Source organism: uncultured Clostridium sp., from assembly GCF_910588715.1.
Classification (GTDB): Bacteria; Bacillota; Clostridia; order Clostridiales; family Clostridiaceae; genus Clostridium.
The window spans coordinates 1-115343 of sequence record NZ_CAJURG010000004.1 but is presented as its reverse complement, the minus strand read 5'-3'; the positions used below and the strand labels follow the sequence as shown (position 1 = coordinate 115343).

The following is a 115343-nucleotide window of genomic DNA, read 5'->3' as shown; positions in this document are numbered from 1 at the left end:
AGAAGGATTATCAGAAATTAGTATTTTACATAATTCATCTCTAATACGTTCCATACTAATATTTTTAATTAATTTATAGTTTTTCTTTATAGCTAAGTATGTTAGTGGTTCAATTTTAAATCCTAATTGACAACTAAATCTAATTGCACGTAACATTCTTAAGGCATCTTCTTGAAATCTTTTATTTGGATCACCTACTGCTTTAATTATTTTATTTTTTATATCATTTACTCCATTAAAATAATCTATAAACCCTTCTTTTTTATTATAAGCTAGAGCATTGACTGTAAAATCTCGCCTTGATAAATCTTCCTTTATACTTGAAACAAATTCAACAGATTCAGGATGACGATTATCTAAATAATTTCCTTCTGTTCTGTAAGTAGTAACTTCTAAATTTTCATTATCCAATACAATAGTAACTGTTCCATGTTTTATTCCAGTTGGAATTGTTTTATCAAATAGTGATTCTGTTACATTTGGAAGGGCAGAGGTTGTTATGTCATAATCTTTAGGTATAATTCCAAGTAAAGAATCTCTTACACAGCCCCCAACCATAAAAGCTTCATAATTATTTTTATAAAACGTATCTATAATAAATTGAACATTATCAGGTATATAAATAAACATAAAAATCATCCTCTAAATTAAGTTTTTATTAATCTAATTTTATCATAAAGATTGGTTAAAAAAGATAAAAGTAAAAAATAAAGGCAATATATTATGTCTTTAATATATTGCCTTTATTTTTTAATTAATTATAACTTTTGTGCCAAATTCGATATTATCATAAATCCATTTAGCATCTTCTGTTTTTAATCTAATACATCCATGAGAAGCTGGAGTTCCTAAAGTATTATCTACAACTTCACTTTGATCTTTGTTGTAAGGAACTGAATGGAATAAATAATCTCCATAAAATTGAACCCAATACTTTCCGCCTTGTTCATATTTATCTGAAAAGAACCACTCCCCTCTCTCACGAACATCAAAGATTCCAGGTGGTGTTTTTTCATCATCTACTCCTGTAGAACAGGTAAAGGATTTAATATTATCCCATTTGTTCATAGTTCCTTTATAAACATAAGTCATTTGTTCAGAAAGATTTACGTATACTAAATATGGAGTTAAACTTTCTATATTTAAAGTGTTTATATTATTAGTAGTAATTGATTGAAGCAATTGACTAGATGTTAAGGTTGAATTTTGATTATCATTAGAATCTATAGAAGCTAAATAATTTTCCTTAGCTTCAGTTATAGTGTTAATTTTACTAGTGATTTCAGCATCAGATTTTGAAATTATAGAAGTATCAGCACTAGATAACAAATTTATAGCCTTAGTATAATAATCATCTTTAACTAATTCATCTGCTTGTTTAAATAAGTTTTCCTTATAATCATTTTTACATTTTTCTATGTATTTATTTGCTTCATTATAATACTTTGAAGAGTCAGGGATTTTTTTTAGTAAGTTAATGGAAGTAATAAAATCACCATTATTACAATTATCTAATCCTAAATCTAAAATTGCTTTATAATCAGAATCACTTTCTGGAATATAGTTTTTATCTAATGAAATTATTAATTTATTCAAGGATGAATCTAATATGTTATAGCTTTTAATTTCATTTAAAATTACCAAGGACTTTGATTTATTTTCCTCAGTATTTAAAGAAGAATCACATAAGCCTTTTACTCTTGAAGAAAAATATTCATTTAAATCTTTATTTAAAGTTTTCTTCTTTAATTTTAAATAAAAATCATTACTTGCAATTATTTCTTTTGCAGAATCAAAATCATTATTATTAAATTTTGCAACAAACTCATTTGTAATTAAAGAGTATTTGTAATTTATATAATAATTAGCAGCAAATCCTATTAGAAATACAGCAAAAATAATTGTGAGAATTTTAAAAACACCTTTTTTAGGTTTTTGAAATAAATTTCTCAAAAAAAATACCTCCTTATTTTTTTATTATTAATAATTGACCAATTTCTTTATTTTTAAACATATTTAAGGGAAATTCATAAAAAGTACATAAGAAAATTTAGTAAAATATGTTATAATCAAAGTGTAAAAATATTAATATAGTATTTTTTAAAATTAAAATAATTATGTTTTATGGAGGAATTAATGAACGAGAAAATAAAAATGAGAAATAAATTTATTTTTAGTATTAATCCTAAGAAATACGTTTATTTATATAAGGATAAGTTAAGTAAGGCTTTTTTATATGTTTTAGTTCTTTCGCTTATAATTGGAGTTATCCAAGGAGTTATGAGTACTGTAATTATTTCAGGCTTAGAAAAAGCAACAGAAATGATTTTAAAACAAGATGAAGTTCAATTTGAAATGAAAAATGGATTATTAAGTTTTAAATCATCTCCTATAAAGGAAGAAGAAGGTCAAGTATTATTATATATAGATACAAATAAAAATTTAGATGAACTAGAATCTTTAAGAAGTATTACTGTTCACAAAGAAATGGTTACTGTATTACTTAAAGATGGATTTATGATTAAAGGTGGTTCAGAAAATATTATAGGCAAGTATTCAGAGTTAGGATTAGATAAAATTGATTTTGATAATAACTTTGTAATTTCTCTTTTAGAGAAGTTTGATGTAATTAAATATATAATCATTCCAATTATTATAATTTTCAATTTTGTTCAATTAATAATACAGGCTTTATTAATTTCATTAGTAGGTTTATTAAGCTCTTTACTTGGAAATAAAAAAGTCTCATATAATGAACTGTTAAAGCTTTCATTATATGCAGTTACTTTACCTGCAATAATTAATTTAATTTATCCGATTGGAGGATATTTTATTTTAATTGGAGGAATCATATTAATGTTTGGTTTAACTTATATATCTGTATATAATGAAAAACAAAACATATAAAATAATTAATTTAAATGAAAATATTTTAATTGTTGATAAATTCTAATTTTTGTGTTAACATAAATTTGTTAACACTATGGAGCGTTAGTTAAACGGATATAACACGCCGCTACGGACGGCGCATTAAGGGTTCGATTCCTTTACGCTCTGCCAAAAAAGAACTGTTGATTTTCAACAGTTCTTTTTTATTTATAAAATTTTATATTATAGGAAAACTATTCTTAGAGTTAGAATAAAGAGGAGAAAAATTATGATTGATATATTAATAAATCAAGTAGATGAACATAATGAAAGTAATATCCTAGCAACTCAAGAATTTAATCCTAGCACAGTCTATTTTATAAAAGATAAAGATTCTGAAGAAAAAATGAAAACTCTTAAATTATATTATGAAAAAAATTTTCCCAAAATTAAGATTGAAGAATTTTCAGTTGAAGAAGGAGATAAAGAAGGATTAGAAAAAATAATAAAAAATATAAAAGATAAGAATGTTTTAATTAATTTAACTGGTGGAAATAAAATAAATTCTTTAATTTTATTAGAGCTTTGTATAAGAGAAAATCTTATAGCTTTATATATAGATATCAAGAAAAAAGTTATGTATGAATTTAAGGAAAGTATAATAATACATAAAAAGACTTTTGAAGATTTAGAAATTGATGATATTGTTAAGGCTTCTGGAGGAAAAATAGTTGAAGATTCTTCAGAATTATGTAATAAAAAAGATTTAATTTATTTTGCAGAAAAAATATCTAGCAATTTGGAATTATGGCATAAATATAAACAACAATTATATGATGCAAGTATATTTGAACATGATAGTATGGAACAACAAAGAATATATATTCATACTAAAGCTTTAGAAAATGAAGAAGTTAATTTATTAGATAAAATATTATTAAAATTAAAAGAAATGAAGGAAATTAATTATAAAAAGCAAGATGATAAAATAACTGTTAATTTTAATAATGACTATTTAAAGGCTTTTATATTCAAAAGTGGAACATGGTTAGAAATAGAGACAAATAAATTAATTAATAAAATTGAAGAGGTTGATGAAGCTAAAAATGGAGTTATGTTTTTATGGAATGATGCAAATCAATCTGTTAGAAATGAACTTGATGTAGTAGCAGTAAAAGATTCGGTTCCAATTTTTATTTCCTGTAAAGATAGTGATAAATATAATGAAATGGCTTTAAATGAATTAAATGTATATGCCTCTAAGTTTGGTGGAGAAAATTCATATAAAATTTTGGTTGCAACAAAAGAACCAATTAAATCTCCAGTAAAAATAAGGGCAAAAGAGATGGGAATTAATTTAATTATTTTTGATGGAAATGAAGAAAAATTTATTAAAGAAGTCAAGAAAATAATAAATAACTAAAGTGCAATGCACTTTAGTTAAATTTTTTCTCCTATTTTTTCACCCATAATAACTTTTGTTTCAAATCCAAAGGATGATTGGATAAGTATATCATCATCTATGGTTACTGTATTTTCTTTAAAGAAAAGAATAGTAGTAGAACCACCAAATTTAAAATAAGACTTTTCATCTCCCTTAGAAACTTTTTTATTAGGCTCATAAGTTTGAACTATAGAGCCAACACAAGTTGCCCCTACTTCCATAAGAATTACATCACCAAAATTTTCTGAGTGAAAAATTGACCATTCACGTTTGTTTTGACAATATAACTTAGGGATTCTTTCTAAGGCCGTAGGATTAACAGAATAGTAATTTCCATTAACTATATTTGATTTTTCAGGAATACCATCATCAATAAAGTGTAATCTATGATAATCAACTGGACATAATCTTAAAACTAAACATGTTCCACCAGCATATTCATTTGCAATAGGATTATCTTCTAATAATTCGGAAAGACTATAGGTTATTCCTTTTACCTGTATTAAAGAATTTATATCAATATTAGTATAAGCTAACAAACGCCCATCTCCAGGAGATATTAATATATTTTTATCTTTATTAATAGGTCTAGATTCCGGAGTTAGCTTTCTTATAAAAAAATCATTAAAGCTTTTAAAGTCAGAAGGGTCATTGGTAAATATATCGGTATCAATATTAAAATTTTTAATAAATGAATTAATTTTTTTAACACTTAATTTACTGTCACAAAAGTTACCGTATAATTTAGAAAAAAGTTTTCTTTTTATAAACAATTCTACAAAACTTTTTCCTATTGGAGATTCATAAGCCCACTTTATATATTTGTCTCCAGCAACATTTTCAGTATCATATTTATTTGTTTTTCTATTATAAACCTGTATCATAAATTTACCTCATAAATTTTTATAGTTAGAAAATACCATTATCTATTATAATCAAATATACAATAATATTCTTATAATATATTAACATATTTTTATTTATTAATTCATTAACATTATATAATATGAAATTTGTTAAAAATATAAATATAAAACTTTAAAGTAGTTTTTAAAAAAGTAATTTGATAAATTGGAGAGGAGAAAAGCATTTGGAAATAAAAATAATAAATGCAACTATAGATATTTTTAGAGAAAAGGGAGTTAAATTTACAATGGATGATATTGCAAATAAGTTATCTGTTAGCAAAAGAACCCTTTATGAAAATATAGATAGTAAAGAAAAATTATTAGATTTATTAGTTGATGAAGTATTTGATTCAATTAAAGAACAAGGGAAAATGATAATTGCAGATGATAGTATAGGTGATTTAGAAAAGCTAAAAAGACTTTTAACAATAATTCCAACTTCATATAATACTATTGATTATACTAAAATACATGAGATAAATAAGTTTTATCCAAATATTTATGAAAAAATAATTAATAGATTAGAAACAGGCTGGGAGCCAACAAAGATATTAATAAATAATTGTATTGAAAAAGGAATAATTAAAAAAGTAAATTTATCACTTATGAAGAGAATTTTAATTGGTAGCATTAGAACAATAATCGAAGATAATAATTTACATAAAGAAAATTTAGATTATGAAGAATCTATGAAAAAAATTGTAGATATAATGTTTGATGGATTAGTAATTAAATGAAAACTATGCACTTAATTATTAAGTGCATAGTTTTTACATAAAATAATATATTTTATTTTAAATTTAATATCAAGAAAGCTATCCAGAAACCGTATTGTATTAAATTTAAATAATTAATTTTAGAATTATTGGTATTTCCATCTCTTAAGTTAATATTTAAAAAGAAATTTTCAAAAATTATATAAAAATATTGAAATAATAATTTGCCTAAAAATACACCAAATGTATTTAAAATAATATCAGTTATATCAGTAGAACGTCCTAGAAATAATTGTAATAATTCTATAAATAATGAAACAGAAAAGGCAATTAATAAAATTTTATGGCTATTTTTATAAATATCTTTATAATATAGAGATAAGAAAAATCCAAAAGGTAAAAATATAATAATATTTCCAAATAGGTTTACTATTGAGTGTATATCACCTTTAAGAGAAAATATGTACTGAGTATATATTCCTTTGAAAGGAATTATATTTATATTGTTTAAGGATATATTACTAAAACTAAAGGAAGTATTATTACCTATTGTTATACCTAAAATAAATAATATACTTAACATAAAACAAATTGTTGATATTTTTTCTTTAAGGTTAAAACTTATATTTAATAAATTTCTTTTTTCTTTAATAATAAAAAGATTAATTAATATTAAGGGAATTGATGTGATAAAAAAAGGCAAAGCTGAATAAATTGCATTAGTAACTAAATTCAAAATTAGCACTCCTTTATTGATTTTTTTATATTTAAGTTACATACATAAGTTAAAGCTATAAAACAAAGTAATATTATAGGAATAAGTTCTATTTGAACATTTTTTATTACGAAATATAAAGGGGTATTTTGTAATAAAAATAATAGTATAAAACATAAAATTAAATATAATATAAGCACAGTTATTAAAGCTTTGAAAAATATTTTAGTTTTTAATATAAGACATTTTCTTTTATTTGAATCAAATTTTAAAAGAGATAAATATTTTTTTTCTAAACAATAAACTAATATAAATAAAATTATTGTTAATAAATAGGCAAATATTCGAAGTTTATTACTTGTTTCTATAGATATATTAATAGGTTTTTCTTTAAATGGGTTGTCTACTTTACCCCTATAACCCCAATCTATATTAATAACTTGAACTAAGTTTTTAATTTTATTTATTATATAATTATAGTCATCATTATTAGTATAGTGGATATAACCAGTATTTTTTAAAGAATAGAGTATATTAGAGAAATCTTTATTTTTTAATAGCAAAGTATCATTGATGTTAAGCACTGGTAAAATAATTTCATTATCTAATAAATATTCATATTCTAAAGAAAATTTACTATTTTCTTTCAAAAAACCAATTACTTTTAATTTTAACTTCATTGTTCCTAGGTAATAACACTCAAAAGAATCTCCTAGGTTATAAATGCCTAAATAGGAATTCCCTAAAACAACAGGAACTTCTTGAGTATCATTTAATAAATAATCATCTTTTGAAAAATACTCTCCATATAAAATATTATTAGATAAATGTAAATATTCACTTGCTTTTTCACCTATTTGTATAGAATTTAAAGGAGTTATACAGTTATTATCTATTTTTTGATTAATAAGTTCCTCACCTTGAGTAAATTTAATCTCTCCTTTATACTCACCTATATATTCTAATGGTTGAGTTAGTATTTCATAGTATTTAATATCTTTATCATTAGAAATTGTATTATATAAGTTCATCATTTTTTCTAATGAGCCACTTTTATTAAAAAATTCAAAGATTGATAAATTATTTTTATTTCCATCATAATTATCTTTTAATTGAATAAATCCATTATCAGAATCTAATGAATTTAATTCAGATTGTAAGGACACAGACTTATGAAGGGAATTGAATAATATTAAAAGTACAAATATTATTACTATAAGAAATAATTGATAGAATTTAATTTTTTTTACTGAAAAAAGCATTAGATAACCTCCCTTGGTAAAATTAATATATATTAATTTTATATGTTTTTGAAAAAAATTACAATAATATGTATATTATTGTATAATATTATAGTAAAAAATTACATATTAGGGGGGAATCATGAATAAGAATTTAAAAAAATTAACTTTGGGAGTATTAACAGCAACTTTCTTTTCTACTATAGGAATTACAGCAATGGCTATAGATAGAAGAGTAGAAGATTCGGGGCATAGAGTTATTAAAACATCTTCGGGTGTTTGTTATGCTTCAGGATTTGTAAAAGCAAAACAGTATCATTATACAAATGTAAGAGTATTTTCTGGTAGTCAAATGAGGGAATCAGGAAGAGTTTATGGAACTGGAACTGTTAGTGCACAAACACCATCAGTAGCTATTTATGATCCAGTAGGTTCAGCTGTATATTATGGTTTTTAAAATAATATACTAATTTTAAGGACAAGTAGCATAAGAAATAAGGATTAATTAAAATAATAAAAAATATCACTAGCAAATTTTATTTGCTAGTGATATTTTTTCTATTCACCGAATTTTTCTAAGAATTCATCATATGTCATAGTTCTATCAAATATAGATCCATCATCATTTATTCTTATAATTCTATTTGCAACTGTTTGAACAAATTGATGGTCATGAGAAGCAAATAATACATTACTGTTATAATCTTTTAATCCATTATTTACAGCTGTGATTGATTCAAGGTCTAAGTGGTTAGTAGGTCCATCTAAAATTAATACATTTGCACTAGAAAGCATCATTCTAGAAAGCATACATCTAACCTTTTCTCCTCCAGATAATACATTAGCTTCTTTTAAAGCTTCTTCTCCAGAGAATAACATTCTTCCTAAGAATCCTCTAATATAACTTTCAGATTTTTCTTCAGAGAATTGTCTTAACCAATCTACTAAGCTTAATGTACAATCATTAAAGAATTCAGAGTTATCTTTAGGGAAGTATGCTTTAGTTATAGTAATACCCCATTTGAATTCACCTGCATCTGGTTCCATTTCTCCATTGATTATCTTAAATAAAGTTGTAATTGCAATTTCATTTCCTACAAAAGCAATCTTTTCATCTTTATTTACTCTAAAACTTACATTGTCTAAAACTTTAACTCCATCAATAGTTTTAGATAGTCCTTCAACTACTAATATATCATTACCAACTTCTCTTTCAGGTTTAAATCCAACAAATGGATATCTTCTGCTTGACGGTTCTATATCGTCTAAAGTAATTTTTTCTAATAACTTTTTACGAGATGTTGCTTGTTTAGATTTAGAAGCATTAGCACTAAATCTTGCAATGAAGTCTTGTAATTCTTTAATTTTTTCTTCTTTTTTCTTATTTTGATCCTTAGCCATTTGAGTAGCTAATTGGCTTGATTCATACCAGAAATCATAGTTACCAACATAAAGTTTAATCTTACCGAAGTCAACGTCAGCCATGTGAGTACAAACTTCATTTAAGAAATGTCTATCATGTGATACAACTATAACTGTACCTTCAAAGTCACCTAAGAAAGATTGAAGCCATTTAATTGATTTAATATCTAAGTGGTTAGTAGGCTCGTCTAATATTAATATGCCAGGGTTACCAAATAAAGCTTGAGCAAGTAATACTTTAACTTTTTCAGCTCCTGTTAATTCAGACATTAATTTATAGTGTGCATCAGTTCCAATTCCTAAGCCTTGTAATAAAGATGATGCTTCAGACTCAGCTTCCCAACCATTTAATTCTGCAAATTCACCTTCTAATTCAGCCGCTTTAATTCCGTCTTCATCTGAAAAGTCAGGTTTAGCATATAAAGCATCCTTTTCTTTCATTATAGTATGTAATCTTTCATTACCCATTATAACTGTTTCTAAAACAGGAAATTCATCATATTTATAATGGTCTTGGCTTAAAACAGACATTCTTGTATTTGGAGCAATTATTACTTCACCAGTGTTTGGTTCAACTTCTCCAGATAATATTTTTAAGAATGTAGATTTTCCCGCTCCGTTAGCACCAATAACACCATAGCAGTTTCCAGGAGTAAACTTGATATTAACATCTTCAAATAATTTACGAGACCCAAATCTTAAACTTACATTTAAAACATTTATCACTCAACATACCTCATTTCATTTCTTGTTCTTTCGATATTATAACATAAAGTTTTTATATTTTCATGAAAATATACAATATTAAGATAGTGAATTAGTGAGAAATTTTCAAAAAAAATCATTGTAAAAATTTAATATGAAAAAAATGATTTAATATTAAAAAGTGTAATAAAAAGTAAAAATGACTGTATTTGAATTAATTTAAATACAGTCATTTTTAAAATAAAAAATTATACTAAATACTTACTTAAATCTTCAGTATTTTCTATATTAAAAATATCTAATGCAATTTTGATAATTTTATTATTATCTAAATTTTGAATTTTATTAAGATATTTATTAGATATTCTTCCTAATTTTTTATTTAATAATTTAATTAATAATAGATATTGCCCTTGTTCTATTCCAGCTTCAATACCTTCTTCATATAAATTAAGATTAATCATAATTAGGTTTCCTTTCAAATAAGTTTGATTATATTACATAAGTATATACACAAATGAAATGACTTAAACTACCAAGCAATATAAATATGTGAAATATTTCATGAAAGCCCCAATTACCAATAGTTAATTTTTTAGATTTACTAGCATAAATAACTCCACCAATTGTATAAAAAATTCCGCCAAGAACTAATAAAAACAAACTTATAGCAGGTAAAATAGAAGCTAATGGTTTAATCATAAATAAAGCTGCCCATCCTAGTCCAATATACATTGTGCTATCAACCCAACATGGGCAAGTAAACCAACAAAGTTTAAATATTATACCTAAAACAGCAAGTGTAATCATTATTATAAACATAGTAACACCAAATTTTCCACCAATAGTAAGTAAGCAAAATGGTGCATAAGATCCCGCAATTAAAACAAAAATCATAGAATGGTCTAATTTTTTAAAAATAGAAATTACTTTATCGCTAGAAATTATTCCGTGATAAGTTCCAGAAGTTATATATAAAAGAATTAAACTAATTCCAAAAATAGTAACAGATAATATGCCAACACTAGAAGCATTTGTTGATATAGCTTTAATTAACATTGCTATTAAAGCAATTAATGAAAATAAAGCTCCTGCAAGATGAGTAATAGAATTAATAGGTTCTCTTAATTTTTTATACATATAATATACACCTCTCATTCAATATGTAGTTTTTGAAACTACATGATATTATATTAATATTATTTATTATATGTGCAAAAGAGTCAAAGTTTATAATAGGGGATTTAAGGAAATTATCATTAATTAGATTAAATTTTCTTGCAAATATTAGAAAATGCTATTATTATTAAATATGATAATTACAAGATGTAGTTTTTAAAACTACTAGGAGGATTCTATGGAAATATTAGAAATATTAAATAATTTAAATTTAGAAAATAATATAAAGCTAGATGAAATACCAGAAATTGATTTATATATGGATCAAGTAATTCAATTATTTGAATCAAAATTAAGTGAACAAAAAAGAAATGAAGATGAAAAAATATTAACTAAAACAATGATTAATAATTATGCTAAAGGGAAATTATTATTACCAATAAAAAATAAAAAATATTCAAAAGAACATATAATATTAATGTCTTTAATTTATAATTTAAAAGGAGCTTTATCTATTAATGATATAAAAGCTTCTTTAGAAGAAATTATAGATAATCCAGAAGAAGAAAGACATTCATTAAGAGATTTATATACTTGTTTCTTAGAAAATTGCATTAATGATGAAAGTAATTTTAAAGAAGATGTTATTAACAAAATTAAAAAAATAGATGATAAGATTGAGAAAAATAAATTATTAAATGATGAATTTGAAAAAAGATTTTTATTGTTATGTTCTTTAGTAAACATGAGTAATATGTATAGAAGAATGAGCGAAAAATTAATTGATGAATTTTTTTCAAAACAGGAGTAAAATATGAAAAATTCAAATGATTTAAAAAGAGATTTAGACAAAATAAATGGCAAGGGATATAAGTCATATAAAGAATTAGAAGGTCAATACAAGTTTAATGATTATATATTAAGCATAGATCATGTTCAAGGTGATCCATTTGCATCACCATCAAGGGTAAGAATAATAATAGAAAGTGATATTAATAAATTTCCTAGGCAATTATTTAATGAGAAGTATAAAAAAATTGCTTTATGTGATTTTTTAACTAGATTATTCAGTAAAAATATACATAAATATAGTGAAAAAATATTTGGTTCAGGAAAAAGTGGAGTTTTAGAAATAAGTAGATGTTCTCAACAAATATTAGAAAGAACTTCAATAATAATAGATGATGATAAAATTGAAGCTAGATTTTATGTGGGATTTCCAGCAAGGGGAAGAAGTGTATTATCAGCAGAATTAGAAAAAATATTATTTAATGTTTTACCTAATATAGTGAAAAATACTTTAATATATACAAATATAAATACAAAATTCTTAATTGAAAGAATAAAGCTTGTTGAAGATCAAGAATTTATTAGAGGAGAAATTAAAAAGAAAGGATTAGTCGCTTTTGTAGCAAATTACTCTATTTTGCCACGTGAAAGTGGAGTTTCTCAAAGACCCTTAAGGAATGGAAAAAAATTTATCTCACCTAAAAACTTAGAGGTGGAATTTAATACACCTAACAGAGGAATTATAAAGGGAATGGGGATACGAGAAGGAATAACTCTTATAGTTGGTGGTGGATATCATGGAAAGTCTACACTTCTTAGAGCATTAGAGCTTGGTATATATAATCATATTGAAGGTGATGGTAGAGAATTTGTCATTACAGATGAAAGTGCTTTAAAGGTTAGAGCTGAAGATGGAAGAGCAATAACAAAAACTGATATTTCATTATTTATAAATAATCTCCCTAATGGAAAGGATACAATAAAATTTTATACGGAAAATGCAAGTGGAAGCACATCACAAGCGGCTAATATTATTGAAGGAATTGAAAGTAATACAAGAGTATTTTTAATTGACGAAGACACTTCAGCTACTAATTTCATGATTAGAGATACAATTATGCAAAAGCTTGTAGCAAAGGATAAGGAACCAATAACTCCATTTATTGATGTTGCAAGAAGCCTTTATAAACAAAAGGGGATATCTACAATATTAGTTGCAGGTAGTTCTGGAGATTTTTTTGATATTGCAGATTTAGTTATTCAAATGGATAATTACGAACCATATGAGGTTACAGAAAAAGCTAAGAATTTAAGCAAGGGGAATATAGAGCATAATAAAAATATAGATATTAATATAGATTTTAATAGAGTGCTACTTAAAGGAACAATAGAAAGTGGACCTAAAGGAGTTAAGATTAAAACTTTGGGGAAAGATGGAATTTCTATTAATAGAGAAAATATAGATTTAAGAGCTGTAGAACAAATTGTTGATAGTGAACAATTAAATACTATAGGTGCGATAATGAAATATGTTGAGAATAAATTAATGGGAAAAGATTTGACTTTAATTGAAATTGTAGATAAGGCTATTAGTGAGATAAATAAAAATCTTATTAATATTGATAATATAAAGGGTGGATACGGAAGTCTTGCCATTGTAAGAAAACAAGAATTGTTAAGTGCTTATAATAGATTTAGAAATTTAAAAATTAAATAATAATTAATTTTTAAAATGGAAAAAATATCTAGTATATTTTCCTTTAATATGGTAATATTAATATTATAAAGAAAAATTAATAATGGCTTGTTGGTCAAGAGGTAAAGACGTCACCCTCTCACGGTGAAATCAGGGGTTCGATCCCCCTACAGGTCACCATATCAAGGATTAAGGAGTTAAACATTAAGTTTGCTCCTATTTTTTATCTTATATAATAAAAATGACTGGAATTTGTCCAGTCATTTTTTTAATATATGAAATTTGCAATTATAACTATAACAGGTAAAGTTATTAAAGTTCTTTCTATAAATATTATTATTAATTCCTTTATATTTACTGGAATCTTTGAACCAAGCAAAACTCCACCAACTTCAGACATATATATAAGTTGAGTTACAGATACGGCAGCAACTATAAATTTTGTCATTTCACTAGTTATTGTTGTTGAAGCAACAACTGAAGGAAGAAGCATATCAGCAAATCCAACAACTAATGTTTGAGAAGCAGCAAGTGCTTCTGGAACTTGTAATAAGTGAAGTATTGGAACAAATGGTAAACCTAATATCTTAAATACTGGAGTATATGTTGCTATTATAAGAGCTATTGTTGCCATGCACATAACAACAGGAAGAACTCCAATCCACATATCTAAAACATTTTTACCACCATCAGCAAAAAATTCTTTTACACTAGAATTTTTTCTCGCTTTTATTATAGCTTGTTCATATCCCCATGATAAAGAGTTATATCCTTTAGGAATAGATTCATCTATTTTTTCAGTTTTACCATTATAATAAGTATCTTTCTTTTTTGTTAATGGATAAATTCTTGGAATTATTATGGCTGCAACTATTCCAGCAAAAGTAACAGTTAAATAAAATGGAATAAACATATTTCCAAGTCCAACTGTATTTATTACAACTAAACTAAAAGTAATTGAAACCGCAGAGAATGTTGTACTTATAGTAGCAGCTTCTCTTTCTGTATAAAATCCATCTTCATATTGCTTATTAGTTAACATTATTCCTAAAGTACCATCACCCAACCAAGAAGTAATACAGTCAATTGATGAACGACCAGGCAATTTAAATACAGGTCTCATTACTTTAGTTAATAAAGCACCAAAAAACTCTAATAACCCAAAGTTAAGTAGGAGTGGTAAGAATAATCCTGCAAATAAGAATATAGAAAATAACACAGTTAAAAGATCGTTTAATACAAATGAGCCAGTATCTGCACTTATTATCATTTCAGGACCTATTTGAAATGTTGCAAGAACTCCAAATATTCCACCAAGAACTCTAGCAGTTAACCACAATGGAGTAGTACTAAATATTGAGTTTAAAAACTTATTATTAGTAATAAACTTTGGTTTAAATAATGTAGTTATTAAACTAAGTGTTGCTGATATTGTTAAGATTCCAGCAATTATGTATATCAGATATTTACCAAGGAAATCTACAAACATTCCTGAGAAAATAGCAATTGGAATTGTTACATCACCTTCATGTTTTATTGGAATCATAAATAATAAGATACCAATTATAGAAGGAATTATAAATTTTAAGTTATCTTTTAAGGTAACTTTATTATTATCATTAAATGGTTTTAATTTTGAAATCTCCATTTTATCTCCTTTATATTTATACATAAGTATTTATAATTATTCATCTATGTTAATTTTAAATGCAAGAATGTTAAAAAGCAATAGTTTTTATGCATAAAAAATCTAAAAAAGCTTATAAAATTCAATTTTTATGCAGAAATAATGGAATTTATAAACTTTTTATTCAATTTTATTCTTAGAAATCATTTAAATAGGAATTTAGTTTGATATATTATGAAGGGAATTTTTATATTATAGATGAATAAAGATAATTATAATAATAGAAATAATAATTTAAGATTTAGGGGTTGAAAAAATGAATTATAGAAATCAGATAAGGGGATGCAAAAGGATTGTTGTTAAAGTTGGAACTTCCACTCTTATATATGATAATGGAAATATAAACTTAACAAGAATAGAAAAATTAACAAGAGTATTATCTGACTTAATGAATTCAGGAAGGGAAATTGTACTTGTCTCCTCTGGAGCAATTGGTGTTGGAGTTAATAAATTAAAATTAAAAGAAAAGCCAAAGAGCATAAAGGAAAAACAAGCAGTAGCAGCGGTAGGACAATGTGAACTTATGTATATATATAGTAAGCTTTTTGGAGAGTATAGTCATGTTGTTGGTCAAATTCTTTTAACAAGAGACGTTGTTGAAGATAATCATATAAGAGAAAATGTGGTTAATACATTTGAAACTTTAATAAAAAATGGAATAATACCAATAGTTAACGAAAATGATACTGTTTCTATAGATGAGATAGAAAACATAGTTAGATTTGGTGATAATGATAATTTATCTGCAATAGTTGCAGAATTAGTATCAGCAGATTTATTAATTATATTATCTGATATAGATGGATTTTATGATTCAGATCCAAGAAAGAACAAAAATTCAAAGCTTATAAAAACAGTAGAAGAAATTACGCCAACACTAGAAGGTTGTGCAGGTGGTGCAGGAAGTTCTCATGGAACTGGAGGGATGGCTACAAAATTAACAGCAGCAAAAAGAGCTATAAATTCAGGATGCAATATGATATTAGCTAATGGAGATAATCCATCAATATTATTAGATATTATTGGTGGAAAAGAAATTGGAACATTGTTTATAAAAAAATAAGTATAGAGAGGGGTCAATAAAATGAGTGAATTAATTGTTAAGGGAAAAAAATCTAAAGAGGTTTCTTTTATATTAGGAAATTTAAGTACAGGTGAAAAAAATAAGGGTTTAGAAAAAATGGCTGACTTTTTAGTTAATAATAAAGATAAAATTATTAAAGCTAATAAGATAGATTTACAAATAGCAATAGAAAAAGGTACATCTAAATCTATGCTTGATAGATTAACTTTAAATGAAGATAGAATAGAAGGCATGGCAAATGGATTAATACAAGTAGCTAATCTTCCAGATCCAGTTGGTGAGGTTTTAGGAATGTGGACTAGGCCAAATGGACTACAAATAGGACAAAAGAGAGTTCCTTTAGGGGTTATAGGAATAATATATGAGGCTAGACCAAATGTAACAAGTGATGCAGCAGGGCTTTGCTTTAAGGCTGGTAATGCAGTTATTTTAAGAGGGGGAAGTGAAGCTATTAATTCCAATAAGGCTATAGTTAAGATTTTAAGAGCAGGACTTAAATCTGTAAATTTACCAGAAGATTCAATTCAATTAATAGAAGATACAAGTAGAGAAGTTGCAACTGAAATGATGAAATTAAAAGATTATATAGATGTTTTAATTCCAAGGGGTGGTGCAGGACTTATTCAAGCAGTTGTTAAAAATGCAACTGTACCTGTAATTGAAACAGGAACAGGAAATTGTCATATATACGTTGATGAATATGCAGATTTAAAAATGGCTAAGGATATAGTTTTAAATGCTAAAACTTCAAGACCATCAGTTTGTAATGCAGCAGAAAAGTTATTAGTACATGAAAACATAGCTAAAGAGTTTATGCCTATAATTTTAAAAGCATTAAAAGAAAAGGATGTTGAGGTTAGAGGAGATGAATCTTCAATTTTGTATGATTCGTCAATAATAAAAGCAAAAGATGAAGAGTGGTATAATGAATACTTAGATTATATAATTGGAGTTAAGATAGTTAAAAGTATAGATGAAGCTATTAACATTATTAATCACTTTGGTTCAGGGCATTCTGAAGCTATAGTGACTAATGATTATGCAAATTCACAAAAGTTTATGCAAAAGGTAGATGCAGCAGCTGTTTATGTAAATGCTTCAACTAGATTTACAGATGGAGAAGAGTTTGGGTTTGGAGCAGAAATAGGAATAAGTACTCAAAAGCTTCATGCAAGAGGTCCAATGGGACTTAAAGAACTTACTACTATTAAATATATAATTTATGGAAATGGTCAAATAAGATAAGTGAAAGCCAAAATTTTAACTGATACCATAAATCTATGATTTATTTAGTGGAAGTTATCTAATTGGTAATTTGGTTGCTTTAATTTACAATTATAAATGAAGTAAATAGAATGTTTAAATTAAAAAATTATACTACAAGTGGGAGAAAATATTATGTACTTTGAAATAAAGATGTTTAATGAATTAACAATTGATGAAATGTATGAAATTGCAAAATCGAGATTTGAAGTTTTTGTTTGTGAACAAGAAATAACAGACGAACAAGATTTTGATGATAAAGACAAGGTATCTTATCATGTGATGTTAAAAGATGAAGGAAGGATTATTGCTTATAGTAGAATTGTTCCTAAGAAAGTTGCATATGAAAATATTTCAATAGGAAGAGTTTTAGTTCTTAAAGGATATAGAAGAAAAGGTATAGCACAAAAAATGATGAAATCAGCACTTGAATTTATAAAAAATAACTTAAATGAAAATGTAGTTGTTCTATCTGCTCAAGAATATGCAAAAGAAATGTATTTAAGTGTAGGATTTAAGGTGGTATCAGATATATATGATGAGGTTAATATACCACACGTTAAAATGAAAATAGAATTATAAAAATAATGTACAAATACAAAGGTCAATACATACCATATATTAATAGAAATAGTCGAGAAGTAATAGTATATGGCATATGTATTGATTTTTTGTTTAATGGTACTGTTAATTATTTTAGAGATTTTTGTTGTAATGGATAGACATGGACAGAAATATATTTTAGAAATGAAAGACCTTCCAGAGAATTGTGATACGGTAATTGTACTTGGTGCTGGGATAAGACCAGATGGGACTCCTTGTGATATATTAGCTGATAGATTAGATACTGGAGCGAAAGTATATGTTAGAAGAATAAGTAAAACAATTTTATTAACTGGAGATAAGAGTGGAGAAAGCCATGATGAACCTAAGGTTATGAAAAATTGGATTATGAATAATTATACAAGCGTAAATATTAGAGAAGAAGACTTACTTATTGATAATTATGGATTTTGTACATTTGATAGTATGTATAGAGCAAAAAATATATTTAATATAAAAACTGCAATAATATCAACTAATAGTTATCATTTACCTAGGGCTATATATATTGCAAGAAGGTTAGGTATTGAGGCATATGGTATTGCCTCTGATATGAGAGAATATGATAGAATGAAAAAGTATAAAAGAAGAGAATTATTAGCGCAAATTAAAGATTTCTTTTTATGCCTTATAAAGTTACATTAAAATGTAACTTTATAAGGTTATTTTAATGTCTTATATTTTTTAAATTTTATTTAATTTAGGGTTTTCTTAAAATAAAATATATAATTTTATTTTAAAAATATTTTATAATTAAATATAAAAAGAGAGGTAGGGAGCAATTTGAAAAATTTAAGATATACATTAATAACTGGTGCATCTATGGGAATAGGTTATGAATTAGCGAAATTATTTGCAAAAGATAAACGTAATTTAATTTTAATTTCAAGAAACATACTTAAGTTACAAGATGTAAAAAATGAATTATCAAAGTTCAATATAGATATAAAAATATTAGCATTAGATTTAAAAAATAGTGAAGATATTCAAGACTTATTTAATTATATAGAAGCAAATAAGTTAAACATAAATATTTTAATAAATAACGCTGGTATAGGAACGTTTGGAGACTTTAATAATATTGAATGGAAAAGTGAAGAAGCACTAATAGATATTAATATAAAAGCATTAACTAAATTAACAAAATATTTTTTACCTAAAGTAGTAAAGGAAAAAGAAGGTGGAATTTTAAATGTTGCTTCTACTGCAGCATTCTGTTCAGGCCCTAGAATGGCTACATATTATGCCTCAAAAGCTTATGTTCTTAATTTGACAGAGGCTATTTATGAAGAATATAAAGCAGCAGGAATAAAAATATCATGTCTTTGTCCCGGTCCAGTTAAAACAAGTTTTCAAGATAAAGCTGGAATTAAAAAAAGTAAATCAGCTAAGAAATATTTAATGGATGCAGAAGAAGTAGCTAAAATTTGTTATAAAGATTTTTATAAGGGAAAAGTTATAATAATTCCGGGATTTAAAAATAAATTGTTAGTTATGGGAAATAAATTAATACCTAGAAGTATTTCAAGAAAGATAGTATTAAAAAATAATTTAAGGTAATGAAAAAACAAGTTATATTTTTTAAATGTAGTTATTAAAAGGAATATTAATACATAAAGTGGGTAATATAACTATTTTAGTATTGACATTAATTAGCATGCAATATAGAATAATATACAAAGATAGTAAATTATTATATAGATAAGTTAATTAGTTAAAAAGTACACTTTAAATTGGTCCAGAGAGGCCAGAAAGGAGTATGTAGGTATGTTATACGTAAATAGCAATAGTTACATCGATTTATCAAAGAAATTTTCTAAAGTTAAATTAAAATATTATAAGGATAGTATGGAGAGATTACATAGTTAAATGTCTCCTTGCTATCCTTTTCTGTTAAATTTATTAAGAATTTAATAAATTTTATAGAGTATATTTAATTTAAGAGCTTTTAGAAAGTGTATTTTTAGCTGTTATATACATAAATTTTGGGAGGGCTAGGAATGAAAGCAAGGCTTATATTAGAAAATGGTATGACTTTTGAAGGTAAGGCATTTGGATATTTAAAAGATAGCGTAGGAGAAGTTGTATTTACAACTGGAATGACTGGTTATCAAGAGGTATTAACAGACCCATCATACTATGGACAAATTGTAACTATGACATATCCTTTAATAGGAAATTACGGAATAAATTTAGAAGATAATGAATCTGAAGAACCAAAAGTAAGAGGGTTTATAGTAAGGGAAAAATGTAGTTTCCCAAATAACTTTAGATGCGAAATTGGACTTGAAGATTATTTAAAACAAAATAAAATAATTGGATTAGAAGGAATAGACACAAGAGCTTTAACAAAGGTTTTAAGAAATAACGGAACTATGAAAGGAATTATTTCTTTAGAGAGTCAGAGCTTAGAAGAGGTAGAAGAAAAGCTAGAAGCTTTTTCAAATAAGGATGCAGTTAGCATAGTTTCAACTAAAGAAACTTATACAATTGAAGGAACAGGTAAGCATGTTGCAATAATAGATTTTGGAATAAAGACTAATATAATTAGAAATTTCCAAAGGAGAAATTGTAGGATAACAGTATTTCCAATGACAGCTAGTGCAGAAGAAGTATTGTCAGTTAATCCTGATTTAGTATTTTTATCAAATGGCCCTGGAGATCCAGAAGATTTAGGCAATGTAATAGAAAACATTAAAAGAATAGTTGGAGTTAAACCGATAGTTGGTATTTGTTTAGGTCATCAATTATTGGCATTAACTTTAGGTGGAAAAACTACTAAGCTAAAATTTGGACACCGAGGATGTAATCACCCAGTAAAAGATTTAGAAAAAAATAAAGTTCATATAACTTCTCAAAATCATGGATATGTAGTTCAAGAGTTACCAGAAGGAACTGTAGCAACACACTTAAATATAAATGATGGAACAATAGAAGGTATGAAACATATTACTTTACCTATATATTCAGTTCAATTCCACCCAGAGGCCGCAGCAGGTCCAAAGGATAGTGAATATATATTTGACAGATTTATGGAATACGCACTATAGGAGGGTTTAAAAAATGCCATTAAATAAAGATATTAAAAAAGTTTTAGTTATAGGATCAGGACCAATAGTTATTGGTCAAGCTGCAGAGTTTGATTATTCAGGAACTCAAGCATGTCAAGCATTGAAGGAAGAAGGAATAGAAGTTGTATTAGTTAATTCTAATCCTGCTACTATTATGACTGATAGAGAAGTTGCTGATAAAATTTATATAGAACCATTAACATTAGAATTTGTTGAAAAGGTAATAAAAAAGGAAAGACCTGATAGTTTACTTGCAGGTATGGGTGGGCAAACTGGTCTTAATTTAGCTGTAGATTTACATGATGCAGGAATATTAGAAAAGTATGGTGTTAAAGTTATAGGAACGTCGATAACTTCTATCAAGGAAGGTGAAGATAGAGAGTTATTTAGAGATATGATGCACAGAATCAATGAGCCAGTTATTACGTCTGAAATAGTAACAGATATGGAAACAGGAATGGCTTTTGCAAATAAAATTGGTTATCCAGTTATAGTAAGACCTGCTTATACATTAGGAGGAACAGGTGGAGGAATAGCTGAAAATGAAGAGGAGTTAAGAACTATTCTTGCATCTGGATTACAATTAAGCACTATAGGACAAGTTTTATTAGAAAAGTCAGTTAAGGGTTGGAAAGAAATAGAGTATGAAGTAATGAGAGACTCGTACGGAAATTGTATAACAGTATGTAATATGGAAAACATTGACCCAGTAGGAATTCATACTGGAGATAGTATAGTTGTAGCACCGTCTCAAACTTTATCAGATAAAGAATATCAAATGCTTAGAAGTGCATCAATAAATATTATTAATGCAGTAGGAATTGAAGGTGGATGTAATGTACAATTTGCTTTAAATCCAAACTCTTTTGAATATGCAGTTATAGAAATTAATCCTAGAGTTTCAAGGTCATCAGCTTTAGCATCAAAAGCTACAGGATATCCAATAGCAAAACTTGCAGCAAAAATAGCTTTAGGATATGGATTAGATGAAATTAAAAATGCAGTAACTCAAAAAACTTATGCATGTTTTGAACCAACATTAGATTATGTAGTAGTTAAAATTCCAAAATGGCCTTTTGATAAGTTCTTTACAGCAGATAGAGCTTTAGGTACAAAAATGATGGCAACTGGAGAAATAATGGCTATAGGTGCTAATTTAGAATCTGCTTTACTAAAGGGAATTAGAAGTTTAGAAATAGGAAAATATTCTTTAGACCATGCAAAGTTTAAAGAAATGAGTATAAAGGAATTAAAAGAAGCTGTAATGAAGCCAGATGATGAAAGATTATTTGCTCTTACAGAAATGATAAGAAGAGATTATAGAATAGAAAGTATAGCTAAAATCACTGGAATAGATATTTTCTTCTTAGAAAAATTTAAATGGATAGTACACGAAGAAACTAGATTAAAATTAAGTAAAATAGATGATTTAGATAAAGAGTGGTTGTTAAATCTTAAGAAAAAGGGCTTCTCAGATAAAGCAATAGCAGATATGTTAAAGGTTAATCCAGATGATATTTATAGATTAAGAAGTATTTGGAATATAAGACCAGCTTATAAAATGGTTGATACTTGTGGAGGCGAATTTGAAGCTTTATCTCCATATTATTATTCAACTTATGAGCAATATGATGAAGTTGAAGTATCAGATAAGAAAAAGGTAATAGTAATAGGTTCAGGACCTATAAGAATAGGACAAGGTATAGAGTTTGATTATGCTTCAGTTCATTGTGTAATGGCATTAAAAAAGATGGGAATTGAAACTATAATAGTTAATAACAATCCTGAAACTGTAAGTACTGATTTTAATATATCAGATAAGCTTTACTTTGAACCATTAACAGAAGAAGATGTATTAAACATAATTGAAAAAGAGAAACCATATGGGGTTATTCTTCAATTTGGTGGTCAAACAGCAATCAAACTTGCAAACTTCTTAAAGGAAAAGGGAATTAAAACTTTAGGAACTACAGCAGATCAAATTGATATGGCTGAAGATAGAGAGAGATTTGAAGAATTGCTTGAAAAATTTGATATAGCAAGACCAAAGGGAAAGGGAGTTTGGTCTTTAGAAGAGGGGATAGAAGAAGCAAGAAGACTAAAGTTCCCAGTACTTGTTAGACCTTCTTATGTTTTAGGTGGTCAAGGTATGGAAATAACTCATGATGAAGAAGAGTTAACATACTATTTAAAAAATGCCTTTATGAAAGACAAAAAGAATCCAATTCTTATAGATAAATATTTAATGGGTAGAGAAATAGAAGTAGATGCTATATCCGATGGAGAAAATATTTTAATACCTGGTATAATGGAGCATTTAGAAAGAGCAGGGGTTCACTCTGGAGATTCTGTAACAATGTATCCAAGTCAAAATATTAGTAATGAAATAAAAGCAAAAGTTTTAGATTATACTAAAAAATTAGCTTTAGCTATAGGTATTAAAGGTATGATAAATATTCAGTTTATAGAATTTGAAGGTAATCTTTATGTAATAGAAGTTAACCCAAGGGCTTCAAGAACAGTTCCTTATATTAGTAAGGTAAGTGGAGTTCCTATAGTAGATTTAGCTACAAAGGTTATGCTTGGAGAAAAATTAATTGATTTAGGATATGGAATAGATGTTTATCCAGAACCAGAACTAGTATCAGTTAAAGTTCCAGTATTTTCAACTCAAAAATTACCTAAGGTTGAAGTATCTTTAGGTCCTGAAATGAAATCTACAGGAGAAGTTTTAGGAGTAGGAAGAAATGTTAAGGAAGCTTTATATAAAGGATTTGTTGGTGGTGGAATGTATCCTTCAATGGAAAAAGGAAAAATATTAGCTACAATAAATAAGCATGATAAGGCAGAGTTTTTACCAATAGCAAAAGATTTAGCTAAGGCAGGTTATAAATTTATAGCAACAGAAGGTACTTGCAAACTACTAAGAGAAGCAGGGGTTGATGTTGAAGAAGTAAGAAGATTAAATGAAGAAACATCTAATATATTAGATGTTATTAAGAATAAAGAAGTTGATTTAGTTGTTAATACTCCAACTAAGGGAAATGATTCTAAGAGAGATGGATTCTTAATTAGAAGAGCTGCTATAGAAAGAAATATAGGAGTTATTACGGCTTTAGACACTTTAAGAGCGATTGCTGATGTTAAGGTAACTAAAGTTGATAAGAAAGATTTAGAAGTTTTTGATATAAGTGAAATTTAATTAATAAAAAAGAGGATGTTTTTTGCACCCTCTTTTTTATTTTAATATGTAATAATTGATAATTTTTTGTTGAAAGAAAAATAGACCATAATCTATATATTATAGTAAATCAAAGTAGATTTACATTTAATTAAGGTATAAAATAAAATTAATTAATATATAAATTGGAGTGAGATGACTTGGAAAAAAAGGATTTACCAATAGGTTTTTTAGATTCAGGCGTTGGGGGCTTAAGTGTAATGAGGGAAGCAATAAAGATAATGCCTAATGAAAATTATATATATTTTGGAGATTCAAAAAATGCTCCATATGGTGTAAAGGAAAGAAATGAAATTAGAGATTTAACATTTAATGTAGTTGAATTTTTGATGGAAAAGGGAATAAAGGGACTAGTTGTTGCATGTAATACCGCAACAAGTGCAGCAGTAAGTGAATTAAGAAGAGTATATCCTGATATGCCTCTTGTTGGAATAGAACCAGCCATAAAGCCAGCAGTAGAACTAAATAAAAATGGTAAAATATTAATAATGGCAACACCAATGACTATAAAGCAAGAAAAGTTTAATTTATTACTTAATAAATATAAAGAAAAGGCTGAGATAGTTCCAATACCATGTGCAGGTCTTATGGAGTTTATTGAAAATGGAGTTTTAAGTGGAAAAGAATTAGAAGATTACTTAGAAGAAAAATTATCTTTATATAATAAAGAAGAAATAAGTTCTATAGTCCTTGGTTGTACTCATTATCCTTTTGTTAAGGATGCTATATCAAAAATTATGGGAAATGATGTTGCAATAATAGATGGTGGAGAAGGAACAGCAAGGGAAATTAAAAGAAGATTAAAAGAAAAAGATTTATTAAGTGATAGAGAAGAAACAGGAAACATAACTATATATAATTCATTACATGATCAAAAGGTTATTGATTTAAGTTTAAAATTAATTCAGCAACTATAAGCAAAAAAAGCGCCAATGGGCGTTTTTTTATTTATATCTAAAATAGGAAAATTTTAAAAAAATATTGTTAAATAGTTGACAATATTTAAGCAAAAGTATATAGTATTATTATAGAAAGAATTTTCAGAAAATTCAAAAAGGAGCGTGGGGACAATATGAGTATAAATATAAAAATAAAAGAATTTTTAGGAGAAAGTTATTCAATAGAGGATGCTATTTTATTAAGAGAAATAGTAAAAAACAATTTAGATACAGGTGTAACTTTAGATTTTGACGGTTTAGAAAGAATTCCATCAACCTTTTTAATATGTTTATTTACAGATTTAATGAATAAATTTGGACGAGACTATATTTTTAAACAAATTGATGTTAAAAATTTGTCAAACTATAGTGACTATTCAAGAGTAGTTTTAGGAACTGCATTTCAACAATAAATGAAAGTTTTTATTGATTTATAATATATTTCAATAAATATTTATTTATATTCTATGATTTATTAGCTTCGTTTTTCGAGGCTTTTTTCTTTGTCTTTTATTAAATTAGTTTAAAAAAATAAAAAATTTACTCAAAAGATTGAATTACTATATAAAAATATGATAATAATAAATTATACCAAAAAATGAAAGTGAGGTAATTTTATGAAGAATCCTATAGTAACTATAGAAATGGAAAACGGAGATGTAATGAAAGCGGAGTTATATCCAGAAATAGCTCCAAATACTGTTAAGAATTTTGTTGATTTAATAAATAGAGGATTTTATGATGGTTTAATATTCCACAGAGTTATCCCAGGATTTATGATCCAAGGTGGATGTCCAGAAGGAATGGGAATTGGAGGTCCTGGATATAGTATAAAAGGTGAATTTTCAAGAAATGGATTTGCCAATAATTTAAAACATACAAAAGGTGTTTTATCTATGGCTAGAGCAATGCATCCAGATTCAGCAGGCAGCCAATTTTTTATAATGGTTGAAGATGCACCACATTTAGATGGTCAATATGCTTCATTTGGTAAATTAATAGAAGGATTAGATGTTGCTACAAAGATAGTTAATACTAAGAGAGATTATAGTGATAAGCCATATGAAGATCAAGTAATGAAAAAAGTAACTGTAGAAACTTTTGGTGAAAAGTTTGATGAACCTGAAATAATAGAAGACTAATATTTCAAGTAATGTTTAAGCTTTTAAGGGCTGTATTAAAATAAATGTGATTTCACAATTATTTTTAATACAGCCTTAAATTAAATTTATATGTGTATACTGGAGTGAGCAATAATGCTTGATAATAATAAGTGTATTTTAGTATATGGATTATCTAGTTTGGAGATTTTAAGGTTAAGAAATTTAGGATATAAGTTAATAGAAATAACTCCGGAAATGTGTGAAATGATATTAATAGATATTATAATTGGTTTGAAATTTGAGATATTTAACAATTGTCCGGTTGAAGAAAAGATAATACTATATAATAATTTATCACAAGAAGAAGTTAAAAAAGCAATGGTAGATACAAGAAAAAACATTAAAGATGGAATATTAGCTGTAGTAACACAACAATTTATTAATTGGAAAATAAGTTATCTTATTAAGTATTTAATAAATGAGAAAGAATGGAATTTAAAATTTGGAAAGGAAAAGAGCAATGAGTAGAGTTGGTGAAAAAATAAAGGAAGCAAGAGTAAAGTCTGGAATGACACAAAAAGCACTTGCAAAAAAATTAGGAGTTGCAGAAAAATTTATAAATGAAGTTGAAACAGGAAGAAGAATTGTACAAGAATCATTTATAGATAAAGCTGCTAAAATTTTAAAAACAGATTTAAATGATGTAAGTATGGTTGTAACAGATGAAGCGTTAATGGAAGAAAGAAAAAGTTATGCTACAATTAATAAAAAACCAGCAAATATAGAAACAGAGGAAGTTTGGGATAATGCATTTTCATCTGTTTTAAAGAATGTTCCAATTTATGATTATAGTTTAAAAAATGTTAAAGGGAAAATTGAATTACCTATACATTCAAATAAGGTAGAAGGTTTTCCACAAGACAAGGTTATGTATTTAGAAATTCAAGATAATGAAATGTCTGGATTTAGAATGATGCAAGGGGATTTAGCTTTTGCACATTTAGTAAAAGAAGTAAGTAATAATGGTATATTTTTAGTTGATTACAAGGGAAGTAGGAAAGTAAGACAAATAAAGAGTCTAGGAAATTCAAAGTTACTTCTTGTAAGTAACGGGGGAGCTCTTATGACTGAAACTGTAGAATCTAAAGAGATATCAGTAATTGCAAAATTGGAAAGAATAGAAATTAGATTATAGAAAAGTGCTATTAAGCACTTTTTTTTATACCATTAACTCAAAATTAATGTAAAAGCATATAATATAAAAAGTGATTTTATCAGGAGTTGATAATATAGAAACTAATAGCTCAAATCAAAATTATTTAGGATTATTAAAAAACTTACCATCTCAAGTTTTGGGAAAATTAAATGTGTCAAACAGTTTTTTAGCAAAAAATATGCAATCAGAAATAGAAGTTATTATAATTTCTGGGGATAGTGTGGATAAAGTAACTCAAATTGTGGATAACTTAGGAGGAAAGTATGAAGATTTAGGGTATAATTTTGGAATTGTTACAATTCCTGTGGATAAGTTAGTTGATTTAGCATTGAATCCTGCTATTCAATATATAGAACTACCAAAGAGTTTGTATACTACAGATCAATCAGCAAATAGGGCGTCTTGTATTCCACAAACTGTTAGTTCATACAATTTAGATGGAAGTGGAATATTAGTTGGATTTATAGATACAGGAATAGATTATACTCATCCTTCATTTATAAATGAAGATGGAACAACTAGAATAAAATATATTTATGATTTAGATCAAGGTGGAAAAATATTTGATAGTAATGCTATAAATGAAGCATTAAAATCACCAGATCCGTTTTCTATAGTTAATTCTATAGATTTAGCTGGTCATGGAACACATGTAGCTGGAATTGCTTGTGGTGGTGGAAAAATAGATAAGAGGTTTTATGGAGTAGCACCAAATAGCTCAATAGCTATGGTTAAAGTTGCGAGAACTAGATTTGCACTTAGTACTCAAATAATGAAAGGTTTAAAATTTTTAAGAGATAAATCAAAAGAATTAGAATTACCTTTAGTTATAAATATGAGTTTAAGTACTAATGATGGGGCTCATAATGGAAGCAGTTTACTTGAACAATATATAAATATAGCAACAATATTAGAAAAAGAAACTATAGTAATAGCGGCAGGTAATGAAGCAGAGGCATCACATCATATTTCAGGAGAATTAAAAAATGTAAATGAAATTTATTTTAATGTAGGGGATGCAGAAGCTATTATAGCATTAAACATATATAAATCAATTTTACCTAAGATTAGCATAGAGCTTGAATGTCCATGTGGTGTAAGTAGTGGAGAAATGTTTTTAGCAGAAGGCTTTAGAGAAGGAAGGCTTGGAAGAACTGTTTTTGAAATATATGATACGGGATCTAAGCCTTTTGATATTAGTGGAGAAGTTGGAATTATACTTAGGGGAGTTAATGAATTTGTATCACCGGGACAATGGAAGTTAATTATTAAAAAAGTGGATGAGTATAAGGGAGCTTTTAATATATGGTTACCAATATCTGAAGGGCTGAATATAACAACAAAGTTTTTAGATCCAACTATAGATAATACGTTAGGAATTCCTGCAACTGTAAACAATGTTATTTCTGTTGGAAGTTATAACCATTTGACAAATAATATTTCACCATTTAGTGGAAGAGGAAAGCCTTATGTTGGTCAATATATAAAGCCAGATATAGTAGCTCCAGGAGAAAATATTTATTCTTCAATTCCTGATAAGTCTTTTGATAGAAAAACAGGAACATCTATGGCAACACCAAATGTTTCAGGTATATGTGCATTAATGATGCAATGGGGAATAGTTAAAAAAAATGACCCTTATTTGTATGGTCAAAGATTAAAGTATTATTTAATTAGTGGAGCTAAAAAGGAAAAAAGAGGAGTTATTTATCCAGATCCGGCTTGGGGATATGGAGAAGTATGTGCATATAATAGCATTGGATTAACTTTAGAACAATTAGGGTCTAGGTTTGATAAATTAATTAGACAAGATGAACCAAACTCTAATACAAATAAAGACGAATCTATAAAATCAGGTCAAGGAAACGTAGTTAAGCAAATTAACTCTAATAATAGTAAAAGTGATCAAGATGAAGCTTCAATGGTATTATTAATAGAAGTTCCTAATAAAGAAAGACTTAACGAAATTTTAAAAATACAAGGTGTGGAAGGAACAATGATATCTGAAACTTTTGCAATTATAATAGCTCCAAGCGATAAAATTAGTGAAATAGATAAGTTGGCTAATAGCATAGTTGATTTTGATTTGCCACCAATATTTACATTAAGTGATATATCTCCAGTTGAAGATAGTGGTGCATCTACGTTTAATAATAATCCATATTTAAGGTTAAATGGTAGAGGTGTGCTTGTAGGAATAATTGATACAGGAATAGATTATTTAAGTGAGGAATTTCAAAGAGAAGATGGGACATCTAGAGTGCTTAGAATATGGGATCAAACATTAGATTCAACAGAAAATATATATGGTATTAAGTATGGTAAAGAATTTACAGAAGAACAAATAACTGAAGCTATATCAACAAAAGAAAAAGGACAAGATCCCTATTCAATAGTTCCATCTAAAGATGAAATTGGTCATGGAACAATGGTTTCTGGTATTGTTGGAGGTAGGGGTATAAATCCAGAATTAAAAGGAGCAGCACCAGATTGTGAATTTGTAGTGGTAAAGCTTAAAAGAGCAAGTGAGGTTGAACTAAATCAATCATATATAGATTCTAGAAAAGTTGCATATACTGCTTGGAATATACTTTTAGGACTTAGATATGCAGTATCGGTAGGGAATGAATTTAATAGGCCAATAGTTATATATATACCACTTGGAACTAATATGGCTGCACATTCTGGTGATGGTATTTTGGAGAGACCTATAGAAAATTATTCAAGGCAAGTTGGAACATTAATAGTAACTAATACAGGAAATCAAGGAAATACTGAAACACATGTTGAAGGAGCAATTAAAAATGCTGGTGATATTAATGATATAGAACTTAGAGTAGGAAAAAATCAGAAAGTATTACCAATTCAAATATATATTAATAAGCCTAATATTGTAAGTCTATCAATAGTATCACCATCTGGGGAGGTAATAGGTAATTTAACATCAAAGTTGTCTAGAAATCAAAAAATAAGATTTACTTATGAAGAAACGGAAATGATTATAAATTTTAGTAGTCCTGATTATATAACTGGTGATTCTGTAATTATTATAAAAGCTAGTAATTTAAGAGAAGGAGTATGGAAATTAAGATTAAAAGGTTTATATATAGTTGATGGAAGTTATTATGCTTGGATACCTCAGAGAGAATTATTAGAACCAGATACTAAGTTATTAAATTCTACTTCAAATACAACATTAACAGTTCCTAGTTCATCTACTGGTGCTATTAGTGTTTCATATTATAATCAAAATAATAATGCCATTGTAAGTGAATCGGGTAGAGGATATACAAGGGATAATAGAATAAAGCCTGATATAACAGCTGGTGGTGTAAGTGCAACAGTTCTTAAACCTGGTGGAGGAACAGGAGTAGCAACTGGTGGTTCAGTAGCTGGAGCTGTAGTAGCTGGAGGATGTGCTTTGATTTTACAATGGGCAATAGTTAATAAAAATCAACCAGCAATATATACACCACAAGTAAGATCATATATTATTGCAGGAAGCAGGACAAGAAGTGGAGATATTTATCCAAATATAGAATGGGGATATGGAATTTTTGATTTGCAGGGAGTATTTGATATTATAAAAGAAGTCTATGGTCAAAAAGACACATCTAGAGAAATGAATAGTTATGATGAATATAGTGTGGGAAATTTATTTGTAAGAAAACCTAAAGAAATATAGTTTAGTAACTAAAGATATATAATAAGCATATTAATATTAATGGATTAATATATATTGAGGAGTAATTATGGCTGAAAAGGGCAGATTAAAAATACAATGTTTTGTAGGTGATACTTATATACCAGTAGATGGAAGTAAGGCAGTTTTAATACCATCAGCAAATGAAACAGGAGATAGTAAAGAAGTAAATTTAGTTACTAACTCATCAGGTGAATCTCAAACAATAGAGTTAGATGCACCACCATTACAATATTCACAAGAGCCATCACAACCAACACCTTATAGTTTATATGATTTAAGAATAGAAAGAGAAGGGTTTCAAAGTCTTGTTATAAATGGAATTCAAATTTTCCCAGGGCAAACAGCTATACAACAATGTCAATTAATAGAAAATAAAAATAGAGGATTGCAAAGAGCGGACGTAATAAATATATCTCCTAATACTTTAAATGGTAATTATCCAGCCAAAATTCCGGAAGAAGTAGATAAACCATTGCCACCACCAACTAGTGGAGTTGTTCTTCCAAAGCCTGTTGTTCCTGAATTTATAACAGTTCATACAGGAACACCAAGTAATACATCAGCACCAAATTATAAAGTTTTATATAAAGATTACATTAAAAATGTAGCATCTTGTGAAATATATTCAACTTGGCCAGAAAGTACAATAAGGGCAAATATTTATGCAATAATATCATTTACCTTAAATAGAATTTATACAGAATGGTATAGAGGAAAGGGAAAAAATTATGATATTACAAATTCAACAGCATATGATCATGCTTTTACTTATGGAAGAAATATATATGACAGTATAAGCGTAGTCGTTGATGATATTTTTTCAAGATATATAAGAAGGGAAGGAAGGAAGCAACCTTTATTAACTCAATACTGTGATGGTAAAAATGTTAAATGTCCTGGATGGATGACGCAATGGGGAAGTAAATATCTTGGAGATGAAGGAAAAACTCCATATGAAATATTAACAAGTTTCTATGGAAATGATATTGAATTAGTTACAGCAGAAGTTGTAAAGGGAAGTCCTAGTTCTTATCCTGGATATGATTTAACTATAGGTTCTAGTGGAACTGAAGTTGAAACAATTCAAGAACAATTAAATAGAATATCTAAAAACTATCCTTTAATACCTAAATCAGCAGTTGATGGAATTTATGGTTCAAAGACAGCAGAAGCAGTTAAGGTATTTCAAGGAGTATTTAATTTACCACAAACAGGAGTTGTAGATTATGCAACTTGGTATAAAATATCAGATGTATATGTTGGAGTAACTAGAATTGCAGAATTAAGGTCATCTGTTAAACAAAGGACGTTTATTCCACCATTATCTTTTGATATATTAAATTCAAAAGAAGTACCAAAAATGAATTACTTTGATGATTAATTAAATAATTTTGCTTATTACGTGGAAATAAAAAACTTTAAAATTTATTTCCACGTAATGAGCAGTTTAGTTAAGTTCTGATTTATGTTTATAATAAAAATAAATACATTGTGTTATGAATATTAAACTTAGTAGACCAAAAAGGGGATATAGTGTTGAGATTAAATTTGAAAAGCCAATTTGAGATATTGGTAGTGCTACTGCTAAAACTATAAAAATTCCTTTCTTAAATTTAATATTAAAACTTTGTTCTAGTGTTTTGCTAATTGAATATACATCAGAAACCTCTGTAGAAAACATTTCAAGCCAAATTATTACTAATAATAAAGCCTGCATAATGTTACCGAATCTTTGTGCAACTAAAAGTAATGGTATTTCAAGTTCAAATATATAAGGTTGATTTGCTAAAAGTAATAAATTAATAACGGAAGACAATAAGGTTAATCCTAAAGCACCTAAGGCAATACCATAAACCATGACTTTAGAGTTTTTAGTTTCATTACTTAATGGAACCAAAACACCAGAACAACAAAGTATATTATATCCAGCATAAAGTATGGTAGAAACAATAACACCATTTTTAGGAGGTTCAAAGCTAGATATATGTTGTAGTGAAATTGAATCTTTAGAAAATAAAAAATAAAAAATTAAAATAAAAGTAATTGTACACAATAGAGCAGGAACAATAAAGGAGTTTACTTCAATAAGTCCTTCTGTATCTCTAAGTAAAAAGATGCAAGCAAGACAAAGCATTATTAACGTACCAATAATTTTAGGTATTCCAAAGAACTGATTAATTAAAGCACCACTTCCTGCAAGAATGATTGAGGCACTAGAAATTAAATAAAAAGTTGTTATGATTCCAGTTATTTTACCTAGTAAATTAGGACTTATTATTTTTAAAACATCACTATAAGAATTAAGATTATATTTCATACCTATTTTTGCTATTATTGAGCCCATCAATATATAAAATACTCCACAAAAGAGTATTCCCAAAAAGCTAGTTATACCAAAAGAAGTGAAAAATTGAGTAATTTCTTTACCAGAAGCAAGTCCAGCACCAACAATTGTTCCAATAAATACAGCAGCAATTTGAAAAATCTTAGTGAAATCTTTCTTCACGCATATCCCCCCAATATATTTCTAATATCTAATATATAAAGGTTACATTACAATTATTCTTTTTTTGTGAATAAGCTATATTTTATTAGGTAAAATAAATTTAAGAGATTTTTTATAGGTGAAATAAATATGCGAGGAGATTAATTAATATGTTTAGCATTAAAAGATTTTTAAGTGTTACATTACTTTTGACTGTAAGTATGTTAAGTGGATGTAGTAAATTAGAAAAAAAAAGTGAAGTAGCTATAGATTTATTTGATGTATTTAAAGGAAAGGATTTAGCAACAAATTACTTAATAAATGTTAGTAATGGTAATATTGAAAAAGCTAATGAAGCATGTTTAGATGAGTTAGTTTCAAGTAATATTAATTTATCTGAAGGAGTTTCAAATTTAGCTGGTTTTCAACTTGATAAAACAATAGCAGGTACTGAATTTGCATATTATATTTTTAATGTTGTTAGAGATTCAAATTTAGAGCCAAAAAGTGATTTAGAAAGTTATACTATAAAAGTAAATAGAAATGGAGATAATTACAGCATAAGTGAAGTTAAGGCAAAGCCACAAAGGGAATTATATATAAAAAATAATTCATTAAGAATAATAGGAGAAAAAGGGGGAAAAAGTAGTTTAGTAATAAGCTTAAATAATATTCCAAAGGATACATATTTAAAAGATAATAAAATTATGGTATATAAAGAAAAGGTGCCAAATAATAACTTTGGAAAAGTAGTTTTAGGATTTACAGGAGAAAAGATAGCTATTTCTACTGTAGATGATAATAATGCATTTATTTGTATTGCTTATATTGATAATACATTAATGCAAAATGGTACTGATGATGTAACAAGTGGTACGGCTTCTCAAGGTAATCAAATAAGTGAATTACAAGAAATATTAGAAAAACCTATTACAAGTAAGGTTGTACCTGTAGATTTATTAAACAATGTTCAAATAGAAAATTTTATTTTTTCTAAAGAAGATGATAATATAGCTGTTAATTATAAAGATAAATCAGGAATAGAAAGATTAAATATATATAAAGCAGATGATGGATCTAAAATAAGCTCTAAATTAGATGATACTTTTAATAAAGATATATATAGCGTTAAAGCAGAGAATTTTGATGGAGACAAATTAATTATAAGTGTTTATAAAACAGATGGTACTAATGATAATAGTACTGGTAAGTATAGTTTAAATATAAAGTCTGAAGAAATGATTAAATTGTAATTAATAGATAAGTAATTTATAATATAGTAAAAATAAAAGAGGTTAATGTTTAAATACATGACCTCTATTTTAATTATAAAAATTAATTTTAAGGTAAATGAAAGAGTTAATATAAGGAGAAAAATGATGAAGGAATGGAATGGAAAAAGGTATCACAGTTTAAATTATTTCCTAAGAAATAAATTTGGAGAAAAGATATTTAAAATATCATTAGATGGAGGATTTACTTGTCCTAATAGAGATGGAAAGGTTGCAAAAGGAGGATGTACTTTTTGTAGTGCCAGAGGTTCAGGAGATTTTGCAGGAAGTAGAATATTATCAATTACAGAGCAATTTGAGGATAGAAAAGAAATGATGGAGAAGAAGTGGAAGGATGGTAAGTATATTGCTTATTTTCAAGCATATACTAATACTTATGCTCCAGTTGAAGAATTAAGAAGAAAATATGAGGAAGCATTATCTCAAAAAAATGTTATTGCTTTATCTATAGCAACTCGACCAGACTGTTTAGATGATGATGTTTTAGACTATCTTGAAGAATTAAATAAAAAAACTTATCTTTGGGTTGAATTAGGGTTACAAACTATAAATGATGAAACAGCGCATAACTTTAATAGAGGATATGATTTTGAGGTTTTTGATAGTAGTTTAAAGAAATTACAAGAAAGAGGAATAGAAGTTGTTGTACATACTATATTTGGGCTTCCAGGAGAAACTAAAGAGGATATGTTAAAAACTATAGATTATGTTGCACACTCTAAAGCTCAAGGAATCAAGTTTCACTTATTGCATTTAATGGAAGGTACTAAAATGGTTGAACAATATGAAAGTGGAGAATTAAAGCTATTAAGCAAAGAGGATTATATTGATTTAATATGTAAGGGTGTAGCTATGATACCAGAGGATATGGTAGTACATAGATTAACGGGCGATGCTCCAAGACAAAGTTTAATTGGACCTATGTGGAGTTTAAAAAAATGGGAAGTTTTAAATGATATTGATAAGGCACTTGTAGATAATAATATTTGGCAAGGAAAAGATTTTAAATAGAATAAGTTAACAACTTTATAAATAGTTTTTTATTAATTTTAAAAGTTAGAGGCTACTAACGTTTTATTAGTAGCCAAGAAATCTAATAACAAGATAAGATATTATGTTTATTTTTAAAGATTAAACAACTTGGAAAATAAAGAATTTTAAGTAATATGATTCATCAGAATTCCAAAGAATTGGATGATCTGAACTTTGGGTTCTAACTTCAATTTGTCTTAAAGTTCTTCTAGCATCATGTGCTGCTTCAAGAACAGTTTTCTTTAGTTGTTCCTCACTCATGTAATGAGAACAGGAACATGTAGCAAAATAACCACCTGGTTTAACCATTTTTAAGCCTCTAAGATTAATTTCTTTATAACCTCTAATTGCTGATTTAACAGTATTCCTAGATTTAGTGAATGCTGGAGGATCTAAAATAACAACATCAAATTGTCTGCCTTCTCTTGACCAATCTCCAAGTACATCAAAGGCATTATGACATTCAAATTTTACAACATCTTGTAAGTTGTTTAATTCAGAATTTCTTGTAGCACAATCTACAGCATGTTGAGATACATCAATTCCAAGAACTGATTTTGCACCAGCAATACCGGCATTTAAAGCAAATGAACCAGTATGAGTAAAGCAATCTAAGACATCTTTATTTTTGCAAATTCTATGGATAGCAGCTCTATTTTCTTTTTGATCTAAGAAAAATCCTGTTTTTTGTCCGTTTTCTAAATCAACTATGTATTTAACTCCATTTTCAATAATTTCAATATCAGTATTAAATGGAGCAGTTAAGAATCCCTTAGTCTGTTCTAACCCTTCAATTTCTCTAGTCTTTATATCACTTCTTTCATAAACATCTTTAGCACCATATTCTTCAACTAATATTTTTACAATTAATTCTCTATATTTATCCATTCCTAAAGTTGATATTTGAATTACATAATAATCTTCAAATTTATCAACAGTTAAACCAGGTAAGAAATCAGCTTCACCAAATATAAATCTGCAAGATGAAGTATCAATAACAGTTTTTCTATAATCCCATGCAGCGGCAAATCTTTTCTTAAAAAATTCTTCATCTATTTCTTCGTTTATATCTCTAGTCATTATTCTTATAGTAATTTTACTTCTATCATTTATGTAGCCTTTACCTATAAAGTAGTTTTTATGATTATAAACTTCAACAATATCTCCATTTTCATAATCACCATCATATTCGTTTATTTCATCTATGTATATCCAAGGACGGCCTTGCTCGGCTCTTTTATTTTTTCCTTGATGTAAGAAAAATTTACATGCCATAATATTAATTACTCCTTTTCTATTAATTCTCATACGATTATAACATAAGTATTAAAGAATAATAAAAAATTTAATTTAGTAGTTATATAAATTTATTTAATAACAATTTGTTTAATATATTTATAGTATTAGATTAATTATTTTAATTAAATTTGAAAATTTCTTAAATAAAGCATAATTATTTTTTAATAACCAATAAATTACAAAATAGTGTATAAATTTAGTAAAATAAATATGTTAATAAAGTGTTAAAAGTAAATAAAATCGTTTACATAATTTATGGTAAATGATACAATTTTATGTATAAATTAGAAATAGAGTTGGAGGATATATGAAAAAAGTTCTACCTATATCATTAAAGAATAGATTGGAAACAGAATGCTGGAGTTTTTTTAGGTTTGCCATAATAGAAGCATATGATAATTTGAAAAATTGGAAATTTGAAAAATATAATAAGATTTATGCTGATGGTAATGGAAATGTTTTTTTTGGTGTTAAAGGTAAGATATATAATCAACTTAGTGTTTATAATGATATTTTGAATATAAAGGGTTTTTTACACAAAGAAATAAAATCTAATAAAATTATTAATTTCATTAAACAAAGTATTCAAGAAAATAATTATATTATTTTAGAATGCAATTATTCTATTTTAGGAGTAGAGAATACTACTGAAGAATTATATATACATGAATTGATTATATTCGGATATGATGATATTAAAAAAGTATTTTTATGTCCTATTCTTGGGAAAAAAGGTTGGGACATTGAAGAAATACCATATATAGATATAGAAAAAGCTTATTCTTATTTAGATAAAATAGATATAAATAAAATTGGACAAACTTTGTTATATAAAAGAGAATATCACTATCCAATCAATCTTATAAAGGTGAAAAATGGATATAGTTATGATGATAATATATTTTTGTTGTACTATGATATTCTAGAATTATGTAATGAAACAAAATATAAATATACAAATAATAATTTAAAGAATGATGTAGAGTTTTATGATGGGTATTTAGCTTGTATACAAGATTTAATAAATGCAGGTGAAAAAATTTTATTAAATAATTATTCTGACAAGGAGTATTTTTATTCTACTAACATTAGGAAAATTATAGATTATAGAGAAATATTATATGAAAGAATTAATTATTTATTTAAAATTAATAATATTACTTTAAATAATATTGTTTTATTAGATAAGTATATAACGAATAAATTATATATAGCCTTTAATTTAGCACTTAAATATGACTTAAATGGGAACGGAAAAAATATTGATGTAGTTGTAAAAAATTTAATTGATTTTCATGAAAATGAAAGAATTGTCTTATCAAAAGTAAAAGAGATTATGGAAAAATTTATATTAGAAAATTATTAAATAAAAGTAATAATTAAAAAAGTATTATTAGGGAGGGAATATGAAAAAATATATTTTAAAATATAAAATATTATTAAGTTTAACTGTAATTTTTAAAGTTACTACTTCGCTTATGTATGTTTTTATTGCATTATTATTACAACAAATTGTTGATACTGTAATGAATGGTGATGTTGATAAATTTGCAAGGTTAGCTATATTTATTATTTTATATTCGTTAACTCTTAGCTTTTTTGAGTATTTAACAGGTGCAACTTATGCTAAGTATTTACAAAAAACTGTAAGTAAACTAAGAGAAGATTTATTTAAGGGATTATTTAAAAAAGGATATAAAGATTTTTCTTCTCATAATACAGCAGAGTATATTTCACATTTAACTAATGATATTTCTTTAGTAGAAAATAATTATATAAATCCAATAATATTAATGATTGGTTATATAGTTATGTTTATTGGAACAGTTATAATTCTTTTATCTTTAAATGTATGGGTTACATTATCTTTATTTTTAACTGCCATGTTAATGTTAGTAGTGCCAATTATATTTAGTAAAATAATAGATAAAAATCAACTAGAATTATCTACTAAATTAGGTGTATTCACAAACATAATAAAAGATATGTTTTTAGGTTATGAGGTAATTAAATCTTATAACTTAAATAAAATCATAAATAAAGAGTTTAATAAAAAAAATATTACTCTTTCAAATTATAGGTTTAAAAGCGATAATATTAGAGCATTTACCGATTCAATTTCATCATTTTTAGCTATAGGTTGTCAAATAACTGGGTTAATTATTAGTGGATTTTTTATATTAAGGGGAAGTTTATCTATAGGAAGCTTAATAGCTGTAATACAATTAGGAAACGGAATTCATGGGCCTATAATGTGGATAATTCAAAGAGCTACTCAAATTAATGGTATGAAAAGCGTAAATAAAAAGCTTATAGATATAATAAATACTGAAAATAGTAGTAATAATCTTAAAGAAGTAGGTTCATTTAATCATGAAATTAAAATAAGAAATTTAGATTTTGGTTATGAAAGTGACAAAAACGTATTAAAGAATATAAATTGTACATTTAAAAAGAATAAAAAGTATGCCATTATTGGAGAAAGTGGTTGTGGTAAAAGCACTTTAATAAAGCTTATTTTAGGATATTATGATACCTATAATGGTAGTATAACAATAGATAATCAAGAAATTAAAAAGGTTAAATATGAAAGTTTAAGTAAGTTATTATCAATTATTCATCAAAATGTTTATATGTTTGATAATAGTATAAAAAATAATATTTTACTTTGGAAAGAATTTGATGATCAAAAGATAAAAAGTGCATTAGAAGCAAGTGGAGTAAATAAATTTTTATATAAATTAGAAGATGGATTAGATTATTCAGTAGGGGAAAATGGGAAAAATATATCTGGTGGTGAAAAGCAAAGGGTAGCTATAGCTAGGTCGATTATTCAAAATACACCTATATTAGTAATAGATGAGGGAACCTCATCTCTAGACAATAAAACAGCATATGATATTGAAGATAAGTTATTAAATCAAGAAGACCTTACAATAATAACTATAACTCATAAAATCAATAAAGAATTATTACAAAGGTATGATGAAATTATAGTTATGGATAAGGGAGAAATAGTAGAAATTGATAGTTATGATAATTTAAGTTTGAAGTGTGTAATTTAATAATTAACATAGATTATTATTTAATAAGTAATTAGGGAGAAGAACAATGAATACCTTAACTGAATTAAAGTTTTTAAAGAAAAATAAATATTTAATTAATCCAAAGTTACTACAAGTGGAAATAACGGATATTTGTCCATTACATTGTAAACAATGTTATAAAGATCTAAAAAGACAGGGTGAAATGAGTTATGAAAAGATTTTACAGATAATAAATGAAGCAAAAAGTATTGGTGTAAAGAAAATAGTTTTAAATGGGGGAGAGCCTTTACTTCATAGTAGAATAATAGATATTATTTGGAGGATTTCTGAAGCAGATATTATTCCTGTATGTTTTACAAGTGGGTATGGAATAAACACAATATTTTTGAAAAAGCTGGAGGGAACCAAGGTAGAATTCCTATTATCATTAAATGGATCTAATAAATATATACACAATAAATCTAGAGATGGATTTGATATAACAATGAAAGCTATTGATTTATTATTTAAATTAGATATAAAGTATTCTATAAATTGGGTAGCAAGACATGATAATGTTAAAGATTTAATTAATATGATTAATTTAGCTAAAAGATTTAAAGCATTTAAAATAAATATAGTTGCTAATAAATTAACAAGTTATGGAGAAATAAATTCAGAGTTAACTAAATCAGATTATGAATTAGTTAGAGAAGTTATTAAAAAAAATGACAATGATAAGTATATAACTATACAAAATTGCTATAATATTTTAGGGGCATTTTGTTTTGATGGTAATGTACCTAAAATGACTGGATGTAATGCAGGAAAAACATTTTGTGCAATAACTAAAAAAGGGGAGTTTTTACCATGCACTCATTTGTATCATAGAGAAGCATTTGAAAATATACAGGATTACTGGAAAAACTCAAAAGTATTATATAAGTTAAGAAATAATAGTAATGATAATTCTTCCTTATGTAATAAGTGTTTATATAAAAATAGATGTAGACCATGTAGAGCAATGAATAAAGAACTTCATGATAATTTATCATTACCAATAAAAAATTGTTTACTATTTCAAGGAAAATATGGGGGTGAAAAAAGTAATGAATTATAATAAATCAATTTTTAATATAAAATGTAGAGATATTAATAATAATTTATTAATTATTAATACATATTCAAATAAAATGTTAAGGATTTCAAAAGAAAATGAAGATGAAGTATTAAAAATATTGAATAATGATTTAAAAATTACCAATAAGAATTTAGTAAAAAAAATGTTAGATACGGGGATTATAGTTAAATCGGATATTAATGAAATGAAAATTGTGAAAGACGAAATTGAAAAATCGATTTATGGATATGATTTTATGAATTTAACAATAGTTCCAACTGATGCTTGTAATTTTAATTGTAAGTACTGTTATCAACAAGATCAAGTACATTATATGAGTGATACTGTGATAAAGTCATTAATGAAATTTGTTTCGGTAAATATATATAATTATAAGCATTTAAGTTTAAATTGGTTTGGTGGAGAACCATTAATATGTAAAGATAAAGTTATAAATATTTCTAGTGAAATTAAAAATATATGTAAAAAAAATAAGGTGAATTTTATAGGTTCAATTACTACTAATGGTTCAGAATTAGATATTTCTACATTTAATAAATTAATTAGAAATAATATTTTATTTTATCAAATTACTATTGATGGGATTAATAAAACACATAATAAATATAGACGATTTAAAAATGGACAAGAATCATTTGATACTATAATAAATAATTTGCGTGATATTAGGGATAATATCAAATTAAAGGTTTTTCAAATAGCTATAAGAGTAAATTTAACTAAAGAAATTGATAAATATAGAGAAGATTTTCTTAAATTTTATAAAAGTGAATTTGGAGATGATAGAAGATTTTATTTATATTTAGAAAGAGTAAAAGATTGGGGAGGAGTTAAAATAGAGAATATAAAAAATGAAATTATAAATAAAGAAAGTGATATTTTATTAAAATGGATGAATAGGGCAACTGAACTTAATATTCAATTACCTCGTTTTTATGAATATAATAAATATCAATCTATCTGTGATGGAAGTAAAAAAAATGGATTTATAGTTAACTATGATGGAAGTTTGAATAAATGTACACTTGCAATATATGATGAAGAATTTAAAGATTTAAATAATATAGGTAATATTAATAATTCATTAGATAAGGTAAATATTAAAAAATCAAATTTATGGACAGGCTTAAACAAAAGGGAGAAAGATTGTTTTAACTGTAGCGTATTACCTTTTTGTGGAATGGTAGGATGCTCTTATGAAAAACTGAAAAAATCAGAAATTGCTTGTAGAAAATATGAAATTATTGAACTTTTTAGATTGCAAGCTATAAATGCAAGTAATTTTAATAAGTGCATAGATATATGATAAGGGAGAATAAAATATGGACATTAAAAATAATATTATTCAGATTTTTAAAGATAATGCTATTGAGGTAAATGAAGAAAACTTAGAAGAAACTATTGATATGGATTCTTTAACATTTATTAGTATATTAATGGAAATAGAAGATTTTTTTTCAATAGAAATAGAAAATGAAAAATTATTAGTTGAAGAGTTTAATAGTATATTAGCTTTTGAAAATATAATTTCAAAATATTTATAAGAATAAAATTTTAAAAAGTTTGAATTAAACAGGATAATTAAAGATATTAACTTTAAAGTTATATATTTAATTATCTATAATTAGTATTTTTAGTTATCCTGTTTATTAAAAATAAAGACTTAATTAAAACAGGTTTATTATTTTAATAATAATTAAAATTTAATAGGAAAGGAGGAAAGGTGTATGAAAAAGCTTGTGAAAAAAAATAAAAAGCAAAACAAAATTTGCTTATATGCAGAAAATGGATGGTTTGCTTGTAGTTGCTAATTTTAATTAAATATTTTAAATTTAGGGGATATTATGGTTAAAATTGCAATAATAGATAGTGGAGTAGAAGAAGAACATGAAAAATTGAAAGAATATAAATTTAAAGGAATTAATATAGAATTTGATGATAAATATTTTGTAAATCAAGATATAAAAGATACAGTAGGGCATGGTACGGCAATTACATATCAGATTAAAAAACTAATTCCAAACTCAGAAATATATATAATAAAATTATTTGATTCTTACAAAGAAACTACAACAGAGGATTTAATATTTGCACTTAACTATATTTATGAAAATTTAGATATTGATATAATACATATTAGTAATGGAGTAACAGAAACTACTCAAAAAATTGAGTTAGAAGAAATATGTAATAGGTTAATAGAAAAAGGAATCATTATAGTTGCAGCATTTGATAATAATGGTGCAATTTCATATCCAGCAGCTTATAAGTCCGTAATAGGAGTTGATTGGAATATTGATTGCATTAATCCAACTGATTATTTCATGGTCAAAAATAGTAGTGTTAATTTTTTGGCAATAGGAAGAGAGCAAAGATTACCATGGATAAATAATTCTTATAAAAATGTATCTGGTTCCAGTTTTGCAGCACCATATATTACTGCGAAAATTTCAAATCTTATTAATAAGAAAATAAAATCTAAGTCTGAAATTATGGATATTTTAGAACATAGTGCTATTAGTGTATTAAAAGTTAAGGAGGAGGAGGCATTAAGTAAAATTGGAGAAATAAATAATGCTATAATTTTTCCTTTTAATAAAGAGATACATAGCATAATAAGATTTAAGGATATGCTAAAGTTTGATATTAGTGGAATATATGATTATAGATTAACTTGTAATATTGGTTCACAAATTATTGATAATAAAAAGTTTTTAGTTCAAGATTTAAGAAAAATAAATTGGAATGATAAATTTGATACATTTATATTAGGTCATACGAGAATATTATCAAATTTAGCTAAAGAAGATTTTATTATATATATATTAAAAAAATGTATAGAATATAAAAAGAATTTATATGCTTTCGATAGTTTGAACAAATATGAAGATTTATTAAAAATTTTAAAATCACAAGGTAATTGGGTTTATTATCCTTATGTTTGTGAAGAAAATATTTCTAATAAAAATTTGAATAAATTACATGAAATATCTATACCGGTATTGGGTATATTTGGAACAAGCTCTAAGCAAGGAAAATATACATTGCAGTTAAATTTAAGAAAAGCTTTGTTAGAAAAAGGATATAAAATTGGTCAATTAGGAACTGAGCCATCAGCATTATTATTTGGAATGGATTTTTGTTATCCAATAGGATATGATTCAACAGTCAATATAAGAGGAAAAGAATCTATAATATTTATTAATGAGAAACTTTCGAAAATTGATAATGGAGAAAATGATATTATATTAGTAGGATCTCAATCTCAAACAATACCATATACTAGTGGAAATATAGGGTTTTATCCTTTAGCACAACATGAGTTATTATTAGCTAGCAATCCCGATGCTATAATATTATGTGTAAATGTTACAGATGAAATTGAATATATAGAGAGAACAATTTCTTATATTGAAAGCTTAACTCAAGGTAAGATTATAGCACTTGTATTATTTCCTTTGTTAAAAAATAATAAATGGTCAATAACAGGAAATAATTATTATAAAGTAAGCAATATTGAGTTAAAGAAATGTAAAAAGATTTTAAATAATTATTTTAACAAAAATGTTTTTATACTTAATGAAAACGAAGAAATAAATTTATTAGTTGAAAGTATTATTGAATATTTTAAAGAATAATTAGAGATATTTTAACAATTTACAACAATATTATTTTAGATTTAACTACAACTATTGCATTTAAAAATATAATTTAATAATATATAAATAAAAAACCACTTACAATTGTAAGTGGTTTAAATCGTTAAACTTATAGGGGAGTTTTGGAGTTGTATTATTTTGAATAATCTTCGATTAAACTCTGAATCTTTGATTTGCATCTAAACCCATGACAGCTTCCAGTGCATGCACCAGTTATTTTAGAAACTTCCTCAACGGTATGGGCACCATTTTTAATAGTTTCTTTAATCTTAGCTCTAGAGATAGATTTACAAGTGCAGACTTTTGTAATTTTATCAAGGATATCAGCATTTAAGTTATTTTCCATAACGAATCCTCCAAAATACAAAGATATTAGGAAATACAAAAATTAATTATTAATTAAATTTTGCGTAATACGTTTCAACAACTATATTAAATCATAGTATATCAAAATAGTCAACATTAAATAAGAACAATTATTAATTGATTACAATTATTTATATAAAGGTAAAAAATAAATATGAAATTTTAGGTTCAATTGACAAATTACAATTGTTTAATATATAATAATTTCATTAAAGACTATGATTAGGATAAGTACTTTAGTTTATTCTTTTAAGAGAGTGATTGGTTGGTGTAAAATCATAAGATAACTTAAGGAAAATCACCTAGGAGTTTGAGGCTGAAAGTTTTTACAATTAAGCTATCACGTTATCCCGCGTTAAGGGATAGGATATGAAAGTATCTGAATTTAGAGCTTATAGAATATTATAAGTTTATTAACCTTAGGTGGTATAGCGAATTCACTTCGTCCTTTTGGGATGAAGTTTTTTTTATTTTAAAATAAATGATTAAAATATGTCTTTAAGAGAATAATTTTAATAATTAATAGTTGTAAAGAAAGGAGAATTCTTATGTACAAAAAAGTAGAACTACCAAATGGTTTTGTTGGTCTTGAAAAAGAAGTAGCAAATCTTTGGACTGCAAGAAATGTTATAAAAAAGAATTTTGATATGAATCAAGATGGTGAATATTTCACTTTCTATGATGGACCTCCAACAGCAAATGGTAAGCCACACGTTGGACACGTATTAACAAGAGTTATGAAGGATATTATCCCAAGATACAAGGTTATGAAGGGGTATAAAGTTATAAGAAAGGCAGGATGGGATACTCATGGTCTTCCTGTAGAACTTGAAATAGAAAAGAAGCTTGGAATTTCAGGTAAAGAACAAATCGAAGAATATGGCGTAGAAAAATTCGTTAAGGAATGTAAGGATAGCGTATTTACTTACGTAAGTATGTGGGAAAAGATGACTAATCAAATTGGTTATTGGGTTAATATGGAAAATCCATATGTAACTTATCATAATCCATATATTGAATCAGTTTGGTGGGCATTAAAACAAATGTGGGATAAAGGACTTTTATATGAAGGTCACAAGGTAATGCCATATTGCCCAAGATGTGGAACAGCATTATCATCTCACGAAGTTGCACAAGGATATAAAGATGTTAAAGATTTAACTTGTATTGCTAAATTTAAAGTTGAAGGGGAAGATAACAAGTACATATTAGCTTGGACAACAACTCCTTGGACATTACCTTCAAACTTAGCTTTATGTATAAACAAAGCTTATACTTATATAGAAGCAAAAGTTGGAGATGAAATATTAATATTAGCTAAAGATTTAGCAGATAAGGTTTTAGGAGAAGATTACGAAATAGTTAGAGAATTCTCTGGAGCTGAACTTTTAGGAACTAAATATGAACAATTAATGCCTTTTGGTAAAGTAGAGGGAAAAGCTTTTGAAGTAATTCATGGTGATTACGTTACTTTATCAGACGGTACAGGTATAGTTCATATAGCACCTGCATATGGTGAAGACGATAGTTTAGTAGCAAAAGCTAATGGAATTACTTTCATTAACTTAGTTGATAGAGAAGGTAGATTTGTAGAAGATGTTACTCCTTGGGCTGGAAAGTTCGTTAAAAAATGTGATGAAGGTATTTGTAAATGGTTAGAAGAAAACAATAAGTTGTTTAAATCTGAAAAGCATTTACACTCATATCCACATTGTTGGAGATGTGACACTCCACTTCTTTATTATCCAAAAGAAAGCTGGTTTGTTGCAATGACAACATTAAGAGATAAGCTTTTAGAAAATAATAATAAAATTAATTGGTATCCAGATAATATAAGAACAGGTAGATTTGGTAAGTTCTTAGAAAATGTTATTGATTGGGGTATTTCAAGAGATAGATATTGGGGAACTCCACTTCCAATTTGGGGATGTGAATGCGGACACAAAGAATGTATAGGAAGCATTGCAGAACTTAAAGAAAAGGGAATTAATGTTCCGGATGATATAGAATTACACAAACCATATATAGATAATGTACACTTAAAATGTGAAAAGTGTGGAAAAGAAATGACTAGAACTAATGAAGTAATTGACTGTTGGTTTGATTCAGGTTCAATGCCGTTTGCACAATTACATTATCCATTTGAAAATAAAGAATTATTTGATCAAAATTACCCAGCTCAATTTATATCAGAAGCTGTTGACCAAACAAGAGGATGGTTCTATACTTTACTTGCAATTTCAACTGCTATATTTGATAGAAATCCGTTTGAAAACTGTATAGTTTTAGGGCATGTTCTTGATAAAAAAGGTTTAAAGATGTCAAAATCTAAGGGTAATGTTGTAGATCCATTTAAAGTATTAGATGCACAAGGTGCAGATGCTACTAGATGGCATTTCTATACTGCCAGTGCTCCTTGGTTACCAACAAGATTCTCTATAGATGATGTTGGAGAAGCAGGAAGAAAATTCATGGGAACATTATGGAATGTTTATTCATTCTATGTTTTATATGCTGAATTAGATCAATTTAATCCATTAAAGTATGGTGAATTTGTATCAGAAAACGTAATGGATAAATGGATTATGTCAAAGCTTAATACACTAGTTAAAGATATTGATTCTATGCTTGATTCATACCAAATAACTCAAGCTGCATTAGCTATAGAAAGTTTTACTGATGAATTATCAAACTGGTATGTAAGAAGAAATAGAGGTAGATATTGGTCTGAGGAATTAACAGATGATAAAATAGGTGCTTATGTAACTTTATATAAAGTATTAACTACTTTAATTAAAGTAGCAGCTCCATTTGTTCCATTTATTACAGAAAATATTTATCAAAACTTAGTGGTTGGATTAGATGAAAATGCACCAGAAAGCATTCACTTATGTAGTTGGCCAGAAGTTGATGAAAGTGCTATAGATAAAAACTTAGAAAAGGAAATGGATTTAGCTTATACAATAGTTAAGCTTGGAAGAAGTGCAAGAAATGGTGCTAATATTAAAAATAGACAGCCACTTTCTAAAATGTTAGTTTCTACAGATTCACTTCCAGAATATTACGGAGAAATAATAACAGATGAGTTAAATATAAAAGCTGTTGAATTTGGTGCTGACCTTTCTACTCATGTTAACTTTGAAATTAAGCCAAATCTGCCAGTACTAGGAAAAGCATATGGTAAGCTAATACCTGGAATAAGAAAAGAAATAGCAACAAAAAATCAAATGGAATTAGCTCAAACTATTCAAAATGGTGGAGTTGTTGTTATTAATGTTAACGGAACAGAAATTGAATTAAATAAGGAAAACTTATTAGTTACTATGCAAGGGCTAGAGGGTTATGCATTTGCTGGTGAAGGTTCAATTGGTGTTGTTTTAGATACTCATATTTCAGAAGAACTTAAAGAAGAAGGTCATTTAAGAGAAATAATTTCTAAGATTCAAAATATGAGAAAAGATAAAGGGTTTGAGGTTGCAGATAAAATTAAATTATATGTATCAGATAACGAAATGTTATTAGATGTAATTAAAAAGTTTAATGAAGTTATTAAGAAGGAAACCTTAACTCAAGAAATAGTTTACAATCAAGAAGCTGATTATTCAGAAACAGTTATAAATGGTGAAAAGTTAAATATGACTGTAGAAGTGATTAGATAGTTTTAGCTTTGTTACAAAGGGTAGGGATTAAGTAATAATTCCTATCCTTTTTTCAAACAATAATATCATAATTAAATAATAGTATTAAATTACATAATTTTTTTATTACTAATAAATAGTTTCAACTATTTATTGAAAAAATGTAAAAAATAATCAAATTCGTTGTATTGATTTTAAAAAAAAGGTATAATTAATAATTAAAATGAAAATGGAGTGATGTTGATATGGCTACTTCTATAAAAGATGTTGCTAGAGAAGCAGGCGTTTCAATAGCTACGGTATCTAGAGTATTAAATGATATAGATGTTGTTAATGAGGATACTAAAAAGAAGGTATTAGATGCTATTAAAAAGCTTGGATATAGACCGAATATTGTTGCAAGAAGTTTAAAGACACAAAGAACAAAAACTGTTGGAATACTAGTTCCTGATATTTCAAGTGGATTTTATCCAGAAATAGTTAGAGGAGCAGAGGATGTTGCCAATATTTATGATTATAATGTAATATTATGTAATTCTGATTTTGACTATGACAAAGAAAAAGATTATTTAAGAGTTCTTAAAGAAAAAATGGTTGATGGTGTTATATATATGAGTTCTTGTTTAGAAGAAGAAACTTTAGATATAATAAATGAATTAGATTTAAAAACTGTTCTTGCAGAATCTAAAGATAAAGAAGGAAAATTACCAAGTGTAATTATAGATAATATACAAGCATCATATGAAGCCACAAAGAGTTTAATTGATAATGGATTAAAAAATATTGCCTTTGTTGGAGTAAGTAAGGATGCTGCTAATGCTTGGGGAGAAAGACATAAGGGATATGAAAAGGCATTAGAGGAAAATGGTCTTTCTATTGATGAAGATTTGGAGTTCCTTAAAGATTTGAAGGTCAATAGTGGATATAAGGCTGTTGAGAAATTCTTAGCTACTGGTAAAAAGTTTGATGGTGTAATATGTTCATCTGATGAAATTGCTATGGGTGTAATTAATGCATTAAGAGAAAATGGAATAAATGTTCCAGAAGATGTAAGTGTAGTGGGCTTTAATGATAATGCTGTTGCATCATATTTTTATCCTAAGATAACTACAGTTAAACAACCAAGTTATGATATGGGATCAGTTGCTATGAGAATGCTTATTAAAATATTAAACAATAAGCCTTTAGAACAAGATCAATATGTATTAGATTATAAATTAATAAAAAGAGAAAGTTCTAAATAACTTATTAACTATCTTTAATTTTAGTATAAAAATTAAAGATAGTTAATTTTTTATAAAATTTTGTTGAAGTAATAGGAAAAAAATGATATAATAGTATTAATTTGATAACGTTTACTAAAAGCAGTTATTTTTAAATAGGGTACACAGTCAATTAGGTATAGATAATTTTATAATGGGATTCGAGAATTATGGTGTAATAAAAGTTATCAAATTTATAGAGTAAAATAATTGCTATTTTGGTATTTAGAATAAAAGAGGGTAGTTTTAACTATCCTCTTTTTTCTATTTATTAAATTATTCCTTCAGTTTTTAATAAGTTTTCTAGTTTTTGTACTTTTTCTGTTAGAGTAATAAACTTTTCTTTTATTATAGTGTTTGTTTCATTTCCTTCACTAATGCAATTTTCCATTTCTTCTACAGCTTTTAATGCGTCATCAATATCCATTTGAGCTAATTTTAAATTTGATTCTTTCATGGGCGTATCTCCTTTGTTATGTAAATAAAAGGTTTAAAAATACTTTTTTATAAATAATAAAAATATATATTAATTTAATAAAAGATTATTAAATTAATACTTGCAATTTTTAAGTTAAACTTATGTTTATATCTTTATCCTATCACTAATAAATAGGTGTTGCAAGGCATATATTGTAAAGAAAAAATAAGTAGGAGGAAGTAAAAAATGATTAACTATATATGGTTTATAATGATTTTTTTGGGGTTATTAGTTGGGATATTTACAGGAAACGGTGAGGGAATTTCTAATTCAATAATAAGTTCTATTGATACTACAGTTACTTTTATTATAGGACTTGTTGGATTAATGTGTTTTTGGTGTGGAGTTATGAAGGTTGCACAAAATAGTGGATTTACTGAAAAATTAGCAAAACTTATGAAACCTATATTAAAGCTTATATTTAAAGATGCAGCTAAAGATGAAAAAGCATTAGGAGCTATAGTTATGAACATAACAGCAAATATGATGGGGCTTGGAAATGCTGCGACTCCTTTTGGAATTAAAGCTATGGAAGAAATGGATAGATTAAATTCGGAAAAAGGAACAGCAAGTAATGATATGGCATTATTTTTAGTTTTAAATGCTGCTTGTATTCAGTTAGTTCCATCAACTGTATTATCTATAAGAGCAGCAGCAGGTTCTTCAAATCCAGGGGTGATAATACTTCCTGCCATAATATCTACAGGTATAGCAGCAATTGTTGGTGTAATTTGTTGTAAAATTTTACAAAGATATTTTTAAGGTGGGAGGTGAATAAATGTTTAACTATATAACTAAGAGCATTATTCCAATAATAGTTTTAATTATTATAACTTATGGAATGATAAAGGGAAGAAAAGTATATGATTGGTTTATAGAAGGGGCAAAGGAAGGACTAAAGGTGTGTTTAAATATTTTTCCCTACCTTTTAGCAATGATAATAGCTGTACAGATATTTAGAGAAGCTAAGCTTTTAGATATATTAAATAATGCTATTTCGCCAATTTGTAATTTAATTGATTTGCCTAAAGAAGTTGTTCCTTTAGTTTTAATTAAGCCACTTTCAGGTAGTGGTGCAATGGGAATATTTACGGATATTTTAAAAAATTATGGTGCAGATACTCCAATAGGATTAATATCTTCTGTAATTATGGGAACTACAGAAACTATATTTTATACTGTAACTGTATATTTTGGGGCAGTTAAAATAAAAAAAACACGTCATACAGTATGGGCTGCAATAATGGCAGATATGACTGCAATTATTATGGCAATTCTTATGGTAAAACTTATGATATTATAGATATTTAGTTAATTAGAATAAAAAGTGAAATATTAATGTCATTATTTAATGAATAAAAATTTTTATTATTTTAAGTATTCATTATTTATGAATTAATATTTCATTTTTTATAATTAATTTAAGGTATTAATATGGTTATAGTGAGATAATATGTAAAATTTTTAATGCAATATAAAAAATTTAGAGATATAATATTACTAAAAATAAATGGGTGGAGAAATTATTATGAGGGAAGAAAAATTTTATATTGTAAACGAAAAATCATTACCGGATATATTTAAAAAAGTAATTGAAGTAAAAGAGAATATTGAACTTGGTAATGCCAAGGATATAAGTGAAGCTATAAAATTAGTTGGAATTAGCAGAAGTACATATTATAAATATAAGGATAATGTATTTTTAATGTCACAAGATATGAAATCTAAAAAAGTGACTTTAATATTATTAATGACTCATAAGCTAGGAGCTTTATCTAGAGTTTTAGATTGTATTGCACTTTATAAGGGAAATATACTAACTATAAATCAAGATATTCCAATAAATTTATCAGCTAATGTTACAGTTACAATTGATATTTCTAATATGGAAAAAAGTGTTAAGTACTTAGCGGCAAAACTAAATTCTTTACCCTATGTTAGAAATGTTAAATTATTAGCTGCAGAATAGGAAAAAGTAGTATTATAAAATATTTATATAAAGGAGATATTCTAATGATAAAAAATATTTATAAAATAAATAGAAATAATCTTTTAGATAAGATTAAAGATAATTCTATGGTGATTTTATTTGCGGGAAAAGCCATTCAAAAAACTGGGGATCAAAATTATCCCTTTACTCCAAATAGAAATTTTTATTATTTAACAGGAATAAAAGAAGAAGAACATATATTAGTTATGTCAAAAATTAATGGAGTAAAGTCATCTAAGCTTTATATAAAGGATATTAATTTAGAACTTGAAAAATGGAATGGAAAGACTATTAGAAAAGAAGAAGCAATTGAAGTTTCAGCAGTAGATGAAGTTAAATTTAAGAGTCAATTTGATGCTGATATTCATGGAATGATTACAATGAAGGAAGAAATAAATATTTATTTAGATTTAGAAAGAATTGGTTTAAATGGTAATGAAAAAATATCTCATAAATTTGCTAATGAAATAGTTATTAAATATCCTCAAGTTAGAGTAAATAATATTTATAGAAAAATTGGAGAATTAAGACTAAGAAAGTCAGATGAAGAAGTAGAGAAAATTAAAAAAGCCATAGAAATCACAAAGAGCGGTATTGAAAGGTTAATGACTGAAGCACGTATAGGAATGAAAGAATATGAATTAGAAGCATACTTTGATTTTAATTGTAAACTAAAGGGGGCTACAGATTTAGCTTTTACAACTATAGCAGCAGCAGGAAAAAATGCTACAACATTGCATTACATTGATAATAATGCAGAACTTAAAGATAATGATTTAATTCTTTTTGATTTAGGAGCAGAATATAATTGCTATAACGCAGATATATCAAGAACTTTTCCTGTTAATGGTAAGTTTACAGTGAGACAAAAAGAAGTTTATAATTCGGTTTTAAAAGTAAATGAGGAAATTATTAAATCAATTAAACCAGGAATGAGATATAAAGATATAAATGAAAAGGCAACTGATTTAATAGCTGATGAGTGTATAAAACTAGGACTTATAGAAGATAAAAAGGATGTTAAAAAATATTATTATCATAGTATTGGTCATAGTTTGGGAATGGATACTCATGATATTGAAACTCCTCATAGAGATATAACCTTTGAGCCTGGTGTTGTATTTACTGTTGAACCAGGAATATATATCAAAGAAGAAGGTATAGGAATTAGAATAGAAGATGATATATTAGTAACAGAAGATGGAGCTATAAATTTATCAAGTGATATAATAAAAACTGTAGATGAGATTGAAGCATTTATGAAAAAAGCTAAAAATTAAAAAAGTTATAAAATGGTATTGCAAATATTATTGGTTGATTATATAATCAAGTTATTAAATAACAAAAGTGAATAACTTAGGATAGAGGCGCGAAAGTTAAGAGTATTATTGATGAGGAAAGCACTGTGATTCAATAAGAAAGGAGCAATCGCCGAAGTATACAACTAATGCTTTAAGGTTGTATAACTGGGAGTACATAAAATATATGTACTACTGTCACAAAATTTTTTGTGGTGAGCTATCATTTGAGACTTGTATTTTATATTTTTTTGTATATGCAAGACCTTGAGTGTTAACTCAAGGTCTTTTTTGTTAGTTTGGGGTATCCTTATTATTCGCTTTTAAATTAATGAAGGGGGAAATAAAAGTGAAAAAAAGAAGTTTTAAAATTTTATTACTTACAATGTTAGTATTTATACTTTCAACTACAGTTGCATTTGCAGCAGAAACACAAGAAGCGGCTGTGAATGCAAACAGATTTGGAATATGGACATTAATTCCACCAATAGTAGCAATAGTATTAGCATTTATAACAAAAAACGTTGTTATTTCTTTGTTTATAGGAATTCTATCGGGAAGCTTTTTAGTTAGTCTTACAGGACATAATGTATTAGGTGCATTTATACAGGCGTTTTTGGATTTTGTAAATAGGGCATTAAATTCTCTTGCGGATCCATGGAATGCAGGAATAATTCTTCAAGTATTGGCTATTGGAGGAGTTATTAATTTAGTTGCCAAAATGGGCGGTGCAAAAGCAATAGCAGAAGCCTTATCTAAGAAAGCTAAAACTGTAAAAAGTACTCAATTAACAACATGGCTTTTAGGATTATGTGTATTTTTTGATGATTATGCAAATTCGTTAATAGTTGGGCCTATAATGAGACCTGTAGCAGATAAAATGAAAATATCAAGAGAAAGATTAGCATTTATAATAGATGCAACTGCAGCCCCAGTAGCAGGACTAGCTATTATATCAACTTGGATTGGTTTAGAAGTAAGTTTAATTGGAGAAGGCTTTAATTCAATTGGATTAGATGCAAGTGGCTTTGGAGTTTTTATTCAAACAATACCTTACAGATTTTATAATATATTAATATTAGCATTTATAGTAATAACAGCTTTAACTTTAAAAGAGTTTGGTCCAATGAGAAAAGCAGAAATTGCAGCAAGAAATAGAAATAAATCTTTTAAGGATGAAGTGGCAGTTGAAAAAACAGCTGAAATGGATGAATTAGAACCAAAGACGGGAGTTAAACTTAGTGTTTGGAATGCAATTATTCCAATTGGAGCTTTGATAATTTCGGCATTAATAGCATTTTATTATAGCGGCTATAGTACTATAATGAGTGGAGAATTATCAGAAATAAAAGAGATAATGATTAATTCACCATTTTCATTTAGAGGAATAATGGAAGCATTCGCAGCTTCAGATGCTTCTATAGCATTATTTCAATCAGCATTATTTGCTTCTATAGTTGCAATTTTAATGGGAGTTTGTAAAAAAATATTTACTTTAAGTGAAGCTATTGAAGTATGGGTTGATGGAATGAAGGGGCTAATAATAACTGGTGTTATATTAATATTAGCTTGGTCATTAGGTTCTGTAATTAAAGAACTTGGAACTGCATATTATTTAGTAGAAGTATTAAAAGGAGCAATACCAGCATTTTTATTACCAAGTTTAATATTTATTTTAGGAGCAGTAATTTCATTTTCTACAGGAACTGCATATGGAACAATGAGTATATTAATGCCACTTGCAATTCCGCTTGGATATTCAATAAATCCAGAAATGTCATTTGTAGTAGTTTGTACAAGTGCTGTATTAACAGGAGCTATATTTGGTGATCATTGTTCACCAATATCCGATACAACTATACTTTCTTCAATGGGAGCTGGATGCAATCATATTGAACATGTTAAAACACAAATGTGGTATTCATTATTTGTTGCTAGTGTAGCTATTTTATTTGGATACATTCCATGTGGATTTGGAGCTCCTATATATATAGTATTACCAATTTCATTCATTGCATTATATATTGGTGTTCTGATATTTGGTAAAAGGGTTGAAGAAGCTTAAGTAATAAAAAATAAAATAAAAAGGGCTATATTAAAAGGTTGTGCAAAAGCACAACCTTTTTTGATAATAGAAATTTTGTGAAAAAGTAAAATAAATTATTATAAAATTTAATAACACAATTAATTATTTATGAGGTGGTGGTGTTATTAATTTATTAACTAATATTGAAATTACTATTCCTAATAACGTTTCTATTATTCTGTTACTTGCATAAAATAATGGATCACTATAGGCATGAGCTGTAGTAACTCCAAGAAATGCGATACATGTAATATTAATAGCTCCTGGTCTTTTTAAAAGATTACATAAATAAATCATTAAAATAATACCTGATGCAATAATTAAGTATATTACTATTTTTGCTATATATTGATTTGACATATGAACTTCTAATGATCTAAATAAGAAAAGAAATACTAAACCAAAACTAGCGCCCAATATTGTTCCTGCCCCTCTATTTATTCCAGTATGAATGGAATTATAAACAGTATCTTGTAAACAAATTACAGCTGTAAGACAGGCAAAAAACGGTTCATTAGGCAAAAGTAATAAGCATAAAAAAACAGCTATACCTGATTTTATTGTTCTAAGTCCAATTTTAGGAAATTTAAAGTTATTCATATAAAGCCCTCCTATCCCTTAAGATATTATAGCCAATAATTTATTAAATTTCATTATTATAAGGAGTGTTTTTATTGCAATATAGCAAATTATTTTATAATTTATCTATTAATAAGTTTTAAATTTTACTTAAAGTGGAGATAATAAAAAAATATATAATTAACTTTAGAAGACATTTTAAATTATGTTTAATTTGTTGACAGTTTTTATGTTTTAGAATATTATAAAATAAATGCATAGAAGAGAATAGTAATTTAGGAATATATCTAAAGAGAGCTAGAGATGGTGAAAACTAGCGATATTGAACTTTATGAATATGGACTTGGAGCAGATTATCTGAGCTTTTATTGTTAGGATAATACGGTAGCAACCGTTATATTGCAGGGTGATGATAGTCACCTAGTGAGATATTTATTGTGAAGTAAATATAAAAATAGAGTGGTAACGCGTATATAACGCCTCTATATAGGTAAATAAGCCTATATAGAGGTTTTTTTATTATTAGTATTTAAGTTAAATTAATTTTAAGAATTTTATCTATAAATTTTTAGACTTAAGTTATAAAAGTAGGAGGCAGAGAAATGACAAAAAAACCATATTATATAACTACGCCAATTTATTACCCATCAACTAAATTGCATATAGGTAATACTTATACAACAGTTGCAGCAGATGCTTTAGCTAGATTTAAAAGATTAAATGGCTATGACGTAATGTTTTTAACAGGAACTGATGAGCATGGTCAAAAAATTCAAAGAATAGCTGAAGAAAAAGGAATAACTCCAAAAGAGCATGTTGATGAAATTGTTGCAGGAATTAAGGAACTATGGAATATGATGGACATAAGTTATGATAAATTTATAAGAACAACAGATGATTATCATAAGACAACTGTTCAAAAAATATTTAAGCAATTATATGATCAAGGAGATATATATAAATCTTCTTATGAGGGATTATATTGTACGCCATGTGAGTCTTTCTGGACTGAAACTCAATTAGTTAATGGAAATTGTCCAGATTGTGGAAGACCTGTGGAAAAATCAAAGGAAGAAGCTTATTTCTTTAAAATGAGTAAATATGCTGATAGATTAATGGAGTATATTGAAGCTCATCCAGAATTTATTCAACCAGAGTCAAGAAAAAATGAAATGGTTAATAATTTCTTAAAGCCAGGTCTGCAAGATCTTTGTGTATCAAGAACTAGTTTTAATTGGGGAGTACCAGTAACATTTGATGAAGGACATGTGGTTTACGTTTGGATAGATGCTTTATCAAACTATATATCGGCTTTAGGATATGGTACTGATAATGATGAATTATACAAAAAATATTGGCCAGCTGATGTTCATTTAATAGGTAAGGATATATTAAGATTCCACACTATTTATTGGCCTATTATGTTAATGGCATTAGGTCAAGAATTACCAAAACAAGTTTTTGGCCATGGATGGTTACTTGTTGATGGTGGAAAGATGTCAAAATCAAAAGGAAATGTTGTTGACCCAGTAGTTTTAGTTGAAAAGTTTGGTGTTGATGCAGTTAGATATTATTTATTAAGAGAAATTCCTTTTGGAGCAGATGGATTGTTTAATAATGAAATATTTATAAAGAAAATTAATTCTGATCTTTGTAATGACCTTGGTAATTTATTATCTAGAACAGTTGCCATGGTAGAAAAGTATTTTGGTGGAGTAATCCCAGCACCAACTGCTAAGGAAGATATTGATAATGAATTAATAGGTTTAGCTTTAGAAACTCCAGTTAAGGTAACAAAAGCAATTGATAACTTAAGAATTCCAGAAGCATTAGAATATATATTTGCACTTATAGGAAGAGCAAATAAATATATTGATGAAACAACTCCTTGGATACTTGCTAAAGATGAAGAAAAGAAAGAAAGATTAGGAACAGTTTTATATAACTTAGCAGAAAGTTTAAGATTTGCCTCAGTATTATTATCTGCATTTTTACCAAGTACAAGTGAAAAAATTAATGCTCAATTAAATATAACTACAACAACTTGGGATTCGTTATCAGGATTTGATGGAACAACTCCAGGAACTGAAGTTAAAAAAGGTGAAGCTTTATTTCCAAGAATAGATGTATCAAAAACTTTAGAAGAGTTAGAAGCTATGAGAATAGCTCAATTAGAAGCTAACAAACCAAAAGAAGAGTATAAGATGCAACCAATTAAAGAAGAAATAACTATTGAAGATTTTGAAAAAATAGATTTAAGAGTAGTTAAAGTATTAGAATGTGAACCAGTTAAAAAGGCTAAAAAATTATTAAAATTAAAGGTTGATTTAAATGGGGAAGAAAGACAGGTTATTTCAGGAATAGCAATGCATTATAAGCCAGAGGAGTTAGTTGGTAAATATGTAGTTTTAGTTGCTAATTTAAAACCTGTTACTTTAAGAGGTGAATTATCACAAGGAATGATTTTAGCAGCAGCGACAGATGATGACAGCATATTAAAGCTAGTAAACCCAAGTGAATTACCAACAGGAAGTATTGTAAGATAAAAAAATAAATAAAAAAACCTAGAGTTATCTCATTTGGGGGACGAATAACTCTAGGTAACCAATTTTTAAAATAACTTCTTAATCATAATAATTATATGATGGAAGTAGTGTTTAAAGATGGTTTTAGGGGTAAATAATAATGCTTTAACTACTTTACAAATATTATATTAAACTTTAATTGTGTCAATTAGGTGTCAAATTTTTAAAGGAAATATTAATAATTTATTTTTAACTTAAAATTTATTTTTTAATAAATTTTACTAAGAAGGAGAAATTAAAATGGAATTTAAATATGAAATTTTTGATACTCATTCACACTATGATGATGAGGAATTTGATGAAGATAGAGATGAGGTTTTAAATCAAATAAAGGATGCTGGAGTAATTGGAATTTTAAATTGTGCCTGTTCTAAAAATAGTTTAAAAACTACAAATGAATTAACTTTAAAGTATGATTTTATTTATGGAGCACTTGGAATTCATCCTAGTGATGCAAATGATTATGATGAAAATGTGAAGAATGAAATAATTAATTTATATAAGAGTAATAAAAAAATTATAGCTATAGGTGAAATTGGATTAGATTATTATTGGGATGAAAATCCAGATAAAGAAATTCAAAAAAGAGTATTTAGAGAGCAAATGAAATTAGCCGAAGAATTAAATTTACCTGTAGTAATTCATGATAGAGATGCTCATAAGGATACTTTAGAGATAATGAAAGAGTTTCCAAATGTAAGGGGAAGTGTGCATTGTTTTTCTGGTAGTGTTGAATTTGCAAAAGAGTGTGTAAAATTAGGATATTATATAGGAATTACTGGAGTAGTTACTTTTAAAAATGCAAAGAAGATTTGTGATGTTGTAAAAGGAATTCCTCTTAATAGATTATTAGTAGAAACTGATTGTCCTTATATGGCTCCATCACCAAATAGAGGAAAAAGGAATAAATCAGATTATATTGCATATATAATAGAGAAAATAGCTGAGATAAAGGAAATTAGCTCAAAAGAGGTAAATTTGGCTGTAAATGACAATTTCCATAGCTTGATTCATAATAGAAAATAAAGTAAAATAAATATTAACAATTGTAAAAAAATAGAAAAGTAAATCTATATCAACCAAACTTCAAACTGTAAAAACGCCATTATTTTTTTATTTCAATTAATGTTTATACGCATATGAATGCATTTTAGGCAGTTTCATTAAAACGAGAGTGGTTAATTTGACAAAAACAAGAATTATTTATATAATTCAATGGTCACTCTTGCCAGGGGAGGTTAAATGTAGATGATTGCAAATTGGAAAGAAAATTTTAAAAATAATTTTTCTAATAGTCCTAAGGCAAAAATAATGGTAGGTGTTATTGGAGTATTAATTATAGCATTAACAATAACATTTACATGTATAAGAAAAAATATAATAGTAATTATAGACGGAAAAGAAGAAGCATTTATAACATATAAGGGGACTGTTAAAGATGTACTTGATGAAAATGGGATAGAAATAGCTCATAAAGATAAGGTACAACCAGCTTTAAATGAAAAAATATCATCAAAAGATATTATTACAATTAAAAAAGCTGTGAAAGTAGAAATGGCAGTTGCAAACAAAACAATTGTTTTAAAAACTGCAGAAAATACTGTAGGGGACATGATAGAAGCTGAAAAGGAAGAATTATTGGTTGAAGGAATTGAATTTATTAATGGTGTTGATGAAATAACACCATCACTAGATACTGAAATATCAGATAATCTTGCAGTTAAAATAGTTAAAGTTGAAGTATTAAATGAAGTTGCTTCTGAAATTATTAATTATGAAACAATAGTTGAAGAAGATAAAACTTTAGATATTAATACAGAAAGTGTAAGACAAGCTGGTGAAACAGGAGAAAAAGAAATAACTTATAAAGTTGTTAAAAAAGATGGCGTTGAAGTATCTAGAGAAGTAATTCAATCAAAGGTTACCAAGGAACCTGTAAATGAAATTATAGCTCAAGGAACAAGAAAAGTATTTGCTAGTAGAGATGGTAAGATGGAATATAAGGATTTAATTTATTGTGAATCTACTGCTTATTCAGGAGACCCTATTACTGCAACTGGAACAGTACCAGTTTACAATCCAGGGGGGATAAGCACAATAGCTGTTGATCCAAGAGTAATACCATTAGGTTCTTTAGTTTATGTAGAGAATTATGGAAAAGCAATTGCAGCAGATACAGGTGGACTTATAAAGGGAAATATTATAGATGTATTTCTTAATTCAAGTGCGGCATGCAAATCTTGGGGAAGAAAATATAACGTACCAGTATATATTTTAGCCTACCCAGGAGAATGGTAAAGTAAAGAAGACAATATCAAAACTTTATTGTTTTGATATTGTCTTTTTTTTAAAAGTATTAACTAAAACTTTTATATTATAACTAATTAAAGGTTTGACATAATAGAAATATGGGGATAAATTAATAAGAGATAATAAAGGAAAGGAAAAGAGGGCTTGTGATTAAAGAAGTTATTGTTGTTGAAGGAAAAGATGATGTAGCTGCTGTTAAAAAAGCGGTTGATGCAGAGATGATAGCTGTTGGTGGTTTTGGTATAAATGCAAAAGTTATTTCTAGAATAAAAGAAGCACAAAAAAGAAAAGGTGTTATAGTTTTAACTGATCCAGATTTTGCTGGAGAAAAGATAAGAAAGATAATAGCTAAAAGAGTTCCTGGAATAAAGCATGCATACATTGCTCAAGAAGATGGAATTAAAGATGATGATATAGGAGTAGAAAATGCTACACCAGAAGTTATAATAGAAGCTTTAAATAGGGCAAAGGTTACTATTGAAGTTAAAGAAAATATATTTGATATGCAAGATATGTTTTTCTTTAAATTAAATGCAGACAAAAATGCAAAAGAAAGAAGAATAAAGCTTGGAAATAAATTGGGAATTGGTTATGGAAATGCAAATCAAATGTTATCAAGGTTAAATAATTATGGTATTACAAAAGAAGAGTTTATAGAAGCAATTAATTATGTTGATAAAGAATTGGAAGGAAAGAAATAGATGGATATAAAAGATGTAAAAACTGCTGAGTTGGTTAAGAAATATAATTTTAAGTTTTCAAAAAGCTTAGGACAAAATTTCCTAGTTGATGATTCTGTTCCTAGAGATATAGTTGCAGGTGCAGATGTTAATAAGGAAGATTTAGCGATCGAAATAGGCCCAGGGGTTGGAACATTAACAGCTCAGTTATTAAAAACTGCAAAAAGAGTAGTTGCAATAGAACTAGATAATGATTTAATTCCTATATTAAATGAAGAATTAGGAGATAATCCTAATTTTACTCTTATACATAATGATGCCTTAAAGGTAGATTTTAATGAAGTTATAGGTAATGAAAAGAGTGTAAAATTAGTTGCAAACTTACCTTATTATGTAACAACACCTATAATAGTTAAATTACTTAAAGAAGGATATAATTTTAAATCCTTAACAATAATGATACAAAAAGAAGTTGCTGAAAGAATGAATGCAGAACCTGGAAATAAAGATTATGGGGCATTATCTTTATTAGTACAATATTATTGTAACACTAGTATAGTAAGAAGGGTCCCACCTAATTGCTTTATTCCAAGACCTAAGGTAGACTCAATTGTTATTAGACTTGATAGGCTAGATGAACCTAAAGTTAAGGTTGATAATGAAAAACTATTTTTTGATATTATAAGAAATTCATTTAATATGAGAAGAAAAACTTTATGGAATGGAGTTAAAAGTATAGGACCTGCAAAGGAAAAGTTAGAAGAGGCATTTGAAAAGGCTGGAGTTGATCCAAAGAGAAGAGGAGAAACTTTATCTATACAAGAATTTGCAACATTATCAAATTGTATAAATGAAATTTTATAGATTATTCATATAAAAGGCCACTACTAAATTTAATAACATATTTCAATATATAAAACATATAATATATGGAATTAATATAAAGTGGGGGTTCTAGAAAGTGGCAAGCAATAATAGGTTGTATAGAAACTTCGTAATATTACAAGAGGATGAGCGTGGGTATTCAAATTCTAGCGATAAATCATTATCTGGGTATTCTAAGATAGAAGCAAAGGGAGATAAGTGTAAAATATCCTTTTATGCACAAAATCTTAAAAAAGATAGTGATAGTTATTATATGATGATTATTTGTTGTAAAAAGGATATGAAACAAATAATTAATTTAGCTCCAATAGAAGTAAGTGAGACAGGAAAAGCAGAGGCAACTAAGGAGTATAACATATCAAATATTGGTGGTTTAGATATACAATTTGATAAGATATCTGGTACAGCAATAGCTAAAATAAAAGATGGAATACCTATATTTGTAATGTGCGGTTTTTTAAATGGACAACAGCCATCAGAGAATTGGAAAAATTATACCTTAGTAAAAGCTAAGGAAGTTAGGGTAAGGGCAACAGAAAAGGTTGCTGAAAAAGAACATAAAAAAGATTCAAGAAAGCCAGAAATTAAGATAGAAAAATCTAAAGAAAAATCAAAGGAAAAGTCTGCTTTAGAAGCTAAAGTGATTGAAGAAACAATTTTAGAAAATACTGAAAGAATTGAGGAAGCTCCTAAAGAGGTAATTGAAGTAGAAGAAAATCAAGAAAGTGAAAACATTAAAGAAGATAAGGAGATTTACTTCCAAAAGGAAAATTTACGAGGGAAGTTTGAAGATTATGAAGATGAGATAGAATCTAATAAGGAATTTGACCCTATTAATGGTAAAATAAGAGGTAGTATAGGAGAATATTTTGAATCTATAGTTGAAGGATTTGAAAAAGATTATGATAGTATAGATGAGTTAAAGTATACTAAGTGGTATAAAGTAGCTGTACATGATTTACACGAAATGTGCAATATGTCAAACTACAATAAATATACATTAGCTTACTATCCAATGTTAAATTACTATCCTTATATAAAGAAATATGGATACTTTATGCTTGGCTACAAATGTGATTCTCAAGGAAATCTAAAACATATAATTTATGCAATTCCGGGTAAAAAGGATAAGGATGAACAACCTTATGATGGAAGAACTGGATTTGTTACATGGGTTAATTTAAACGGTAAAGAAGACGATGGATGTTGGTTAATGTTTTATGATTTTAAAAATTCTACGGTAGTTGTACCTATGAAATAATAAAATTTTAGATAAAAACATATGCTAAGCCAAAGAAATATAAGATAATAAATAAAGCAAATTGCTAAGATTGGAATAAAGTATTATAATTATCTTATTAGGAGAAGCATAAGCTTCTCCTATTATTTTAGTATAAAAGTAAAGGGAGAAGCGGATGTTAAGAAGTTTTAAAAAACATATTTTATTAGGAATTTTAATAATAATTGTATTAAGTTTTTCGGGATGTACTGTAATAGAAAGCATAGAAAAAAAATTAGGATTAAGAAATGATTACTTTGATTTTTTAAATTCTAATGAAATAGAACAAATAAGCATACAAAGTACTAGAGATACTGGTTTTAAATTTATAGTAACTGATGAGAGTGCTATTAAGGAAATGTCAAGTTTTTTATCAAAAGCTAAAGTAAGTGAAAATAAATCAAGCTTAGATCCTGACTATAAATTTGAATTTGATTTAGGAGATGAGGTTAAAGAGTTTTATTATGTTGTGGAAACTGAAGAAGGAAATTTTTATAATGATGAGCATACTTTCTCTGTTTCAAAAAGGCTTGATGAAGCGATTATAAAAAACCTTTCTTTTATAAGGAAGCCTAGAGATTTTGATTATGTATATTATCAATGTATTTTAGATGTACTGCAATCTGTTAGTAGAGATAATGATATTCGTGATTATAAAGTTGGTATTAATATAAAAGGGGATGTAGATTGCTTAAAGTATGTGTTTTCTAATGATTTAAATAAGTTTATGGGAAAGGTGCATCAAACTTTGCCAAATGTAGAATTAGTAGATAACAATGAAGGAGAGTTTGATATTGTATTTACTGTTAAAAATAGAGGATATGATAGTAAAAACTTTAAAACTTTAATTACTGTAACCAATAAAAAAGAAAATACAGAAAGTAAATATTATGTTGTGGCTGTTAACGAATTTAAAGAATGGGTAATACAAGTTTTAGATAGTAAACCTGACAATTGGTAAAAATAAAAAATTTTTCTCCACTTACATAACATATTAAATTTTTGGAAACAATAGTATTGAAATTTGTTAAAGGGGTTGAAATTATGAATGCAGCTGTAGATAAGGATACTTGTATTGGATGTGGATTATGTCCATCAATTTGTCCAGCAGTTTTTGAAATGGATGATGATGGTAAAGCAGTAGCACAAGTTAATCCAGTACCATCTGAAAACGAAGATGATGCAAGAGATGCAGAATCAAGTTGTCCAGTAAATGCAATAAGTCTAGATTAAAAATATACCATATAGCAGAAAGCTATATGGTATATTTTTTATAAATAATTTTTAAATTACTATTTTATAAAATTACTTAGTTATTTTATTTTAAGTTTATGTTAATGACACACTTGATTTTAATGCTTTAATTAACTGTTCTATAGGTAAAAATGCTAATAATGCTAAACAAATTAGAAGCTCACCGCCTACGGCAAATCCATTAACTGCTATTGAATAAACTATAGGAGACATGCCTGCTGGTGCATAAGAGCCAAAGAATATTATACCGGAAATAAAGTGGCAAATAAATCGTAAAAACATTCCTAATGTTGCTCCTAAATATCTATTTTTAAAAAATCCAACAATTCCTATAGCCATAAATGGCATAGGATAGTCAAATAAAACTTGAATTGGATTAAGAATATATGGATCAACAATTAATTTAAATATTCCAAATAAGAATCCTGTAAATAATCCTATTGATGGACCGTAAACAAATGAAATCAACATTATAGGAATCATACTTCCTAACGAAATACTTCCACCACCATTTGGGAGTCTATAAATTTTAAGCATATCTAAAATAAATGCAAGAGCAATAGCTAGTCCTATTCTAGCTATTAATTTTGAATCAAACTTTAATGATTTGAACTTTATAAGAGCAATAAGTAAAATTGCACAACCTATTAAAGTTATTAGCGTAAGTGGATTACTAAAAAGTGTTTTGAAATTTTCTCCTAGTGTTGCTAGAAAATTTGACATAAAAAAATACCTCCTTATTTTGCGTAAGAGGTACCGTAGCATGAGAATATAAAAACTCTATTATGGCTTTCCTACGCTGGAATTATCCAGATCAGGTTAAAAGGGTTGATGAAAATTCATCTCTCAGCCTTAGGGCACCCCTAGCAACTAAAATATAATTTAATTTTAGGTATAAATTTACAAAAAGTCAACTGTTTTATTTACCATTTGGCAAGGTTTATAATTTGTGTTACAAGAATTATTATAAAGATTAGATAAATTTATATTACTACCTATTGGCATTAGTGTTTCAAAAGAAGTTAAAGGCATTGTTATAATAGAATCATCTTCTAATAAAATAAAAGCATCGTTGCCAGTATAATCTAATATCAATCCTTTCATGATTTAACACCGTCCTAAATAATTTTATATTAGTTTGTGTATAAATAATAATAAAAATACATCCAAGAAATTTTCTTGGATGTATTTTTATAAATAAAGGTCTTTATAAACAATTTGAAATACCTTTAATGATTCTTCTATTTTGTTTTTAAGTAATTTTTTTCTATTAGAAAATTCTACTTCACCTAATGGAGTTAAAGAATAAAATTTTTGAAATTTTTTCTTAGGATCATCCCATTTACCAATAACTAATCCTTCTTTTTCTAGTTTTTTTAATAAGGGATATATTCCACCAGTACTTGGAGCCCATAATCCATTAGTTCTTTCTGATACCTTAGTTGATATTTCATTACCATTTGTTGGACCAGATTTTAATATATGAAGAACATATATCGGAAGTAATCCTTTAGTGAACACTTGCCCAACAGCTTCTTTTTCTTTTTGAACCTTTTTTAGTTCTGCAAGTTTAGCTTTATATTCATCATGTAATCTCTTTTCCTCTGCTTTTAAATCTTCAAGATTATTAAAATCAAAATCGTTCATATATTATTTAACCATCTTTACGGAAAAACCTATTAATCCAGGACCACCATGAATACCAAGGGCAGGACTAATTTCTGCAATTTTTATAGAGACTACATTTGTTAAATCTTTAAGTGAATTCATATATTTAATAGCTTCATCTTCACAACCCGCGTGTAAAACAGCAACTTCACATTTACCTTTTTCTAAATATCCTTTTAATAGCTCTGTCATTTTTGATAATGATTGTTTTCTTCCTCTTACTTTTGCAACATTATAATATACACCTTCATCATCTGTAGTTATTATAGGTTTAAGATTTAGTAATTCCCCCACAGTTCCTGCAAGTCTACCGATTCTTCCACCTTTTTTTAAATATTCTAATGTATTAATAGTAAAGTAACCAATAACTCTTTTTCTTATCTCAGGTATTTCATTAACTATTTCCTCAAAAGATTTACCAGATTTTATAAGCTTAGCAACTTCTAAAACTATTTCTCCTTGAGGATAAGCTAATATTTTTGAGTCATAAACAAATGATGTAAGCTTTGGGTGATCTTCTAAAGCTAATCTTATTGCATTAAAGCTACCAGAAAGACCACTAGAAATTGAAATACAAATTACGTGAGTATACCCTTCACTCTCTAGTTTATTTAAAATTTCTTCAGTTTCTTGAGCACTTGGAAGTGAAGTTTTAGGAACTTCTTTTTCTAAGTTATCGTATACTTGTTGAGGTGAAATATCTAATCTATCTCTATAATCACCAGTAGAATAAATTATTCTAAGGGGTAATAAGTTTATGTTATTTTCTTTTAATGTATTTAAATCAAGATCACATGCACTATCTGTTATTAAAGCAATTTTTTGCATAAAAAATCCTCCCAAAAATTTGATTTTATAAATTAAGTATATCATATTAGATAATATTATCAATAGTGATATAATATTAACTTTATCAATATTGATAGAGATTTATCCTTATAATTCTTAAACAAAAGAGGGGAATAAAAGTAAGTAGAGAATTATATACTATATATTGTGTTTTAATAATAAAACATACAATATGTAGTATGTTTTTAGGAGGCGGTTTTTTGATATATGTAGTAAAGAGAGATGGAAGAGAAGTTAAATTTGATAGTAGTAAAATTATTAATGCAATAAAAAAAGCTAGTGATGAAGTTGGAGAACAATTAGGAGAAACACAAATATTAGAATGTATAAAAAGAATTCTTGTATATATTGAAGCTTCAAAAAAGGAAAAGGTATCAGTGGAAGAATTGCAAAATTTAGTTGAGAAAGCCTTAGTAGATAATAATCATAAAAATATTCAAAGAGCCTACTCTTCTTATAGAAGAGAAAGAACTAGAATTAGAGAAATTAAATCAGATTTAATGAAAGCAATTGAAAAGATAGGAATAGAAACAGATAGGGATAATGCTAATGTGGGAAACAATTTTAGTTCTAAGCTTTTAAGAATAGCTTCAGAATCTAATAAATGGCATAATCTTTATAATATGCCTAAGTATTTATCAAAGGCACATGAAGTTGGTGAAGTTTATTTTCATGATTTGGATTCTTATAATTTAACTACAAATTGTCTTCATATTCCAACAGGTGAAATATTAAAAAGAGGATTTAATACGGGATATGGAACAATAAAACCGCCTAAACGTATAGAAACTGCGGCAGAATTATCTTGCATATTATTACAATCTACTCAAAATGATATGTTTGGGGGGCAATCTCATCCAGACTTTGATAATGATATTGCTGAATTTGTGGAGCCAACAAGAATAGAAATCAGAGAAGAATTAATCTCTTACGGAATTGAGGGAGAAAAGTTAGAAGTATTAGTAGAAGAAAAGTTAAAATCACGCATACATCAAGCTATGCAAGGAATAGTATATAATTTAAATACTATGCATTCTCGTGCAGGTTCGCAAGTTCCTTTTTCCTCTATAAATTTAGGAATACCTTCTTCTAAAGATGCAGCTTTGGTGTGTGAGATATTTTTAAAAGAATATGAAAAGGGATTAGGAAAAGGAGAGCAGCCAATATTTCCTAATATAATTTTTAGAGTAAAAAAAGGAGTAAACAGAGAAGTAGAAGATCCTTATTATTATTTGTATAAATTAGCTTGTGAAGTGGCATCAAAGAGAATGAATCCTACATTTATGAATATAGATGCAGATTTTAATAAGGAGTATTATGACAAGGGATATTTGCCAGCAACAATGGGGTGTAGAACATATTTAATGAAAAATGTTAATGGTGAACCTGGATGTAAGGGAAGAGGAAATATAGCACCAATAACTATAAATTTACCTCGTATAGGAATAGAAGCAAATAAAGATATAAATAAATTTTTTGAAATATTAGAAGATAGATTAATATTAGCAAAAGAAGCATTACTTCATAGATACGGTGTTCTTAAAAATTTAAGAGTTAAAGATTTGCCTTTTGTAGCAGGTCAAGGTCTTATGAAAGGTTCTGAAGGTTTAGAACCAGAGGATTCAATTGAACCAATACTTAAACAAGGAACTTGGGGAATTGGATTTATTGGATTGGCAGAAACTTTATGTTCTTTATTAGGTTGTCATCATGGAGAATCTCAAGAAGCTAGAGAATTAGGATTAAGAATAATTAGCTTTATAAGAGAATATACAGATAGATTAGTTGAAGAAACTAGTCTTAATTGGAGTTGTTATGCAACACCAGCTGAAGGATTATCAGGAAAATTTATAAAACAAGATAAAAAAATATTTGGAAAAATAAAGGGTGTTACAGATAAAGATTATTATACAAATAGTTTTCATATACCTGTAAATTATAATATATCAATAAAAGACAAGATAGATATAGAAGCCCCTTATCATAAGCTATGTAATGCAGGACATATTTCTTATATAGAAGTAGATGACTCACCTTCTCCAGAAAATATAATGGATATAGTAAATTATGCCTATAAGCATACTAATATAAGTTATATAGGTATAAACTTTCATATAAGATATTGCAAAGATTGTGGTGAAACATTATTAGGAAATGAAAGTAAGTGTCCAAAATGTAATAGTAGAGATATTCAAGGAATTTCAAGAGTAACTGGATATTTAAGTCTTGATGAGAGATTTGGTCCAGGAAAATATGAAGAAAGGATTGATAGAAAATCTCATACGGGAAGTTATAAAAATAATTATGATGTGTTATAAATAAATTTAAACCTTCATATAAGTTATAGTTATATAACATATATGGAGGTTTATTGCATAAAATTTTAAAAAGAATAAAAATATATTTCAAAGATATACAGTAATAAAAAAGGGGGTAAAAAAATGGCTATTACAGTTGGGGATGAAAATAAAAAAATATATATAGTTGATACAACTCTTAGAGATGGAGAACAAACTGCAGGTGTTGTTTTTGCAAATGATGAAAAAGTCATTATTGCAGATATGTTAAGTGATCTTGGAGTTGATCAATTAGAAGTGGGAATTCCTACCATGGGTGGAGATGAAAAAGAAGCTATTAAACGAATTGTAAAAAGAAATAATGGAAGAAAGAGTATAATGGCTTGGAATAGAGCAGTTATTAGTGATATTGAAGAATCCATAGATTGTGGAGTTGATGCAGTAGCAATTTCTGTTTCGGTATCTGATATTCATATTAAGCATAAACTTAGAACATCAAGAGAATGGGTATTAGAAAACATGATTAAATCAGTTGAATTTGCAAAGAAAAACGGTTTATATGTATCGGTAAATGGTGAAGATGCTTCAAGAGCTAATAATGAATTTTTAGTAGAATTTATTAATGAAGCTAAGAAAGCAGGAGCTGATAGGTTTAGATATTGTGATACAGTGGGAATAATGGAGCCATTTTCTATAAGAAAAAATATTGAAGAATTATATAAAAAGACAGCTTTTGATATAGAAATGCATACTCATAATGATTTTGGAATGGCTACTGCAAATGCTATTGCTGGAATATTAGGAGGAGCAAATCACGTTGGGGTAACTGTAAATGGACTTGGTGAAAGAGCAGGAAATGCAGCATTAGAAGAAGTTTTGATGGCACTTATATATGTTTATGATTATAAAGCTGATGTAAATACAAAAATGTTTAGGGAAGTTTCAGAGTATGTTGCTCAAGCAGCTGGTAGGGAGCTTCCTATTTGGAAAGCCATAGTTGGAGATAATATGTTTGCTCATGAATCAGGTATACATGCAGATGGTGCAATAAAGAATCCAAAAACTTATGAAGCTTTTGATCCTGATGTTGTAGGATTGCAAAGACAAATTGTAATAGGAAAACATTCAGGTAAAGCAGGAGTAATAAACAAGTTTAAAGAATATAATATTAATTTAAATGAAGAAGAGGCAAAGGGAATATTAGAAATGATAAGAGCTACTTCTGTTAGATTAAAAAGAACACTATTTGATAAGGAATTAGTTAAACTTTATAAAGAATACAAAAGGTTAAATCAAGAAAATAGTAAGGAGAATTAAAGATGATAAAATTATTTTCAAATGGTGTTTACCTTATTAATAATAAGGAGATAATAGAGGATTCTAAAAATATTGATTTAATATTAAAAAATAAATTAGGTAATAACTATGTAGATAAAGAAAGAGCTAAAAAAAATACAATTGCTTATAATATTTTAAAAGAACATAATACTTCAAATAATATGGAAAAATTAAAAATAAAGTTTGATAAATTAGTATCTCATGATATTACTTTTGTTGGAATAATTCAAACAGCAAGAGCATCAGGCTTAGAGAGATTTCCTGTGCCATATGTTTTAACAAATTGTCATAATAGTTTATGTGCAGTTGGAGGAACGATAAATGAAGATGACCACATGTTTGGACTTTCTTGTGCCAAAAAATATGGCGGAATATATGTTCCACCCCATCAAGCAGTAATTCATCAATTTGCTAGAGAAATGATGGCAAGCTGTGGGAAAATGATATTAGGTTCTGATAGCCATACTCGTTATGGTGCATTAGGAACTATGGCCATTGGGGAAGGTGGCCCTGAAATAGTTAAACAATTATTGTGTAAAACTTATGATATTAATAAGCCGGAAGTAATAGGAGTGTATTTAACAGGAACACCGCAAAGAGGAGTTGGCCCACAAGATATTGCTTTAGCCATTATTGGAGCAGTTTTTGAAAATGGATATGTTAATAACAAGGTAATGGAGTTTGTAGGTGATGGAGTTTCTAATTTAAGTGTTGACTTTAGAATTGGTATTGATGTTATGACTACTGAAACAACATGTTTATCATCTATATGGAAAACTGATAATAAAATAAAAGAGTTTTATGATATTCACGGAAGAGTAGATGATTATAAGGAATTAAATCCAGGAAGTGTAGCATACTATGATGGAATGATATATGTTGATTTAGCTAAGATCAAGCCAATGATAGCTATGCCATTCCATCCAAGCAATGTTTACAGCATAGAAGAATTAAATTCAAATTTAAATGATATATTAGCAGATGTTGAAAAGAAAGCTGGAATTAGTTTAGATAATAAAGTTAAATTTACATTGAGAGATAAAATTCATAATGGTAAGCTTTATGTAGAACAAGGCGTAATTGCAGGTTGTGCAGGTGGAGGATTTGAAAACATATGTGATGCAGCAGATATTTTAAAAGGAAGGTCAATAGGAAGTGATGAATTTTCATTAAGTGTTTATCCGGCATCACAACCAGTATTTATGGAACTTATTAAAAATGGCAAGATTGCAGATATTATGGCTACAGGTGCTACTGTTCGTACAGCTTTTTGTGGCCCATGTTTTGGAGCTGGTGATGTTCCAGCTAATAATGGATTAAGCATACGTCATTCAACAAGAAATTTTCCTAATAGAGAAGGTTCAAAAATAACAAATGGACAAATTGCATCAGTTGCATTAATGGATGCTAGGTCTATTGCAGCAACAGCTGCCAACAAGGGATACTTAATAGCAGCAACGGATATAGATGTTAATTTTACAAAACCAAAGTATTATTTTGATAAATCTATTTATGAAAAACGTGTTTATAATGGTATTGGAAAAGAAAATTCATCAGTAGAAATTAAATTTGGACCTAATATAGTAGATTGGCCTAAAATGTCAGCTTTAACTGATAATTTATTATTAAAAGTAGTTTCTGTAATTAATGACCCAGTTACTACAACTGATGAATTAATTCCATCAGGAGAAACTTCATCGTATCGTTCTAATCCATTAGGATTAGCTGAATTTACATTATCACGTAAAGATCCAGAATATGTTGGAAAAGCTAAAAATATTCAAAGAGCTGAAAAAGTAAGAATAGCAAATCAATCACCAATTGATGCAGTTAATGAATTATCATCTATATTTACATCAATTAAGGAAGTATTTAATGGTATTAATAATGAGAATACAGGAATAGGAAGTACTATTTATGCAGTAAAGCCTGGTGATGGGTCTGCTCGTGAACAAGCAGCATCATGCCAAAAGGTATTAGGTGGTTGGGCAAATATAGCAAAAGAATATGCTACTAAAAGATATAGATCAAATTTAATAAATTGGGGTATGATTCCATTTATTCTTGATAAAGAACTTTGCTTTGAAAATGGAGATTATTTATTTATTCCTAATATAATAGATACAATTAAGAATAAAAAATCATCTATAAAAGCATATGTAGTTAATAAAAAAATGAAAGAATTTGAATTAAAATTAGGTGACCTTACAGATGATGAGAGGGAAATTATATTAAAAGGCTGTCTAATTAATTATTATAAAGCTTAAAATTATAATATTTTTGGAGGGTTAAAAATGAAAAAAACTGTGAGATTGGCCGGTATAGCTTATGAAAGTTTAGTAAATGGGCCTGGAATGAGAAGAGTATTTTTTGCACAAGGATGTAAACATAATTGCAAGGGGTGCTTTAATCCAGAAACACATAATTTTGATGGAGGCGAAATTATGGATATGGATGAATTAATAAAGGATGTTTTAGATAATCCTTTATTAAAGGGAGTAACTTTTAGTGGTGGTGATCCAATAGAACAAGCTCACAGTTTTTCTTATATGGCAAATATATTTAAAAGTTCTAATTTAAATATATGGTGTTATACAGGATATAAGTTCGAAGATCTTCTAAAAAAGATGGAATTAGATAAATCAATAAAAGATCTATTAAATAATATAGATGTGTTAGTTGATGGTAAGTTTGAAATAAATAATAAAAAAGAAGGATTGAAATTTAAGGGTTCAAGTAATCAAAGAATAATTGATGTGAAAAAAAGTTTAGAGTCAGGAGAAATAGTTGTTATAGGATAAAAAATAAAAAAAAGCGCATAAGCGCTTTTTTTTATAATGGGGGGATGGGAACCTGTGTATTTACAGGTTTTATATTTACATTATAATTATGTACCTAATTTAAGTTTTTTATTCAACTTAAATATAAAAAATTAAAAAATAATTTTAAAAATAATATTTAAAGAAACTATTGTTTAGAGATTTTTTAAAGCAAATTCATAAAAAGAGATTATATAAAAAACTTTTATATATTATAAATAAAAGTTATATAAGTAAAAAGTATTTCATCAAAATAGCTTTCTATAAATTATATTAGTAAAAATTCTATATAAAAAAGGAGTTGTATCATATTAAAAATTTTTAATATGATACAACTCTAATTTCATTATTAGAAATCAGATTGACCAGTTGTTCTTGGAAATGGAATAACGTCTCTTATATTTGACATACCAGTAATATACATTATTAATCTCTCAAATCCTAATCCAAATCCTGCATGTTTAGTTTCACCGTATTTTCTAAGTTCTAAGTACCACCAGTAATCTTCTTCATTAAGACCTAATTCAGCCATTCTAGCTTTTAAAACATCAAGTCTTTCTTCTCTTTGACTCCCACCTATGATTTCTCCTATACCAGGAACTAAACAGTCAGTTGCTGCAACTGTCTTTCCATCATCATTAAGTCTCATATAAAATGCTTTAATATCTTTTGGATAGTCAGTAACAAAAACTGGTCTTTTAAATACTTCTTCTGTTAAATATCTTTCATGTTCAGTTTGAAGGTCTACACCCCATTCAACTGGATATTCAAATGATTTTCCACAATTTTTTAATATTTCAACTGCTTCAGTGTAAGTAACTTTTCCAAAATCAGAAGTTACTATATGATTTAATTTATCTAATAAACCTTTTTCAACGAATTGATTAAAGAACGCCATTTCTTCAGGACATTCATCCATAACGTATTTAATAACGTATTTTAACATTCCTTCAGCTAATTCCATGTCATCTTGTAAATCAGCAAATGCTATTTCAGGTTCAACCATCCAGAATTCAGCAGCATGTCTAGCTGTATTTGAATTTTCAGCTCTGAAAGTTGGACCAAAAGTATAAATATTTCTAAACGCTAATGCAAATGATTCTCCATTTAATTGTCCAGATACTGTAAGGTTTGTTTCTTTACCAAAGAAATCTTCTTTATAATTAATTTTTCCATCTTCATTTCTTGGAACATTATCAAAGTCTAAAGTAGTAACTTTAAACATTTCACCTGCACCTTCACAGTCACTTCCAGTTAAAATTGGTGTATTTGTGTATACAAAACCTTGGTCTTGGAAGAATTTGTGGATAGCATAAGCAGCAACAGAACGAACTCTAAATACTGCTGAAAAAGCATTACTTCTCGGTCTTAAGTGAGCTATGCTTCTTAAATATTCAAAAGTATGTCTTTTCTTTTGTAGTGGATAATCAGAATCTGACATACCTTCTATAATTACTTCCTTTGCTTGAATTTCAAATGGTTGCTTAGCTTCTGGTGTTGGAACTAAAGTACCAATAACTTTTATTGATGAACTAATTGGCAATTTAGATATGTCTTTAAAGTTTTCTAATTTGTTATCAAAAACAACTTGAATATTTTTAAAGAAAGAACCATCATTTACTTCAATAAATCCAAATGCATTAGATGCTCTTAAAGTTCTTATCCATCCAGAAATTGATATTTCTTTAGATAAGTATTCATCTGTATTTCTATAAAGTGATTTTACTAAAACTACTTTTTCCATAATAACCCTCCTGATTTAAAATATATTGTTTATAATTAAAAAAAGCAATAAAAAAATCCTTTAATCCCATAAAAAATGGGACGAAAGGAATTACTTACGTGGTACCACCCAAATTGCCTATAAAAAGGCCACTTAGTAAATTAATAACGACATTTAGCCGTCTAAGCCTACTTAAGTGAGACTCCAAATTTAAATTTGGTTAGTCTATATTACATCTTGATCATAGGAAAAGATGATTATTTTTCACTTGTTCAGTTAGAAACTCAGAGATGTTCTTCGCAGTTGATTTCGTATAAGGCTTACACCATTCCTTACTCGCTAAAACTACCTTCAAAAGCTACTCTTCTCTTCATAGTCAGTAAAACTTTGTAATTTTATTAATACGATTTTACAATACTTTGCTAACATTTGCAACTTAAATTCATAATATATATTTAAAGAATGTTTTTTGGAGGAAGTAATGGGCAAAAAAGATTTTTTACAACAAAAATATTGTGAAATTAATCAATTAAAAAATTTACTACAAACATATCCAAAAGAGTATTGTGAAACAATAATTAAAGTAATGGAAAAAGTATTTGATGAAGTTGGAGAATACTTAGATAAAGAAAAGAATAAGATTAAAACTACTGTAAAGAAAGTACAAGCACAAAAGGTATTTACTGTTAGTGAATTAGCTAAATATAATGGTAAAAATGATGCAAAAGCTTATATTTCTCTTGGAGGAACAGTTTATGATGTTACATCTATAGCAAAATGGAGTGGGGGTAATCATTATGGAGTAACTGCAGGAAAGGTTCTTGATAAAGAGTTTGCCCAATGCCATGAAAATAAATTATCTATAATGAAGAATGCACCAGTTGTAGGAATATTAGATGCAAATAAAAAGAGAGAAGAAAAGGATAATGGTATTGAGGATATAAAGGTTGATTCTAATAGTAGAGAAGAAGTTGGATGTTATAGAATAGAAGATATTTGTAAGTTTGATGGAAAAGATGGAACATTAGCATATATAGTTATTAATGATATTGTGTATGATGTTACATCTATTGTACAATGGTCTGATGGAAAACACTATGGTTTAAGTGCAGGAAAGGATTTAACAGCATATTTTGAAACATGCCATAAAGATGAGAAATATATATTAAAAAAATTAAAAGTTGTTGGAAAAATAATTAAATAAAATTATAAAAAATGAAATATTATTTAAGAATAATATTTCATTTTTGTTTATTAGTTTACTTATTAGAGTTGTTTTAAGGGTAATATTATTCTTTCCCAGTTTCATAGGAAGAGGTAATTTCTGATGGAAATTTTAAAATAGCACAATCTTTAACTATTCTTTTAAATTCATATTCTAAATATCTAAAAGTAACTTTAACTTCTTCATTATCTTCAATTTCAATAATTGCATATGTAGGATTTGGTTTACCTATTTTAGGTTTTCCGATACTACCAACATTAATTAGTAATTTATCTCCATATTTTTTAGCACAAGGGATATGAGTATGAGCACATACTAAAACATCATCTTCTAACTTACTCATAGTTTTTATTGTATTAGGTGCATCTTCAAATAAATACTCAGTAATTTTGTTAGGGCTTCCATGGGTAAATAAAAACTTTACTCCATTAAATGTATATTTAAGAGATGTTGGTAATGAATCTAAAAAATATTTATTTGCAATTCTAACTTCATTACTTGTCCAAGGTAAAGAAAATGAATTTATGGATGTATTTCTAATATAAGTATAGTCACCATCTACAACTGATGCGTCGTAATTTCCTTTTATACAAGGGATTTCTCGTCTTTTAATTAATGCTATAACTTCATTTGGGTGAGGACCATATCCAACTAAATCTCCTAAGCAAATGACCTTATCAACTCCTTGCTCCTCTATATCTTCAAATGCTTTCATTAGTGCGTAAATATTTCCATGAATATCTGATATAACTGCTATTTTCATTTTACTATCCTCCAATTTACTTAAAATTTGACTATTTATATTACTATTACCAAAAAATAGAGATAAATTTTATAAAATAATTATATCACTATAAATAAAAAAATTGATAAAAGTAATAAATTAAATTATGGATAATATAAAAATTTTAAGTTATTATAAGAATTATAAGGTAAAAGTATATAATTTGGAGGTTTTACTAATGAAAAATTCTAGAATTATAAAAGTATTAAAAAAGATGGAAGAAAATAATATTCCCCAATTAATAGTTACTTCTGCAGAATCCATATTTTATCTAACAGGAAAGATGATTCATTCAGGAGAAAGATTAATTGCTTTATATTTAGATTCTAAAGGAAATCATAAATTTATAGTAAATAAACTATTTCCAATCCATGAGGATTTAGGAGTAGAAATAATTTGGTATGATGATATAGAAAATCCTATAGATAAATTAGCTAATATAGTAAAAAAAAGTGAGGTATTAGGCGTAGATAAAAATTTACCAGCACATTTTTTAATAGATCTTATGGGAAGAAACGTTGTATCGACATTTGTTAATTCGTCACCAATAATAGATACATTAAGAATGATAAAAGATGAAGAAGAAATACAAATAATGAAAGAAGCTTCTAAGATAAATGATGCTGTTATGTTAAAATTATGGAAGAACTTAAAAGCTGGTTTTTCAGAAAAATATTATGCAAATCTTTTATCTGAAATTTATGAAGAAGAAGGATCATCAGGTTTTTCTTTTTCACCAATAATAGCAACAAGTCCTAACGGTTCTGACCCACATCATGGTACAGGAAAAGATAAAATAAAAATTGGTGATAGTGTAGTTTTAGATATTGGAGGGAAATATAAAAATTACTGTTCAGACATGACTAGAACTGTGTTTATAGGAAAAGAACCAAGCAAAGAACATGCTGAAATTTATAATATAGTAAAAAACGCAAATGAAAAGGCAATTTCTATAATTAAAGAAGGCGTTAGATTTTCTGACATTGATAAAGCAGCTAGAAATTTAATTACTGATGCTGGATATGGAGAATATTTCACTCATAGAACTGGACATAGCATAGGAATTGAAGTACATGATTTTGGAAATGTTAGTTCTGTAAATAACGCTGAGGTTAAATCAGGAATGATATTTTCAGTAGAGCCAGGAATTTATCTTAAAGATAACATTGGAGTTAGAATTGAAGACTTAGTATTAGTAACTAAAGATGGATGTGAAGTATTAAATTCTGTTACTAAAGAAATTACTGTTTTATAATTAAATAAATATAAATTTTATTATAAATAAAAAAGCTACATGCTAATATTTAATAGTCTTTTATAAATAAAAGATAATTTTTTAATAGCAAGTAGCTTTAATTTTTTATATTATTTCGATAACTCTATTCATTAATTTTATAAAGTCATTTTTAACTCTAGCGGAAGTCTCAATAACCTCTTCATGATTTAAAGGTTGATCTAATATTCCTGCTGCCATATTTGTTAAGCAAGAAATACCAGCTGTTTTGATTCCACAATGATTTGCAACAATTACTTCAGGAACAGTTGACATTCCTACAGCATCTCCACCAATAATTTTTGCAAATTTTATTTCAGCTGGAGTTTCGTAAGTAGGACCCGAGAACATTACATATACTCCTTGCTGTAATTTTATTCCTAGTTCTTTACCTGCTTCTAAGACTTTATTTCTAAGTTCTAAATTATAAGCTTCAGACATATCAGGGAATCTAGGCCCAAATTCATCTAAGTTATGTCCAAATAAAGGATTTGATCCAGAAAAATTAATATGGTCAGTAATAACCATTAAATCTCCAGCATTAAAATCTTTATTAACAGCTCCGCAAGCATTTGTAACTATAAGTTTCGAAACGCCTAAAAGTTTCATTACTCTTACAGGAAAAGTTACTTTCTCTAAAGAATATCCTTCATAATAATGAAATCTTCCTTGCATTGCAACAACTTGTTTGTTTCCAAGCTTACCAATAACTAATCTACCTGCATGACCTTCCACAGTAGAAGTGGGAAAATTAGGAATATCAGAATAGTTATAGTATTCTGCATCTTCAATAGTATCTGCTAATGAACCTAATCCAGAACCAAGTATCAATCCAATTTCTGGTTTATATTTACTTTGCTTTAAAATAAAATCAGCCGAAGCTTTAATTTGAGCTAATAAATCCATAAAAATCACCTCTTTATTTTTCATTTGTTTTATTTAAAAGTATTTCTCCAACTTTAACAACATCTCCTGCACCAACTGTAAGAATTAAATCTTTAGGTTGTACCTTTGATGCTAAATAGTCTGCAACTTCTTCATGGCTATGAAGATTTATACAATTTAATCCTGTTTTTCTTATAGCATCTCCAAGTTCATCAGATGATACTAAGCCTGTATCCTTTTCTCTTGCAGCATAGATGTCCATTAATATTAGCTCGTCTGCAGAAGAAAAACAAGTTGTAAATTCATCAAAAAGAGTTTTTGTTCTAGTATAGGTATGGGGTTGGAATACACAATATGTTTTATTATGATCAATAAGTTTTGCTGTAGATAATGTTGCTTTTATTTCCACAGGATGATGAGCATAATCATCTATTATAGTAGTTCCATTAAATTCACCTTTATATTCAAATCTCTTATGAGCACCCTTACATTCTGCTAACCCACTTATTATAGCTTCTTTGGGAATATTTAATACTAAAGATGTAGATATAGTTGCAAGAGCATTAAGTATATTATGTTTTCCAGTTGTACTTAAAGTTACATCAAATAAGTCATTTCCGTTTTTGCAAACTGTAAATTTAGCACAACCTTTATTATTAAATGAAATATTAGTTGCAGTTATATCACCTTTAGTAAGACCATAGCTTATAGTATTACATTTAGCATGATTAATAACTTCTAATACTCTTGAATCTTCTGCACAACCAATTAGATATCCGTCAGATGGAATTAAATCAGCAAACTTTTTAAATGTTTCTTGGATATGATTTATATCTCTATAATAATCTAAATGATCTGCGTCTATGTTTAAAATTATTCCTATATAAGGATAGAATTTTAAAAATGATGCTTTATATTCACAAGCTTCAGTTACAAAGTATTCACTTTCACCAATTTTGTAGTTACCCTTTATAGCATCAACATCTCCTCCAACTAAAATTGTAGGATCTAAGTTTGCATTCATTGTTATGTGAGATAACATAGAAGTTGTTGTTGTTTTTCCATGAGTTCCAGCAACAGCAACGTTATATTTATGTCCCTTCATTATATAACCTAAAAATTCAGCTCTATCCATTAATTCTATATTTTTATTTTTTGCTTCAATTATTTCAGGATTAGTAGGAGGAATTGCAGCAGTATATACTACTAAATCTACATTTTTAAGATTTTCTCCTTTATGCCCTATGTAAATTTCAGCACCAGATTTTCTAAGCTTGTTTAGAACTTCTGATTCTTTAGAATCAGAGCCAGATACTTTATATCCTTTTGTTAATAAAACAGCAGCAAGTCCGCTCATACTTACTCCGCCAATTCCAATAAAGTGTACTTTTCTATTTTTACTTGAATTAAGATCAAAAGACAATTTATCAACCCCTTTATTTTATTATATATAATATTTTAAAAATATTTAATTAACAAGATATATAGATTAATTATGATTAAAATATAAAAAATGTATTTTCAATTTAAATATATATTTATAATTATATACAAATTTACTACGTTGAACACAAAAAATAAAAAATATATAAAATATTTTACTAAAAAAAAGAGCAAAACTACAAATGTAAAACTACGTATTTATAAGACGTTTAAATATTAAAATAAAAGTATATATTTTTTTAATAGCATTAGAAAAAGTTAATTTAGCAATTAATTATAAATAACTTAAAAAAGTATTGATAATGTATAAAATATAGAATAAAATATGAATATTCGGATGAAATAAATTGAAAAAATTCGTGTTTTTGAAAAAATAAGGAAGGTGAATAAAGTGGAAAAATTAAGTAGAAACAATAGAGTTGTAGCTATTACAAAGATATTAATGGAAGTTCCTAATAAAGTTATAGGTTTAAATAGATTTTCAGAACTTTTAAATGCCGCTAAATCAACTATTAGTGAAGATATAGTGATTGTTAGAGAAGTATTAGAAAAGTTAGATATGGGATCTATAGAAACTATCGCAGGGGCAGCAGGTGGAATTAAGTTTATTCCTTCAATGGGAGCAAAAGCAAGGGAAGATTTTGCAAATGAATTATGTGAGGCTTTATTAGAGGAAGGAAGAATTGTACCTGGTAATTTTGTTTATCTAACAGATATAATGTATAATCCTCAAATAGTTAGTAAGGCAGGAGTTATTTTAGCATCTCATTTTCAAAATATGAATATAGATTACATAGTTACTGTCGAAACAAAGGGTATCCCATTAGCTTACGAAGTTGCTAAAAGTTTGGGGATAGAATTAGTAATAATAAGAAAAGATAATAAAGTTACAGAAGGACCAACAGTTACAATTAATTATGTATCAGGTACAAGCGGAAGAATACAACAAATGGCTCTAGCTAAAAAGTGTATGAAATCATCAAGTAAATGTGTATTTATAGATGACTTTTTAAGAGGTGGAGGAACAGCTAAAGGAATTAGAGACCTTTTAAAGGAGTTTGATAGTGAACTTGTTGGAACAGGAGTACTTGTTGATAATGTTGGAATAGAAAAGAAAATAACTAATGATTATATTTCAATTATTGATTTAGAATATAATAAAGAAGAAGAAAAGCTTAACGTTAGACCATCATCTTTTATAAAATAATTATAAATTCAGTTGCACAAAAATATTTTTATAAAAAATAATAGAAAAAAATAAAAAAAATTAAAGTAAAAAAAAGGATTTTTAAACTTTTTATAGAAATATATTATTATAAAGCAACTGGAGGTGTAATAAAATGACAATAACAGACGTTAGAATTAGAAAAATAGCAGCGGAAGGAAAAATGAAAGCTATAGTTTCTATAACATTTGATAATGAATTCGTTGTTCATGATATTAAAATTATTGAAGGACAAAATGGTTTATTCATTGCAATGCCAAGTAGAAAAACACCAGATGGAGAGTTTAAGGATATTGCTCATCCAATAAACACTGATACTAGAGAAAAGATCCAAACATCTATCTTAAAAGCATATGAAGCTGCAATAGAAGAAGAAAACGTTGTTATGAGTGAATAACAGCTTAAGTTAAGAGGAATATATACTTGTATATATTCCTCTTATTTTATTGAAATACTTTATTTAATGAAATATAATAAATGAGAAATATTTACGAACATTGGGAAATAAAATTAAAAATTTTTTTTGGAATTTTATAGAGAGGTGAATTAAATGTATAAATGTGCTTTGATATTAGCTGCAGGTCAAGGAAAGAGAATTAAATCAGACTTACCTAAGGTTTTACACAAGGTTTGCGGAAAAGAAATGGTTAATCATGTAATTGATACATTAAGAAAAGGAAAAGTAGAAGATATAAATGTTATTGTAGGTAAAGGAGCAGATTTAGTTAAAGAAAATACTAAATCAAGAAATGTTACTTATTCACTACAAGAAGAGCAATTAGGAACAGGTCATGCTGTTAAATGTGCTATAGATTTTTTAAAAAATAAAAAAGGCACAGTAGCAGTTTTTAATGGAGATGCTCCTTTAATAGAAGAAGAAACTATAGAAAATTTATTTAAAGTTCATAAAGAAAATGGAAATAGTGCAACTATACTTACTTCAGTTTTAGATAATGCTTCAGGATATGGAAGAATAATAAGATGTGAAGATGAAGTATTAAAAATAGTTGAACATAAAGATTGCAATGAAGAAGAACTTAAAGTTAAAGAGATAAATTCAGGAATGTATTGCTTTGAAATTGAAAGTTTAGTTGAATGCTTAGGAAATCTCTCTAATAATAATTCTCAAGGAGAATATTACTTAACTGATGTAATTGGAATGTTAAAAGAGAAAAAGGAAAAGGTTGGAGCTCTTGTAATAGATTTTGAAGAAACATTAGGAGTAAATTCAAGAGTTCAGCTTGCAGAAGTTGAAGCTATATTAAGAAAAAGAATAAATAATAAACATCTAGAAAATGGAATAACTATAATTGATCCATCTACCACATATATTGGTATTGATGTAGAAATAGGTCAAGATACTATAATATATCCTGGAAATGTTATTGAAGGTAATACTGTAATAGGAAAGAATTGTGTTTTATATCCAAATTCAAGAATAAATAATAGTATTATTGATGAAGGGGTAGACATACAATCATCTGTAATATTAGAAAGTAAAATTGGTAAAAATACTACAGTTGGACCATTTGCTTATATTCGTCCAGAATCTATCATTGGAAATGATGTAAGAATTGGTGATTTTGTAGAAATAAAAAAATCTACAATTGGAAATAATACTAAAGTATCTCATTTAACATATGTAGGAGATGCTGAAGTAGGAGAAGATTGTAATTTTGGATGTGGAACTGTTACTGTTAATTATGATGGTAAAAATAAATATAAAACAATTATAGGAAATAATAGTTTTATTGGATGCAACACAAATTTAATTTCACCTGTTACAGTTGAAGATAATACTTATATTGCAGCTGGTTCAACTATTACTAATGATGTAAAGACTGGAGAATTAGCAGTTGCTAGAGCAAAGCAAAGAAATATACAAGGCTGGGTTGATAAAAAAGGAATTATTAATAAAAAATAATATATATTAAACTGTAAGATAAAAGTGGCAAGCGTTATTGCAAGTTAAGGAGGTTCTCATAATATGATATGTCATGGGAAAAAAATAAAAATATTTACTGGTAATTCACACCCTGAATTAGCTAAAGAAATTGCTGATTTGTTAGGAATACCACTAGGAAATGCAAAAGTTTCAACTTTTAGTGATGGTGAAATATCAGTAGATATTAATGAAACAGTAAGAGGAGTAGATGTATTTATAGTACAATCGACTAGCTCCCCAGTTAATAATAATTTAATGGAGCTGTTGATAATGATAGATGCGTTTAAGAGAGCATCAGCTGGAAGAATAACTGCGGTTATTCCGTATTATGGATATGCAAGACAGGACAGAAAAGCAAAGTCAAGAGATCCGATTACTGCAAAACTAGTGGCAGACATATTAACAGCAGCAGGGGCAAATAGAGTATTAACAATGGATTTACATGCTTCTCAAATTCAAGGATATTTTAACATACCCGTGGATCATTTATTAGGTTCACCAATATTAGCTAAGAGTTTTGTTGAGAATGGATTTAATGATAAAGATGATGTAGTTGTTGTATCACCAGATTTAGGTAGTGTTACTAGAGCTAGAAAATTTGCAGACAAACTAAATGCTCCAATTGCAATTATTGATAAGAGAAGACCAAGGGCTAATGTATCTGAGATAATGAATATTATAGGAGATGTTCGTGGAAAAAGATGTATCTTAATTGATGATATGATTGATACTGCTGGAACTATTGCAAATGCTGCAAATGCATTAAAGGATTTGGGGGCAAAGAATGTTTATGCTTGTTGTACTCATGGAGTACTATCAGGTCCAGCATTTGAAAGGATAAACAATTCTGCAATTGAAGAACTAGTAATGTTAAACACAGTTCCACTTCCAGAAAAAGAAGGACTAGATAAATTTAAATCTATTTCTGTTGCACCGATATTTGCAGAGGCAATTAAGAGAATATATGACGATGAGCCAATAAGTAAATTATTTGAAAATTAATGATTTTTGACTGCTACAAGTGTAGCAGTCTATTTTTATGTTTTTAAATATTATGTTACAAATGTAAAATTTATAAAAACTTTATTATTGTTTTTATAAATATAGTATAGAATATTAAATGAGGAAGGTGAGTTTAAAATGGAAGATAAGTTAGGAAAAGTTTTAATTGTTGATGATGATGTGAACATTAATGAACTTATAGATATGTACTTAAAAAGTGGAGGATATAATACAAAAAAATGTTTTAATGGAAATGATGCTTGCAACATAGTATCAACAGAAAATATAGCTTTAGTGATATTAGATGTAATGTTGCCAGGAAAAGATGGGATAGAGGTTTTAAAGTATATTAGAAAAAGTAGTGACATTCCTGTAATAATGTTGACAGCTAAAGGCGAAGTTTTTGATAAGGTACTTGCATTAGAGCTTGGGGCTGATGATTATATGGTAAAGCCATTTGATCCTAAAGAATTATTAGCAAGAGTTAAGGCTGTAACAAGAAGATATTCAGGTGAAAATCAATCAAAAGATATAATAAAGTATTCAGATTTAAAAATTGATATAGGAGCATATGAAGTAACTTATAAAGGAGATATTATAAAATTAGCTCCAAAGGAGTTAGAACTACTTCATTTTATGGCAAGTAATCCAAATAAGGTTTTCACTAGAGAACAACTTATGTATGAGGTTTGGGGGTATGATTATCCTGGAGATTCGAGAACTGTAGATGTTCATATAAAAAGATTAAGGGAAAAAGTTAAATCAGGAGAAAAGTGGGAGCTTGAAACAGTATGGGGAGTTGGTTATAAATTTGAGGTGAGATAAGTGAAGAAAAATAGTATAGTAAGAAAGCTAATAATTACTTTTTCTTCAATAACAGGAGGATTGTTAATACTCGTTGGACTAGTATTAAGTGTAGGATTTTATAGAATTAGTCATTATGAACTTATAAATACGTTAAATAAACAATTAGATGTTGTTTCAGAAGCTGTTGGAAAATATTTAAAATATCAAGATGGTAGTTATGAAGACATTAGTAGGTTATTACAAATATCTTGTTTAACTAATAATATGAGTGGAGTTGTAGTTGACAGGTTAGGATATGTTTATATGGTATCAAGTAATGAGTATAGTGATTTTAAGTATACTAATATAGATATAGAAAATTCTAAGATTCCTACTGATGACAAAATTATTCATAAAAAAGTTTTGATAGATGGAAAAAGTAATTTAAAAGTATCTGCATTTATTAAACCTATTTTTACGAATAGCCAACTAGATGGATATATAATAATGGTTGAAAATAATCCAGTAAATGAAAGGCGTACAATAATTATAATATGGACGGCAATTGTGTTGGCTGTAATAGTTGCAGGAGCAATTGTAAAATATTTTGCACAACTATTAGTAGTAGAACCAATAGAAGAAATTAATAATTCTGCAAAAAGATTAGCTAAGGGAAATGTACAAGAAAGAGTAAAGGTTGTCGGAAAAAATGAAATTGGAGAATTAGCTCAATCTTTTAATACAATGGCACAGTCTATAGAAGAGGCTGATAATATTAGAAAGGAATTTATTTCTAATGTTTCTCATGAATTACGTTCACCTATAACTTCAATAAAGGGATTTGTTGGAGGTATATTAGATGGAGTTATTCCTAGGGATAAAGAAAATTATTATTTAAAAATAGTTTATGATGAAATAGATAGATTAGCTAGACTTGTTAATGATTTATTAGATATATCTGCTATGGAGTCAGGAAAGTTTAATTTACATATTTCTGAATTTGATATTAATCAAACAGTAAGCTTATGTATATTAAATTTGGAAAATAAAATAAAGACAAAAAATTTAAATGTTAAGGCAATATTTCATGAAAAGCGATGCTTTGCTATAGGAGATAGAGATAGAATACTTCAAGTTATTACTAACTTACTTGAAAATGCTATTAAGTATAGTGAAGATAATGGACAAATAGAAGTAAATATATCAACGAAAAGTGAAAAAATATTTGTAAGTATATTTAATTCAGGTAATATTCTTTCAGAATATGATTTAAATCATATTTGGGATAGGTTTTATAAAAGTGATAAATCAAGAACTAATAAAATTAGTACAGGATTAGGACTTCCTATAGTAAGATTAATATTATCTCAACACAATCAAGATATATGGGTAGAAAATGTAGATGATAAAGGTGTAAAATTTGTATTTACATTGCAACGAAATAACTAAAACAATATATTATAATTTAATATTTAAAGTTAGATTTCACTATTTTAATACAGAAATATTGATACTGTTTTAGTAAATTCAATATTTCTATAGTCGGAGGTTGATATGAATAATAGAGAAGATATAAAAGAAAGAATATCAAATGTTCCACAAGATAGGATATCTAATATAATTTTTGAGAAGAAAAAAAGTACTAGATCAAGGGTTAAATTAGGCGTTAAGATAATTTTATATTTAGCTATTGCAGGAATTTTAAGTTCAGTTATATCTAATATAATCATTAAAAATAAGTATGGTGGAACTATTGAGCAAATTAAGGAAATTAAAGAAAATTCAGATATGGTTATATTAGACTATACAAAGATTATAAAAGAAGTTTCAAAATCATTAGTTAGTATAAGTAATTCAAAAGAAAAGCTTACTGAAGATGAGTATTTTGAGGGAAATGTAACAGGAGTTATAATAGATTCAAGTGGAATAATATTAACTAATTATTATGCAATTAAGGATAGAAATAATATATATGTAAAGTTGTCTTCAGTAGCAGCACAGCCAATAAAAGCAAAAATATTAGTTGAAAATGAGGAAAGAAATTTATCTATTATTAAAATAGAATTTGATGGAAGACTAAGTCCAATAAAAATAGCAGCTCCAGAGAGTATTAAGGAAGGGCAAGGCATAGTTGTATTAGGTAATGCAATTGGAGATGAATATGTGGGTAGTTCAATACCGGGAATTATAACATCTAAAAACGAGAAGATAGATTTAGGGGAAGGAAAAACTCAAGCATTATTACAGATAAATGCGCCTGTAAATGAAAAAAATACAGGAGGGGCAATTTGCAATTCTAATGGGGAACTTATAGCAATTGCTGACTTAGAGATTACTAAAAAAAGAAACGATTATGGGCTTTATTATGGAGTCCAAATGGAAGAGCTTCAAGAAATAATTAATTCTACAAATACTTTTAAATGGCTTTTAGGAATAGTTGAAGGTGGAGTAGTTGCAGATGAAATGAGAAATTTTACAGGATTTTACGTACAAGAGTTAACTAAAAACGGAAGTGCATACTTAGCTGGTATTAAGCCAACTGATATTATTATAGAAGTAGATGGATATAAAGTTGTCAATGTGGACGAATTAATACAATTATTACATGATAAGAAAAAAGATGATATACTTCATTGCAAAGTATTAAGCGAAGGTAAAATTAAGCGTATAGATATTAAAATATTATAAATAAATTTAGACTAATTCTAGGAAAGAGTTAGTCTAAATTTTTAAATTAAAATACAATGTATTTAAATTACTTTATATTATAAATAGAATTAAAATAAATAGTGTGTTTAACAATATAATAATAAAAAACTTTTATTATTGAAAAAAATGGTATAATATAAAATAGTCACTTTGAGATGAGCGGAGGAGTAAAGAATGTTTTTAATAGTTGGATTAGGAAACCCAGGAAAAGAATATGATGGCACAAGACATAACATAGGTTTTGAAGCAATTGATTATATTGCTGATAAGTATAATATAGAATTAAATAGGATAAAATTTAAAGGTGTGTTTGGTGAAGGATTTATAAATGGAAAAAAAGTAATTTTATTAAAACCAACTACATATATGAACTTAAGTGGAGAAAGTATTAGAGAAGTAATTAATTTTTATAAAATATCAAATGAAGAAGTTATTGTAATTTATGATGATATTAGTTTAGAAGTAGGAAGATTAAGAATAAGGGAAAAGGGTAGTCATGGTGGACATAATGGGATAAAAAGTATTATAGCGAACTTAGGCACAGATGTATTTCCTAGAGTCAAAATTGGTGTAGGAGCGCCAAAAGGAAATTTAGTTTCACATGTATTAGGAAAGTTTAGCGATGATGAAGTTGAAATTTTAAAGGAAACAATAAAAGCATCAAATGAAGCTGTAAGCATAATGTTGCAGTCAAATGCTAAAGAAGCAATGAATAAACTAAATGGATTTAATGTATGCAAGGAAAATTAAAGAGAATTTTATGGAGGGTGATAAAATGAGATTACAAGGGCTATTACAACCCTTACAGCAAAATGATAAGTTTATTAAAGCTATAGATAGTATAAAAAATGATAAGTTTCCAATAAATATATCTGGTTTATCAGATTCGGGAAAAAGCTATATAATAGAAGTAATATTTAAAGAAATAAGTAATTCTTTAGTTGTAGTAACTCATAATGAAATTGAGGCTAAAAATTTATATGAAGATTTAAGCTTTTATTCTAATGATGTTTATTTTTTACCTATAAGAGAAGTTGTTTTTTATAATGTTGATGCAATTTCTGGAGATCTTAGATGGGCAAGATTAAATGTAATAAAGGAAATGCTTAGTAATAAGAATAAAAAAATAATAGTTACATCTATTGATGCATTAACTACATTATATACTCCTAGAGAGAAATATTTAGAGTATAAAATTAATATAAAAAATGGTGATGAAGTAGATTTAAAAGAAATTTCAAAAAGATTAGTTGAATGTGGATATGAAAGAGTTGAAGTTGTAGAAGGTAAAGGTGAATTTTCATTAAGAGGAGGGATACTAGATGTTTTCCCTCCTATATCTGTTTATCCTTTTAGAGTTGAACTTTTTGGAGATGAAATAGAGTCGATTAGAACTTTTAATATAGAATCTCAAAGAAGTATAGAAAAAGTTAAATCCATAGAAATATTTCCTGCAAAAGAAGTAATAGTAAGCGAACAAGATAAAAAGAATGCACAGGACAAAATAGTAAAGGAATTAGATTCAATACTTGAAAAAGCTAATAATAAAAGTAATGATCAAATTGACAAAATAAGAAAAATTGTTAATAAGAACTTAGAAAGTTTAAAAGAAACTTCCACGTTTGAAACTATTGATAGTTATCTACCTTATTTTTATGAAAATATGGAGTCTTTTTTTGATTATTTAGATGGCTATACATTTATTATAGATGATTTAAAAAGATGTGAAGGAAAAGTTGAAAGTATATATTACGAGTTTAATGAGAATTATTTAGCTTTTCTTCAAAGAGGTGATATATTACCTTCTCAAAATAAATTATTGATAGATAAAGCAGAATTATTTGTTAAGCTAGAAAAAAGTAATGTTATTACATTAAGTCCATTTGATTTAAAATCAGATATATTATTTCCGCGTTTGGACATAGAATTAAATCAAATTACTTCTAATAATTATAATGGTCAGCTAGATTTATTAATTGAAGATATAAAAGCAAGAAAAGAAAATAATTTTAGAACTTTGATATTAGCAGGTACTAAAACTAGAGGAGAAAGACTAGTAAAAACACTTAGAGAAAGAGATGTAGAGAGTGTTTATAAAGATGAAATTGATAATATTGAATTAGGGCAAGCAGTAGTTACCTTTGGAAATTTGGTAAAGGGATTTGAATATCCTGATTTAAGGGTTTGTGTTATATCTGATAAAGAAGTATTTGGAGAAGCTAAAAAGTCAATATCTAAAAAGGTAAACAAGAAAAAAGGTGTCGGTAAGATTACTAGCTTTGCAGATTTAAAACCTGGAGATTATGTTGTACATGCAAATCATGGAATAGGTGTATTCAAAGGAATTAAGCAAATTGATATAGCTGGTAATACTAGAGATTATTTAGATATTGTATATGATAAGGGAGATAAGCTTTATGTTCCCGTTGATCAATTAGATTTAGTTCAAAAATATATTGGAAGTGAAGGAAAAACTCCTAAGGTAAATAAACTTGGAAGTAATGAGTGGCAAAAGGCTAAGGCAAAGGTTAGAAAGTCTATAAATGAAATTGCTGAGGACTTAGTAAAGTTATATGCCGCTAGAGCTGCATTAAAGGGACATAAATATTCTAAAGATACAGAATGGCAAAGACAATTTGAAGACGAATTCCCATATGAGGAAACACCAGATCAATTATCTTCATTAGAAGAAATAAAACATGATATGGAATCTGATAAGCCTATGGATAGATTGCTTTGTGGAGATGTTGGATATGGTAAAACAGAAGTAGCTATAAGAGCTGCCTTTAAAGCTGTTATGGATGGAAAGCAAGTTGCATTTCTTGTTCCAACAACTATATTAGCAGAACAACATTATAAAAATTTAAAAAAGAGATTTTCTGATTTTCCTGTAAAAATAGATATGATAAGTAGATTTAGAACTACAAAGCAACAAAAGGCCACTTTACAAGCTTTAAAAGAAGGAAATGTAGATATTTTAATTGGAACACATAGACTTGTATCAAAGGATATTTTTTTTAAAGATTTAGGATTATTAATAGTGGATGAAGAGCAAAGATTTGGAGTTGCACAAAAAGAAAAAATAAAATCTTTAAAGAAAAATGTTGATGTTCTTACGTTGAGTGCTACGCCAATTCCTAGAACCCTTCATATGTCACTTACTGGAGTTAGAGACATATCAGTTATAGAAACGCCACCAGAAGAAAGATACCCTATTCAAACTTATGTTGTAGAACAAAATGATCAACTAATCAGAGATGCTATATTAAGAGAGGTAGGAAGAGAAGGTCAAGTTTATTTTGTATACAATAGAGTTGAAAGTATACAAAGTATGGCAAATTATATAAGAGAATTAGTTCCGGAATGTAAAGTTGGAATTATACATGGACAAATGACAGAAAAAGAACTTGAAACAGAAATGATTAACTTTATGCAAAGAGAATATGATGTTTTAGTTTGCACAACTATTATAGAGACTGGAATTGATATCTCAAATGTAAACACAATGATAGTAAATAATGCAGATAAAATGGGACTATCTCAACTATATCAATTAAGAGGAAGAGTAGGACGTTCAAATAAAATTGCTTATGCATACTTTATGTATACTAAAGATAAGGTATTAACAGAAGTTGCAGAAAAGAGACTTAAGGCTTTGAAAGATTTTACAGAGCTTGGCTCAGGATTTAAAATTGCTATGAGGGATTTAGAAATAAGGGGAGCAGGAAATATGATGGGCTCTTCTCAACATGGGCATATGGCAGCAATAGGATATGATTTATATTGTAGAATGTTAGAAGATACGGTTAAATTAATTAAAGGTGAAATAGAACAAGAACCAATTGAAACAACGGTTGATATAAAAATTGATGCTTATATACCATCTACCTATATTGAAGATGAAATACAAAAAATCGAGGTATATAAAAAGATAGCAGCAATTGAAAATATGAATGATTATAATGATATAAAAGATGAATTAGAAGACAGATATTCAGTTATTCCAGAAGCTGTTTATAATTTAATGGATATAGCATATATTAAAAGTTTAGCTAAGATTCTTTTAATTGAAGAAATTAAAGAAATGCCAAAAGAAGTGAGATTTAAATTCCAAAAGGGATTTAAAAATATTAATAAAATATATGGAGAACTTTTAAAGAATCATAAAGATAAAGTAGTATTATATTTTGGAGAAACTCCATTTTTTGCTGTGAAAATTAATTCCGTTAAGAAAGAAGACACGTTAAATTTTTATAAAGAATTACTTATTTCGTTAATAGATAATTCACACAAAAAATAACCAGTAAAATTTGAATAAAAAGGATATTGCTGATATACTGATTTATATAAAAAAACTATTATTTAAAGTAAAGCGAGGGAAACAAATTGAGAAAAATAAAAAATATAGTAGTAGCTGCTGCTATAACTGCAATGGCTTTTTCGATAACAGGATGTAAGATGATAGAAAAAACTCCAGAAGCTATACAAAAAACTGTTTTAGCAAAGGTTGGAAATGATAAAATCACTATGGGAGATGTTAATAGTGAGTTACAAGCAGATATAGATTATTTAATAGAAACATATGGTGAAAATTATGAAAATACTATTGATGATAATTTAAAAGAACAATTAAAGAAAGCTAGAACTCAAGTATTAGATCAACTAGTTAATAATAAAGTATTAATAACTAAAGGTACAGAACTTGGATATATACCAACTGGAGATGCTTTAACAACAGCTATAGAAGAAGAAAAAGAAAAATTTAAAGAAGCTTATGGCGGAGAAGATGGACTAAAGCAAGCTCTAGAATATTCAGGAATAAGTGAAGAAAAATTCAATTCAAATATGGAAAATTTAGTTAAGGTTAATAAGGTTATAGATGCTATAACAAAAGATGTAACTGTAAGTGATGAAGAAGTTGAAAAATATTATAATGATAATATTGATAAATACACAACTAAGCCAGGTGCAAATGCTAAACACATTTTATTTGAAACAGAAGATGAAGCAAAAGATGCTAAAAATAAAATTGACTCAGGAGAAACTACTTTCGATGCTTTATATTCACAGTACGAAGCTAATAACGCAACAGGAACTAAACCTGTATCACAAAATTTAGGATATGTTAAAAATGATGAAGAAGGTTTTGATACAGATTTCTTAGCTGGATTTAAGGTTTTAAAAGAAGGTGAAGTTTCAGCTCCAGTTAAAAGTTCTTTTGGATATCATATAATTAAGGTTGATGGAGTTCAAACTGAAGATAAAGTAAAATCACTTGACGAAGTTAAAGATAGTATAAAATCTACTTTATTAAGCCAAAAGCAACAAGAAGTATATAACTCAACTTTAGAAGAATGGAAAAAAGAATTAAACGTTAAAGAATATAAAAATAAATTATAGTATAAAAAGATTAAGTAAAACTTTTAGTTTTGCTTAATCTTTTTTATTACTAAAATTTCGCTTATTTTTTGGTATAGACTTGAAAGAATTCCTCAATAAATAGTAAAGGATAAATATTGGATATTTGTGTATAAAATTTCTAATAGTTCAAATAATAATACTGCAGTTAATTATATAAACTAATTAAGGAGGTAACTCATAATAATGAAAGCGACAGGGATAGTTAGACGTATTGATGATTTAGGGAGAGTAGTTATACCAAAAGAAATAAGAAGAACTTTAAGAATTAGAGAAGGAGATCCATTAGAAATATTTACAGATAGAGAAGGCGGAGTAATATTAAAAAAATATTCTCCTATTGGAGAATTAACAGATTTCTCTAAGGAATATGCTGAAAGCTTACAACAATCAATTGGTCATATTGTTTTAATTGCGGACAAAGATGCTTTTATATCTGTAAGTGGAGCAACAAAAAAAGATTATTTTGAAAGAAAAATAAGTTCAGAATTAGAAGCAGTTATGGATGGAAGAAAAGCTTCTATAATAATAGAAGAAGCTAAAACAATACCATTACATAATGATGAAGATCAAGGACAATATACAAGCCAAGTAATAGCACCAATAATAACAGAAGGTGATGCTATTGGAGCTGTACTTATTGTTTCAAAAGAAGCTGGAGAAAAATTTGGTGATTTACAATTAAAATTAGCTGAAACTGCAGCAGCTTTCCTAGGAAAGCAAATGGAACAATAATTAATAAGGATATATTACGATATTTAGAAAATAATAATAGAATATATGTAATAATACCTCTAAGCTTTAAATAAAAATTAGTAATAGTTAGTAATTCAAGTTTGGAGGTATTTTATGAAGAAACAATCTCTAATAAAGGGAAGCTTGATTCTAGGATTAGCAGGAATGTTAGCAAAAGTATTAGGTTTTTTCTTTAGATGGCCATTAATTATGCTAATAGGTGATGAGGGAATAGGCTATTATCAATTATCTTATCCTTTATATATGTTTTTTGTGGCCATGGCAAGTGGGGTACCGGTTGCAGTTTCTAAAATGATTTCTGAAAAAAATGCAATGGGTGATGTTGAGGGTGGTTACGAAGTTGTTAAAGAATCATCTTATTTAATGATGACATTAGGTATTGGAACATCGTTAATACTATTTTTCTTTGCAAAACCTATAATTAATTTTTTAAAGTGGGACATGAAGTCATACTATGCATTAATAGGAATATCTTTTGCACCTATGATGGTTTCTTTTGTTAATGTATATAGAGGTTTCTTTCAAGGATTGCAAAATATGACTCCATCAGGAACATCTCAAATATTAGAACAAATGGGTAGAGTTGTGATAGGGGTTGGACTAGCTTATTTGCTTTTATCTAAAGGTATAGAGTATTCAGCTGGAGGAGCTGCATTTGGAGCTGCAGGTGGGGCTATGATAGCAAGTATATATTTAGGAATTAAATATATAAAAGTAAAAAAAGAAATGGGAATTAAGAAAATAAAAACTAATACTGATATATTAAATGAAATATTAAAAATAGCAATTCCTATTTCACTTGGAGCTACAGTTGGAACAATAATGAATCTAATAGATTCTATTGTAGTACCACAAAAGTTAATTGAATCTGGAGTTGCTAATTCTACTGCGCTATATGGACAACTTACAGGTAAAGCAGCTGTTTTAGTAAATATTCCATTAACTTTATCTGTAGCCATTTGTACATCTTTAATTCCTATAATTTCGGAACACTATATACTAAACAGAAAAGAAGAAATGCAAAGCAAAATAAACGTAGCAATGAAGTTATCCGCTGTAATAGCTCTTCCATGTGCATTAGGAATGTTTTGTTTAGCAGGACCTATAATGAAATTAGTATTCTTTGATAGATATGAAGGAATAGATATTTTAAGATATTTATCTATATCAATTCCTTTTGTAATAGTAACTCAAACAACAACTTCGGTATTACAAGCAACTAATCATTATATAAGACCAGTTATCAATTTAATAATAGGATGTGTTGTAAAGGTTGCTTTGACAATGTTTTTAGTTCCTATTCCACAAATAAATATTTTTGGAGCTGTAATAGCAACTGTTTCTGCTTATATTATAGTTACTATATTAAATCTTATAGCACTTAAAACAAAAACTAAATGTAAAGTAAGTATTTATGATTCATTTGTAAAACCTGCCTATGCATCTATTGCTATGATAATCGTAGTTTTATTTAGTTACAATTTTATTATGGAAAGGTTAGATAGTAATAGTATTTCTTGCTTATTATCAATATTTATGGGTATTATTATATATATGATAGCTATTTTAATCTTTAAAGTATTTGAAGTAGATGAAATAAAGAATAGATTGGCAAGAAAATGATGTAAGGAGATTATCGTATGATAAAAATAGTTGGATTAGGCCCAGGTTCGCCAGATGCATTAACTGTAGGAGCTGTTGATGCTCTTAAAGAAAGTAAAAACTTATATTTTAGAACGGAAAAGCATCCTACGGTTGATTATTTAAGAAATAAATTGGATTCTTTTAAGACTTGTGATAATTATTATGAAGAAGGAAGTAGCTTTGACGAGGTATATTCTAATATCGCCAAAAATATGATAGATGAATATAAAATATATGGAGAACTAGTTTATGCAGTTCCAGGACATCCATTAGTTGCAGAAAGATCAGTTTTAAATCTTATTAATTTATGTAATGAAAATAATATTGAATATAAAATATTACCAGCAGTTAGTTTTGTAGATGCTATGATGGATAGATTACAAATAGATCCTATTGAAGGATTAAAGATTATTGATGCTTTTGATATAAAAAATCAAATTTTAGATAAAAGAATAGGAACAATAATAACTCAAGTGTATAATCCATTAATAGCATCAGAAGTTAAATTGGAATTATTAGAATATTATCATGATGAAACAGAAATATATTATGTTAGAGCTGCGGGAATAGAAGGAGAAGAATCTATAAGAAAGATTCCAATATATGAACTTGATATGCAAGAAGATATAGATTACTTAACTTCTGTATATATTCCTAAAGATATAGATAATAAAAAGGATTTTTATGATTTAGTTAACACCATAGAAATTTTGAGAAGTGAAAATGGATGCGCGTGGGATAGAGAGCAAACTCATGAAAGCATTAAAAATTCACTTTTAGAAGAAGCATATGAAGTAATTGAAGCTATAGAAGACGATAATATAGATGGATTAATTGAAGAACTAGGAGATGTATTATTACAAGTTGTATTTCATTCTGTTATAGGAAAGGAAGATGGATATTTTAATATATCTGATGTAATTGAAGCAATTACATCTAAGATGATTTATAGGCATCCACATGTATTTGGAGATATAAGTATCAATAATTCAAAAGAAGTATTAGATAATTGGGATGAATTAAAAAAGACAGAAAAAAATTACGAAACAATTACAGAAGAAATAAATGGGATAGCAAAAACATTACCATCTTTAATAAAAGCCCATAAGGTTCAAAAGAAAGTTGCTAAGGTTGGATTTGATTTTGAAAGTATAGATGAGGCAGTTAAAAAGATAGAAGAAGAAATAACTGAAGTATTAGATGTATATAAAACCAATAATAGGGAAAAAATAATAATTGAAGTTGGAGACTTGCTATTTGCTTGTGTTAATGTGTCTAGACTATTAAATGTAGATGAAGAAGAGGCATTAAATAAATCTACTAAAAAATTCATAAAGAGGTTTAGTTTTATTGAAGATAATTTATTAAAACAAGGAAAAGAATTAAAAAATGTTACATTAGATGAAATGAATAGCTTATGGGAAGAAGCTAAAAAATACGATTAATAAAGAAAAAAGTGAATTTTCTGCAATAATAGAAGGATTTTTAATTTTCATGCAGAATATTTTTTAAGGGGAATAATAAAAGAATTACTATGCTACATGAAAAGTTGTAATAAATATATTTTTATAGAAAAAACATCCATATTACTATAGACTACTTATTAAAGTGGATATATAATAAGGTTAATGTAGTTATAGTACATAATTTAAAATGGTTAACTACAATATTTTTAACTGTTTATTTAAGGAGGATGTAAATCGTGAATAAAGCAGAATTAATTACTAGCATGGCAGAAAAGAGCCAATTAACAAAGAAGGATGCAGAAATAGCTTTAAAAGCATTTATTGATTCAGTTCAAGAAGCTTTAGAAGGTGGAGACAAAGTTCAATTAGTTGGTTTTGGTACTTTCGAAACTAGAGAAAGAGCAGCTAGAGAAGGAAGAAATCCAAGAACTAAAGAAACTATAAATATTCCAGCTTCAACTGTTCCAGTATTTAAAGCAGGAAAAGAGTTTAAAGAAAGAGTTAATAAGTAATTATAAATTTAAGCCCGAGGTATCTCGGGCTTTTTGATACATAAAAATATTTTAAGATAAGGAGAAATAAAGGTGAGATTAGATAAATATTTAAAAGTTTCAAGAATAATAAAAAGAAGAACTGTAGCTAAAGAAGCTTGTGAAGGTGGCAGAGTTGCTATTAATGATAAAATAGCAAAACCATCAACAGATGTTAAAGAAGGAGATATAATTGAAATTACATTTGCAAATAGAAAACTAAAAGCAAGAATAATAAATATAGCAGAGCATGTGAGAAAAGAAAATGCTAAAGAGATGTATGAAATATTAGAAGGAGTTGAGGACCAAGAATAATTTTTTAAAACACTTCATATATTTAATCAAGATAATATATGGAGGAAATTAATAATGGAGAAAAGGGTAGATAATAAAATTGAGGATAATAGAGGTAATATTACACTAGAAAATAGAAAGAAAATGACATTAACAGGAGTAGAAGAAGTTATTAGTTTTGATGATGAAAAAATATTACTTAATACTAAATTAGGTGCATTAACTATAAAGGGATTAAATTTAAAAATGAATAAGCTAGATGTTCAAAATGGAGATGTAATGATAAATGGAGAAATATATTATATCGTATATAGTGGTAAAGAAATAAAGAAAGAAAAAGAAAGCATAATAGGAAGGCTTTTTAAATAGGAGGTTACTATGCCATTAAAAACTGATATACAATTTAGTATTATATTTTATGCATTATTAGCAGGCATATTAACAGGCTTGATGTTTGATTTATATAAGATAATTAGAGGTACAAAGATACCTAAAATTATTATAGCTATAGAAGATACTTTATTTTGGATTTTAACCGCTATGATTGTTTTTTCTTTTCTTCTTTATACAAATTATGCATTTTTGGGTGCATATGTTTATGCATTTATGTTAATAGCTTTAGGCTTATATATGAAATTTATTAGCAAGAGATGTATAAAATTTGAGTTAGGAGTTATTAATGTAACATCTAAAGTATGTAGAATTATTTTTAAAAATATTATATATCCCTTTAAAGTTGTATTTTATAATATTATTGGAAAACATAATTAGTATAAAAATATCTTGAATTAAATATGTATAGTGTTTACAATATATTTATATAATGATATAAAAGAAGGGTACTATATATTTATGAAAAAAAACATAAACCTTAAGGGAATTATTGTTGTTTTAATTGTAGGAGTTTTTAGTGTATGCTTAGTAAAGCAATTAACTGTACTAAGAAGGATAAAGAATGATATTACTATTCAAACTCAAGAATTAAAAGAGCTTAAGGAAAAAAATATTAGGTTGCAAGCTGAGTTAGATAGAGCTCAAAGTAATAATGAATATTTAGAAAAATTGGCTAGGGAGAGATTAGGTCTAATAAAAGAAGGTGAGCAACAAATTATTTCAAATAATAGTTCAGAATAGTATTGGTTTAAGTTTAAATTTCTATTAATGTGGTTATTATTAATAACATAGATTATTTAATTTTAAGGAGGATTCTTTGTAAAATGACCTTAATGGCAGGAAACATATTAGAGGGTACAGTAGTAAATATTACAAACTTCGGAGCTTTCGTAGAAATAGAAGGTAAGACAGGATTAGTTCATATTTCAGAAGTTGCTGATTCTTTTGTTAAAGATATAAGACAACATCTTAATGAACAAGATAAAGTTAAGGTAAAAGTTATATCAATAGATGATAATGGAAAGATAAGTTTATCTATAAAGCAAGCTAATGTTAAGAAAAAATCAGTTAAACCAGCAGAAATTGAATGGAAAACTGAAAAGAAAGCTGCTCCAGCAAATTTTGAAGATATAATGTCTAGATTCTTAAAAGATAGTGAAGAAAGACAACAAGATTTCAAAAAACATCAAGAATTTAAAGCAAGATCAAGAAAAAACTTTTAAATTTTAGAAATAATGTAGTTTTATATATGAGAGAGAGTATAGGTTTTAGTTTATTACTCTCTTTTTTATTTATTTTTTTTAGTTTTAATAATAAAATTAGGACGAAATTAGAAAAATAAAAATTATTAAATTAGCTATTTTACTAAGGTTTGTAAAGGAATATAAAAATATTTAAAAATTTTTTCAAAAAAGTGTTGACAGTATTATAGTCATCATATATAATTAATTTTGTCGTTAGATGACGGCAACAAAAAATATGCTGAAGTGGCGGAACAGGCAGACGCACAGGACTTAAAATCCTGCGGTAGCGATACCGTACCGGTTCGATTCCGGTCTTCAGCACCAAACTAAATTCAACTTAATAACGCGGGGTGGAGCAGTTGGCAGCTCGTCGGGCTCATAACCCGAAGGTCGTAGGTTCAAGTCCTGCCCCCGCAACCAAAATATGGCGGAATAGCTCAGCTGGCTAGAGCACTCGGTTCATACCCGAGGTGTCGTAGGTTCAAGTCCTATTTCCGCTACCATATACGCTGAAGTGGCGGAACAGGCAGACGCACAGGACTTAAAATCCTGCGGTAGCGATACCGTACCGGTTCGATTCCGGTCTTCAGCACCAAAGAGATACAAAATAATTTGTATCTCTTTTTTATTTTAAAAATAAATATGTGAGTATAATCCCCATTTTACTACTAAATAATTATTGTAAAATTATTACTTTTACGACAAAAAGTCCAAAATAGCTGTTGAAAATACAGCTATAAAAAACGTATATTCATATTTAAATTTAATGATTAAAGTTTATAAATAGAAAATATTAAAATTTTTATTAGAAAAAAAAGGAACTATGTCTTACGAAATACGAAAATACTTAACATTAATTGACATAACTTTCTAAAAAAAAATGATATTATTTTATTAGGAATTTTATGAGGAGAATGATAAATATGGATTATGGTATTGAGGTGCCTAGTTACAGAAAGGTAGATAGTGAAAAGGCAAAGAAGAAATTAAGCTTTGAAAAAGGAATGCTTATAATGCTATTAACTATAGTTTCAGGAACTATGATTAGTAGAGTAGGATTTGGATTTGTGGAAGGGTTATATTTGGCTCCATTTGGAATAGCTTATCTTTTGGCGTTAGCGAAGAAAAATGACATAAAAAATTTATCTTTAATTTTTATAGCTGTTTTAGTTGGATATTTAAGTGGAGGAAGCAAAACAATAGATGTTATACTTTGTATTTCTTTATCAACAGCAGTATTAATAAGTAAAATTGTTTTTAATACTTTAAATAAAGAATTTAAAAATGGAATTGTATTTTTAGCTCTAACTATAACATCTTTAGCTATAGGTTTATTATTTGGAGAACAGAGTTTTGAAATAAATTTAATTTTTTCTTTGACTAAAACTGCAGTAATAATACCAGTTTTTTATATACTTAATTATGCTATTGGTTGTATGAAGGAGATAAATACCAATTATTTTTATTCTACAGAAGAATTGATTAGTATAGCTATATTAAGTTGTTTAGTTATAGCTGGAATAGGAAATTTAACTTTATTTGGAGTTGAAATAAGAACAATAGTTGCATTAGCTATGGTAATTACAACAGCATATGCCTCTGGAAGTAATTCAGGAGCAATATTAGGGATAACAATGGGAATAATAATAGGCATTGCTAATAATGATTTACTGATTGTAACTACTATGTATAGTATATGTGGATTAATTGTAGGTGTTTTTAAAGAAACTGGAAAGATTTTTTCAATTTTAGCTTATTTTATATCTTTATTTATGATATTAACTTACACAGGCAATATAACAGTACAATCAATTATAGAGGTTTCTATAGCAGGTGCTATTATGTTGCTTATACCTGAAAAGACCATTAAAGAAATATTAAGAGAACTTAATAATGAAGAAAAAAGTAAAATAATAAGTGATGCTCAAGTTGAAGGGATAAAATTAGAGTTTGTAGATAGACTAGAATCATTAAGAGGATCGTTAACTGCAGTTGCAGCATCTATTGAAAGTTTATCAGGTAATGAAAAATTACTTATGAAAAATAAGGGAACTGCAATGATTGAAAGTTTGGCGGATAGAGTATGCCAAGATTGTGAAATGAATAATAAATGTTGGGGAAGAGAGCTTCATAGTACATTTTCTGATTTTGGAGAACTTATGTTAAGTTGCGAAAGTAAAAATGTATATTTACCTAAGGATTTAAATGTGAAATGTGTAAAAAGAAGTACATTGTTAAAAAGTGCAGAAGAATTATTTTCAACTTATACAATAAATGAAGCTTTAAAATCTAGACTTATAGAAGGTAGAAGTGTTGTTGCAAGTCAAATAAATAATATGGCAAACACAGTTTCTAGTATACTTGGAGACTTTAATAATAATGTTAATAGTTGTTTAGAAATTGATAAATTATTAAGAAAAACATTAGCAAAAAATCATATTAGATATGAAAATATTTATTCGTATACAGATAGAAAAGGTCGTTTAAAAATAAAAATTAAAGTAAGTAGTAGCGATGGCGAGAATTATTGTAGAAAATCAATTATTCCTATTATTAGTGAGTTGGTGAGAACTCCTTTAAGCATTGCAGATGAAGGATGCAAGATTAATCCACAAACAGGGGAATGTTCAATCACAATAGAAGAATCTTATAAGTATAATGTAGCTTCTCATGTAGCATTTAATGTTAAAGATGGAGAAAAGTATTCTGGAGATAGTTATAGTTTTGGACAAAATAAAGTTGGTGAATATGTAACTATAGTTAGTGATGGAATGGGTTCTGGTCCTGAAGCAGGTTTAGAAAGCGAAGCTGCAATAGAATTAATAGAGAAGTTTATGGAAGGTGGATTTAGTGAATCAACAATGCTTAATGCTGTAAATTCTATAATGGGAATGAAATTTAGTGAAGATGAAAAATTTACTACATTAGATATGAATTCTATAGATTTATATACAGGAGAAATAGAATTTATAAAAGTTGGAGCTAGCATGAGTTTTATTAAAAGAGGTGCAGAGGTTGAAGTTATTAATAGTTCATCTTTACCTTTTGGAATTGTAGATGACATAAGCATTAAACCTGTTAAGAGAAAAGTAAAAAATGGTGATATAATAGTTACAATAAGTGATGGAGTAACAGATGTTGATAAAGCTAATATTGGAGATTATTCTTGGATAGTAAGTTATTTAGAAGGAGAGCAAAACAATCCCGAATTAATTTCTAAAGAAATTTTAGCATTAGCTAAGAAGAAGTGTAATGGAAGAGTTCTTGATGATATGACTGTAGTTGTTTCAAAACTTTATTCTTGTTAATTAGAGTTTATTATACTTAAATAAATTGTATAGAAAAAATTATTATAAAAAACTTTAAGGGGTGCTTCATTTTTGAAGCATCTTTATTTTATATTTATAAAATTTATTTAATTATAAACTTAGTGCATATTGTGTTTACATTAAAAAAATGTAAATGTATTATAGAGTTATATTAAAAAATAGGAGAATGCATGTGTTAAATAAAGTTATAAATTATATAAAAGAAAACGAACTTATAAAACAAGAAGATAAAATATTAGTTGCCTTATCAGGTGGCCCAGATTCTGTATGTTTGTTACATATTTTATATGAATTAAAGGATAAATTTAATTTAGATTTAGGAGCTATTCATATAAATCATATGTTAAGAGGTAATGAATCTGATGCAGATGAAAAATATATAATTAATTTATGTGATGAATTAGGAATAAAACATTATGTAAAAAGAATAAATATAGAATATGTTGCTAAAGATTCAAATGTATCTTTGGAAGTAGCTGGAAGAAATGAAAGATATACGGCATTTGAAGAGATAAGAAATAAATATAATTATAATAAGATTGCTGTGGCTCACAATGCAAATGATCAAGCAGAAACTGTTTTAATGAGAATTATGAGAGGAACAGGTTTAGAAGGATTAACTGGTATAAAGCCTAAAAGAGAAGACGGAGTTATTAGACCTATATTATGTTTAAATAGGAAAGAAATTGAAGGCTATTGTGAAGAAAAAAAGTTAAATCCAAGAATAGATGCTAGTAACTATGAAAGGATTTATAGTAGAAATAAAGTTAGATTAGATATATTACCTTATATGAAGGAACATTTTAATAAAGATATAATTGATACATTTAATAGAATGACATTATTATTACAAAAAGATAATGAATTTATAGAAGAATATTCCAAAAAATGTTATAATATTTATTGTGAAAATTATGATAAAAAGCTAAAAGTATCAAAAGAATTATTTAAGAAAGAAATGGATGCAATTATAACTAGAGTTGTGATAAGAGCATTTAAAGAAATTTCTAATTCTCATCAAAACTTTGAAATGAAACATATATATGAAATTGTTAATTTAGCAGGTAAGGGTACGGGAAAGAAGATTAATTTAACTAATAGAATAATATGTGAAAATTTATATGGTGATATTATTTTTAGTATTAAAAATACAGGGAAGAAAAATATAAGTAAGGATTATGAAATTAGGATAAATAAAGATGAGCTTGTAAATAAAATTACTTTTGATAATTATGATATTACTTTTGAAATAGTTGATAATAAAAAAGAGGGAAATTTTCCTAAAAACAACTTAATAAAGTTATTTGATTATGATAATATAAAAAAAGAGATTGTGATAAGATACAGAAAAGATGGAGATAAAATTGTACCATTAGGTATGAATGGGAGTAAAAAGCTTAAAGATATTTTTATTGATTTAAAAATATCAAGAGAATATAGAGATAGTATCCCTATTTTATGCTTTGATGATAAAATATCTTGGGTCGTTGGATGCAAAACATCACAATTATTTAAAGTAACAAAAGATACAAAAAAAATATTAAAAATAACAATAGATAGAAAGGAATAAGATTATGTTACAAGATATAAAGGAAGTATTATTTAGTGAGGAAGTTATTAATAATAAAATAAAGGAATTGGCAACAAGAATTAGTGAAGACTATAAGGGAAAGAATTTATTAGTTGTTGGAGTTTTAAAGGGTTCTGTAATTTTTGCAGCAGAACTAATTAAAAATATATCAATACCGTGTGAAATTGACTTTATGGCAGTATCTAGCTATGGTACATCTTCAGAAACTACAGGTGTGGTTAGAATTCTTAAGGATTTAGATCATGAAATTTCGGGTAAGGATATAATTATAGTAGAAGATATTGTGGATAGTGGAGTTACATTAGATTATTTATTAAAATACTTAATGGCTAGAAATGCTAATTCTGTTGAAATAGTATCATTATTAACTAAACCTTCTAGAAGAAGAGTGGATATAAACTGCAAATATATTGGATTTGAAGCTCCAGATGAATTTATAGTTGGATATGGACTTGATTATGCTGAAAAGTATAGAAATTTACCTTTTGTAGGTATATTAAAAAGAGAAGTTTATGAAAAGTAATTTTAATTAATATTTTTAAAATAAATATATAAAGAAAGGGGGGCCTTGAATGAAAAAGTATTCAAGTGCTACTGTATGGATAATAGCTATAATATTATTATTTTTTGCTGCATCATTCCTTTTAAAGGGGGAAAGTAGTTCTGATAGAATAGTATTTAGTGACTTCCAACAAAAATGGATAAATAACGAAATTGAAAGCATTAAAGTAGACCCTGATAAAATGATTGTAACAGGACAAACAAGAGATGATAAGAACTTTACAGTATATGCACCAGATTCTATGGTGGAAATGTTAAATAGTCAATATGCAAAAAATGATGTTAAGATAGAATATGTCGCACCATCTAATAATAGTGTATGGCTTAGTGTGATACCTAGTGTTTTAATAATATTATTATTTTTAGTATTTATATTTTTCTTTACACAACAATCACAAGGTGGAGGTAGTGGAAAAGGAGTAATGAACTTTGGAAAAAGCAGGGCTAAGATGATGTCTCCAGATGCAAAAAGAGTAACTTTTGATGATGTAGCTGGAGCTGATGAGGAAAAGGCAGAATTAGAGGAAATTGTTGATTTCTTAAAGGCACCGTCTAGATATACTGAAATGGGTGCTAGAATACCAAAAGGTGTTTTATTAGTAGGTCCTCCAGGGACAGGTAAAACATTACTTGCAAAGGCTATTGCTGGAGAAGCGGGTGTGCCATTTTTTAGTATTTCAGGTTCGGATTTTGTTGAAATGTTTGTTGGTGTTGGAGCATCAAGAGTTAGAGATTTATTTGAGCAAGCAAAGAAAAATTCACCAGCTTTAATATTTATAGATGAAATTGATGCTGTTGGTAGACAAAGAGGTGCTGGACTTGGCGGTGGTCATGATGAAAGAGAGCAAACACTTAATCAATTGTTAGTTGAGATGGATGGATTTGGAGCAAATGAAGGTATAATAATGATAGCTGCTACAAATAGACCAGATATACTTGACCCAGCGTTATTAAGACCAGGTAGATTTGATAGACAAATAGTTGTTCAAAGACCAGACAGAAAAGGAAGAGAAGCTGTATTACAAGTTCATACACATAAGAAACCTTTAGCTGTTGATGTAAGTTTAGAAGTTTTAGCTAAAAGGACTCCTGGATTTAGTGGAGCAGATTTAGAAAATTTAGCAAATGAAGCTGCACTTTTAGCTGTTAGAAAAAATAAAAAGGCTATAGGAATGGAAGAATTTGAAGAAGCAATAACTAGAGTTATTGCAGGACCAGAAAAGAAAAGTAGAACTATTAGTGAACATGATAGAAAACTTACTGCTTATCATGAAGCAGGTCATGCAGTAGTAATGAAATGTCTTAAGCATTCTGATCCAGTCCATGAAATAAGTATTATACCAAGAGGTATGGCTGGTGGTTATACTATGCATTTACCAACAGAAGATAGAGCATATACATCTAAAGAAAAATTACAAGATGAAATGGTAGGACTTTTAGGCGGAAGAGTTGCTGAAAAGCTAATCTTAGGAGATATAAGTACAGGGGCTAAAAATGATATTGATAGAGCAAGTTCAATAGCTAGAGCTATGGTAATGGAATATGGAATGAGTGATAAGATTGGAACTATTTCATATGGTGCTGATAATAATGAAGTGTTTTTAGGTAGAGATCTTGGTAGAGGAAGAAACTTTAGTGAAGAAATTGGTGCTGAAATAGATAGGGAAGTTAAAAAGTTTATTGAAGTATCATATGAGAGAGCAGAAGATCTTTTAAAGAAAAATATAAATAAACTTCATGCAGTAGCAAAAGAACTGTTAGATAAAGAAAAAATAGATGGTAAAGAATTTGAAATGATATTTGATGCAAATTAAAAAAGTAGCCGAGAGGCTACTTTTTTAATATAATACGAAATTTTATATAAAAAAAGTTGATAATATAGGTATAAATACGAATTTTATTAATATAATTAATAAAAATATTCGATTTGGTGTTTTAAAATAAAATTTACAATGATATAATTTAACTATATTTAAAATTTGAAAGATTTAAGGAGAGTATTTTATGAAAAGTGATATTCAAATAGCACAAGAAGCAAAAATGGAACCTATAGTAAAAATTGCGGAAAAGTTAAATTTAAATGAGGATGACATAGAGCTTTATGGAAAGTATAAATGTAAGATTTCATTAGATGTATTAGATAAAAACAAGAATAAAGAAGATGGGAAATTAGTTCTTGTTACTGCAATAAATCCTACCCCAGCTGGAGAAGGAAAATCAACTGTTACGGTAGGCCTAGGGCAAGCTTTATGTAAAACTGGAAAGAAAGCAATAATAGCTTTAAGAGAACCATCTTTAGGACCAGTTTTTGGAGTGAAGGGAGGTGCAGCTGGTGGTGGTTATTCACAAGTTGTACCTATGGAAGATATAAACTTACATTTTACAGGAGATATGCATGCTATTACTACTGCGAATAATTTATTATGTGCTGCTATAGATAACCATATCCATCAAGGAAATGTTCTTAGAATTGATTCAAGAAGAATTATATTTAAAAGAGTAATGGATATGAATGACAGAGCTTTAAGAAACATAGTTGTAGGAATGGGTGGAAAGGTTAATGGATTCTTAAGAGAAGATGGATTTATGATAACTGTTGCTTCAGAAATAATGGCTATTCTTTGTTTAGCTACAAGTTTATCAGACTTAAAAGAGAGAATGGGAAATATATTAATTGCATATGATTTAGATGGAAATCCTGTATACGCAAAGCAATTAGAAGTTCAAGGTGCAATGGCTTTATTAATGAAAGATTCTGTTAAACCTAATTTAGTTCAAACTTTAGAAAATACACCAGCAATAATTCATGGTGGACCATTTGCTAATATTGCACATGGTTGTAATTCTATAGTTGCAACAAAGATGGCATTAAAACTAGGTGAAGTTGTTGTTACTGAAGGTGGTTTTGGAGCTGACTTAGGAGCTGAAAAATTCTTAGATATAAAGTGTAGATATGGTGATTTAAATCCAAACTGTATAGTTGTTGTTGCTACTATGAGAGCTTTAAAGCATCATGGAGGAGTTAAAAAAGAAGAATTAAATATTCCAAATGTTGAAGCATTAGCTAGGGGAATTGTTAATTTAGAAAAACAAATAGAAAATATGAAGAAGTATAACGTTCCAGTTGTAGTTGCTATTAATAAGTTCGTAACAGATTCTGAAGAAGAAATACAGTTTATTAAAGATTTCTGTGAAAAGTTAAATGTAAGAGTAGCTTTAAGTGATGTTTGGGCCAAAGGTGGAGAAGGTGGATTAGAGTTAGCTAATATAGTAAATGAAGTATTAGATAATGAACAATCTAATTTTAAAGTATTATATGATGAAAATAATTCAGTAAAGGACAAAATTTTAACTATTGCTAGAGAAATATATGGAGCAAGAGATGTTGTATATACACCAGCAGCTAATAGACAAATTGCTGAGCTTGAAAAATTTGAATTAGATAAGTTACCTATTTGTATGGCTAAAACTCAATATTCGTTATCTGATAATCCAACATTATTAGGAAGACCTGAAAATTTTGATATAACAGTTAAGGAAGTTAGGGTATCAAATGGAGCAGGATTTATAGTAGTTTTAACTGGAGATATAATGACAATGCCAGGTTTACCAAAGGTTCCAGCAGCTAATAGAATGGATATTTTAGAAAATGGAGAAATTATAGGGCTATTTTAATTTTTAAAATTTACAACACTTGACAAATAGTATGTAATTGTTAAAATTAAATTAAGTTTTAATTATTGTTTAATATTACGATAAAAGCAGCTTTAGGGCTGCTTTAATTATGTTAAGGTGGTGCGGTTTATGATTCTACTGGTAGATGTGGGGAATACCAATATAGTTATAGGAGTTTATAGGGATAATGATTATATAGCAGGATGGAGAATTTCTACTGATTCTAAAAAGACTTCAGATGAATATAGTATACAAATGATACAGCTATTTAATCAAAATGATTTAAATCCAAAGGAAGTTAAGGGAATAATAATTTCTTCTGTTGTACCTAATATAATGCATTCTTTAGAGAATATGATGAAAAAGAGTTTTAATATAGACCCTATAGTTGTAGGCCCTGGTGTAAAGACTGGAATAAATATTAAATATGATAATCCAAAGGAAGTTGGAGCAGATAGAATAGTAAATGCCGTTGCTGCTCATGAAATATATAGAAGAGATGTAATAATTATTGATTTTGGTACTGCAACTACATATTGTGCAGTTACTGAAGGTGGTAATTATTTAGGTGGATGTATTTGTCCAGGTGTAAGAATATCTTCAGATGCTTTATTTGAAAGAGCAGCAAAACTACCAAGAGTAGAACTTGAATTACCAAAAAGTATAATATGTAAAAATACAGTTTCAAGTATGCAAGCTGGTATATTGTATGGGTATATAGGGCAAGTAGAGTATATAGTTAATAAGATAAAAAGTGAAATGATTGAAAGTGGATTTGAAAACCCTTATGTAATTGCAACGGGAGGATTAGCAAATTTAATTTCAAAATCTACAGATGTAATAGATAAAGTTGATTCTAGTTTAACATTAGAAGGATTAAGAATACTATATGATAAAAATAAGGAGTAAATAAATGAAAATAGGAAACCTTAATTTTGAAAAAAGTGTTTTCTTAGCGCCTATGGCAGGAGTTACTGATATTTCTTTTAGAGGACTATGTAAGGAAATGGGTTGTGGATTAGTTTATACTGAAATGGTAAGTGCAAAAGCATTATATTATGGAAGTGAAAACACACAATCTCTTCTAAGAATAGCTGACGAGGAAAAGCCAGTAGCGGCTCAAATTTTTGGAAATGATCCTAAAGTAATGGCAGAAGTAGTACAAAGTCATTTTAATAAAATGGATGATATATGTATTTTAGACATTAATATGGGATGTCCAGCACCTAAGATAACAAAAAACGGAGAAGGTTCAGCATTAATGTTAAATCCTAAATTAGCTGGTGAAATTGTAAGTGAGATAAAGAAGGTTTCAAATAAGCCTGTTACAGTTAAATTTAGAAAAGGTTATGATGAGGACAATATTAATGCAGTAGAATTTGCTAAGATGATGGAATATTCAGGAGCAGATGCAATTGCTGTTCATGGAAGAACTAAAAAGCAAATGTATGAAGGGAAGGCAGATTGGGATATAATAGCTAAAGTAAAGAAAGCTGTTTCAATTCCTGTTATAGGAAATGGAGATGTATTTACCCCAGAGGATGCTTTAAGAATGAAAGAAATAACTAATTGTGATGCGATAATGATAGCAAGAGGAAGTATGGGAAATCCTTGGATATTTAATCAAATTGAGAGAGTACTAAAAGGTGAAGAGATATTACCTATTAGTGCAGAAGAAAAAATAAATATGTGCTTAAGACATTATGAATTAGCAATTAAATATGATGGAGAATTTAAAGCTGTTAGAGAAATGAGAAAACATGCTGCTTGGTATTTAAAGGGATTACCTAAAAGTAGTGAACTAAGAAATATAGTAAATAACTTATCTTCTACAGAAGAAGTTATAAATATATTAAAAGATTATAAGAATGAATTAAAAGATTTTTATTTATAAAAATGTATTATTTATTATTAATATTGTAATAATATAGAAGAATTAAAATAGTTAGTTATTTTATTGACAGATGAAATAGCCTGATTTATAATAGTTAAAATGATTTTAAGATTACTAAGCTTTTGTATTATATAGATGAATACAGTTAAGCTTTGAAGGGGAGAAAGATATGAGTCAATCAAAAAAATTTATAATGACTTACGAAGGTGTTAAAAAGCTTGAAGAGGAATTAGAATATTTAAAGACAGTAAAAAGAAAAGAAATTACAGAAAAAATAAAAGTTGCTTTAGGATATGGGGATTTAAGTGAAAACTCTGAATATGATGAAGCTAAAAACGACCAAGCTTTTACTGAAGGAAGAATAATTCAGCTAGAAAATATGTTAAAAAATGCTGTAGTTGTTGATGAAAGTGAAATTCCTAAAGATAAGATTTCAGTAGGATCAATAGTTAAAGTTATGGATTACGAATTTGATGAAGAAGTTGAATATACAATAGTTGGTTCGGCAGAAGCGGATCCAATGAATTTTAAAATATCAAATGAATCACCAGTAGGTAGTGCTTTAATAGGAAAGAAAGTTGGAGATATAGTAGAAGTTACAGTTCCAAGTGGAATAAGTAAGTTTGAAGTCTTAGAAATTAGAAGAGACTAATTGGAGGTATAGTGAATGTCAACTGAAGAAATGAACATACAAGAACTAGAATCACAATTCAATGAACAAGAAAGATTAAGAAGAGAGAAGCTAGTTCAATTACAACAAGAGGGAAAGGATCCTTTTGATGTATATAAAGTTAATAGAACACATAGTTCACAACAAGTTAAAGATAACTTTGAAGCTTTAGAAGGTAAAGAAGTTACTGTTGCAGGTAGAATTATGTCTAAGAGAGGCCAAGGAAAAGTTGTATTCTCTGATATACATGATAGAGATGGTAAAATCCAATTATTTATAAAAATCGATGAAGTTGGAGAAGAGGCTTTAAAGCAATACAAGACTAATGACCTAGGTGACTGGGTTACTTGTACTGGAGAAGTGTTTAAAACTAAAACAGGAGAAATTTCTGTTAAAGCTAAAAACTTAGAGTTAATATGTAAGTCTTTAAAACCACTTCCAGAAAAGTGGCATGGATTAAAAGACCCTGATTTAAGATATAGACAAAGAGAAGTAGATATAATAACTAACCCAGAAGTTAAGACTACTTTCATAAAGAGAAGTCAAATAATAAAAGGTATAAGAGAGTTCTTAGATAATAGAGGATTCTTAGAAGTAGAAACTCCAATGCTTGCAACTATAGCTGGTGGGGCATCTGCTAGACCATTTATTACTCATCATAATACATTAGATTTAGATATGTTCTTAAGAATAGCTCCAGAATTATATTTAAAAAGATGTATTGTTGCTGGATTTGAAAAAGTTTATGAATTAGGAAGAACTTTTAGAAATGAAGGAATGTCTGTAAGACATAATCCAGAATTTACTATGATTGAATTATATCAAGCATTTGCTGATTATAATGATATGATGGAATTAACTGAAAATATGGTTGCAGAAGTATGTAAAAAGGTTAATGGAACTACTAAAGTTACTTACCAAGGAACTGAAATTGACTTTATGCCACCATGGAGAAGAATAACAATGGTTGATGCTGTTAAGGAATATGCAGGAGTAGACTTTAAAGAAATTAATTCTAATGAAGAAGCTCAAGCTATTGCTAAGGAAAAGCATTTAGAATTCCCAAAACCATTAAATACTGTAACTAAAGGTGAAGTATTAAATGCTTTATATGAAGAATTCTGTGAAGAGCATATGATTCAACCAACATTTATTATAGATTATCCAGTAGAAATCTCACCTCTTACAAAGAAAAAGAGAGGCGATGAAATGTTTACTGAAAGATTTGAAGGCTTCGTATTCGGTAGAGAATTATGTAATGCATATTCTGAACTAAATGATCCAATAGTTCAAAGAGAAAGATTTGCTCAACAAGAGAAAGAAAGAGAACTTGGTGATGACGAAGCTTACATGATAGATGAAGAATTCATGAGTGCCTTAGAAACAGGTATGCCACCAACAGGTGGATTAGGAATAGGAATAGATAGATTAATAATGTTCTTAACTGATTCAGCATCAATAAGAGACGTTATATTATTCCCTACAATGAAACCACAAAACTAATAAAAAACCACCGTAAGGTGGTTTTTTATTATGAAAATATAAAATAATTAACTTAATTTAAATTGTTAAGTTTATCATTTTATATTTATTATAATTGCGTATAAATTAATAATTTAAAGAAAAAATAAAAAAATTAGAAAAAAGGGGTTGCATTTTATATAAAAGCTGATATAATAAATTATGAAATGACATTCCGCGATAGCTCAATGGTGGAGCACTCGGCTGTTAACCGATAGGCTGGAGGT

Annotated in this window: 99 protein-coding genes, 6 tRNA genes, 2 riboswitches and 3 other annotated features (1 of these 110 running past the window's edge); of the genes, 83 read left to right on the top strand and 22 right to left on the bottom strand. The window is 27.3% G+C overall.

Annotation, left to right across the window (positions count from 1 at the left end):
- Together QZ321_RS08400 and QZ321_RS08395 are read right to left on the bottom strand one after the other, a co-directional pair.
- Window positions 1–630, bottom strand: the start of a protein-coding gene (locus QZ321_RS08400; RefSeq protein ID WP_291750043.1) for an HD domain-containing protein. It extends 711 nt beyond the left edge of the window; only the first 630 of its 1341 coding nucleotides appear in the window; it begins with the start codon at window positions 628–630; its stop codon lies off the left edge, out of view.
- Between the two features lie 120 nt (window positions 631–750).
- Window positions 751–1953, bottom strand: coding sequence for a L,D-transpeptidase (locus QZ321_RS08395; RefSeq protein ID WP_291750040.1), 1203 nt, complete (start codon window positions 1951–1953; stop codon window positions 751–753).
- A gap of 183 nt (window positions 1954–2136) precedes the next feature.
- Between QZ321_RS08395 and QZ321_RS08390 the strand changes: the two genes are divergently transcribed.
- The 3 genes from QZ321_RS08390 (at window position 2137) to QZ321_RS08380 (ending at window position 4291) form a co-directional block, all read left to right on the top strand.
- Window positions 2137–2907, top strand: coding sequence for a DUF1189 family protein (locus QZ321_RS08390; protein WP_291750037.1), 771 nt, complete (start codon window positions 2137–2139; stop codon window positions 2905–2907).
- Between the two features lie 78 nt (window positions 2908–2985).
- Window positions 2986–3060, top strand: a tRNA-Arg gene (locus QZ321_RS08385).
- Window positions 3061–3157: 97 nt separating this feature from the next.
- On the top strand, window positions 3158–4291 hold the full coding sequence (locus QZ321_RS08380; protein ID WP_291750034.1) for a DUF1887 family CARF protein: 1134 nt from the start codon (window positions 3158–3160) through the stop codon (window positions 4289–4291).
- A gap of 17 nt (window positions 4292–4308) precedes the next feature.
- Here the strand turns inward: QZ321_RS08380 and QZ321_RS08375 are convergent, their stop codons facing one another.
- Window positions 4309–5196 (bottom strand): phosphatidylserine decarboxylase, encoded by an 888-nt coding sequence (locus tag QZ321_RS08375; RefSeq protein ID WP_291750031.1) that lies wholly within the window; start codon window positions 5194–5196, stop codon window positions 4309–4311.
- 206 nt (window positions 5197–5402) lie between these two features.
- On the opposite strand from QZ321_RS08375, the gene QZ321_RS08370 reads away from it, so the two are divergent.
- Window positions 5403–5957 (top strand): TetR/AcrR family transcriptional regulator, encoded by a 555-nt coding sequence (locus QZ321_RS08370; protein ID WP_291750027.1) that lies wholly within the window; start codon window positions 5403–5405, stop codon window positions 5955–5957.
- Between the two features lie 52 nt (window positions 5958–6009).
- Here QZ321_RS08370 and QZ321_RS08365 read toward each other — a convergent pair whose 3' ends face one another.
- Both QZ321_RS08365 and QZ321_RS08360 read right to left on the bottom strand, forming a co-directional pair.
- Window positions 6010–6672, bottom strand: coding sequence for a VanZ family protein (locus QZ321_RS08365; RefSeq protein WP_291750025.1), 663 nt, complete (start codon window positions 6670–6672; stop codon window positions 6010–6012).
- A 2-nt stretch (window positions 6673–6674) separates the two neighbouring features.
- On the bottom strand, window positions 6675–7913 hold the full coding sequence (locus tag QZ321_RS08360; protein WP_291750023.1) for a hypothetical protein: 1239 nt from the start codon (window positions 7911–7913) through the stop codon (window positions 6675–6677).
- A gap of 121 nt (window positions 7914–8034) precedes the next feature.
- Here QZ321_RS08360 and QZ321_RS08355 point away from each other — a divergent pair, with 121 nt between their 5' ends.
- Window positions 8035–8349, top strand: a complete 315-nt coding sequence (locus QZ321_RS08355) for a hypothetical protein (RefSeq protein ID WP_291750020.1) — start codon at window positions 8035–8037, stop codon at window positions 8347–8349.
- Between the two features lie 101 nt (window positions 8350–8450).
- Here QZ321_RS08355 and QZ321_RS08350 read toward each other — a convergent pair whose 3' ends face one another.
- The 3 genes from QZ321_RS08350 to QZ321_RS08340 form a co-directional block, all read right to left on the bottom strand.
- Window positions 8451–10040: an ATP-binding cassette domain-containing protein gene (locus QZ321_RS08350; protein WP_291740207.1), complete on the bottom strand. Its 1590-nt coding sequence runs from the start codon at window positions 10038–10040 to the stop codon at window positions 8451–8453.
- A 227-nt stretch (window positions 10041–10267) separates the two neighbouring features.
- The gene (locus tag QZ321_RS08345) at window positions 10268–10483 is read right to left on the bottom strand and encodes a DUF4351 domain-containing protein (protein ID WP_291740206.1); all 216 of its coding nucleotides are present in this window, start codon (window positions 10481–10483) and stop codon (window positions 10268–10270) included.
- A 28-nt stretch (window positions 10484–10511) separates the two neighbouring features.
- A complete protein-coding gene (locus QZ321_RS08340) occupies window positions 10512–11159 on the bottom strand; it encodes a hemolysin III family protein (RefSeq protein ID WP_291740205.1) in 648 nt (215 codons plus the stop codon).
- Window positions 11160–11376: 217 nt separating this feature from the next.
- On the opposite strand from QZ321_RS08340, the gene QZ321_RS08335 reads away from it, so the two are divergent.
- The 3 genes from QZ321_RS08335 (at window position 11377) to QZ321_RS08325 (ending at window position 13803) form a co-directional block, all read left to right on the top strand.
- On the top strand, window positions 11377–11949 hold the full coding sequence (locus tag QZ321_RS08335) for a DUF1836 domain-containing protein (RefSeq protein WP_291750363.1): 573 nt from the start codon (window positions 11377–11379) through the stop codon (window positions 11947–11949).
- A gap of 3 nt (window positions 11950–11952) precedes the next feature.
- Window positions 11953–13644, top strand: a complete 1692-nt coding sequence (locus QZ321_RS08330) for an ABC-ATPase domain-containing protein (protein WP_291750362.1) — start codon at window positions 11953–11955, stop codon at window positions 13642–13644.
- Between the two features lie 84 nt (window positions 13645–13728).
- Window positions 13729–13803, top strand: a tRNA-Glu gene (locus tag QZ321_RS08325).
- An 88-nt stretch (window positions 13804–13891) separates the two neighbouring features.
- Here QZ321_RS08325 and QZ321_RS08320 read toward each other — a convergent pair.
- Window positions 13892–15271 carry a YjiH family protein gene (locus tag QZ321_RS08320; RefSeq protein ID WP_291750360.1) on the bottom strand — a complete coding sequence of 460 codons (1380 nt, stop codon included), beginning with the start codon at window positions 15269–15271 and terminating at the stop codon, window positions 13892–13894.
- A 295-nt stretch (window positions 15272–15566) separates the two neighbouring features.
- Here QZ321_RS08320 and proB point away from each other — a divergent pair, with 295 nt between their 5' ends.
- The 14 genes from proB (at window position 15567) to QZ321_RS08250 (ending at window position 32916) form a co-directional block, all read left to right on the top strand.
- Entirely contained in the window at window positions 15567–16373 is an 807-nt protein-coding gene (gene proB, locus QZ321_RS08315; protein WP_291750359.1) for a glutamate 5-kinase, read from the top strand.
- A 21-nt stretch (window positions 16374–16394) separates the two neighbouring features.
- Window positions 16395–17639 carry a glutamate-5-semialdehyde dehydrogenase gene (locus QZ321_RS08310; RefSeq protein ID WP_291750356.1) on the top strand — a complete coding sequence of 415 codons (1245 nt, stop codon included), beginning with the start codon at window positions 16395–16397 and terminating at the stop codon, window positions 17637–17639.
- 153 nt (window positions 17640–17792) lie between these two features.
- Window positions 17793–18239, top strand: coding sequence for a GNAT family N-acetyltransferase (locus QZ321_RS08305; protein WP_294196588.1), 447 nt, complete (start codon window positions 17793–17795; stop codon window positions 18237–18239).
- Between the two features lie 69 nt (window positions 18240–18308).
- On the top strand, window positions 18309–18905 hold the full coding sequence (locus QZ321_RS08300) for an ElyC/SanA/YdcF family protein (protein WP_291748229.1): 597 nt from the start codon (window positions 18309–18311) through the stop codon (window positions 18903–18905).
- 138 nt (window positions 18906–19043) lie between these two features.
- A complete protein-coding gene (locus QZ321_RS08295; RefSeq protein WP_291748232.1) occupies window positions 19044–19820 on the top strand; it encodes an SDR family oxidoreductase in 777 nt (258 codons plus the stop codon).
- Between the two features lie 440 nt (window positions 19821–20260).
- Window positions 20261–21310, top strand: coding sequence for a carbamoyl phosphate synthase small subunit (locus tag QZ321_RS08290; RefSeq protein ID WP_291748235.1), 1050 nt, complete (start codon window positions 20261–20263; stop codon window positions 21308–21310).
- A 13-nt stretch (window positions 21311–21323) separates the two neighbouring features.
- Window positions 21324–24533 (top strand): carbamoyl-phosphate synthase large subunit, encoded by a 3210-nt coding sequence (gene carB, locus QZ321_RS08285; protein WP_291748238.1) that lies wholly within the window; start codon window positions 21324–21326, stop codon window positions 24531–24533.
- A 179-nt stretch (window positions 24534–24712) separates the two neighbouring features.
- Window positions 24713–25489, top strand: a complete 777-nt coding sequence (gene murI, locus QZ321_RS08280) for a glutamate racemase (protein WP_291748240.1) — start codon at window positions 24713–24715, stop codon at window positions 25487–25489.
- Window positions 25490–25644: 155 nt separating this feature from the next.
- Window positions 25645–25923 carry an STAS-like domain-containing protein gene (locus QZ321_RS08275; protein WP_291748242.1) on the top strand — a complete coding sequence of 93 codons (279 nt, stop codon included), beginning with the start codon at window positions 25645–25647 and terminating at the stop codon, window positions 25921–25923.
- Window positions 25924–26127: 204 nt separating this feature from the next.
- Window positions 26128–26652 carry a peptidylprolyl isomerase gene (locus QZ321_RS08270; protein ID WP_291748246.1) on the top strand — a complete coding sequence of 175 codons (525 nt, stop codon included), beginning with the start codon at window positions 26128–26130 and terminating at the stop codon, window positions 26650–26652.
- Between the two features lie 114 nt (window positions 26653–26766).
- Window positions 26767–27141, top strand: coding sequence for a DUF3783 domain-containing protein (locus QZ321_RS08265; RefSeq protein ID WP_291748249.1), 375 nt, complete (start codon window positions 26767–26769; stop codon window positions 27139–27141).
- Entirely contained in the window at window positions 27134–27808 is a 675-nt protein-coding gene (locus QZ321_RS08260) for a helix-turn-helix transcriptional regulator (RefSeq protein WP_291748254.1), read from the top strand. The genes QZ321_RS08265 and QZ321_RS08260 overlap by 8 nt, the downstream gene beginning before the upstream one ends.
- A 70-nt stretch (window positions 27809–27878) precedes the next feature.
- Window positions 27879–31514: a S8 family peptidase gene (locus QZ321_RS08255; RefSeq protein WP_291748257.1), complete on the top strand. Its 3636-nt coding sequence runs from the start codon at window positions 27879–27881 to the stop codon at window positions 31512–31514.
- Window positions 31515–31581: 67 nt separating this feature from the next.
- The gene (locus tag QZ321_RS08250; protein ID WP_291748259.1) at window positions 31582–32916 is read left to right on the top strand and encodes a peptidoglycan-binding domain-containing protein; all 1335 of its coding nucleotides are present in this window, start codon (window positions 31582–31584) and stop codon (window positions 32914–32916) included.
- Window positions 32917–32982: 66 nt separating this feature from the next.
- Here QZ321_RS08250 and QZ321_RS08245 read toward each other — a convergent pair whose 3' ends face one another.
- Entirely contained in the window at window positions 32983–34041 is a 1059-nt protein-coding gene (locus tag QZ321_RS08245; protein ID WP_291748262.1) for a transporter, read from the bottom strand.
- 149 nt (window positions 34042–34190) lie between these two features.
- Here QZ321_RS08245 and QZ321_RS08240 point away from each other — a divergent pair, with 149 nt between their 5' ends.
- Together QZ321_RS08240 and QZ321_RS08235 are read left to right on the top strand one after the other, a co-directional pair.
- Complete coding sequence (locus tag QZ321_RS08240; RefSeq protein ID WP_291748264.1) at window positions 34191–35273, top strand: hypothetical protein; 1083 nt, start codon at window positions 34191–34193, stop codon at window positions 35271–35273.
- Between the two features lie 123 nt (window positions 35274–35396).
- Window positions 35397–36323 carry a TIGR01212 family radical SAM protein gene (locus QZ321_RS08235; RefSeq protein WP_291748267.1) on the top strand — a complete coding sequence of 309 codons (927 nt, stop codon included), beginning with the start codon at window positions 35397–35399 and terminating at the stop codon, window positions 36321–36323.
- Window positions 36324–36443: 120 nt separating this feature from the next.
- Here the strand turns inward: QZ321_RS08235 and QZ321_RS08230 are convergent, their stop codons facing one another.
- Window positions 36444–37619: a class I SAM-dependent rRNA methyltransferase gene (locus QZ321_RS08230; RefSeq protein ID WP_291748269.1), complete on the bottom strand. Its 1176-nt coding sequence runs from the start codon at window positions 37617–37619 to the stop codon at window positions 36444–36446.
- A 331-nt stretch (window positions 37620–37950) separates the two neighbouring features.
- Between QZ321_RS08230 and QZ321_RS08225 the strand changes: the two genes are divergently transcribed.
- From QZ321_RS08225 to QZ321_RS08200, 6 genes are all read left to right on the top strand, one after another.
- Window positions 37951–39009 carry a hypothetical protein gene (locus tag QZ321_RS08225; protein WP_291748271.1) on the top strand — a complete coding sequence of 353 codons (1059 nt, stop codon included), beginning with the start codon at window positions 37951–37953 and terminating at the stop codon, window positions 39007–39009.
- A 40-nt stretch (window positions 39010–39049) separates the two neighbouring features.
- A complete protein-coding gene (locus QZ321_RS08220) occupies window positions 39050–40708 on the top strand; it encodes an ABC transporter ATP-binding protein (protein ID WP_294196581.1) in 1659 nt (552 codons plus the stop codon).
- A gap of 46 nt (window positions 40709–40754) precedes the next feature.
- Entirely contained in the window at window positions 40755–41789 is a 1035-nt protein-coding gene (locus tag QZ321_RS08215) for a radical SAM protein (RefSeq protein WP_291748278.1), read from the top strand.
- Entirely contained in the window at window positions 41779–43116 is a 1338-nt protein-coding gene (locus QZ321_RS08210; protein ID WP_291748281.1) for a radical SAM protein, read from the top strand. Before QZ321_RS08215 ends, QZ321_RS08210 begins: the two co-directional genes overlap by 11 nt.
- A 16-nt stretch (window positions 43117–43132) precedes the next feature.
- Window positions 43133–43354 (top strand): phosphopantetheine-binding protein, encoded by a 222-nt coding sequence (locus tag QZ321_RS08205; RefSeq protein ID WP_291748284.1) that lies wholly within the window; start codon window positions 43133–43135, stop codon window positions 43352–43354.
- A gap of 300 nt (window positions 43355–43654) precedes the next feature.
- Entirely contained in the window at window positions 43655–45448 is a 1794-nt protein-coding gene (locus QZ321_RS08200) for a S8 family serine peptidase (protein WP_291748287.1), read from the top strand.
- A 154-nt stretch (window positions 45449–45602) separates the two neighbouring features.
- On the opposite strand, the gene QZ321_RS08195 is transcribed toward QZ321_RS08200, so the two are convergent.
- The gene (locus QZ321_RS08195) at window positions 45603–45815 is read right to left on the bottom strand and encodes a (2Fe-2S)-binding protein (protein ID WP_291748290.1); all 213 of its coding nucleotides are present in this window, start codon (window positions 45813–45815) and stop codon (window positions 45603–45605) included.
- Window positions 45816–46044: 229 nt separating this feature from the next.
- Window positions 46045–46288, top strand: a binding site (T-box leader).
- A gap of 95 nt (window positions 46289–46383) precedes the next feature.
- Between QZ321_RS08195 and ileS the strand changes: the two genes are divergently transcribed.
- Together ileS and QZ321_RS08185 are read left to right on the top strand one after the other, a co-directional pair.
- Window positions 46384–49494 carry an isoleucine--tRNA ligase gene (gene ileS / locus QZ321_RS08190; RefSeq protein ID WP_291748293.1) on the top strand — a complete coding sequence of 1037 codons (3111 nt, stop codon included), beginning with the start codon at window positions 46384–46386 and terminating at the stop codon, window positions 49492–49494.
- 224 nt (window positions 49495–49718) lie between these two features.
- Entirely contained in the window at window positions 49719–50717 is a 999-nt protein-coding gene (locus tag QZ321_RS08185; protein WP_291748295.1) for a LacI family DNA-binding transcriptional regulator, read from the top strand.
- Window positions 50718–51006: 289 nt separating this feature from the next.
- Here QZ321_RS08185 and QZ321_RS08180 read toward each other — a convergent pair whose 3' ends face one another.
- Window positions 51007–51192 (bottom strand): hypothetical protein, encoded by a 186-nt coding sequence (locus QZ321_RS08180; protein ID WP_291743547.1) that lies wholly within the window; start codon window positions 51190–51192, stop codon window positions 51007–51009.
- A gap of 207 nt (window positions 51193–51399) precedes the next feature.
- Between QZ321_RS08180 and QZ321_RS08175 the strand changes: the two genes are divergently transcribed.
- From QZ321_RS08175 to QZ321_RS08155, 5 genes are all read left to right on the top strand, one after another.
- Window positions 51400–51975, top strand: coding sequence for a nucleoside recognition domain-containing protein (locus QZ321_RS08175; RefSeq protein WP_291748298.1), 576 nt, complete (start codon window positions 51400–51402; stop codon window positions 51973–51975).
- A 16-nt stretch (window positions 51976–51991) separates the two neighbouring features.
- Window positions 51992–52516: a nucleoside recognition domain-containing protein gene (locus tag QZ321_RS08170; RefSeq protein WP_291748301.1), complete on the top strand. Its 525-nt coding sequence runs from the start codon at window positions 51992–51994 to the stop codon at window positions 52514–52516.
- Window positions 52517–52741: 225 nt separating this feature from the next.
- The gene (locus tag QZ321_RS08165) at window positions 52742–53182 is read left to right on the top strand and encodes an ACT domain-containing protein (protein ID WP_291740567.1); all 441 of its coding nucleotides are present in this window, start codon (window positions 52742–52744) and stop codon (window positions 53180–53182) included.
- Window positions 53183–53226: 44 nt separating this feature from the next.
- Complete coding sequence (locus tag QZ321_RS08160; protein ID WP_291748305.1) at window positions 53227–54483, top strand: aminopeptidase P family protein; 1257 nt, start codon at window positions 53227–53229, stop codon at window positions 54481–54483.
- Between the two features lie 74 nt (window positions 54484–54557).
- Window positions 54558–54732, top strand: a riboswitch (Lysine riboswitch).
- Window positions 54733–54850: 118 nt separating this feature from the next.
- Window positions 54851–56566, top strand: coding sequence for a Na+/H+ antiporter NhaC family protein (locus QZ321_RS08155; RefSeq protein ID WP_366512933.1), 1716 nt, complete (start codon window positions 54851–54853; stop codon window positions 56564–56566).
- A 123-nt stretch (window positions 56567–56689) separates the two neighbouring features.
- On the opposite strand, the gene QZ321_RS08150 is transcribed toward QZ321_RS08155, so the two are convergent.
- Window positions 56690–57187 carry an aromatic acid exporter family protein gene (locus QZ321_RS08150; protein WP_291740572.1) on the bottom strand — a complete coding sequence of 166 codons (498 nt, stop codon included), beginning with the start codon at window positions 57185–57187 and terminating at the stop codon, window positions 56690–56692.
- A 228-nt stretch (window positions 57188–57415) separates the two neighbouring features.
- Window positions 57416–57653: a binding site (T-box leader), on the top strand.
- A gap of 115 nt (window positions 57654–57768) precedes the next feature.
- Between QZ321_RS08150 and metG the strand changes: the two genes are divergently transcribed.
- The 8 genes from metG to QZ321_RS08110 all read left to right on the top strand — a co-directional run bounded on the left by metG (window position 57769) and on the right by QZ321_RS08110 (window position 66138).
- Window positions 57769–59712: a methionine--tRNA ligase gene (metG, locus tag QZ321_RS08145; RefSeq protein ID WP_291748309.1), complete on the top strand. Its 1944-nt coding sequence runs from the start codon at window positions 57769–57771 to the stop codon at window positions 59710–59712.
- A gap of 279 nt (window positions 59713–59991) precedes the next feature.
- A complete protein-coding gene (locus QZ321_RS08140) occupies window positions 59992–60777 on the top strand; it encodes a TatD family hydrolase (protein WP_291748312.1) in 786 nt (261 codons plus the stop codon).
- A 222-nt stretch (window positions 60778–60999) separates the two neighbouring features.
- A complete protein-coding gene (locus QZ321_RS08135) occupies window positions 61000–62049 on the top strand; it encodes a 3D domain-containing protein (RefSeq protein ID WP_291748316.1) in 1050 nt (349 codons plus the stop codon).
- 158 nt (window positions 62050–62207) lie between these two features.
- Window positions 62208–62762: a ribonuclease M5 gene (gene rnmV / locus QZ321_RS08130; RefSeq protein WP_291740580.1), complete on the top strand. Its 555-nt coding sequence runs from the start codon at window positions 62208–62210 to the stop codon at window positions 62760–62762.
- Window positions 62763–63605, top strand: coding sequence for a 16S rRNA (adenine(1518)-N(6)/adenine(1519)-N(6))-dimethyltransferase RsmA (gene rsmA, locus QZ321_RS08125; protein ID WP_291748318.1), 843 nt, complete (start codon window positions 62763–62765; stop codon window positions 63603–63605).
- Between the two features lie 97 nt (window positions 63606–63702).
- Window positions 63703–64887, top strand: coding sequence for a hypothetical protein (locus QZ321_RS08120; protein ID WP_291748320.1), 1185 nt, complete (start codon window positions 63703–63705; stop codon window positions 64885–64887).
- A 154-nt stretch (window positions 64888–65041) separates the two neighbouring features.
- Entirely contained in the window at window positions 65042–65866 is an 825-nt protein-coding gene (locus QZ321_RS08115; RefSeq protein ID WP_291740585.1) for a hypothetical protein, read from the top strand.
- Between the two features lie 83 nt (window positions 65867–65949).
- Window positions 65950–66138 (top strand): ferredoxin, encoded by a 189-nt coding sequence (locus QZ321_RS08110; RefSeq protein ID WP_291740587.1) that lies wholly within the window; start codon window positions 65950–65952, stop codon window positions 66136–66138.
- Window positions 66139–66234: 96 nt separating this feature from the next.
- Here QZ321_RS08110 and thiT read toward each other — a convergent pair whose 3' ends face one another.
- The 4 genes from thiT to QZ321_RS08090 all read right to left on the bottom strand — a co-directional run bounded on the left by thiT (window position 66235) and on the right by QZ321_RS08090 (window position 68655).
- A complete protein-coding gene (gene thiT, locus QZ321_RS08105) occupies window positions 66235–66882 on the bottom strand; it encodes an energy-coupled thiamine transporter ThiT (RefSeq protein ID WP_291740589.1) in 648 nt (215 codons plus the stop codon).
- Between the two features lie 51 nt (window positions 66883–66933).
- Window positions 66934–67034, bottom strand: a riboswitch (TPP riboswitch).
- 25 nt (window positions 67035–67059) lie between these two features.
- Entirely contained in the window at window positions 67060–67263 is a 204-nt protein-coding gene (locus QZ321_RS08100) for a hypothetical protein (RefSeq protein WP_291740591.1), read from the bottom strand.
- Window positions 67264–67350: 87 nt separating this feature from the next.
- Complete coding sequence (locus tag QZ321_RS08095) at window positions 67351–67806, bottom strand: PadR family transcriptional regulator (RefSeq protein ID WP_291740593.1); 456 nt, start codon at window positions 67804–67806, stop codon at window positions 67351–67353.
- 3 nt (window positions 67807–67809) lie between these two features.
- Window positions 67810–68655: a DegV family protein gene (locus QZ321_RS08090; RefSeq protein ID WP_291740595.1), complete on the bottom strand. Its 846-nt coding sequence runs from the start codon at window positions 68653–68655 to the stop codon at window positions 67810–67812.
- A 221-nt stretch (window positions 68656–68876) separates the two neighbouring features.
- On the opposite strand from QZ321_RS08090, the gene nrdD reads away from it, so the two are divergent.
- The 4 genes from nrdD to nrdG all read left to right on the top strand — a co-directional run bounded on the left by nrdD (window position 68877) and on the right by nrdG (window position 75112).
- Window positions 68877–70994, top strand: a complete 2118-nt coding sequence (gene nrdD / locus QZ321_RS08085; protein WP_291740597.1) for an anaerobic ribonucleoside-triphosphate reductase — start codon at window positions 68877–68879, stop codon at window positions 70992–70994.
- Between the two features lie 123 nt (window positions 70995–71117).
- Window positions 71118–72290, top strand: a complete 1173-nt coding sequence (nifV, locus tag QZ321_RS08080) for a homocitrate synthase (protein WP_291748323.1) — start codon at window positions 71118–71120, stop codon at window positions 72288–72290.
- A gap of 2 nt (window positions 72291–72292) precedes the next feature.
- Window positions 72293–74578 carry a hydratase gene (locus QZ321_RS08075; protein WP_291748325.1) on the top strand — a complete coding sequence of 762 codons (2286 nt, stop codon included), beginning with the start codon at window positions 72293–72295 and terminating at the stop codon, window positions 74576–74578.
- Window positions 74579–74605: 27 nt separating this feature from the next.
- On the top strand, window positions 74606–75112 hold the full coding sequence (gene nrdG / locus QZ321_RS08070; RefSeq protein ID WP_294196568.1) for an anaerobic ribonucleoside-triphosphate reductase activating protein: 507 nt from the start codon (window positions 74606–74608) through the stop codon (window positions 75110–75112).
- 367 nt (window positions 75113–75479) lie between these two features.
- Here the strand turns inward: nrdG and asnS are convergent, their stop codons facing one another.
- Window positions 75480–76874, bottom strand: coding sequence for an asparagine--tRNA ligase (asnS, locus tag QZ321_RS08065; protein WP_294196566.1), 1395 nt, complete (start codon window positions 76872–76874; stop codon window positions 75480–75482).
- A 73-nt stretch (window positions 76875–76947) separates the two neighbouring features.
- Window positions 76948–77236: a binding site (T-box leader), on the bottom strand.
- Window positions 77237–77334: 98 nt separating this feature from the next.
- On the opposite strand from asnS, the gene QZ321_RS08060 reads away from it, so the two are divergent.
- Complete coding sequence (locus tag QZ321_RS08060; protein ID WP_291750366.1) at window positions 77335–78057, top strand: cytochrome b5 domain-containing protein; 723 nt, start codon at window positions 77335–77337, stop codon at window positions 78055–78057.
- A gap of 85 nt (window positions 78058–78142) precedes the next feature.
- On the opposite strand, the gene QZ321_RS08055 is transcribed toward QZ321_RS08060, so the two are convergent.
- Complete coding sequence (locus QZ321_RS08055) at window positions 78143–78841, bottom strand: metallophosphoesterase family protein (RefSeq protein WP_291750368.1); 699 nt, start codon at window positions 78839–78841, stop codon at window positions 78143–78145.
- Between the two features lie 199 nt (window positions 78842–79040).
- On the opposite strand from QZ321_RS08055, the gene QZ321_RS08050 reads away from it, so the two are divergent.
- Window positions 79041–80117, top strand: a complete 1077-nt coding sequence (locus QZ321_RS08050; protein WP_291750370.1) for a Xaa-Pro peptidase family protein — start codon at window positions 79041–79043, stop codon at window positions 80115–80117.
- A gap of 105 nt (window positions 80118–80222) precedes the next feature.
- On the opposite strand, the gene QZ321_RS08045 is transcribed toward QZ321_RS08050, so the two are convergent.
- Window positions 80223–81041: a purine-nucleoside phosphorylase gene (locus QZ321_RS08045; RefSeq protein WP_291750372.1), complete on the bottom strand. Its 819-nt coding sequence runs from the start codon at window positions 81039–81041 to the stop codon at window positions 80223–80225.
- A gap of 13 nt (window positions 81042–81054) precedes the next feature.
- A complete protein-coding gene (gene murC / locus QZ321_RS08040; protein WP_291750374.1) occupies window positions 81055–82443 on the bottom strand; it encodes a UDP-N-acetylmuramate--L-alanine ligase in 1389 nt (462 codons plus the stop codon).
- 411 nt (window positions 82444–82854) lie between these two features.
- Here murC and purR point away from each other — a divergent pair, with 411 nt between their 5' ends.
- From purR to lysS, 32 genes are all read left to right on the top strand, one after another.
- Window positions 82855–83670 carry a pur operon repressor gene (gene purR / locus QZ321_RS08035; protein ID WP_291740784.1) on the top strand — a complete coding sequence of 272 codons (816 nt, stop codon included), beginning with the start codon at window positions 82855–82857 and terminating at the stop codon, window positions 83668–83670.
- Between the two features lie 133 nt (window positions 83671–83803).
- Window positions 83804–84085 carry a septation regulator SpoVG gene (spoVG, locus tag QZ321_RS08030; RefSeq protein WP_291740786.1) on the top strand — a complete coding sequence of 94 codons (282 nt, stop codon included), beginning with the start codon at window positions 83804–83806 and terminating at the stop codon, window positions 84083–84085.
- Between the two features lie 153 nt (window positions 84086–84238).
- Window positions 84239–85612 (top strand): bifunctional UDP-N-acetylglucosamine diphosphorylase/glucosamine-1-phosphate N-acetyltransferase GlmU, encoded by a 1374-nt coding sequence (glmU, locus tag QZ321_RS08025; protein ID WP_291750118.1) that lies wholly within the window; start codon window positions 84239–84241, stop codon window positions 85610–85612.
- 63 nt (window positions 85613–85675) lie between these two features.
- Window positions 85676–86635 carry a ribose-phosphate diphosphokinase gene (locus QZ321_RS08020; protein WP_291740790.1) on the top strand — a complete coding sequence of 320 codons (960 nt, stop codon included), beginning with the start codon at window positions 85676–85678 and terminating at the stop codon, window positions 86633–86635.
- Window positions 86636–86773: 138 nt separating this feature from the next.
- Window positions 86774–87460: a response regulator transcription factor gene (locus QZ321_RS08015; protein WP_291750121.1), complete on the top strand. Its 687-nt coding sequence runs from the start codon at window positions 86774–86776 to the stop codon at window positions 87458–87460.
- Entirely contained in the window at window positions 87461–88870 is a 1410-nt protein-coding gene (locus QZ321_RS08010; protein WP_291740794.1) for a HAMP domain-containing sensor histidine kinase, read from the top strand.
- Between the two features lie 105 nt (window positions 88871–88975).
- Window positions 88976–90109, top strand: a complete 1134-nt coding sequence (locus QZ321_RS08005) for a trypsin-like peptidase domain-containing protein (protein WP_291750123.1) — start codon at window positions 88976–88978, stop codon at window positions 90107–90109.
- A gap of 195 nt (window positions 90110–90304) precedes the next feature.
- Entirely contained in the window at window positions 90305–90880 is a 576-nt protein-coding gene (gene pth / locus QZ321_RS08000; RefSeq protein ID WP_291740797.1) for an aminoacyl-tRNA hydrolase, read from the top strand.
- Window positions 90881–90905: 25 nt separating this feature from the next.
- Window positions 90906–94430 (top strand): transcription-repair coupling factor, encoded by a 3525-nt coding sequence (gene mfd / locus QZ321_RS07995; RefSeq protein WP_291750126.1) that lies wholly within the window; start codon window positions 90906–90908, stop codon window positions 94428–94430.
- Between the two features lie 86 nt (window positions 94431–94516).
- A complete protein-coding gene (locus tag QZ321_RS07990) occupies window positions 94517–95530 on the top strand; it encodes a peptidylprolyl isomerase (RefSeq protein ID WP_291750129.1) in 1014 nt (337 codons plus the stop codon).
- A gap of 204 nt (window positions 95531–95734) precedes the next feature.
- A complete protein-coding gene (spoVT, locus tag QZ321_RS07985; RefSeq protein WP_291740801.1) occupies window positions 95735–96283 on the top strand; it encodes a stage V sporulation protein T in 549 nt (182 codons plus the stop codon).
- A 114-nt stretch (window positions 96284–96397) separates the two neighbouring features.
- A complete protein-coding gene (locus QZ321_RS07980; RefSeq protein WP_291750131.1) occupies window positions 96398–97927 on the top strand; it encodes a polysaccharide biosynthesis protein in 1530 nt (509 codons plus the stop codon).
- Between the two features lie 17 nt (window positions 97928–97944).
- Window positions 97945–99393, top strand: coding sequence for a nucleoside triphosphate pyrophosphohydrolase (gene mazG / locus QZ321_RS07975; protein WP_291750133.1), 1449 nt, complete (start codon window positions 97945–97947; stop codon window positions 99391–99393).
- Between the two features lie 257 nt (window positions 99394–99650).
- The gene (locus QZ321_RS07970; protein WP_291740804.1) at window positions 99651–99926 is read left to right on the top strand and encodes an HU family DNA-binding protein; all 276 of its coding nucleotides are present in this window, start codon (window positions 99651–99653) and stop codon (window positions 99924–99926) included.
- A gap of 72 nt (window positions 99927–99998) precedes the next feature.
- Window positions 99999–100259, top strand: a complete 261-nt coding sequence (locus tag QZ321_RS07965) for an RNA-binding S4 domain-containing protein (RefSeq protein WP_291740807.1) — start codon at window positions 99999–100001, stop codon at window positions 100257–100259.
- Between the two features lie 54 nt (window positions 100260–100313).
- Entirely contained in the window at window positions 100314–100607 is a 294-nt protein-coding gene (yabP, locus tag QZ321_RS07960) for a sporulation protein YabP (protein WP_291740808.1), read from the top strand.
- A gap of 9 nt (window positions 100608–100616) precedes the next feature.
- A complete protein-coding gene (yabQ, locus tag QZ321_RS07955; RefSeq protein ID WP_291750134.1) occupies window positions 100617–101009 on the top strand; it encodes a spore cortex biosynthesis protein YabQ in 393 nt (130 codons plus the stop codon).
- 81 nt (window positions 101010–101090) lie between these two features.
- Window positions 101091–101372 (top strand): septum formation initiator family protein, encoded by a 282-nt coding sequence (locus QZ321_RS07950; RefSeq protein ID WP_291740812.1) that lies wholly within the window; start codon window positions 101091–101093, stop codon window positions 101370–101372.
- An 83-nt stretch (window positions 101373–101455) separates the two neighbouring features.
- Window positions 101456–101854 carry a S1 domain-containing RNA-binding protein gene (locus tag QZ321_RS07945; protein WP_291740813.1) on the top strand — a complete coding sequence of 133 codons (399 nt, stop codon included), beginning with the start codon at window positions 101456–101458 and terminating at the stop codon, window positions 101852–101854.
- 258 nt (window positions 101855–102112) lie between these two features.
- Window positions 102113–102199, top strand: a tRNA-Leu gene (locus QZ321_RS07940).
- A gap of 20 nt (window positions 102200–102219) precedes the next feature.
- Window positions 102220–102295: transfer RNA gene (locus tag QZ321_RS07935), tRNA-Met, on the top strand.
- A gap of 6 nt (window positions 102296–102301) precedes the next feature.
- Window positions 102302–102378, top strand: a tRNA-Met gene (locus QZ321_RS07930).
- A gap of 5 nt (window positions 102379–102383) precedes the next feature.
- Window positions 102384–102470 (top strand) — tRNA-Leu (locus QZ321_RS07925).
- Window positions 102471–102798: 328 nt separating this feature from the next.
- Window positions 102799–105183: a stage II sporulation protein E gene (spoIIE, locus tag QZ321_RS07920; protein WP_291750170.1), complete on the top strand. Its 2385-nt coding sequence runs from the start codon at window positions 102799–102801 to the stop codon at window positions 105181–105183.
- A 193-nt stretch (window positions 105184–105376) separates the two neighbouring features.
- Window positions 105377–106774 carry a tRNA lysidine(34) synthetase TilS gene (gene tilS / locus QZ321_RS07915; RefSeq protein WP_291750173.1) on the top strand — a complete coding sequence of 466 codons (1398 nt, stop codon included), beginning with the start codon at window positions 105377–105379 and terminating at the stop codon, window positions 106772–106774.
- 4 nt (window positions 106775–106778) lie between these two features.
- A complete protein-coding gene (gene hpt, locus QZ321_RS07910; RefSeq protein ID WP_291741781.1) occupies window positions 106779–107318 on the top strand; it encodes a hypoxanthine phosphoribosyltransferase in 540 nt (179 codons plus the stop codon).
- Window positions 107319–107367: 49 nt separating this feature from the next.
- On the top strand, window positions 107368–109170 hold the full coding sequence (gene ftsH / locus QZ321_RS07905) for an ATP-dependent zinc metalloprotease FtsH (RefSeq protein WP_291750176.1): 1803 nt from the start codon (window positions 107368–107370) through the stop codon (window positions 109168–109170).
- A 190-nt stretch (window positions 109171–109360) separates the two neighbouring features.
- Window positions 109361–111031: a formate--tetrahydrofolate ligase gene (locus tag QZ321_RS07900; RefSeq protein WP_291750179.1), complete on the top strand. Its 1671-nt coding sequence runs from the start codon at window positions 109361–109363 to the stop codon at window positions 111029–111031.
- A gap of 129 nt (window positions 111032–111160) precedes the next feature.
- On the top strand, window positions 111161–111940 hold the full coding sequence (locus QZ321_RS07895; protein WP_291750182.1) for a type III pantothenate kinase: 780 nt from the start codon (window positions 111161–111163) through the stop codon (window positions 111938–111940).
- A 4-nt stretch (window positions 111941–111944) separates the two neighbouring features.
- Window positions 111945–112925 (top strand): tRNA dihydrouridine synthase DusB, encoded by a 981-nt coding sequence (dusB, locus tag QZ321_RS07890; protein ID WP_291750185.1) that lies wholly within the window; start codon window positions 111945–111947, stop codon window positions 112923–112925.
- A 169-nt stretch (window positions 112926–113094) separates the two neighbouring features.
- Complete coding sequence (greA, locus tag QZ321_RS07885) at window positions 113095–113577, top strand: transcription elongation factor GreA (protein ID WP_291750189.1); 483 nt, start codon at window positions 113095–113097, stop codon at window positions 113575–113577.
- Between the two features lie 15 nt (window positions 113578–113592).
- Window positions 113593–115098, top strand: a complete 1506-nt coding sequence (lysS, locus tag QZ321_RS07880) for a lysine--tRNA ligase (RefSeq protein ID WP_291750191.1) — start codon at window positions 113593–113595, stop codon at window positions 115096–115098.
- Window positions 115099–115343: the final 245 nt, after the last annotated feature.

What these genes read in the sequence shown, in the direction of transcription:
- QZ321_RS08390 (WP_291750037.1), top strand. Translation starts at nt 2,137, where the DNA reads ATGAACGAGAAAATAAAAATGAGAAATAAATTTATTTTTAGTATTAAT.
- QZ321_RS08380 (WP_291750034.1), top strand. Translation starts at nt 3,158, where the DNA reads ATGATTGATATATTAATAAATCAAGTAGATGAACATAATGAAAGTAAT.
- QZ321_RS08375 (WP_291750031.1), bottom strand. Translation starts at nt 5,196, where the DNA reads ATGATACAGGTTTATAATAGAAAAACAAATAAATATGATACTGAAAAT.
- QZ321_RS08360 (WP_291750023.1), bottom strand. Translation starts at nt 7,913, where the DNA reads ATGCTTTTTTCAGTAAAAAAAATTAAATTCTATCAATTATTTCTTATA.
- QZ321_RS08355 (WP_291750020.1), top strand. Translation starts at nt 8,035, where the DNA reads ATGAATAAGAATTTAAAAAAATTAACTTTGGGAGTATTAACAGCAACT.
- QZ321_RS08345 (WP_291740206.1), bottom strand. Translation starts at nt 10,483, where the DNA reads ATGATTAATCTTAATTTATATGAAGAAGGTATTGAAGCTGGAATAGAA.
- QZ321_RS08340 (WP_291740205.1), bottom strand. Translation starts at nt 11,159, where the DNA reads ATGTATAAAAAATTAAGAGAACCTATTAATTCTATTACTCATCTTGCA.
- QZ321_RS08335 (WP_291750363.1), top strand. Translation starts at nt 11,377, where the DNA reads ATGGAAATATTAGAAATATTAAATAATTTAAATTTAGAAAATAATATA.
- QZ321_RS08330 (WP_291750362.1), top strand. Translation starts at nt 11,953, where the DNA reads ATGAAAAATTCAAATGATTTAAAAAGAGATTTAGACAAAATAAATGGC.
- QZ321_RS08320 (WP_291750360.1), bottom strand. Translation starts at nt 15,271, where the DNA reads ATGGAGATTTCAAAATTAAAACCATTTAATGATAATAATAAAGTTACC.
- proB (WP_291750359.1), top strand. Translation starts at nt 15,567, where the DNA reads ATGAATTATAGAAATCAGATAAGGGGATGCAAAAGGATTGTTGTTAAA.
- QZ321_RS08310 (WP_291750356.1), top strand. Translation starts at nt 16,395, where the DNA reads ATGAGTGAATTAATTGTTAAGGGAAAAAAATCTAAAGAGGTTTCTTTT.
- QZ321_RS08305 (WP_294196588.1), top strand. Translation starts at nt 17,793, where the DNA reads ATGTACTTTGAAATAAAGATGTTTAATGAATTAACAATTGATGAAATG.
- QZ321_RS08300 (WP_291748229.1), top strand. Translation starts at nt 18,309, where the DNA reads ATGGCATATGTATTGATTTTTTGTTTAATGGTACTGTTAATTATTTTA.
- QZ321_RS08290 (WP_291748235.1), top strand. Translation starts at nt 20,261, where the DNA reads ATGAAAGCAAGGCTTATATTAGAAAATGGTATGACTTTTGAAGGTAAG.
- carB (WP_291748238.1), top strand. Translation starts at nt 21,324, where the DNA reads ATGCCATTAAATAAAGATATTAAAAAAGTTTTAGTTATAGGATCAGGA.
- QZ321_RS08275 (WP_291748242.1), top strand. Translation starts at nt 25,645, where the DNA reads ATGAGTATAAATATAAAAATAAAAGAATTTTTAGGAGAAAGTTATTCA.
- QZ321_RS08270 (WP_291748246.1), top strand. Translation starts at nt 26,128, where the DNA reads ATGAAGAATCCTATAGTAACTATAGAAATGGAAAACGGAGATGTAATG.
- QZ321_RS08265 (WP_291748249.1), top strand. Translation starts at nt 26,767, where the DNA reads ATGCTTGATAATAATAAGTGTATTTTAGTATATGGATTATCTAGTTTG.
- QZ321_RS08260 (WP_291748254.1), top strand. Translation starts at nt 27,134, where the DNA reads ATGAGTAGAGTTGGTGAAAAAATAAAGGAAGCAAGAGTAAAGTCTGGA.
- QZ321_RS08250 (WP_291748259.1), top strand. Translation starts at nt 31,582, where the DNA reads ATGGCTGAAAAGGGCAGATTAAAAATACAATGTTTTGTAGGTGATACT.
- QZ321_RS08240 (WP_291748264.1), top strand. Translation starts at nt 34,191, where the DNA reads ATGTTTAGCATTAAAAGATTTTTAAGTGTTACATTACTTTTGACTGTA.
- QZ321_RS08235 (WP_291748267.1), top strand. Translation starts at nt 35,397, where the DNA reads ATGATGAAGGAATGGAATGGAAAAAGGTATCACAGTTTAAATTATTTC.
- QZ321_RS08230 (WP_291748269.1), bottom strand. Translation starts at nt 37,619, where the DNA reads ATGGCATGTAAATTTTTCTTACATCAAGGAAAAAATAAAAGAGCCGAG.
- QZ321_RS08225 (WP_291748271.1), top strand. Translation starts at nt 37,951, where the DNA reads ATGAAAAAAGTTCTACCTATATCATTAAAGAATAGATTGGAAACAGAA.
- QZ321_RS08220 (WP_294196581.1), top strand. Translation starts at nt 39,050, where the DNA reads ATGAAAAAATATATTTTAAAATATAAAATATTATTAAGTTTAACTGTA.
- QZ321_RS08215 (WP_291748278.1), top strand. Translation starts at nt 40,755, where the DNA reads ATGAATACCTTAACTGAATTAAAGTTTTTAAAGAAAAATAAATATTTA.
- QZ321_RS08210 (WP_291748281.1), top strand. Translation starts at nt 41,779, where the DNA reads ATGAATTATAATAAATCAATTTTTAATATAAAATGTAGAGATATTAAT.
- QZ321_RS08205 (WP_291748284.1), top strand. Translation starts at nt 43,133, where the DNA reads ATGGACATTAAAAATAATATTATTCAGATTTTTAAAGATAATGCTATT.
- QZ321_RS08200 (WP_291748287.1), top strand. Translation starts at nt 43,655, where the DNA reads ATGGTTAAAATTGCAATAATAGATAGTGGAGTAGAAGAAGAACATGAA.
- QZ321_RS08195 (WP_291748290.1), bottom strand. Translation starts at nt 45,815, where the DNA reads ATGGAAAATAACTTAAATGCTGATATCCTTGATAAAATTACAAAAGTC.
- ileS (WP_291748293.1), top strand. Translation starts at nt 46,384, where the DNA reads ATGTACAAAAAAGTAGAACTACCAAATGGTTTTGTTGGTCTTGAAAAA.
- QZ321_RS08185 (WP_291748295.1), top strand. Translation starts at nt 49,719, where the DNA reads ATGGCTACTTCTATAAAAGATGTTGCTAGAGAAGCAGGCGTTTCAATA.
- QZ321_RS08180 (WP_291743547.1), bottom strand. Translation starts at nt 51,192, where the DNA reads ATGAAAGAATCAAATTTAAAATTAGCTCAAATGGATATTGATGACGCA.
- QZ321_RS08175 (WP_291748298.1), top strand. Translation starts at nt 51,400, where the DNA reads ATGATTAACTATATATGGTTTATAATGATTTTTTTGGGGTTATTAGTT.
- QZ321_RS08170 (WP_291748301.1), top strand. Translation starts at nt 51,992, where the DNA reads ATGTTTAACTATATAACTAAGAGCATTATTCCAATAATAGTTTTAATT.
- QZ321_RS08165 (WP_291740567.1), top strand. Translation starts at nt 52,742, where the DNA reads ATGAGGGAAGAAAAATTTTATATTGTAAACGAAAAATCATTACCGGAT.
- QZ321_RS08160 (WP_291748305.1), top strand. Translation starts at nt 53,227, where the DNA reads ATGATAAAAAATATTTATAAAATAAATAGAAATAATCTTTTAGATAAG.
- QZ321_RS08150 (WP_291740572.1), bottom strand. Translation starts at nt 57,187, where the DNA reads ATGAATAACTTTAAATTTCCTAAAATTGGACTTAGAACAATAAAATCA.
- metG (WP_291748309.1), top strand. Translation starts at nt 57,769, where the DNA reads ATGACAAAAAAACCATATTATATAACTACGCCAATTTATTACCCATCA.
- QZ321_RS08140 (WP_291748312.1), top strand. Translation starts at nt 59,992, where the DNA reads ATGGAATTTAAATATGAAATTTTTGATACTCATTCACACTATGATGAT.
- QZ321_RS08135 (WP_291748316.1), top strand. Translation starts at nt 61,000, where the DNA reads ATGATTGCAAATTGGAAAGAAAATTTTAAAAATAATTTTTCTAATAGT.
- rsmA (WP_291748318.1), top strand. Translation starts at nt 62,763, where the DNA reads ATGGATATAAAAGATGTAAAAACTGCTGAGTTGGTTAAGAAATATAAT.
- QZ321_RS08115 (WP_291740585.1), top strand. Translation starts at nt 65,042, where the DNA reads ATGTTAAGAAGTTTTAAAAAACATATTTTATTAGGAATTTTAATAATA.
- QZ321_RS08110 (WP_291740587.1), top strand. Translation starts at nt 65,950, where the DNA reads ATGAATGCAGCTGTAGATAAGGATACTTGTATTGGATGTGGATTATGT.
- thiT (WP_291740589.1), bottom strand. Translation starts at nt 66,882, where the DNA reads ATGTCAAATTTTCTAGCAACACTAGGAGAAAATTTCAAAACACTTTTT.
- QZ321_RS08100 (WP_291740591.1), bottom strand. Translation starts at nt 67,263, where the DNA reads ATGAAAGGATTGATATTAGATTATACTGGCAACGATGCTTTTATTTTA.
- QZ321_RS08095 (WP_291740593.1), bottom strand. Translation starts at nt 67,806, where the DNA reads ATGAACGATTTTGATTTTAATAATCTTGAAGATTTAAAAGCAGAGGAA.
- QZ321_RS08090 (WP_291740595.1), bottom strand. Translation starts at nt 68,655, where the DNA reads ATGCAAAAAATTGCTTTAATAACAGATAGTGCATGTGATCTTGATTTA.
- nifV (WP_291748323.1), top strand. Translation starts at nt 71,118, where the DNA reads ATGGCTATTACAGTTGGGGATGAAAATAAAAAAATATATATAGTTGAT.
- QZ321_RS08075 (WP_291748325.1), top strand. Translation starts at nt 72,293, where the DNA reads ATGATAAAATTATTTTCAAATGGTGTTTACCTTATTAATAATAAGGAG.
- nrdG (WP_294196568.1), top strand. Translation starts at nt 74,606, where the DNA reads ATGAAAAAAACTGTGAGATTGGCCGGTATAGCTTATGAAAGTTTAGTA.
- asnS (WP_294196566.1), bottom strand. Translation starts at nt 76,874, where the DNA reads ATGGAAAAAGTAGTTTTAGTAAAATCACTTTATAGAAATACAGATGAA.
- QZ321_RS08060 (WP_291750366.1), top strand. Translation starts at nt 77,335, where the DNA reads ATGGGCAAAAAAGATTTTTTACAACAAAAATATTGTGAAATTAATCAA.
- QZ321_RS08055 (WP_291750368.1), bottom strand. Translation starts at nt 78,841, where the DNA reads ATGAAAATAGCAGTTATATCAGATATTCATGGAAATATTTACGCACTA.
- QZ321_RS08050 (WP_291750370.1), top strand. Translation starts at nt 79,041, where the DNA reads ATGAAAAATTCTAGAATTATAAAAGTATTAAAAAAGATGGAAGAAAAT.
- QZ321_RS08045 (WP_291750372.1), bottom strand. Translation starts at nt 81,041, where the DNA reads ATGGATTTATTAGCTCAAATTAAAGCTTCGGCTGATTTTATTTTAAAG.
- spoVG (WP_291740786.1), top strand. Translation starts at nt 83,804, where the DNA reads ATGACAATAACAGACGTTAGAATTAGAAAAATAGCAGCGGAAGGAAAA.
- glmU (WP_291750118.1), top strand. Translation starts at nt 84,239, where the DNA reads ATGTATAAATGTGCTTTGATATTAGCTGCAGGTCAAGGAAAGAGAATT.
- QZ321_RS08020 (WP_291740790.1), top strand. Translation starts at nt 85,676, where the DNA reads ATGATATGTCATGGGAAAAAAATAAAAATATTTACTGGTAATTCACAC.
- QZ321_RS08015 (WP_291750121.1), top strand. Translation starts at nt 86,774, where the DNA reads ATGGAAGATAAGTTAGGAAAAGTTTTAATTGTTGATGATGATGTGAAC.
- QZ321_RS08005 (WP_291750123.1), top strand. Translation starts at nt 88,976, where the DNA reads ATGAATAATAGAGAAGATATAAAAGAAAGAATATCAAATGTTCCACAA.
- pth (WP_291740797.1), top strand. Translation starts at nt 90,305, where the DNA reads ATGTTTTTAATAGTTGGATTAGGAAACCCAGGAAAAGAATATGATGGC.
- mfd (WP_291750126.1), top strand. Translation starts at nt 90,906, where the DNA reads ATGAGATTACAAGGGCTATTACAACCCTTACAGCAAAATGATAAGTTT.
- spoVT (WP_291740801.1), top strand. Translation starts at nt 95,735, where the DNA reads ATGAAAGCGACAGGGATAGTTAGACGTATTGATGATTTAGGGAGAGTA.
- QZ321_RS07980 (WP_291750131.1), top strand. Translation starts at nt 96,398, where the DNA reads ATGAAGAAACAATCTCTAATAAAGGGAAGCTTGATTCTAGGATTAGCA.
- mazG (WP_291750133.1), top strand. Translation starts at nt 97,945, where the DNA reads ATGATAAAAATAGTTGGATTAGGCCCAGGTTCGCCAGATGCATTAACT.
- yabP (WP_291740808.1), top strand. Translation starts at nt 100,314, where the DNA reads ATGGAGAAAAGGGTAGATAATAAAATTGAGGATAATAGAGGTAATATT.
- yabQ (WP_291750134.1), top strand. Translation starts at nt 100,617, where the DNA reads ATGCCATTAAAAACTGATATACAATTTAGTATTATATTTTATGCATTA.
- QZ321_RS07950 (WP_291740812.1), top strand. Translation starts at nt 101,091, where the DNA reads ATGAAAAAAAACATAAACCTTAAGGGAATTATTGTTGTTTTAATTGTA.
- QZ321_RS07945 (WP_291740813.1), top strand. Translation starts at nt 101,456, where the DNA reads ATGACCTTAATGGCAGGAAACATATTAGAGGGTACAGTAGTAAATATT.
- spoIIE (WP_291750170.1), top strand. Translation starts at nt 102,799, where the DNA reads ATGGATTATGGTATTGAGGTGCCTAGTTACAGAAAGGTAGATAGTGAA.
- hpt (WP_291741781.1), top strand. Translation starts at nt 106,779, where the DNA reads ATGTTACAAGATATAAAGGAAGTATTATTTAGTGAGGAAGTTATTAAT.
- ftsH (WP_291750176.1), top strand. Translation starts at nt 107,368, where the DNA reads ATGAAAAAGTATTCAAGTGCTACTGTATGGATAATAGCTATAATATTA.
- QZ321_RS07900 (WP_291750179.1), top strand. Translation starts at nt 109,361, where the DNA reads ATGAAAAGTGATATTCAAATAGCACAAGAAGCAAAAATGGAACCTATA.
- QZ321_RS07895 (WP_291750182.1), top strand. Translation starts at nt 111,161, where the DNA reads ATGATTCTACTGGTAGATGTGGGGAATACCAATATAGTTATAGGAGTT.
- dusB (WP_291750185.1), top strand. Translation starts at nt 111,945, where the DNA reads ATGAAAATAGGAAACCTTAATTTTGAAAAAAGTGTTTTCTTAGCGCCT.
- greA (WP_291750189.1), top strand. Translation starts at nt 113,095, where the DNA reads ATGAGTCAATCAAAAAAATTTATAATGACTTACGAAGGTGTTAAAAAG.
- lysS (WP_291750191.1), top strand. Translation starts at nt 113,593, where the DNA reads ATGTCAACTGAAGAAATGAACATACAAGAACTAGAATCACAATTCAAT.